The organism is Sanguibacter hominis ATCC BAA-789, from assembly GCF_012396185.1.
GTDB lineage: Bacteria > Actinomycetota > Actinomycetes > Actinomycetales > Cellulomonadaceae > Flavimobilis > Flavimobilis hominis.
This window is the reverse complement of sequence record NZ_JAAXOW010000004.1, coordinates 1-112,944: the sequence shown is the minus strand read 5'-3', so window position 1 is coordinate 112,944 and position 112,944 is coordinate 1. Positions and strand designations below refer to the sequence as shown.

106 protein-coding genes, 3 tRNA genes and 1 riboswitch (1 of these 110 only partly in view) are annotated in these 112,944 nt (G+C 71.8%); of the genes, 52 read left to right on the top strand and 57 right to left on the bottom strand.

Annotation, left to right across the window (positions count from 1 at the left end):
* On the top strand, positions 1-908 hold the 3' portion of the coding sequence (locus HF995_RS11890) for an AAA family ATPase (protein WP_168448027.1). Its footprint begins 334 nt before the window's first position; 908 of the gene's 1,242 nt are visible here — the last part of the coding sequence; the start codon falls outside the window, past its left edge; the stop codon is at positions 906-908.
* Entirely contained in the window at positions 898-2,292 is a 1,395-nt protein-coding gene (locus tag HF995_RS11885) for a DUF6414 family protein (protein ID WP_168448026.1), read from the top strand. The genes HF995_RS11890 and HF995_RS11885 overlap by 11 nt, the downstream gene beginning before the upstream one ends.
* Positions 2,293-2,922: 630 nt before the next feature.
* On the opposite strand, the gene HF995_RS11880 is transcribed toward HF995_RS11885, so the two are convergent.
* Together HF995_RS11880 and HF995_RS11875 are read right to left on the bottom strand one after the other, a co-directional pair.
* Positions 2,923-3,387 carry a VOC family protein gene (locus HF995_RS11880; RefSeq protein ID WP_168448025.1) on the bottom strand — a complete coding sequence of 155 codons (465 nt, stop codon included), beginning with the start codon at positions 3,385-3,387 and terminating at the stop codon, positions 2,923-2,925.
* 58 nt (positions 3,388-3,445) lie between these two features.
* Positions 3,446-3,766: a hypothetical protein gene (locus HF995_RS11875; protein WP_168448024.1), complete on the bottom strand. Its 321-nt coding sequence runs from the start codon at positions 3,764-3,766 to the stop codon at positions 3,446-3,448.
* Between the two features lie 260 nt (positions 3,767-4,026).
* Here HF995_RS11875 and HF995_RS11870 point away from each other — a divergent pair, with 260 nt between their 5' ends.
* Entirely contained in the window at positions 4,027-4,461 is a 435-nt protein-coding gene (locus HF995_RS11870) for an Hsp20/alpha crystallin family protein (RefSeq protein WP_168448023.1), read from the top strand.
* Positions 4,462-4,556: 95 nt separating this feature from the next.
* On the opposite strand, the gene HF995_RS11865 is transcribed toward HF995_RS11870, so the two are convergent.
* Both HF995_RS11865 and HF995_RS11860 read right to left on the bottom strand, forming a co-directional pair.
* A complete protein-coding gene (locus HF995_RS11865) occupies positions 4,557-5,579 on the bottom strand; it encodes an NADP-dependent oxidoreductase (protein WP_168448022.1) in 1,023 nt (340 codons plus the stop codon).
* Positions 5,580-5,598: 19 nt separating this feature from the next.
* Positions 5,599-5,988 carry a DUF1304 domain-containing protein gene (locus HF995_RS11860; RefSeq protein WP_168448021.1) on the bottom strand — a complete coding sequence of 130 codons (390 nt, stop codon included), beginning with the start codon at positions 5,986-5,988 and terminating at the stop codon, positions 5,599-5,601.
* Positions 5,989-6,082: 94 nt separating this feature from the next.
* Between HF995_RS11860 and HF995_RS11855 the strand changes: the two genes are divergently transcribed.
* The 9 genes from HF995_RS11855 (at position 6,083) to HF995_RS11815 (ending at position 15,098) form a co-directional block, all read left to right on the top strand.
* Positions 6,083-6,703: a TetR/AcrR family transcriptional regulator gene (locus tag HF995_RS11855; RefSeq protein WP_168448020.1), complete on the top strand. Its 621-nt coding sequence runs from the start codon at positions 6,083-6,085 to the stop codon at positions 6,701-6,703.
* A 194-nt stretch (positions 6,704-6,897) separates the two neighbouring features.
* Positions 6,898-7,818 carry a mevalonate kinase gene (gene mvk, locus HF995_RS11850; protein ID WP_210727451.1) on the top strand — a complete coding sequence of 307 codons (921 nt, stop codon included), beginning with the start codon at positions 6,898-6,900 and terminating at the stop codon, positions 7,816-7,818.
* Positions 7,815-8,810: a diphosphomevalonate decarboxylase gene (gene mvaD, locus HF995_RS11845; protein WP_168448018.1), complete on the top strand. Its 996-nt coding sequence runs from the start codon at positions 7,815-7,817 to the stop codon at positions 8,808-8,810. The genes mvk and mvaD overlap by 4 nt, the downstream gene beginning before the upstream one ends.
* Entirely contained in the window at positions 8,807-9,898 is a 1,092-nt protein-coding gene (locus HF995_RS11840) for a phosphomevalonate kinase (protein WP_168448017.1), read from the top strand. The genes mvaD and HF995_RS11840 overlap by 4 nt, the downstream gene beginning before the upstream one ends.
* Positions 9,888-10,979, top strand: coding sequence for a type 2 isopentenyl-diphosphate Delta-isomerase (gene fni / locus HF995_RS11835; protein ID WP_168448016.1), 1,092 nt, complete (start codon positions 9,888-9,890; stop codon positions 10,977-10,979). The genes HF995_RS11840 and fni overlap by 11 nt, the downstream gene beginning before the upstream one ends.
* Positions 10,969-12,042: a hydroxymethylglutaryl-CoA reductase gene (locus tag HF995_RS11830; RefSeq protein ID WP_168448015.1), complete on the top strand. Its 1,074-nt coding sequence runs from the start codon at positions 10,969-10,971 to the stop codon at positions 12,040-12,042. Before fni ends, HF995_RS11830 begins: the two co-directional genes overlap by 11 nt.
* Positions 12,039-13,208 (top strand): hydroxymethylglutaryl-CoA synthase, encoded by a 1,170-nt coding sequence (locus tag HF995_RS11825; protein WP_350308878.1) that lies wholly within the window; start codon positions 12,039-12,041, stop codon positions 13,206-13,208. Before HF995_RS11830 ends, HF995_RS11825 begins: the two co-directional genes overlap by 4 nt.
* A 165-nt stretch (positions 13,209-13,373) precedes the next feature.
* The gene (locus HF995_RS11820; RefSeq protein WP_350308877.1) at positions 13,374-13,739 is read left to right on the top strand and encodes an excalibur calcium-binding domain-containing protein; all 366 of its coding nucleotides are present in this window, start codon (positions 13,374-13,376) and stop codon (positions 13,737-13,739) included.
* A 240-nt stretch (positions 13,740-13,979) separates the two neighbouring features.
* Complete coding sequence (locus tag HF995_RS11815; RefSeq protein ID WP_168448014.1) at positions 13,980-15,098, top strand: NAD(P)-binding domain-containing protein; 1,119 nt, start codon at positions 13,980-13,982, stop codon at positions 15,096-15,098.
* Here the strand turns inward: HF995_RS11815 and HF995_RS11810 are convergent.
* Positions 15,073-15,507, bottom strand: coding sequence for a DUF3592 domain-containing protein (locus tag HF995_RS11810; RefSeq protein WP_168448013.1), 435 nt, complete (start codon positions 15,505-15,507; stop codon positions 15,073-15,075). The two genes, HF995_RS11815 and HF995_RS11810, sit on opposite strands and share 26 nt — an antisense overlap.
* Before the next feature lie 129 nt (positions 15,508-15,636).
* Between HF995_RS11810 and HF995_RS11805 the strand changes: the two genes are divergently transcribed.
* Together HF995_RS11805 and HF995_RS11800 are read left to right on the top strand one after the other, a co-directional pair.
* Positions 15,637-16,548 carry a glycerophosphodiester phosphodiesterase family protein gene (locus HF995_RS11805; RefSeq protein WP_168448012.1) on the top strand — a complete coding sequence of 304 codons (912 nt, stop codon included), beginning with the start codon at positions 15,637-15,639 and terminating at the stop codon, positions 16,546-16,548.
* 31 nt (positions 16,549-16,579) lie between these two features.
* Complete coding sequence (locus HF995_RS11800) at positions 16,580-16,921, top strand: hypothetical protein (RefSeq protein WP_168448011.1); 342 nt, start codon at positions 16,580-16,582, stop codon at positions 16,919-16,921.
* On the opposite strand, the gene HF995_RS11795 is transcribed toward HF995_RS11800, so the two are convergent.
* From HF995_RS11795 to HF995_RS11780, 4 genes are all read right to left on the bottom strand, one after another.
* Positions 16,887-17,804, bottom strand: coding sequence for an alpha/beta hydrolase (locus HF995_RS11795; protein WP_168448010.1), 918 nt, complete (start codon positions 17,802-17,804; stop codon positions 16,887-16,889). The genes HF995_RS11800 and HF995_RS11795 overlap by 35 nt on opposite strands.
* 37 nt (positions 17,805-17,841) lie before the next feature.
* Positions 17,842-19,287 carry an MFS transporter gene (locus HF995_RS11790; RefSeq protein ID WP_168448009.1) on the bottom strand — a complete coding sequence of 482 codons (1,446 nt, stop codon included), beginning with the start codon at positions 19,285-19,287 and terminating at the stop codon, positions 17,842-17,844.
* 86 nt (positions 19,288-19,373) lie between these two features.
* The gene (galE, locus tag HF995_RS11785; RefSeq protein ID WP_168448008.1) at positions 19,374-20,357 is read right to left on the bottom strand and encodes a UDP-glucose 4-epimerase GalE; all 984 of its coding nucleotides are present in this window, start codon (positions 20,355-20,357) and stop codon (positions 19,374-19,376) included.
* 57 nt (positions 20,358-20,414) lie between these two features.
* Positions 20,415-20,759: a metallopeptidase family protein gene (locus HF995_RS11780; protein WP_168448165.1), complete on the bottom strand. Its 345-nt coding sequence runs from the start codon at positions 20,757-20,759 to the stop codon at positions 20,415-20,417.
* A 134-nt stretch (positions 20,760-20,893) separates the two neighbouring features.
* Here HF995_RS11780 and HF995_RS11775 point away from each other — a divergent pair.
* From HF995_RS11775 to HF995_RS11755, 5 genes are all read left to right on the top strand, one after another.
* A tRNA-Glu gene (locus tag HF995_RS11775) sits at positions 20,894-20,966 on the top strand.
* A 44-nt stretch (positions 20,967-21,010) separates the two neighbouring features.
* A tRNA-Asp gene (locus tag HF995_RS11770) sits at positions 21,011-21,084 on the top strand.
* Between the two features lie 41 nt (positions 21,085-21,125).
* A tRNA-Phe gene (locus HF995_RS11765) sits at positions 21,126-21,198 on the top strand.
* Between the two features lie 225 nt (positions 21,199-21,423).
* Positions 21,424-21,864, top strand: a complete 441-nt coding sequence (locus tag HF995_RS11760; RefSeq protein ID WP_168448007.1) for a phage holin family protein — start codon at positions 21,424-21,426, stop codon at positions 21,862-21,864.
* Positions 21,861-22,157, top strand: a complete 297-nt coding sequence (locus HF995_RS11755; protein WP_168448006.1) for a DUF3618 domain-containing protein — start codon at positions 21,861-21,863, stop codon at positions 22,155-22,157. Before HF995_RS11760 ends, HF995_RS11755 begins: the two co-directional genes overlap by 4 nt.
* A 152-nt stretch (positions 22,158-22,309) precedes the next feature.
* Here the strand turns inward: HF995_RS11755 and HF995_RS11750 are convergent, their stop codons facing one another.
* A complete protein-coding gene (locus tag HF995_RS11750) occupies positions 22,310-22,525 on the bottom strand; it encodes a BldC family transcriptional regulator (protein WP_098458256.1) in 216 nt (71 codons plus the stop codon).
* 304 nt (positions 22,526-22,829) lie between these two features.
* Here HF995_RS11750 and HF995_RS11745 point away from each other — a divergent pair, with 304 nt between their 5' ends.
* Positions 22,830-23,021: a DUF3073 domain-containing protein gene (locus tag HF995_RS11745; RefSeq protein ID WP_098458255.1), complete on the top strand. Its 192-nt coding sequence runs from the start codon at positions 22,830-22,832 to the stop codon at positions 23,019-23,021.
* Positions 23,022-23,163: 142 nt separating this feature from the next.
* On the opposite strand, the gene purM is transcribed toward HF995_RS11745, so the two are convergent.
* Together purM and purF are read right to left on the bottom strand one after the other, a co-directional pair.
* Positions 23,164-24,267, bottom strand: a complete 1,104-nt coding sequence (gene purM, locus HF995_RS11740) for a phosphoribosylformylglycinamidine cyclo-ligase (RefSeq protein ID WP_168448005.1) — start codon at positions 24,265-24,267, stop codon at positions 23,164-23,166.
* Positions 24,268-24,328: 61 nt separating this feature from the next.
* Entirely contained in the window at positions 24,329-25,876 is a 1,548-nt protein-coding gene (gene purF, locus HF995_RS11735; RefSeq protein ID WP_168448004.1) for an amidophosphoribosyltransferase, read from the bottom strand.
* Between the two features lie 244 nt (positions 25,877-26,120).
* Between purF and HF995_RS11730 the strand changes: the two genes are divergently transcribed.
* From HF995_RS11730 to HF995_RS11715, 4 genes are read left to right on the top strand one after another with little or no spacing between them, the layout of a single operon-like run.
* Positions 26,121-27,158, top strand: a complete 1,038-nt coding sequence (locus tag HF995_RS11730; RefSeq protein ID WP_168448003.1) for a sulfate ABC transporter substrate-binding protein — start codon at positions 26,121-26,123, stop codon at positions 27,156-27,158.
* Positions 27,155-28,075: a sulfate ABC transporter permease subunit CysT gene (gene cysT / locus HF995_RS11725; protein WP_350308876.1), complete on the top strand. Its 921-nt coding sequence runs from the start codon at positions 27,155-27,157 to the stop codon at positions 28,073-28,075. The genes HF995_RS11730 and cysT overlap by 4 nt, the downstream gene beginning before the upstream one ends.
* The gene (locus HF995_RS11720) at positions 28,068-28,880 is read left to right on the top strand and encodes a sulfate ABC transporter permease (protein ID WP_168448002.1); all 813 of its coding nucleotides are present in this window, start codon (positions 28,068-28,070) and stop codon (positions 28,878-28,880) included. Before cysT ends, HF995_RS11720 begins: the two co-directional genes overlap by 8 nt.
* A gap of 46 nt (positions 28,881-28,926) precedes the next feature.
* Complete coding sequence (locus tag HF995_RS11715) at positions 28,927-29,892, top strand: sulfate/molybdate ABC transporter ATP-binding protein (protein ID WP_168448001.1); 966 nt, start codon at positions 28,927-28,929, stop codon at positions 29,890-29,892.
* Positions 29,893-29,983: 91 nt separating this feature from the next.
* Here the strand turns inward: HF995_RS11715 and HF995_RS11710 are convergent, their stop codons facing one another.
* Positions 29,984-30,331 carry a hypothetical protein gene (locus HF995_RS11710; RefSeq protein WP_168448000.1) on the bottom strand — a complete coding sequence of 116 codons (348 nt, stop codon included), beginning with the start codon at positions 30,329-30,331 and terminating at the stop codon, positions 29,984-29,986.
* Positions 30,332-30,375: 44 nt separating this feature from the next.
* On the opposite strand from HF995_RS11710, the gene HF995_RS11705 reads away from it, so the two are divergent.
* Entirely contained in the window at positions 30,376-30,747 is a 372-nt protein-coding gene (locus HF995_RS11705; protein WP_168447999.1) for a sterol carrier family protein, read from the top strand.
* A 43-nt stretch (positions 30,748-30,790) separates the two neighbouring features.
* Positions 30,791-31,378 (top strand): GNAT family N-acetyltransferase, encoded by a 588-nt coding sequence (locus HF995_RS11700; protein WP_168447998.1) that lies wholly within the window; start codon positions 30,791-30,793, stop codon positions 31,376-31,378.
* Here HF995_RS11700 and HF995_RS11695 read toward each other — a convergent pair.
* The 3 genes from HF995_RS11695 to gdhA all read right to left on the bottom strand — a co-directional run bounded on the left by HF995_RS11695 (position 31,362) and on the right by gdhA (position 35,419).
* A complete protein-coding gene (locus HF995_RS11695; RefSeq protein WP_286189596.1) occupies positions 31,362-32,879 on the bottom strand; it encodes an RNB domain-containing ribonuclease in 1,518 nt (505 codons plus the stop codon). The two genes, HF995_RS11700 and HF995_RS11695, sit on opposite strands and share 17 nt — an antisense overlap.
* A complete protein-coding gene (locus HF995_RS11690) occupies positions 32,876-33,919 on the bottom strand; it encodes a glycoside hydrolase family 6 protein (protein ID WP_168447997.1) in 1,044 nt (347 codons plus the stop codon). The genes HF995_RS11695 and HF995_RS11690 overlap by 4 nt, the downstream gene beginning before the upstream one ends.
* Before the next feature lie 162 nt (positions 33,920-34,081).
* Positions 34,082-35,419 (bottom strand): NADP-specific glutamate dehydrogenase, encoded by a 1,338-nt coding sequence (gene gdhA / locus HF995_RS11685; RefSeq protein WP_168447996.1) that lies wholly within the window; start codon positions 35,417-35,419, stop codon positions 34,082-34,084.
* Between the two features lie 504 nt (positions 35,420-35,923).
* Here gdhA and HF995_RS11680 point away from each other — a divergent pair.
* Genes HF995_RS11680 through HF995_RS11660 form a run of 5 tightly spaced genes read left to right on the top strand, consistent with a single transcriptional unit; the run spans position 35,924 to position 40,744 of the window.
* Positions 35,924-36,994: an ABC transporter substrate-binding protein gene (locus HF995_RS11680; protein ID WP_168447995.1), complete on the top strand. Its 1,071-nt coding sequence runs from the start codon at positions 35,924-35,926 to the stop codon at positions 36,992-36,994.
* Between the two features lie 50 nt (positions 36,995-37,044).
* Positions 37,045-38,415: an LLM class flavin-dependent oxidoreductase gene (locus HF995_RS11675; protein ID WP_168447994.1), complete on the top strand. Its 1,371-nt coding sequence runs from the start codon at positions 37,045-37,047 to the stop codon at positions 38,413-38,415.
* A 26-nt stretch (positions 38,416-38,441) separates the two neighbouring features.
* Positions 38,442-39,311 (top strand): ABC transporter ATP-binding protein, encoded by an 870-nt coding sequence (locus tag HF995_RS11670; protein ID WP_168448162.1) that lies wholly within the window; start codon positions 38,442-38,444, stop codon positions 39,309-39,311.
* Positions 39,304-40,155: an ABC transporter permease gene (locus HF995_RS11665; RefSeq protein ID WP_168447993.1), complete on the top strand. Its 852-nt coding sequence runs from the start codon at positions 39,304-39,306 to the stop codon at positions 40,153-40,155. The genes HF995_RS11670 and HF995_RS11665 overlap by 8 nt, the downstream gene beginning before the upstream one ends.
* Positions 40,156-40,180: 25 nt before the next feature.
* Positions 40,181-40,744, top strand: coding sequence for an NAD(P)H-dependent oxidoreductase (locus tag HF995_RS11660; RefSeq protein ID WP_168447992.1), 564 nt, complete (start codon positions 40,181-40,183; stop codon positions 40,742-40,744).
* A gap of 67 nt (positions 40,745-40,811) precedes the next feature.
* Here HF995_RS11660 and HF995_RS11655 read toward each other — a convergent pair whose 3' ends face one another.
* From HF995_RS11655 to HF995_RS11645, 3 genes are all read right to left on the bottom strand, one after another.
* Entirely contained in the window at positions 40,812-41,435 is a 624-nt protein-coding gene (locus tag HF995_RS11655; RefSeq protein WP_168447991.1) for a cation efflux transmembrane domain-containing protein, read from the bottom strand.
* Positions 41,432-42,652 carry an FAD-dependent oxidoreductase gene (locus HF995_RS11650; RefSeq protein ID WP_168447990.1) on the bottom strand — a complete coding sequence of 407 codons (1,221 nt, stop codon included), beginning with the start codon at positions 42,650-42,652 and terminating at the stop codon, positions 41,432-41,434. The genes HF995_RS11655 and HF995_RS11650 overlap by 4 nt, the downstream gene beginning before the upstream one ends.
* 342 nt (positions 42,653-42,994) lie before the next feature.
* Entirely contained in the window at positions 42,995-43,597 is a 603-nt protein-coding gene (locus HF995_RS11645) for a GNAT family N-acetyltransferase (protein ID WP_168447989.1), read from the bottom strand.
* A 141-nt stretch (positions 43,598-43,738) separates the two neighbouring features.
* On the opposite strand from HF995_RS11645, the gene HF995_RS11640 reads away from it, so the two are divergent.
* Positions 43,739-44,629 (top strand): D-hexose-6-phosphate mutarotase, encoded by an 891-nt coding sequence (locus tag HF995_RS11640; RefSeq protein WP_168447988.1) that lies wholly within the window; start codon positions 43,739-43,741, stop codon positions 44,627-44,629.
* 148 nt (positions 44,630-44,777) lie between these two features.
* On the opposite strand, the gene HF995_RS11635 is transcribed toward HF995_RS11640, so the two are convergent.
* The 10 genes from HF995_RS11635 to HF995_RS11590 form a co-directional block, all read right to left on the bottom strand.
* The gene (locus HF995_RS11635) at positions 44,778-45,992 is read right to left on the bottom strand and encodes a uroporphyrinogen-III synthase (protein ID WP_168447987.1); all 1,215 of its coding nucleotides are present in this window, start codon (positions 45,990-45,992) and stop codon (positions 44,778-44,780) included.
* Positions 45,989-46,858, bottom strand: coding sequence for a uroporphyrinogen-III C-methyltransferase (gene cobA / locus HF995_RS11630; RefSeq protein WP_350308875.1), 870 nt, complete (start codon positions 46,856-46,858; stop codon positions 45,989-45,991). Before cobA ends, HF995_RS11635 begins: the two co-directional genes overlap by 4 nt.
* Positions 46,855-47,292, bottom strand: coding sequence for a nitrite reductase small subunit NirD (gene nirD / locus HF995_RS11625; RefSeq protein WP_168447986.1), 438 nt, complete (start codon positions 47,290-47,292; stop codon positions 46,855-46,857). The genes cobA and nirD (HF995_RS11625) overlap by 4 nt, the downstream gene beginning before the upstream one ends.
* Positions 47,289-49,838, bottom strand: a complete 2,550-nt coding sequence (nirB, locus tag HF995_RS11620) for a nitrite reductase large subunit NirB (RefSeq protein WP_434060864.1) — start codon at positions 49,836-49,838, stop codon at positions 47,289-47,291. The genes nirD (HF995_RS11625) and nirB (HF995_RS11620) overlap by 4 nt, the downstream gene beginning before the upstream one ends.
* Before the next feature lie 357 nt (positions 49,839-50,195).
* Positions 50,196-51,218 (bottom strand): hypothetical protein, encoded by a 1,023-nt coding sequence (locus tag HF995_RS11615; RefSeq protein ID WP_168447984.1) that lies wholly within the window; start codon positions 51,216-51,218, stop codon positions 50,196-50,198.
* 182 nt (positions 51,219-51,400) lie between these two features.
* Positions 51,401-53,119: an FAD-dependent oxidoreductase gene (locus HF995_RS11610; protein ID WP_168447983.1), complete on the bottom strand. Its 1,719-nt coding sequence runs from the start codon at positions 53,117-53,119 to the stop codon at positions 51,401-51,403.
* A complete protein-coding gene (locus tag HF995_RS11605) occupies positions 53,116-55,347 on the bottom strand; it encodes a molybdopterin oxidoreductase family protein (protein WP_350308874.1) in 2,232 nt (743 codons plus the stop codon). The genes HF995_RS11610 and HF995_RS11605 overlap by 4 nt, the downstream gene beginning before the upstream one ends.
* A 4-nt stretch (positions 55,348-55,351) precedes the next feature.
* On the bottom strand, positions 55,352-56,746 hold the full coding sequence (locus HF995_RS11600) for an MFS transporter (protein ID WP_168447982.1): 1,395 nt from the start codon (positions 56,744-56,746) through the stop codon (positions 55,352-55,354).
* Between the two features lie 296 nt (positions 56,747-57,042).
* The gene (gene purL / locus HF995_RS11595) at positions 57,043-59,367 is read right to left on the bottom strand and encodes a phosphoribosylformylglycinamidine synthase subunit PurL (protein WP_168447981.1); all 2,325 of its coding nucleotides are present in this window, start codon (positions 59,365-59,367) and stop codon (positions 57,043-57,045) included.
* Between the two features lie 237 nt (positions 59,368-59,604).
* A complete protein-coding gene (locus HF995_RS11590) occupies positions 59,605-60,225 on the bottom strand; it encodes a LysE family transporter (protein ID WP_168447980.1) in 621 nt (206 codons plus the stop codon).
* Between the two features lie 66 nt (positions 60,226-60,291).
* Between HF995_RS11590 and HF995_RS11585 the strand changes: the two genes are divergently transcribed.
* The 5 genes from HF995_RS11585 (at position 60,292) to HF995_RS11565 (ending at position 64,826) form a co-directional block, all read left to right on the top strand.
* Positions 60,292-61,122 (top strand): DUF2599 domain-containing protein, encoded by an 831-nt coding sequence (locus HF995_RS11585; protein WP_168448159.1) that lies wholly within the window; start codon positions 60,292-60,294, stop codon positions 61,120-61,122.
* A 66-nt stretch (positions 61,123-61,188) separates the two neighbouring features.
* Positions 61,189-62,091 (top strand): dihydrodipicolinate synthase family protein, encoded by a 903-nt coding sequence (locus HF995_RS11580; RefSeq protein ID WP_168447979.1) that lies wholly within the window; start codon positions 61,189-61,191, stop codon positions 62,089-62,091.
* A 140-nt stretch (positions 62,092-62,231) separates the two neighbouring features.
* Entirely contained in the window at positions 62,232-63,032 is an 801-nt protein-coding gene (gene thiD, locus HF995_RS11575; RefSeq protein WP_168447978.1) for a bifunctional hydroxymethylpyrimidine kinase/phosphomethylpyrimidine kinase, read from the top strand.
* 70 nt (positions 63,033-63,102) lie between these two features.
* Complete coding sequence (locus HF995_RS11570) at positions 63,103-64,374, top strand: heparan-alpha-glucosaminide N-acetyltransferase domain-containing protein (protein WP_168447977.1); 1,272 nt, start codon at positions 63,103-63,105, stop codon at positions 64,372-64,374.
* 41 nt (positions 64,375-64,415) lie between these two features.
* On the top strand, positions 64,416-64,826 hold the full coding sequence (locus tag HF995_RS11565) for a superinfection immunity protein (RefSeq protein ID WP_168448158.1): 411 nt from the start codon (positions 64,416-64,418) through the stop codon (positions 64,824-64,826).
* A 74-nt stretch (positions 64,827-64,900) separates the two neighbouring features.
* On the opposite strand, the gene HF995_RS11560 is transcribed toward HF995_RS11565, so the two are convergent.
* A complete protein-coding gene (locus HF995_RS11560) occupies positions 64,901-66,964 on the bottom strand; it encodes an acyl-CoA dehydrogenase family protein (protein ID WP_168447976.1) in 2,064 nt (687 codons plus the stop codon).
* 56 nt (positions 66,965-67,020) lie between these two features.
* Positions 67,021-67,728, bottom strand: coding sequence for a TetR/AcrR family transcriptional regulator (locus HF995_RS11555; protein WP_168447975.1), 708 nt, complete (start codon positions 67,726-67,728; stop codon positions 67,021-67,023).
* 123 nt (positions 67,729-67,851) lie between these two features.
* Between HF995_RS11555 and HF995_RS11550 the strand changes: the two genes are divergently transcribed.
* Genes HF995_RS11550 through HF995_RS11540 form a run of 3 tightly spaced genes read left to right on the top strand, consistent with a single transcriptional unit; the run spans position 67,852 to position 71,636 of the window.
* Positions 67,852-69,204, top strand: a complete 1,353-nt coding sequence (locus HF995_RS11550) for an acetyl-CoA C-acetyltransferase (RefSeq protein WP_210727448.1) — start codon at positions 67,852-67,854, stop codon at positions 69,202-69,204.
* A complete protein-coding gene (locus HF995_RS11545; RefSeq protein WP_168447973.1) occupies positions 69,204-70,571 on the top strand; it encodes a 3-oxoacyl-ACP reductase in 1,368 nt (455 codons plus the stop codon). The genes HF995_RS11550 and HF995_RS11545 overlap by 1 nt, the downstream gene beginning before the upstream one ends.
* A gap of 3 nt (positions 70,572-70,574) precedes the next feature.
* The gene (locus HF995_RS11540) at positions 70,575-71,636 is read left to right on the top strand and encodes a MaoC family dehydratase (RefSeq protein WP_168447972.1); all 1,062 of its coding nucleotides are present in this window, start codon (positions 70,575-70,577) and stop codon (positions 71,634-71,636) included.
* Between the two features lie 116 nt (positions 71,637-71,752).
* On the opposite strand, the gene HF995_RS11535 is transcribed toward HF995_RS11540, so the two are convergent.
* The 3 genes from HF995_RS11535 to HF995_RS11525 form a co-directional block, all read right to left on the bottom strand.
* Positions 71,753-72,340: a GNAT family N-acetyltransferase gene (locus tag HF995_RS11535; protein ID WP_168447971.1), complete on the bottom strand. Its 588-nt coding sequence runs from the start codon at positions 72,338-72,340 to the stop codon at positions 71,753-71,755.
* 136 nt (positions 72,341-72,476) lie between these two features.
* On the bottom strand, positions 72,477-73,259 hold the full coding sequence (locus HF995_RS11530; protein ID WP_350308873.1) for a GNAT family N-acetyltransferase: 783 nt from the start codon (positions 73,257-73,259) through the stop codon (positions 72,477-72,479).
* 187 nt (positions 73,260-73,446) lie between these two features.
* A complete protein-coding gene (locus HF995_RS11525; RefSeq protein ID WP_168447970.1) occupies positions 73,447-74,895 on the bottom strand; it encodes an aminotransferase class V-fold PLP-dependent enzyme in 1,449 nt (482 codons plus the stop codon).
* Positions 74,896-74,926: 31 nt separating this feature from the next.
* A riboswitch (SAM riboswitch) is annotated at positions 74,927-75,040 on the bottom strand.
* A 245-nt stretch (positions 75,041-75,285) separates the two neighbouring features.
* Between HF995_RS11525 and HF995_RS11520 the strand changes: the two genes are divergently transcribed.
* From HF995_RS11520 to HF995_RS11510, 3 genes are all read left to right on the top strand, one after another.
* Positions 75,286-75,708 carry a rhodanese-like domain-containing protein gene (locus tag HF995_RS11520; protein WP_210727447.1) on the top strand — a complete coding sequence of 141 codons (423 nt, stop codon included), beginning with the start codon at positions 75,286-75,288 and terminating at the stop codon, positions 75,706-75,708.
* A complete protein-coding gene (locus tag HF995_RS11515) occupies positions 75,705-76,925 on the top strand; it encodes an O-succinylhomoserine sulfhydrylase (RefSeq protein WP_168447968.1) in 1,221 nt (406 codons plus the stop codon). Before HF995_RS11520 ends, HF995_RS11515 begins: the two co-directional genes overlap by 4 nt.
* 142 nt (positions 76,926-77,067) lie before the next feature.
* Positions 77,068-78,951, top strand: a complete 1,884-nt coding sequence (locus HF995_RS11510) for a glycoside hydrolase family 13 protein (protein WP_168447967.1) — start codon at positions 77,068-77,070, stop codon at positions 78,949-78,951.
* Positions 78,952-79,055: 104 nt separating this feature from the next.
* Here the strand turns inward: HF995_RS11510 and HF995_RS11505 are convergent, their stop codons facing one another.
* The 5 genes from HF995_RS11505 to HF995_RS11485 all read right to left on the bottom strand — a co-directional run bounded on the left by HF995_RS11505 (position 79,056) and on the right by HF995_RS11485 (position 84,344).
* Positions 79,056-80,063: a LacI family DNA-binding transcriptional regulator gene (locus HF995_RS11505; RefSeq protein ID WP_168447966.1), complete on the bottom strand. Its 1,008-nt coding sequence runs from the start codon at positions 80,061-80,063 to the stop codon at positions 79,056-79,058.
* 32 nt (positions 80,064-80,095) lie between these two features.
* A complete protein-coding gene (locus tag HF995_RS11500; protein ID WP_168447965.1) occupies positions 80,096-81,022 on the bottom strand; it encodes a sugar ABC transporter permease in 927 nt (308 codons plus the stop codon).
* Entirely contained in the window at positions 81,019-82,608 is a 1,590-nt protein-coding gene (locus HF995_RS11495; protein ID WP_168447964.1) for an ABC transporter permease subunit, read from the bottom strand. The genes HF995_RS11500 and HF995_RS11495 overlap by 4 nt, the downstream gene beginning before the upstream one ends.
* Before the next feature lie 65 nt (positions 82,609-82,673).
* Positions 82,674-83,927 carry a sugar ABC transporter substrate-binding protein gene (locus tag HF995_RS11490; protein WP_168447963.1) on the bottom strand — a complete coding sequence of 418 codons (1,254 nt, stop codon included), beginning with the start codon at positions 83,925-83,927 and terminating at the stop codon, positions 82,674-82,676.
* A 246-nt stretch (positions 83,928-84,173) separates the two neighbouring features.
* Positions 84,174-84,344, bottom strand: a complete 171-nt coding sequence (locus HF995_RS11485) for a heme biosynthesis protein HemY (protein WP_168447962.1) — start codon at positions 84,342-84,344, stop codon at positions 84,174-84,176.
* A gap of 147 nt (positions 84,345-84,491) precedes the next feature.
* Between HF995_RS11485 and nirB (HF995_RS11480) the strand changes: the two genes are divergently transcribed.
* Both nirB (HF995_RS11480) and nirD (HF995_RS11475) read left to right on the top strand, forming a co-directional pair.
* A complete protein-coding gene (gene nirB / locus HF995_RS11480) occupies positions 84,492-87,122 on the top strand; it encodes a nitrite reductase large subunit NirB (RefSeq protein ID WP_168447961.1) in 2,631 nt (876 codons plus the stop codon).
* On the top strand, positions 87,119-87,454 hold the full coding sequence (nirD, locus tag HF995_RS11475) for a nitrite reductase small subunit NirD (protein WP_168447960.1): 336 nt from the start codon (positions 87,119-87,121) through the stop codon (positions 87,452-87,454). The genes nirB (HF995_RS11480) and nirD (HF995_RS11475) overlap by 4 nt, the downstream gene beginning before the upstream one ends.
* Positions 87,455-87,464: 10 nt before the next feature.
* On the opposite strand, the gene HF995_RS11470 is transcribed toward nirD (HF995_RS11475), so the two are convergent.
* The 12 genes from HF995_RS11470 to purD form a co-directional block, all read right to left on the bottom strand.
* On the bottom strand, positions 87,465-88,046 hold the full coding sequence (locus HF995_RS11470; protein WP_168447959.1) for a GNAT family N-acetyltransferase: 582 nt from the start codon (positions 88,044-88,046) through the stop codon (positions 87,465-87,467).
* Positions 88,043-88,759: a phosphoribosylformylglycinamidine synthase subunit PurQ gene (gene purQ / locus HF995_RS11465; protein WP_168447958.1), complete on the bottom strand. Its 717-nt coding sequence runs from the start codon at positions 88,757-88,759 to the stop codon at positions 88,043-88,045. Before purQ ends, HF995_RS11470 begins: the two co-directional genes overlap by 4 nt.
* A complete protein-coding gene (purS, locus tag HF995_RS11460; RefSeq protein WP_098458203.1) occupies positions 88,759-89,007 on the bottom strand; it encodes a phosphoribosylformylglycinamidine synthase subunit PurS in 249 nt (82 codons plus the stop codon). Before purS ends, purQ begins: the two co-directional genes overlap by 1 nt.
* Before the next feature lie 113 nt (positions 89,008-89,120).
* On the bottom strand, positions 89,121-89,699 hold the full coding sequence (locus tag HF995_RS11455) for a hypothetical protein (protein WP_168447957.1): 579 nt from the start codon (positions 89,697-89,699) through the stop codon (positions 89,121-89,123).
* Positions 89,696-90,052 carry a PadR family transcriptional regulator gene (locus HF995_RS11450; protein ID WP_350308872.1) on the bottom strand — a complete coding sequence of 119 codons (357 nt, stop codon included), beginning with the start codon at positions 90,050-90,052 and terminating at the stop codon, positions 89,696-89,698. Before HF995_RS11450 ends, HF995_RS11455 begins: the two co-directional genes overlap by 4 nt.
* Positions 90,053-90,076: 24 nt before the next feature.
* Positions 90,077-90,904, bottom strand: coding sequence for an ABC transporter ATP-binding protein (locus HF995_RS11445; protein ID WP_168447956.1), 828 nt, complete (start codon positions 90,902-90,904; stop codon positions 90,077-90,079).
* Positions 90,904-91,974: a FecCD family ABC transporter permease gene (locus HF995_RS11440; protein WP_350308871.1), complete on the bottom strand. Its 1,071-nt coding sequence runs from the start codon at positions 91,972-91,974 to the stop codon at positions 90,904-90,906. The genes HF995_RS11445 and HF995_RS11440 overlap by 1 nt, the downstream gene beginning before the upstream one ends.
* A complete protein-coding gene (locus HF995_RS11435) occupies positions 91,971-93,032 on the bottom strand; it encodes a FecCD family ABC transporter permease (RefSeq protein ID WP_168447955.1) in 1,062 nt (353 codons plus the stop codon). Before HF995_RS11435 ends, HF995_RS11440 begins: the two co-directional genes overlap by 4 nt.
* Before the next feature lie 10 nt (positions 93,033-93,042).
* Entirely contained in the window at positions 93,043-94,125 is a 1,083-nt protein-coding gene (locus tag HF995_RS11430) for an iron-siderophore ABC transporter substrate-binding protein (RefSeq protein WP_168447954.1), read from the bottom strand.
* A 36-nt stretch (positions 94,126-94,161) separates the two neighbouring features.
* Positions 94,162-95,310 (bottom strand): siderophore-interacting protein, encoded by a 1,149-nt coding sequence (locus HF995_RS11425; protein WP_168447953.1) that lies wholly within the window; start codon positions 95,308-95,310, stop codon positions 94,162-94,164.
* Between the two features lie 70 nt (positions 95,311-95,380).
* Positions 95,381-96,313 carry a phosphoribosylaminoimidazolesuccinocarboxamide synthase gene (locus HF995_RS11420; RefSeq protein ID WP_168447952.1) on the bottom strand — a complete coding sequence of 311 codons (933 nt, stop codon included), beginning with the start codon at positions 96,311-96,313 and terminating at the stop codon, positions 95,381-95,383.
* Positions 96,310-97,584: a phosphoribosylamine--glycine ligase gene (purD, locus tag HF995_RS11415; RefSeq protein ID WP_168447951.1), complete on the bottom strand. Its 1,275-nt coding sequence runs from the start codon at positions 97,582-97,584 to the stop codon at positions 96,310-96,312. Before purD ends, HF995_RS11420 begins: the two co-directional genes overlap by 4 nt.
* A gap of 181 nt (positions 97,585-97,765) precedes the next feature.
* Here purD and HF995_RS11410 point away from each other — a divergent pair, with 181 nt between their 5' ends.
* Entirely contained in the window at positions 97,766-99,028 is a 1,263-nt protein-coding gene (locus HF995_RS11410) for an LCP family protein (protein ID WP_168447950.1), read from the top strand.
* A 123-nt stretch (positions 99,029-99,151) separates the two neighbouring features.
* Entirely contained in the window at positions 99,152-99,967 is an 816-nt protein-coding gene (locus HF995_RS11405; RefSeq protein ID WP_168447949.1) for a hypothetical protein, read from the top strand.
* Between the two features lie 70 nt (positions 99,968-100,037).
* Here the strand turns inward: HF995_RS11405 and HF995_RS11400 are convergent, their stop codons facing one another.
* Together HF995_RS11400 and HF995_RS11395 are read right to left on the bottom strand one after the other, a co-directional pair.
* A complete protein-coding gene (locus HF995_RS11400; RefSeq protein WP_168447948.1) occupies positions 100,038-101,321 on the bottom strand; it encodes an adenylosuccinate synthase in 1,284 nt (427 codons plus the stop codon).
* Between the two features lie 191 nt (positions 101,322-101,512).
* Positions 101,513-101,947, bottom strand: a complete 435-nt coding sequence (locus HF995_RS11395; protein WP_168447947.1) for a DUF3151 domain-containing protein — start codon at positions 101,945-101,947, stop codon at positions 101,513-101,515.
* Between the two features lie 59 nt (positions 101,948-102,006).
* On the opposite strand from HF995_RS11395, the gene HF995_RS11390 reads away from it, so the two are divergent.
* Together HF995_RS11390 and HF995_RS11385 are read left to right on the top strand one after the other, a co-directional pair.
* Positions 102,007-103,725, top strand: coding sequence for a cation:proton antiporter (locus tag HF995_RS11390; protein ID WP_168447946.1), 1,719 nt, complete (start codon positions 102,007-102,009; stop codon positions 103,723-103,725).
* 235 nt (positions 103,726-103,960) lie between these two features.
* Positions 103,961-104,362 carry an STAS domain-containing protein gene (locus tag HF995_RS11385; protein ID WP_286189587.1) on the top strand — a complete coding sequence of 134 codons (402 nt, stop codon included), beginning with the start codon at positions 103,961-103,963 and terminating at the stop codon, positions 104,360-104,362.
* Between the two features lie 41 nt (positions 104,363-104,403).
* On the opposite strand, the gene HF995_RS11380 is transcribed toward HF995_RS11385, so the two are convergent.
* Positions 104,404-106,551, bottom strand: a complete 2,148-nt coding sequence (locus HF995_RS11380) for an ATP-binding SpoIIE family protein phosphatase (protein ID WP_350308870.1) — start codon at positions 106,549-106,551, stop codon at positions 104,404-104,406.
* Positions 106,552-106,688: 137 nt separating this feature from the next.
* Here HF995_RS11380 and HF995_RS11375 point away from each other — a divergent pair, with 137 nt between their 5' ends.
* Positions 106,689-107,144, top strand: a complete 456-nt coding sequence (locus HF995_RS11375; protein ID WP_350308869.1) for an STAS domain-containing protein — start codon at positions 106,689-106,691, stop codon at positions 107,142-107,144.
* A gap of 122 nt (positions 107,145-107,266) precedes the next feature.
* On the opposite strand, the gene fbaA is transcribed toward HF995_RS11375, so the two are convergent.
* Complete coding sequence (gene fbaA, locus HF995_RS11370; RefSeq protein ID WP_168447944.1) at positions 107,267-108,286, bottom strand: class II fructose-bisphosphate aldolase; 1,020 nt, start codon at positions 108,284-108,286, stop codon at positions 107,267-107,269.
* Between the two features lie 119 nt (positions 108,287-108,405).
* On the bottom strand, positions 108,406-109,053 hold the full coding sequence (locus tag HF995_RS11365) for a TrmH family RNA methyltransferase (protein WP_350308868.1): 648 nt from the start codon (positions 109,051-109,053) through the stop codon (positions 108,406-108,408).
* A gap of 104 nt (positions 109,054-109,157) precedes the next feature.
* Here HF995_RS11365 and HF995_RS11360 point away from each other — a divergent pair, with 104 nt between their 5' ends.
* Both HF995_RS11360 and HF995_RS11355 read left to right on the top strand, forming a co-directional pair.
* Positions 109,158-109,895 carry a VTT domain-containing protein gene (locus HF995_RS11360; protein ID WP_350308867.1) on the top strand — a complete coding sequence of 246 codons (738 nt, stop codon included), beginning with the start codon at positions 109,158-109,160 and terminating at the stop codon, positions 109,893-109,895.
* A gap of 1 nt (position 109,896) precedes the next feature.
* Complete coding sequence (locus HF995_RS11355) at positions 109,897-110,679, top strand: HAD-IIA family hydrolase (RefSeq protein WP_168447943.1); 783 nt, start codon at positions 109,897-109,899, stop codon at positions 110,677-110,679.
* 76 nt (positions 110,680-110,755) lie between these two features.
* On the opposite strand, the gene HF995_RS11350 is transcribed toward HF995_RS11355, so the two are convergent.
* Positions 110,756-112,944, bottom strand: a 2,189-nt coding sequence (locus HF995_RS11350) for an HtaA domain-containing protein (RefSeq protein ID WP_168447942.1), incomplete at its 5' end; no start/stop codon positions are given.

Here is a 112,944-nt window from a genome sequence, read left to right as displayed (position 1 = left end):
AGCCAGGGAACACTGTCCAATACACCGAGATCGACGGCATTACACGGGTGATCTCCGTTACGCCGCTCCGATATCGGGACTCCGGCCTCGACGAAGACCTCGCCGAGTACATCGTGAAGCGGGGTGACACGAAGCTCACGTTCGACTCGTTTGGCGGTTACGACAATGTGAAGTCGAGAGCACGGGAACTGATCGAGACACAGCTGGATCATGCTGACGACCTGCGGAAGATCGGCGCGAAGCCGGTTAAGGGCGTGATCTTCACGGGTGCACCCGGCACTGGGAAGACCCACCTCGCTCGCATCATCGCCGACGTTGCAGACGCCGTCTTCTATCTGGTCAGCGGGCCATCGATCGTGAGCAAGTGGGTCGGCGACAGCGAGGAGACGCTGCGTCGTCTGTTCGAGGACGCTGCTAAGAAGCCGCGGGCCATCATTTTCTTCGATGAGATCGATAGCATTGCGGCGAGGCGCTCGGCCGACTCGAACGGCGAGTCTAAGCGCGTCGTGGCGCAGCTCCTCACGCTCCTGGACGGGTTCGAGGCCGGAAGCAACGTCATTGTCATTGCTGCAACGAACAGAGTTGAAGACATCGATGAGGCGTTGCTTCGTCCGGGCCGCTTCGACTGGGAGATCCAGTTCAACCTGCCAACCTCACAAGACCGCCGCGAGATCCTGATGTTGAAGGCAGACGAACTCGAGACTGAGGACGATCTCCCGCTCGACGTGCTCACAGTGTTGACCGACGGCTGGTCGGGCGCGATGTTGACTGCGCTTTGGACCGAGGCCGCGCTCATTGCGGTTGGGGATGGTCGTGTGCGTATTGCAGACGAGGACCTTGCGATCGCGCACGAGCGCGTGCGCATGCGGCCGGTCCGCGCGCGAGCGGAGGTCTCTGATGTCGCTTAAGTCCTCGGTAAGGCATCCTGTCAAGTCGTTCAAACAGTGGCTCGTTCACCGACGTCTGAAGACCAACGCCGAGCAAGTAAGGCGCGAACTGCCGCTGCGCGAGTTTGTCTATCTCGACGCAGTGAGCCTTCACAGCCTGCTCGTCTCGCAGACCGACACGATCCCTGAAGCGATCACGCAGGCGATCTCTCGCGCGGACGAAGCGGAGCGCATTGGAACCGTGGGAGCGTCCGTGGGATCCGAGCTAATCGGTAAGGCCGAATCGCAAGTCAGCGCTCGCTACCAGACGAGCAACAGCGACAGCACCCAGAGCTCGCGCAAGGCAGTAATTCAGACCCTCTTCAAGGAGTTGCGCGAACTCCCGCTCGACTTCAGACTCGTTGCTCCAGCAGATTCCCCCGAACAATTTGCGACTTTCGAGGAAGTTGCCAAGGCGAAGCCGAACATCGCCGATCGGGCCGTGTCCTTCTCTCGTGGGACACTTCTCGAGGTTGAGGTCGTCCTCGCCGTTGACCCTGTGTTCAAACTCGGAGCGATGATGAACGAGTGGTCGGCGATGGCAGACGACTTTCCGGGTATGTTCGCTAATCACGGTACGCTCGGGTTCCTCCGCGAATCGGCACCGATCATGAAGGTGCTCGATCGATTCCTTGCCGGTCTCATCCCCATCAAGGCGACTGCGGTGAACTATGTCGTGGTCACCGTTGCCGGAGTTGAGTATGTTGCGCACAAGGACGCGGTCGCTGGACTGGGTATCGATGCGAAGCCGCTGCGCATTACTGGAGTTACCGAGCACCTCGGGTTCTGGAAAGACGTACGCCGCGTGCTGTTCTCGGAGGCTCGCTTCAACATGCTGTGCCGCGTCTCGAGGGATGGCCTCCATGACAAGTGGACACCGGTCAAGCTAGCGGACCTCTTCAGCGAGGTTGCGCCCGGATTCGTTGACCAGATTAATGCGGTTCGCTCTCCAACCGCCGCAGACGGGCCGGTAGGATCTGCACAAGCCCAAGGTCCGGTCATCGCCGATGCACTCGTGCGTTATCGAGACGCGATCGTTCCGGGGACCGCAATCTGCACCGATGAAACCAATAGGGCTTTCGTGAGGCTTGTTGCCCAGATATCGACTGGCTCGACGGATGCCGTCGCCCAGCGGGAAGGGTTCGATCTTGTGCGTGAATTCGCAGAAACACACATGGGTGCGCAAACGCCGACACCAGAGGATGATCTGCGGGCGCGTCGAGAAGCGCGCGCTGCCGCCGGGCTCGAACTGTTTCCCACTCCTGCGCTGAGCATCGCGGCGCCGACGCCTGGCCCTCCCGAGCAGACCACAGATCGGACGGATGAGCGCATTCTCGATACCGAAATCATCGCGATCTACTGGTAGCGTGGGGCAACGCCCTCAAACCGTGATCAGCGCCCCGGGCGTGGGCGCAACTTCACGCCCGCGCCCAGGAGCGCCCTGCGAACCGTCCCGACGCTGAGGCCAAGTTGCTTGCCAACCATTGCGAGCGACGCACCGTTCTCATACATATGAGAGGCGGAGCGGACCTGGGCGTCGTCCATGCCGCGATTCGGGTTCCGCAACTCCACACTGTGACGCTTGCAGATCTCGCCGGCCGTCGCTCGGTGGGTCTTGAACCGCTCTGCGCTCTCTTTGAGTGGGAGTCCCTCACGGTAGAGCGCGACGACCTCCAGCTGGCGCTTCGCAGGAAGATGCACCTGGGTGTTCCGCGCGGCGATTCGCCTGGACGTGCCGCCAGCGCCCGCGTTCGGCCCGGGCAGGCCCTCCTGGCCCAGTTTGGGCGGGTTCGCGGCCCTGTAGGCCAGTAGTGGCCGCCATTTTTAGACTCCGCCCCACAGAGGTCCACGCCGCGCACAAGGCTCGAATCCTTGCCCGGAGAATCATCGGGGCTGGGTTCGGGCCTCGCCGCTGGGCTGGCATTACTGACGTGGGCAAGCAGATCGTCCGCCGGATAGGGCGGACGACCAAGAGTCGGTCACCCCGGGTCAGGGCTCAGCGGTCGCGGACGTCGTCGGTGGTGAAGCCCTCGCGCGCTCCCCGCTCCTCTAGAGTCTCCAGCTCCTGGAAGAACGTGACCTGCCAGCCTGCCGGCCCCTGGATGCGGGCGTTGAGACTCTGGAAGGGCGTCTTCACCGGCGGGGCGACCAGGTCTGCGCCACCGTCGAGTGCTGCCGCGACAGCCTGCTCGGTGTCGTCGACCTCCAGTGCGATCCGCAGCACTCCGGGAGTGTGCGGCACCCCCTCGACCACGTCGATGTTCTTGGCGTGCGTCGGGGTGGCCAACTCGATCGTCGCGATGCCAGCGTGCAGGATCGCCACGCGGTCGTCGCCCTCAGTCGCGAAGGCCAGCTGCTCCGGCATCCCGAACACATCGCGGTAGAACCGCACGGCATTGTCGAAGTCGTCGGTCTCGATGATCAGACGTAGCTGTTTCGGGGAGGGGGTGTCCGATGTCATGTCCCTCATCTTGCAGGCACACCCACGTTCCAGGAACCGTCCCGTGGACGTGCGACGTTCAAGGCCGTGTGGTGCGGCGTGCCCCAGCTGATCCGCCCCCGCGGGCTGCGCCCCCGAACGCGACCGACACGCCGAGCATGAACCCGGCGTCGTACCAGCTGCCGGAGTTGCTGACCTCGTAGATGCCGACCTTGTCGTTGAAGAGGGACACGAGGAAAGTCACCGGTGAGATCAGCCCGTGCCACAGCCCTTGCCAGAACCCGGGCGCACCGGCCGCCTGGCTGGCCTCGGGGGCCGTGGGCGCGCACGCCGCCAGGGCGAGGACCAGGAGCAGCCCGACGGCGGGAAGGACGCGCTTCGTCACGGAGTGCTTGGTCATGGGTTCGCTCACCCCTCACGGCGCCGGGAGTCCTCGGCGAGGAACGGTCCCTGGCGACTCTTCATCGAAGCACCGTCGGGAGGGCCGGTCAACGGTGGCCCCGACGGCGAGACGGCACGTTTCGCTCTCGCCGAACGAGGCTGGCACTCACCATGTGTGAGTGCTAGAACGGGAGGTGTAGCCAACCCGTCCGCGGGGATCCGCTGACGGGCGTTCGACGACTTCGACGGTCGAGGTCGTGCTTGGAGGAGGTGGTGACGATGGCTACTCGTTGGGACCCGTTCCGGGAGATGGATCGCCTGATGTCGTCCGTCCTGACGACCCCGCGCGGCTCCGCGGCCATGCCGATGGACCTGCTGCGCGAGGAGGACCACTACGTGCTGGCGGTCGACCTGCCGGGTGCTGACCCGGGCACGATCGACATCTCTGTCGAGGACAGCACGCTGACGATCCGCGCTGAGCGGACCGCACGCTCGAGCGACGCGGACTGGCTGGTCCGCGAGCGCCCGTCGGGCACGTTCGCCCGCCAGCTCACTGTGGGTCGCGGTCTCGCGCTCGACCAGATCACGGCGAGCTACGCCGACGGCGTGCTGTCGCTGACCATCCCGGTCAGCGAGCAGGCCAAGCCGCGGAAGATCGAGGTCCAGCACCAGGGCACACCCGCTCAGATCACGCAGGACGCCCCCGCGTCCTGACCACAACCACCGCGCCCCGTCCGGCACTGCGCAGCCGGGCGGGGCGCGGCGTCGTCTCGACACCGCGCCCCGCCCGGGGTGCTGAGCAGAAGGGCTCAGGCCTCCGGGTCGACGCGGACGAGCATCTTGCCGACGTTGCCGCCGCGCATCATGTCGAGGAACGCGTCGACGGCGTTCTCGACGCCGTCGACGATCGTCTCGTCGTACGCGATCTTGCCGTCGGCGAACCAGCCGGCCATCTTCTCGGTGAACTCGGGCGCGAGGTGGACGTAGCTGCCGAGGGTGAAGCCCTTGAGCGTGAGTCCCCGCGTGATGATGTTCGCCATGTTGTCCGGGCCGGGCGTCCGCTCGGTCGTGTTGTAGCCGGTGATCGCGCCGCACAGGGCGATGCGCCCGCCGGTGTTCATGACGTCGAGCGCGGCCTCGAGGTGGTCGCCGCCGACGTTGTCGAAGAACACATCGACGCCGTCGGGCGCGAGGGCAGGGAGCTGCTCGCGGACGGGCGCGTCCTTGTAGTTGAGCGCGGCGTCGTACCCGTACTTCTCGGTGAGGAGTGCGACCTTCTCGGCTGAGCCGGCCGAGCCGATGACCCGCTTCGCGCCGAGGAGGCGGGCGATCTGCCCGGCAGCGGTGCCGACGGCGCCCGCGGCGCCGGAGACGAACACCGTGTCGCCTTCCTTGATGCTGGCGATCGCTGTGAGGCCGACGTATCCGGTGAGGCCGGTCATGCCGAGCATGCCCAGGCGCGCGGAGAGCGGGACGCCGGGGAGCTCGGGGACGGCGCGGAACGCGGCTGCGTCTGCCTGCGCGACGTCGCGCCAGCCGAGGTCGTGCTGGACGAGCGTCCCGACGGGCAGGGAGTCGGCGGCGGACTCGACGACGCGGCCGATCGCACCGCCCGTCATGGTCTCGCCGAGGGCGAACGGCGGGACGTAGCTCTTGACGTCGTTCATGCGGCCGCGCATGTACGGGTCGACAGAGAGGAACGCGTTGGCGACGCGCACCTCGCCGGGGGCGAGGTCGCCGAGCTCGACGGTGACCGTGCGGAAGTTCTCGTGGGTAGGCCACCCGTGGGGGCGGGAGACGAGCTGGACCTGGGTGCTGGCTGCGTGAGTCATGTTCTGCTTTCGTTCGGGTTCAGAGTGCGAGGCCGAGGGCGAGGGCGACGACGCCGAGCGCGGGCGCGAGGCCCTGCTTGAGCGCTGCCGAGGCCTTGTCGGGGCTCGAGAGGACGAGGACGAGGGCGGCGGCGGCCATGGAGCCTGCGCCGGTGAGGACGAGGGTTGCGCCGACGGCGGTCTGCCCTGCCGCGTAGAGGCCGATGCCGAGGGCGACGGCGATCGCGAGGAAGAGGTTGTAGAAGCCCTGGTTGAACGCGAGCTGCTGCTGCGCGGCGGCCTGTTCGACCGTTCCGGTGCCGAAGACGGCGCGGGCGCGGGCGCTCGTCCAGGCGATCGACTCGAGATAGAAGATGAAGACGTGCACGAGGGCGGCGACGCCTGCGAGCACGAGGCCTGCGATGACCATGGGGTCTCCTCGGTTGAGCGCGCCCTGCGCGCCGTTAGTGGACTGATCGATCTAGAATATACTGGATCGATCAGTTCACCACCAGGAGGGTCACATGGGCCGCACCCAGACGTTCGACACGAACGAGGTCGTCCGCGCCGCCCGCGCCGTCTTCTGGGAGCACGGCTACGAGAGCGCCGCGCTCCCCGACCTCGAGAAGGCCACCGGCCTCTCACGCTCGAGCATCTACCACGCGTTCGGCTCGAAGCGCGGCCTGTTCGACGCCGCGGTCGCGAGCTACCTCGACGAGGTCGTCCGCCCACCGCTGCGCCAGCTCGCGAGCGACGACGCCACGCCCGACGCGCTCGACCGCTACCTTCTCGGGCTGCGCGACGCGCTCCAGCACGCCGGTTCCGGCGCCGCCATGAACGGCTGCCTCCTCATCTCGGCCGCCAACGCCCCGATCGCCCGCGACGACACCGTCGCACGCACGATCGACGCCTACGCAGCCGAGCTGCGAACCGCCGTCGTCTCCGGCATCGCCCGCCAGCTCCCCGACCTCCCCACCGACCAGCGCGACACCCTCGCGACCGCCTGCGCCGGCCTCGTCATCGCCGCACTGTCGCTCGTGCGGGTGAACCTCACCGCCGCCGTCGCGTCGCTCGACGCCGCCCGCGACCTCGTGCGCAGCCACGAACGAGCCGCTCAGCCCCGGGAGCCCGCGCCCCTGGGGTGACCCGCCCCACACCGGTGCGCGTCCGTCCCACACGAACCGATCACAGACACCCCTCACCCAGGCATGTACGGTATTTCGGGCCGTGCACTCGGCCGTGACCCGGCGCGGTGCTGTCAGCGACGTCGAGCACCGTGACAGGAGGATCCTTGCGAAGCAGTGTGGAACCGCGCCGCCCCGCGACGCAGAGTCGCGGCGTGGGACGCAGCCACGGCAAAGCGATCCTCTTCGGCGAGCACGCCGTCGTCCACGGCGCCCCCGCGATCGTGGTGCCCGTCCCGGCCCTGACGCTCACCGCGCACGTGACCGTCACCGACGGCCCCAGCCGCCTCGAGTCTTCCCTCTACTCCGGCCCCGTCACGGCCGCGCCCGACCGCCTCGGTCCCACCGTCGCGGCGCTGCAGGCCGCGCTCGGCTGGTTCGACCTCGCCGACGTGAACGTCGCGCTGCGCATCAGCAGCGACATCCCCGCCTCGCGCGGGCTCGGCTCGAGCGCCGCGACCGGCGCCGCCGTCGTCGCCGCGATCGCCGACCTCGCCAGCCGGGAGCTCACCCCCGCTGAGCGTCACGACCTCATCCAGACGTCCGAGCGCGTCGCTCACGGCGCCCCGAGCGGCATCGACGCGCACGGCGTCGTCTCGACGTCTCCCCTGTGGTTCCACGGCGGCACGGTGGAGAAGCTGCCGACCGGCGCGGAGCTCACGTTCGTCCTCGCGGACACGGGCGTCGCGGGCAGCACCCGCACCGCGGTCGACGCGGTGCGCCGCGTCCGCGAGACCGAGCCCGATCGGTTCGCCGGCATCCTCGCCCGCCTCACGGCGATCGCGCACGCCGCCCGCACCGCCCTCGCGACCGGCGACCGCGCGACGGTCGGCTCGCTCATGGACGAGTCGCACCTCCACCTCGCCGCGCTCGGCGTGAGCGGCCCCGAGCTCGACACGCTCGCCGCCGCCGCCCGCACCGCTGGCGCGCTCGGCGCGAAGCTCACCGGGGGCGGCCTCGGCGGCTGCCTGCTCGCCCTCGCCCCTGACCTCACGACGGCGGAGCACGTCGCCGCCGAGCTGCGCGCCGCCGGCGCGACCGCAGTCCACACGTCGACCACGGAGGCGTTCGCATGACGACGGCCACGGCCCAGGCGCACCCCAACATCGCCCTCATCAAGTACTGGGGCAAGAGCGACGAGGCGATGTCGCTGCCCGCGACCGGCAGCCTCTCCCTCACGCTCGACATCTTCCCGACGACCACGACGGTCGAGGTCGACGAGACCCTGACCGCGGACGTCTTCGAGCTGAACGGCACCGTCCGGGACGACGACGCCGCCCGCCGCGTGAGCATGTTCCTCGACCTCGTGCGGGCGCTGGCCGGCACGGACGCGCACGCGCGCGTGCGCTCGACCAACACGGTCCCGACGGGCGCGGGGCTCGCGTCGTCGGCGTCAGGCTTCGCGGCGCTCGCCGTCGCCGCCTCGGCCGCGTACGGCCTCGACCTCGACGAGCCCGGCCTGAGCCGCCTCGCCCGGCGCGGCTCCGGCTCGGCGTCACGCTCGATCATCCCGAACGTCGCACTGTGGACGGAGGGCGACGACGCGTCGTCGTACGCACGCGAGGTGCCCGCCCCGATGATCGCGATGGTCGTCGTCACGCTCGACGCGGGCGTCAAGCACGTCTCCAGCCGCGTCGCCATGCGTCGCACGATCGAGACGTCGCCGTTCTTCCCCGCCTGGGTCACGTCGACGCGCATGAGCCTCGACGAGATGGTCGCCGCCTGCGCGGCGGGCGACTTCACCCGCATCGGTGAGCTCACCGAGTCGAACGCGCTGCGCATGCACGCCACGATGCAGGGCGCCGAGCCCGCGATCCGCTACCTGAGCCCCGCGAGCATCGCCCTGTTCGACCGCGTGGTCGCCCTGCGCGCCCAGGGCATCGAGGCGTACGCGACCGCGGACGCCGGCCCGAACGTCGCGGTCATCTGCCCGCCCGCCGACGCGGGACGCGTCGCTGCCGCCCTCAGTGAGACCACCGCCGCGATCCCGGGCCTGAGCGCCGAGGTCCTCGTCGCCGGGCCTGGCCCGGGCGCCCACCTCGTCGACCCTGCCGGCGGCGCCGCATGATCACCGTCCGCGCACCGGGCAAGCTCTTCGTCGCCGGCGAGTACGCCGTCGTCGAGCCGGGGCAGCCCGCGGTCATCATCGCGATCGACCGCTACCTCGCCGTCACGCTCACCGAGAGCGTCGACGTCGGCACCGTGCACTCCCCCGAGTACGGCCAGCTGCCGCTCGTGTGGCGCCGGTCGGGCGACGACGTCACGATCGACCGCGACCACCACCCGTACGACTACGTGATGTCCGCGATCACGACCGTCGAGCGGGTGCGCGCCCGCCGCAGCGTCGCCCCGAAGTTCTTCGACACGCGAATCGACAGCCAGCTCGACGACGTCTCGGGCCGCAAGTTCGGCATCGGGTCCTCGGCCGCCGTCACGGTCGCGACGGTGCGCGCCATGTCCGAGCTGTACGGCCTCGGCCTGAGCAACCTCGAGGTGTTCAAGCTCGCCCTGCTCGCGACCGTGCAGATCGCGCCCGCCGCCTCGGGCGGCGACCTCGCGGCGAGCTGCTTCGGCGGCTGGATCCGCTACAGCGCTCCCGACCGCGCCGTGCTGATCGACGAGCTGAGCCGCCGCGACCCCGCCGACCTGCTCGACGCCGACTGCTGGGACGGCCTGTCCGTCACCCGGCTCACGCCGCCCGACCACCTCCAGCTGCTCGTCGGCTGGACCGGGTCACCTGCGTCGACGACGCGCTTCGTCGACGTCGTGCAGGCCAAGCAGGCGACCGGCGAGGTCGACATGCCCGCGTTCGTCGCGGCCAGCCGCGACCATGTCGACCGGCTCGTCCGCGGCCTCCAGGAGCACGACGACGCGGCCGTCCTCGACGCGATCCACGGCGCCCGCACCCTCCTGCAGGGCCTCGGCGCGCAGGCTGGCCTCGACCTCGAGACGGCGCGGCTTGCCGCGCTGTGCGACGCCGCCGACGAGGCGGGCGCCGCCGGAAAGCCGTCGGGCGCCGGCGGGGGCGACTGCGGGATCGTGCTCGCGCCGCCGTCAGCCGACGTCGCCCGCATGCTCGTCGCCTGGGAGCGCGACGACGTGCGCCACCTGACCATCTCGGTGCACCCACCCGAAGGAGCCGTCGATGACGAGTGAACGCAAGGACAACCACGTCGCCCTCGCGATGGACCAGAACCGCGGCGTGCGCGGCCGCAACGACTTCGACGACGTCGAGCTCCTCCACCACGCCCTCGCCGGGATCGACCCGGCGACCGTCAGCCTCGGCACGACGGTCGGCGGGGTCACCTGGGACGTGCCCTTCTACATCAACGGCATGACCGGCGGCAGCGCCTCGACCGGCGAGATCAACCGCACCCTCGCGATCGCGGCGCGCGAGACGGGCATCCCGATGGCGTCCGGCTCGATGAGCATCGCGCTCAAGGACCCGTCGCAGACGCCGACGTTCCAGGTGATCCGCGAGGAGAACCCCGACGGGTTCGTCATGGCGAACCTCGGCGCGGACCACGGCGTCGACAACGCGCTCCGCGTGATCGACTTGCTCCAGGCCGACGCGCTGCAGATCCACCTCAACGCCATGCAGGAGACGGTCATGCCGGAGGGGTCGCGCGACTTCTCCGCGTGGCCCGCCACGATCGAGGCCGTCGTCGCAGCCGTGCCGGTCCCTGTGGTCGTCAAGGAGGTCGGCTTCGGGCTGAGCCGCCGCACGATCGAGACCCTCGCGGGCCTCGGCGTCACGGTCGCCGACGTCTCCGGTCGCGGCGGCACCAACTTCGCGCGGATCGAGAACTCCCGCCGCGCGGGCGGCGACTACGCGTACCTGGAGGGCTGGGGCCAGTCGACCGTCAGCTGCCTGCTCGACGCGCCGCGCGACTTCCCGACGCTCCTCGCCTCCGGTGGGGTGCGCAACCCGCTCGACGTCCTCAAGGCGCTCGCGCTCGGCGCGAAGGGCGTCGGGGTCGCTGGCACGTTCCTCGCCCTCGCCGTCGACGGTGGCGTGGACGCACTCGTCACCGAGATCAACCGGTGGAAGGAGCACCTCACGCAGCTCATGGCGACTGTCGGCGCTCCGACCATCGCCGCGCTCACGGGCACGGACCTGCTCGTGCGGGGTTCCGCGCGAGAGTTCTGCGAGCTGCGCGGGATCGACGCCGCCGCACTCAGCGCCCGCTCCGCGTCCGCGAACGACAACCCCCGAGGAGGCCGCCATGGCCGCTGACGCCACCGACGCCGAGCTGACCCGCACGGTCACCGCCGTCCCCACACGCTGGGTGGGCCCGATCAAGCTCTCCGGCAACGTCATGACCGGTGAGCAGTCGGTCCCGCTCGCGACGTACGAGATCCCGCTGTGGCCCTCGGTCGGCCGCGGCGCGCGCATCTCGCGCCTCGTCCCGGACGGGATCGTCACGACGCTGATCGACGAGCGCATGACCCGCTCGACGCTGTTCGTCGCGGAGAACGGTGCCGCAGCGTTCGCGGCCTGGCAGCGCATCCGCACGCGCCTGCCCGAGCTGCAGGTCGTCGTCGCCGCGCAGAGCGCGTTCGCGAAGCTCATCGACCTCGACGAGCAGATCGTCGGCAACCTGCTGTTCGTCCGCTGGGAGTTCACGACGGGCGACGCGTCGGGCCACAACATGGTGACCAAGGCGTCCGAGGCGCTCATGTCGTTCGTCCTCGACGCCGAGCCGACGCTCTCGTACGGCTCCATCTCGGGCAACTACTGCTCGGACAAGAAGGCCACCGCGGTCAACGGCATCCGCGGCCGCGGCAAGAACGTCGTCGCGGAGATCCTCATCCCCGAGGAGCTCGTCCACAAGCAGCTCCGCTCGACGGCGAAGCAGATCGCCGAGCTGAACCTGCGCAAGAACTTCGTCGGGTCGACGGTCGCGGGCGCGCTGCGCTCCGCGAACGCCCACTACGCGAACATGCTGCTCGCGTTCTACCTCGCGACCGGCCAGGACGCCGCGAACATCGTCGAGGGCTCGCAGGGCATGACCCATGCCGAGGACCGCGACGGGGACCTGTACTTCTCGTGCACGCTCCCGAACCTGATCGTCGGCACGGTCGGCAACGGCAAGGACGTGCCCGGGGTCGGCGAGGCGCTCGTCCGGCTCGGCTGTGAGCGAACCGACGTCCCCGGAGCCAGCTCCCGGAGGCTCGCGGTACTGGCAGCGGCTACCGTTCTTTGCGGGGAGCTGTCGCTCATGGCCGCGCAGACGAACCCTGGCGAGCTCATGGCTGCGCACATCACCCTCGAACGGAACGCAAGGAGGTCGTCGTGACGGCGGCTGCACCCCTGATCGGCCTGATCGACCTCTCGGTCGCGACCGGCCACCACGTCGTGTCCCTCACCGACCTTGCCGTCGCGACGGGAGTCGACCCGGCGAAGTACCACGTGGGCATCGGGCAGGACGAGATGAGCCTGCTCGCACCCGACGAGGACATCGTCACGATGGCCGCGACGGCGGCCGCGCCGATCATCGAGCGGCACGGCACCGCGAAGATCCGCACGGTCCTGTTCGCGACCGAGTCGGGCATCGACCAGTCGAAGGCTGCGGGCGTGTACGTCCACCAGCTGCTCGGCCTGCCGTCGGGCTGCCGCGTCGTGGAGATGAAGCAGGCCTGCTACTCCGCGACCGCTGGTCTCCAGGCGGCGCTCGGCATGGTTGCGCGCAACCCCGAGGAGCAGGTGCTGCTCATCGCGAGCGACAACGCACGCTACGACGTCGACTCGGCTGCCGAGGCGACGCAGGGCGCGGGTGCGGTCGCGATGCTGATCGGCGCCGACCCGACGCTCCTCGCGATCGAGCCGGCGAGCGGCGTGCACACGGCTGACGTCGACGACTTCTGGCGTCCGAACGACCGCTCGACGGCGGTCGTGGACGGGCGCCTGTCCGTCACCGCGTACGTCGACTCGCTCCTCGGTGCGTGGGACGACTACCAGGCGCGCGGGGGCGTCGCGGCCGAGGAGATCGACCGCTTCTGCCTGCACCAGCCGTTCACGCGCATGGCCGCGAAGGCGTTCGCCCAGCTGAGCAACCACACGGGCGTCTCGCGCGACGACACGGTGATCTCGTCGACGTTCACGTACAACCGCCGCATCGGCAACTCGTACACGGCGTCGCTGTACTTCGCCCTCGCGTCCGTCCTGGACAACGAGGCTGACGTCGCGGGCCGCCGCATCGGATTCTTCTCGTACGGGTCCGGCAGCGTCGGCGAGCTGTTCACGGCGGTCGTGCAGCCCGGCTACCGGAGCGCCCTGCGCCCCGGTTCGGTCGCAGCGCAGCTCGACGCCCGCGTGCCTGTCGACGTCCCGGAGTACCGCAAGATCCACGCGGCAGCGGAGCTCGCCTCCGACGTCGACGTGAAGACGCCGCACGTGACGGCCGCGCCGTTCCGTTTCGCGGGCATCGTCGGGCGCGCCCGCCGGTACGAGCGCAACTCCTGACGCAGCACCCCACGAGGGCCCGGCCGCCGCAGCGGCCGGGCCCTCGTCGCATCAGTCCCCTGGTGGGTTAGTCCCGTGGTGGGTTCAGGCGAGCCTCCCGCGCGCCGATAGCAGAGGCAGGAGGCTCCGCCAGCGTGGGCGGGCCGACACCGCCGGGAGGCTAACGTGCGCCGTGCAGCCGTATCACTCACCCTGACCGCAGCCCTCGTCGTAGGGCCGCTGCTCGCGACCGCCGCGACGTCCGCTCCGCTCCCTGCCGTACCGCAGGCCTCCACCCAGGCAGTGCCGTCGTCCGCGTCGGCCAGCGTGGCGGGGGTGCTGGGCGCCTCGAAGAAGTACGCGAACTGCACGGCGCTCAACAAGAAGTACCCGGGCGGCGTCGCGAAGAGCAAGAAGGCCCGGAACACCAAGGTCGTGCGCGGCAAGAAGGTACCCGCCGCCTCCCAGTACAAGCCGAAGGTCTCGGCAGCGCTCTACGCGGCGAACAAGACCAAGGACCGCGACAAGGACGGCATCGCCTGCGAACGATGACCCGGCCTCCGCTCAACCCTGGACGGTGACCGCGTCGAGAGGCGTGCCGAGGAACCGGGCGTAGCGACTGGCCCCGGTCAGCCACAGCGCCCGCACGTCCGCGCTGCTCAGTGTCGTCGGCACCCCTCATTGTGAGCGGGCCGCATCGTCCTGCCGCAACAGGTGGCCCCCATCACTGTGCGGAATGGTCTCCGCCACCGGGGTGTTTCCCAGGCAGACAGACACTCCCAGGAGGCTCGCATGACGTCCGACGGCCAGGACCGCGGCACGGTCGACGTCGTCGTGGTCGGCGCCGGTCAGGCCGGGCTCTCCGCGTCGTACCACCTGCGGCGGCTCGGCGTGGAGCACGTCGTGCTCGACGCGAACGAGGGCCCCGGCGGGGCGTGGCGGCACCGGTGGCCGTCGCTCACCTTCGGCGGGGCGCACGGCATCCACGACCTTCCCGGCCTCCCGCTCGGCACACCCGACCCGGCGGAGCCGTCGTCCCAGGTCGTGGAGCGGTACTACGGCGAGTACGAGCGGCGCTTCGACCTGCCGGTCGTGCGCCCGGCACGCGTGACGGCGGTGACGTCCGACGACGGGCCCGACGGGCCGCTCACCGTCACCTCGGACGCGGGCGTGTGGCGGGCGCGCCGAGTCGTCACCGCGACCGGCACGTGGGACCGCCCGTACTGGCCGTACGTGCGCGGCCGCGAGACGTTCCGCGGCCGGCAGCTCCACACGCGCGACTTCTGGTCGGTCCAGGAGATGAGCGACCTCGACGTCGTCGTCGTTGGCGCGGGCGCGTCAGCGACGCAGTTCCTGCTGCAGCTCGACGGCGTCGCACGGTCGACGACGTGGGCGACGCGCCGCGAACCCGAATGGGTGTCACGGCCGTTCGACACGGAGTGGGGGCTCGACGTCGAGAAGCGCGTGCAGGCGCGCACGCTCGCGGGGCTGCCGACGCTCAGCGTCGTCGCGGCGACGGGTCTCGCGCTGACGCCCGAGTACCAGCGGGCGATCGATTCGGGCCTGCTGGTCTCGCGCGGGATGTTCACGCGGATCGTGCCGGACGGCGTCATCTTCCCCGGGCGCGACGGCGGTCCGGAGGAGACGGTGCACGCCGACGTCATCCTGTGGGCGACCGGCTTCCGTCCGGCGCTCGACCACCTCGCACCGCTGCGGCTGCGCGAGCCCGGCGGTGGCATCAAGACGGACGGGACCGTCGTCGACCGCGACCCCCGGGTGCTGCTCGTCGGCTACGGTGCGTCAGCGTCGACGCTCGGCGCGACACGCGCCGGACGCAAGGCTGCGATCGCTGCGGCTCGCGGCCTCGACCAGGCCGCGCCCGCGCTCAGCGCGGCAGCTGCGCGAGGATAGCGAGGGCGACGCCGCCCATCCCACCGATAGCGAGGGCGAGGATCAGGAGCACGACTCCCGCGAACATCGCGCGCGAGTTCCCGTTCTTCTCCGGGTCCACGACGGCGTCGTGTGGGTTCGACGGGTCGACATACACGGTGATGGGTTGGCCGTCCGCGTACGGCTTGAAGAACATCGGCAGGCGCCCGCTCGAGCGCCGCCACGTACCGTCGGGCATCGGGTAGTCGAACTCGATCGTGTGGGCGTTGCCGCCGAGCTGCCACCGCTGCACGACGCGACCCTCGACAGCGACGCGCGGCACCTGCTTGCGCCCCTGTGCCCCCTTGACGATCAGGACGATCGCCGCGACGAGCAGCCCGATCCACACGAGCAGCCCGAGCACGACCCCGACTCCGGCCGATCCGATCATGTCCACCCCTCCCCTGAGTCAGCCGCCCGACGCGGCGGCCGCCCCATCCTTCCGTGCACGCCGTCGGCCCGCCACCGCTACCGGCGCGCGCCGTCAAGGATGCCCGCACGGTCCCGCTACGGTCGAGGCATGACGACGTTCATCGCGCACCGCGGTGCGAGCGCCGCTTTCGCCGAGCACACGCGCGCGGCCTACGTGCAGGCCCTCGCCGACGGCGCGGACGGGCTCGAGTGCGACGTGCAGCTCACGGCTGACGGCGAGGTCGTGCTGTGGCACGACGCGACCCTCGACCGGACGAGCGACGCGACGGGCGACCTGCATCGCCTCACGCTCGCCGAGCTGCGAGCTCTCGACGCGTTCTCGTGGCGCACGCCCGCCGTACCTGACTCGCACGGCGAGGCCGGCACGCAGGTCCTCACGCTCGGCGAGCTCGCCCTGCTCGCGATCGCCGCCGACCGGCCGGTCGTGCTCGTCGTCGAGCTCAAGCACCCGAGCCCGTTCGGGCACGCTCTCGAGGACGCGACGCTCGACGTGCTGCGCGGCCACGGCTGGGACCCCGAGTCCGGTCGTCTCGGCGACTCCGAGGTGACGGTGTGCTTCATGAGCTTCTTCCCGTCGTCGCTCGAGCACCTCGCGCCCCACGTGCCGGGCGGGGCGCTCATGTTCCTCGTCGACGAGCTCTCCGACGCGGAGCTCGTCGCGGACCTCGACCCCGGCGCGCAGCCGACGCCCACAACGGTCGCGGCCGCCCGCGCGCTCGTCGCGCACGGCATGGCCCTCGTGATCGACGGCGCGGTAGGCGGCTTCGGCCCGTCCGTCGCCTGGTGCCGCGCGCACCCGGACGACGTACGCGCCCTCGTCGCGCAGGGCCGTACCCTGCGCGTCTGGACGGTCGACGACGTCACGGACGCGGAGCTCCTCGTCGGCCTCGGCGTCGCGGAGCTCACGACGAACACCCCGCGCGAGCTCCGCGCCGCGCTCTCCCGACGCGACCTCCACAAGGCGTCCACCCTGACGAGCCAGCGCGCCACGACGATGTGAGCACAGGCAGGGCACGACGAGAGGACTACCGATGGTGCTGGAGCTGATCATCCGTGACATCCGCGAGGTGCCCGCGCTCGTCGTCTGGCTCATGACCCCGAGCGTCCTGGTCGGTGCGCTCTGGCTCGCGCGCCGACGGCGGCACGAAGGCCGCGCGACGCGGGCCCTGACCGTGGCGACCGCGGTCGCGCTCGGAGCGCTGGCGCTCCAGCTCAGCGCGTGGGTCGCCTACTACGGGCTCCGCCTCGACAATGTCGGGAGCCGTGGCACGGTCCCGTGGCTCGTCCTGCCCACGGTCGTCGGGCTCGCTGCCGCCGTCTGGGCGGCAGCCTCGCAGGTCAGAGCTTCTGCGACAGCCAGTCGAACATGGTAGCGAAGTACTGCTCGCGCGCCGACTCGGGCGACAGGGCGAGATCGTGGACACCGCCAGGGATCTTCGCGAGCGTCACGTCGGCGCCGACCTGCTTGGCCCGCGCCTCGATCTGCTCGACGTCGAGCACGACGTCGCCGTCAGGTCCTGAGCGGTCGCTCGTGCACACGAGCACCGGGCAGCGCACCGCGAGCCCGCGCGCGAGGCGACGGTGCCCGCGCCGCACGGCGCGCAGCCAGGCGGCGCGCACGGGGACGCCGTCGGGGTTCTTGAGCGCGACGTCGTAGTCCCACTCGCCACCGCCCGCGACGTGGAGCCGCTGCGCGTACGTGGACGGTGCGGCATCGAGGACGTACGTGGGCCCGAGCGGCCCGACGACGTCGAGCACGCGCGTCGCCACCTCCCGGTCGAACCAGGGCGCCGCGAGATCGAACCACGGTGAGTTCAGGACGAGCGCGTCGACGGCGACCTTCCGCCGCAAGGAGTGCGCCCACAGGCTCGCGGTCAGTCCGCCGGTCGAGTGCGCGTTGACGACCAGCACGTCGTGCGAGCGGCGGATCCACGCCGCCGCCTCCGTCAGCTCGGGCCGGTAGTCACGCAGGTCTTCGACGAAGTGCGCGAGCTGCCACGGTCGCCACGACCGGCCGCACCGGCGCAGGTCGATCGCGTAGAAGTCGTAGCCCTCGTCCTCCCAGCGCTGTGCGAGGTGCGTCTGGAAGAAGTAGTCGTTGTAGCCGTGCACGTAGAGCACGGCACGACGCCGGGCAGGCGCCCCCTCGGGCTGCACGCGGCGCACGAGCGTCGCCACGACCGGTCCGTCGTCGTCCCCCTCGAGGTCGAACGTCGCCTTCTCGAAGCCGTCGAGCTCGTCTGCGACCCAGCGCATCTCTACCCCCGTGCGGTCGTCGGTGCTTGTCAGCAGGCTACGCCGCGACCTCGTCGCGAGCGCTGTCCGAGATGGGCGCGAGGAGGACGAGGCCCACGAGGAGGACGAGCATGATGCCCAGCACCCCCCAGTACTGCGCACCCGAGATGGCGACGAACGTCGAGAACGCGGCTGGCGCCATGAAGCTCGCGGCGCGGCCCGTCGTCGCGTACAGACCGAAGATCTCCGACTCCCGCCCGGGCGGGATGCGCCGCGCGAGCATCGTGCGGCTCGCCGACTGCGCAGGCCCGACGAACAGGCACAGGAGCAGTCCGAACACCCAGAAGGCGCCCTGACCTGCGTCGTGCAGGAAGAACACCGCGACACCAGAGATCACGAGGCCGACGAGCGACACGACGATCACGCGCTTCGGCCCGACCCAGTCCTCCACGAAGCCCGCGATGATCGTCGCGAGGCCCGCGACGACGTTCGCTGCGATCGCGAACACGATCACGCCCGACGGCGTGAACCCGAACGTCCCCGACGCGATGACCGCACCGAACGTGAACACGCCCGCGAGCCCGTCCCGGTACACCGCGGACGCGATGAGGAACTTCACGACGTCGCGGCGCTCGCGCCACAGCCTCGCGACGTCGCTGAAGAGCTTGCGGTACGCGCCCGCGACGCTGAGCCGCGCGCGCGTCGGCGACGGCGGCACCTCCGGGACGGCGAGCAGCACGGGGACCGCGAACACCGCGAACCACACCGCGGAGAACAGGACGGCGACGCGGTAGCGCAGCCCGCCGTCGTCGCCGACCCCGAGCCAGCCGACCTCCGGGTTGATGAACCCGACGAAGAGGATGAGCAGCAGCACGATGCCGCCGAGGTAGCCGGCGCCCCAGCCGATGCCCGAGACGCGACCGACGTTCGCGGGCGTCGAGACCTGCGTGAGCGTCGCGTTGTAGTTGACCGACGCGAGCTCGAAGAAGATGTTGCCCGCCGCCAGGAGCGTGATCCCGAGCAGGAGGTTCCCCGTGAGGTTGTCCGGGTCGGGTGTGACGAAGAACATCGCAGCGCTGATGGCGACCGTGACGAACGTGTTGACCGCGAGCCAGCGGCGGCGCCTGCCGCCGTCGTCCGAGCGGGCGCCGACGACGGGCGCGCTCACTGCGATGAGCACGCCGGCGATCGCGAGGCCCCAGCCGAGCCACGCGGAGTGGTCGGCGAGGACGCCGTCGAGCAGGAGCTTCGCGGGGCCCTTCGCCACGCCGGCGACCTTCTCGGCCTCGGCGGCGTCGACGACGTCGCGCGCGACGAAGTCGCTCGACGTGATCCACCGTGTGAACACGAACGTGGTGATCACGGCGTTGAACGCTGCGGAGCCCCAGTCCCAGAGGGCCCACGCGGTCACGACGCGAAGCCGGACAGGCGCCGCGGGAGACGGAGACGTCGGGCGGTCAGAGAGGGCGGTCTCGTCGTCGAGCCGCGCGTCGTCGGCGCTCATGCTCGGATCGTAGCCCGGTGAGACGACGCAGATCGGAAGCCGAGACGAACGGCGTGTGTCCGCCGTCCGTCCCGGACCCGGTCAGGTCAGACGTCGATGCGGCGCGGTCCGGCCTGCCACGCGCTCCACGCCGACTGCACGATCTCCTCGAACGAGTGCTGCGCCGTCCAGCCGAGCACGTCGTTGATCCGCTCGGACGACGCGACGAGCTGCGCAGGGTCACCCGCGCGACGCTCGCGGATCTCGGGGGTCGTGTCGAGCCCGGACGCGACCCCGATCTGCTCGATGACCTCGCGGACCGAGGCGCCCTTGCCGGTCCCGACGTTGAAGACGTCGTGCGGCCGCTCGTCCTTGCCGAGGTACTCGATCGCAGCGATGTGCGCCTCGGCGAGGTCGCTGACGTGGATGTAGTCGCGGATGCACGTACCGTCCGGCGTCGGGTAGTCGTCACCGAAGATCAGCGGCTTCTCGCCGCGCTCCAGACGGTCGAGGACCATCGGGACGAGGTTGAGGATCGCCGGGTCGCCGAGGTCGTCCCAGCCGGCACCTGCGACGTTGAAGTAGCGCAGCGCGACGAAGCGCAGGCCCCACGCGCGGTTGGCGGCGCGTCCGAGCCACTCGCCGATGAGCTTGGTCTCGCCGTAGGGATTGATCGGCTCCGCGTGGAGCTTCTCCTCGACGATCGCGGCGGACGGGTTGCCGTAGGTAGCAGCGGACGACGAGAACACGAGGCGGTCGACGTTGGCGGCCTCCATCGCGGTCAGCACGTTGGTGAGGCCGCCGACGTTCTGCTGGTAGTAGAAGGTGGGGCGTTCGACGGACTCGCCGACCTGCTTGCGTGCGGCGAAGTGGATCACCGCGTCGACGTCGTGCTCGCGCATCGTCGCCGTGAGGACGCCGACGGCCTCCGGGGACGCGACGTCGAGCTTGACGAGGACGGCGTCCCCGATGCGGGAGGCCGAGCCGGTCGAGAGGTCGTCGACGACGACGACGCGCTCGCCACGCTGCTCGAGAAGGCGGACGACGTGCGCTCCGATGTATCCGGCTCCGCCGGTGACGAGGGTGGTCATGGTCACGATCCTAGCGAGCGGGGCACTCTCGGCGCAGCGACCGAACGTCCGGTCGCGCTAGGCCCAGCCGAGCTCGTGCAGCTTGTCGTCGTCGATCCCGAAGTGGTGCGCGATCTCGTGGACGACCGTGATCCGCACCTCGTCGACGACGTCCTCCTCTGTCTCGCAGATCGCGAGCGTGGGGTTGCGGAAGATCGTGATGCGGTCGGGCATCGCGCCGGCGGCCCACGACGCCCCGCGCTCGGTGAGCGGGATCCCGTCGTAGACGCCGAGGAGGGTCGGGTCCTCCGGGGGCGCGTCGTCCTCGACGAAGACGACGACGTTGTCCATCTGCGCGGCCAGGTCCTGCGGGACCTCGTCGAGGGCGTCGCTGACGAGCTCCTCGAAGCGCTCCCTGGTCATCTCGATCACGGCACCATCATCCCCCGGGCCCTGGCCGGCCGGCCTCTGGGCCCCGGAGCCGCGGAATCCTCTCGATTTTGCCAGGACGCCGCCGTACGCATATGCTTACCGAGGTCTCCAACGGAACCGACTAGGCCCCCATCGTCTAGCGGCCTAGGACGCCGCCCTTTCACGGCGGTAGCACGGGTTCGAATCCCGTTGGGGGTACGCAACACCTGTAGTACATGCAGTATGGTCTTGTCTCACCACAAGGCCCCGTAGCGCAGTTGGTTAGCGCGCCGCCCTGTCACGGCGGAGGTCGCGGGTTCAAGTCCCGTCGGGGTCGCTCGATATCGCCCGGTCATCTGACCGGGCGTCGTCGATTACGGCCACTTAGCTCAGTTGGTAGAGCGTTCGACTGAAAATCGAAAGGTCGGCAGTTCGACCCTGCCAGTGGCCACATCACAGAAGCCCCGCCCGGTTCCCGGCGCGGGGCTTCGTCGTTCTCGACCGCCAGCGGCCGCCCCGCGCACCCGCTCCGGCCGCCAGCGTGCGGCACCCGAGCACGTCGACGTCACTACCTGCGCCCACGTCCCAGCCGCCCTACAGTTGTCTCGCGTTCCGAATCACGATTGAGTGGGAGTGTCGGCGCACCCGCGAACGGCCGGACGAAGGCAGGTATCTCATGACTGACCCGCTGCACGGCGACGGCGCCCGCACCGGCGCCGGCGCACCGAAGGAAGCCGACCCGTCGGTCGGCGAGCTCTTCGGGAGGCTGACCGAGCACACGACGCGGCTCGTCCGCGCGGAGATCGCGCTCGCGAAGGCGGAGCTCAAGGCGAAGCTCACCAAGATCGGGATCGGCGCTGGACTGCTCGTGCTCGCCGGCGTCCTCTCGTTCTACGCGCTCGGCAAGCTGCTCGACGCCGCCGCGCTGGGCCTGGCCGAGGCCGTCGCCCCGTGGCTCGCGTTCCTGATCGTCGGCGTGGTGCTGCTCATCATCGTCGGCATCCTCGCCGCACTGGGCGCGAAGGCCCTCAAGGCAGGATCGCCACCCACGCCCGAACGAGCCATCGACAACGTCAAGGCCGACGTCGAGGAGATCAAGAAGGGACTGCGCCGATGAGCGCCGAGAAGGAGCCCCAGCTCTCGTTGTCGGCTGCCGAGGCCGAGGTGCTCGCGGCCCGCGCGGACCTCGCCATGACGGTCGACGCACTTGCCGGGCGGCTCGACCCTCGCGTGCGTGCCACCGAGGCGGCTCAGGCAGCGAAGCAGGCCGCCGTCGATGCGCGCGGGCTGCTGACGGGAAAGGGCGCTCCGCAGCACGACCGGGAGCGCAGCCGGAACCTCAAGATCCTCATCGGTGTCGCGCTCGGGGCGACCGCTCTCGTCACGCTCGTGGTGGCGCGGCGCCGCTGAGACCGCCGGGCGCCCGTGTCCGGGTACGCCAAGGACGGGGCCGCGAGGCCCCGTCGACGTGTCTCGTCTGATCTGACGGGTGCTGTCGGCTGGGGGTCACCGCTCGGTGCCCCCAGCCGCGAAGTGCGACGATGCCGCTGCGTGCGGCTGCGTCAGCTCCCGTCGGCGAGAGCGGCCTGCGTCGCGCTCTCGTTGAGGAGCGAGAGAACCTCTGCCTCGCGGTATCGGCGGTGACCACCCAGGGTGCGGATCGCAGAGATCTTGCCCGCCTTGGCCCAGCGGGTGACCGTCTTGGGGTCAACACGGAAGAGGCTCGCCACCTCGGCCGGAGTCAGCAGTACGTCGGACTCATTGCCGTGGACTGGCATGGGTCGCTCCTTCATCGTCGTTCTTATAAGGCATCATCATGCCACCCGCAACCGGACGAAGTGACCGGACGCACGGGTGAAGATGTGAGGATCGTCGCAGTTGAACCGATGCGTCCGGATCGACCTGCAGCTCACCCCTCCCCCCTTATCGGCAGGGAACACCGAAGTGGTCGGAATACCGTCGGACCATGTACCGTTGGGGGCGAATAGACGAGTCAACATGCCGGACCGCCCGTGCATCGGAGCCCATCGACGGCATACCGACACGAGCCAGTCCTGCCTCTATGTAAGGGGGGTCACAGCCATGGGCCGCGGCCGTCAGAAGGCGAAGCAGACGAAGGTCGCTCGCGAGCTGAAGTACTACACCCCGCCTACGGACATCAGGGCGCTCGAGCAAGAGCTCTCCCGCCGCAGCGCGACTGACGTCGTCGACCACCGCAGTGCGGCGGAGGACGACGTTGACCCGTACGTGGACTGGAACGACGAGCGCGACTGACTCGCTCCCCCACAGCTCCACGGCCTCCAGTCGCCGAGCTGATCCCGAGCAAGCGAGAGCGCCGTACACCCCAGGTGTACGGCGCTCTCGTTCGTCTGTCGTCAGGGACGAGTCGCCGCGGGCCGTGGCCCGCGAGCCTCGGCTACCGGTAGTCGCCGACGAGGCGCACGGCGCCCGCCTGCACGCCCTTCGTCCCCGCGACGAGGCCCTCACGGTCGTCGTCAGCCCCGAGGTGAGCAACCTCACCCAGCACCCACGCATCGATCCCCGCCGCCTGGCAGCGCGCGATCGTCGCGTCCACGCCGTCCGCACCGACGACAGCGACCATGCCGACGCCGAGGTTGAGCGTGTTCTCGAGGTCGCCGCGCGGGACGCCACCGAGCTCGCGCACGAGGCGGAACACCGCAGGCACCTCCCACGACGCCCGGTCGACCGTCGCGACCGTCCCCGCCGGCAGCACGCGCGCCAGGTTTGCCGCGAGGCCGCCCCCCGTGACGTGCGTGAACGCGTGGACCTGCGTGGCCGGGTCACCCGCGATCGCGAGGACGTCCGACGCGTAGACGCGCGTCGGCTCGAGCAGCTCCTCCCCGAGGCTGCGGCCGAGCTCGTCGACGTGGCGGTCGAGCTCCCAGCCCGCATGCTTCACGACGGCGCGCACGAGCGAGTAGCCGTTCGAGTGCAGGCCCGACGACGCCATCGCGACGAGCACGTCGCCCACCTCGACACGGTCGGGGCCGAGCAGCGCGTCTGCCTCGACCACGCCGGTCGCGGCGCCGGCGACGTCGTACTCGTCCTCACCGAGCAGGCCCGGGTGCTCGGCGGTCTCTCCGCCGACGAGCGCCGTGCCCGCGACCGCGCACGCCTCAGCGACGCCACGCACGATGTCCGCGATGCGCTCGGGGACGACCTTGCCGCACGCGATGTAGTCCGTCATGAACAGCGGCTTCGCCCCGACGACGACGATGTCGTCGACGACCATGCCGACGAGGTCGAAGCCGATCGTGTCGTGCTTGTCCATCGCCTGCGCGATCGCGACCTTCGTGCCGACACCGTCGGTCGAGGTAGCCAGCAGCGGACGGCGGTAGGACAGCACCTCGGAGAAGTCGTACAGGCCAGCGAAGCCACCGGCCCCGCCCAGGACCTGCGGCCCGTGCGTGCGACCGAGCGCGGCCTTCATCAGCTCGACGGCCTTGTCGCCCGCCTCGGTGTCGACGCCTGCCGCGGCGTACGTGATTCCTTCGGTCATCGGTGCGCTCCTCGCGTCGTGGACCGCTCGCGGACCACGGGGATGGACGGTGTGCTTGCGGTCAGGGACGGGTGAGCGCGTCGCCGCCGCCCGTGGCGACGGCCAGCGTCGTCAGGCCGTCGGTCGGGTTGCCGAGCGGTGCGTCACCCGCCTCGAGCAGGTGCTTGCCGAGCTGCTCGGCGTCCGGCAGCTCGATCGGGTACTCGCCGGTGAAGCAGGCGGCGCACAGCTGTGAGGCGGGCTGCTCGGTCGCCTCGATCATCGCCTCGAGGGAGATGTAGCCGAGCGAGTCCGCGCCGAGCGATGCCGCGATCTCGTCCTTGTTGAGGCCGTTCGCGATGAGCTCGGCGCGGGACGCGAAGTCGATCCCGTAGAAGCACGGCCACTTCACAGGCGGCGCGGAGATGCGGATGTGCACCTCGGCGGCGCCCGCCTCGCGGAGCATCCGCACGAGGGCGCGCTGCGTGTTGCCGCGCACGATCGAGTCGTCGACGACGACGAGTCGCTTGCCTCGGATGACCTCGCGGAGCGGGTTGAGCTTGAGCCGGATGCCGAGCTGGCGCAGAGTGTCCGACGGCTGGATGAACGTGCGGCCGACGTAGGCGTTCTTCGTGAGGCCCTGGCCGAACGGGATGCCGGACGCCTGCGCGTAGCCGACCGCGGCCGGTGTGCCGGACTCGGGCACCGGGATCACGAGATCTGCCTCGACCGGGTGCTCCTGGGCGAGACGGCGCCCCATCTCGACGCGTGCGGCGTGCACGGAGCGCCCGGCGATCGTCGTGTCGGGGCGGGCGAGGTAGACGTACTCGAACACGCAGCCGGCGCGCTTGACCTCGGCGAAGCGGTGGGAGCGCAGTCCCTCGTCGTCGATGATGATCATCTCGCCGGGCTCGATCTCGCGGACCACGGAGGCGCCGACGATGTCGAGGGCGGACGTCTCGGACGCGACGACCCAGCCGCGTTCGAGGCGACCGAGCACGAGCGGGCGGACGCCCTGCGGGTCGCGTGCGGCATAGAGGGTGTGCTCGTCCATGAAGACGAGGCTGAACGCGCCGCGCAGGCGCGGCAGCACCTCGAGGGCGGTCTGCTCGAGGGTGTGCCCCTCGTCGCCCGCGAAGAGGGCGGTGATGAGCGCGGTGTCGGTCGTGTTGCCGCGGGCGAGCTCACCGCGGCGCTGGGCGCCGTAGCGCTCTGCGACGAGCTCGACGAGCTCGGCGCTGTTGACGAGGTTGCCGTTGTGGCCGAGGGCGACCGTCCCCTGCGCCGTCGCGCCGAGTGTCGGCTGCGCGTTCTCCCAGGTGACACCACCCGTGGTGGAGTAGCGGCAGTGGCCGACGGCGATATGGCCGCCGAGCGCGTTCAGCGCGGTCTCGTCGAAGACCTGCGAGACGAGGCCCATGTCCTTGTAGACGAGGATCTGCTGGCCGTTGCTCGTCGCGATGCCAGCCGACTCCTGCCCGCGGTGCTGGAGCGCGTACAGCCCGAAGTAGGCGAGCTTGGCAACCTCCTCACCGGGAGCCCAGACACCGAAGACACCGCACTCGTCCTGCGGTCCCTTCTCGCCAGGCATGAGGTCGTGATTGAGCAGTCCGTCTCCGCGCAAGGCCACGGCTTCAGTGTCCCACAGCACACTGAGCCCTCCCCGCGGGCCCACGATGCGGAACAGCCGACGCACGACGGGTCTGTGCGCCCGCCGCCTGGAGCCCCGCGACCTCGGCTGGGACCTCGGTCCCTGGACGGACCTTTCTGACATGTGAGACGGCCCGAGCATTGTCGATCGATTCTCTCGGGTTGCCGTTACGTTCCAGTCCGACCGGCACCCGCCGGCCCATCCCACGGACGAAGGCACGACCATGACCGCACGCTCGACACGAGGGGTCCTCACCCTTGCCCTGGCCGCACTCACGGCGACGGCGCTGAGCGCCTGCAGCCCGGAGCCACTCAACGCCACCACGAGCGGCGCCGCCGCGAGCACCCAGCTCAGCCTCGTCGGATTCGCCGTCCCCAAGGCCGCGAACGACGCCGCCCAGGCCGCGTTCGCGACGACCTCCGCGGGCGCCGGGACCACGTGGACGACGTCGTACGGCGCCTCGGGCGACCAGTCCCGCGCCGTCGAGTCAGGGCTCGACGCCGACTACGTCCACTTCTCCCTCACGGGCGACGTCGCGCGCCTCGTCGACGCCGGCCTCGTCGCAGACACGTGGGACGACGGCGAGCACAAGGGCATCGTCAGCGACTCGGTCGTCGTGCTCGTCGTCCGCGAGGGCAACCCCAAGAACATCCAGGGCTGGGAGGACCTCGTCCGGGACGACGTCACGATCGTCTCCCCCAACCCTGGCTCGTCCGGCTCGGCACGCTGGAACATCCTCGCCGCGTACGGCTCCGTCATCGCGAAGGGCGGCACCGAGGCAGACGCCGCCGAGTACCTCACGGCGTTCTTCCAGAACGTCGCCGCCCTGCCCGGCTCCGGCCGCGACGCGACGACCGCGTTCACGTCCGGCACGGGCGACGTCCTCATCTCCTACGAGAACGAGGCGATCCTCGCGCGGCAGAACGGCGAGACGTTCGACTACGTCGTCCCCGCCGAGACCCTCCTCATCGAGAACCCCGCGGCCGTCCTCAAGGACGCCGACCCGAAGGCCCAGGCGTACCTCGACTTCGTCCTGACCGCCGACGGCCAGCGAGAGTTCGCCGCGAAGGGGTTCCGCCCCCTCGTCGACGTCGGCGCCATCGAGGTCGAGGGCGCGAACGCCCCGAAGAACCCCTTCCCCGCCCCCGAGAAGCTGCTCACGATCGCCGACGACTTCGGCGGGTGGAGCGAGACGAACACCAAGTTCTTCGGTGACACCGGCCTCGTCACCAAGATCCAGCAGGAGACGGGCAAGAAGTGAACCCGCCGCGCACCGCGCTCGAGCGGCCGGCCCCACACGGGCCGGCCGTCTCGGACGAGTCCGCAGAGCCGACGGCTCCCGCGCCCATCACCCCGGGGCGCCCGCGGCGGGCACGACGCGCACCGGGCCCCCGCGACCTGACCACGTCGTCGCGCGTGGGGCTCGGCATCGCCGTCGTCTGGTTCTCCGTGCTCGCCCTGCTCCCGCTCGCCGCCGTCGTCGTCGCGACGTCAGACGGCGGATGGGGCGCCTTCCGCGCGACCCTCACCGACCCGCAGACCGCCGCCGCGATCAGCCTCACCATCACGCACGCGCTGGTCGTCACGGTCGTCAACATGATCATGGGCACCGTCATCGCGTGGGTCCTCGTACGCGACTCGTTCCCCGGCAAGCGCCTCCTCGAGGTGCTCATCGACATCCCGTTCGCGCTGCCGACGATCGTCGCCGGGCTCGTCCTGCTGTCCCTGTACGGGCCCGGCAGCCCCCTCGGCGTCAACGTCGCCAACACCGAGACGTCCGTGACGCTCGCGCTGCTGTTCGTCACGCTGCCGTTCGTCGTCCGCACCGTCCAGCCCGTCCTCGCCGAGCTCGACCAGGACGTCGAAGAGGCGGCCGCCTCCCTCGGGGCGAGCCGCACGACCACCCTGCGCCGCGTGATCCTCCCGTCGCTCGTCCCCGCGATCGCCTCCGGCGCCGCGCTGTCCTTCGCCCGCGGGATCAGCGAGTACGGCTCGCTCGTGCTGCTCTCCGGCAACCTGCCCATGCGCACCGAGGTCGCGTCCGTGCGCATCCTGTCCTACCTCGAGAACGGCGACCAGGCGGCAGCCGCCGCCGTCGCGACGCTGCTGCTCGCCGTCTCGCTCCTCGCGATCGCGACGCTCGACCTCATCCAGCGGAAGGTGGCGTCCCGTGGCTAGGAGCAAGACCACCACCTGGGTGCTGCGCACCGTCGTCGTCGCGTACCTGGTGCTGCTCGTCGGCTGGCCCGTCAGCCTCGTCGTGCAGAACACCTTCGCCGACGGCCTCACCTCGCTGCGGCACACGCTGAGCGAGCCGTCGGTCGTCTTCGCGCTCAAGCTCACCGTCGCGGTCGCCCTCCAGGCGACCCTGCTCAACACCGTCTTCGGCGTCGGCATCTCGCTGCTGCTCGTCCGCAAGGAGTTCCGCGGCAAGCGCCTCCTGTCCGCGCTGCTCGACCTGCCCCTGTCCGTGTCCCCCGTCGTCGTCGGCCTCGCGCTCGTCCTCGCCTACGGCGGCCGCGGCACCTGGTTCGGACCGACGCTCGAGGCCAACGGGCTGCAGATCATCTTCGCGACACCGGGCATCGTGCTCGCGACCGCGTTCGTGTCGCTGCCGCTCGTCATCCGCGAGGTCGTGCCCGTCCTCACCGAGATCGGCACCGACGAGGAGCAGGCCGCACGGTCCCTCGGCGCGGGCGGGCTCCAGACCTTCTGGCGCATCACGCTGCCCGCGATCCGCTGGGCGATCGTCTACGGCGTCGTCCTCACCCTCGCCCGGTCCCTCGGCGAGTTCGGCGCCGTGAAGATCGTCTCCGGCAACCTCGAGGGCCGCACCCAGACCGCGACGCTCCTCGTCGAGCAGAAGTACCAGGACTTCGAGCAGGCCACCGCCTACGCGACGAGCTTCCTGCTGGCCGCCGTCTCCGTCGCCTGCATCATCGTGGTCTCCTTCCTGCGGCCCGAGACGAAGGCCCGCCGATGAGCGCACCGCACCACCCCCTCCGCCCGTCCCACCTCCAGGAGCGACCATGAGCATCGACGTCCGCGGCGTCGGCAAGAAGTTCGGTGACTTCGTCGCGCTCGACGACGTCTCCGTGTCCATCCCCACCGGCCAGCTCACCGCGCTGCTCGGCCCGTCCGGCGGCGGCAAGTCGACTCTCCTGCGCATCATCGCCGGGCTCGAGACGGCCGACACCGGCACCGTCTCGATCGAAGGCCGCGACGCGACGAGCCTGCCCGCGCAGAAGCGCAACGTCGGGTTCGTGTTCCAGCACTACGCCGCGTTCAAGCACCTGTCCGTGCGCAAGAACGTCGCGTTCGGCCTCGAGATCCGCAAGACGCCCAAGGACGAGGTCCGCGCCCGCGTCGACGAGCTGCTCGCCCTCGTGCACCTCACCCAGTTCGCCGACCGCAAGCCCGCACAGCTCTCCGGCGGGCAGCGGCAGCGCATGGCGCTCGCCCGCGCGCTCGCCGTCCAGCCGTCCGTGCTGCTGCTCGACGAGCCGTTCGGTGCGCTCGACGCGAAGGTCCGCAAGGAGCTGCGCGACTGGCTGCGGCGGCTGCACGACGAGATCCCCGTGACGACAGTGTTCGTGACGCACGACCAGGAGGAGGCGCTCGAGGTCGCCGACGAGATCGTCGTCATCAACGAAGGGCGCGTCGAGCAGGTCGGGTCACCCGACGACCTCTACGACACCCCGGCGAACCAGTTCGTCATGGGCTTCCTCGGGCCGGTCACCACGCTCGGCGACCGCCTCGTGCGGCCGCACGACGTGCACGTGTTCACCGAGCCGCCCGCCGGCCTCGCCACCGTCGAGGGGCGGGTCGTGCGGGCGCTGCGCGTCGGGTTCGAGGTCCGGCTCGAGGTCGAGACCGCAGGCAGCCGCACCGAGGTGACGCTCACCCGTGCGGAGCAGCGCGCGCTCGGCGCCTCCGGCGGGTCGACCGTCTGGCTGCGACCCGCGCCCGACGCCCGCACGCTCACCCTGGTCTAGCAGCACCCCCAGGCGACAGATCGCTCGCGTGCACGCCTCAGGTGTGCATGCGAGGGATCAGTGCCGACGAAGGACGGCGAGGGCACCCGCCTCAGCGGCGTGAGCGGCGGTCGGCGACGAGCGCCCAGACCACCCCGACGACGAGACCCGCAAGGGTCACCTCGAGCGTGAGGATCGAGCGCGACCACCCGGGGTGCCCAGGCTCGAGGGCGAACACGTTGAGCGCCGCGCTCACGATCAGCCCCACGACGATCCCCGTCAGCGCGAACGCCTTGAACCGGGGCGCGCGGCGCACGGTGCTCGGGTCGACGACGGCGGTCACGGCGACCTCGGGCGTCGCTTCGGCGTTCGCTGCGGCCTCGGGCGCGGGCACGGTGGCGTCCGTCGGCGCGGGGTCGGGCGTCGTCGTGCTCGGCTGCTGCGGGTCGGTGGAAGTCACGTTCCGACCCTAGCCGCTCGGGGCGGTCGTCCTACGATCGAGCCATGCCCGCACGACGCCGCACCGACCCCGCCGCAGGACGCGCCGCGATCGCCGCCTGGCGCGAGGACCCGACCGACCGACGCGCCCGCGCGACCGCCGTCCGCTTCACGCTCGAGGAGATCGCCGAGATCGAGCCCGGCCACGCCGTCGAGGTCCGCATCCCGCCCGACGGCGCCGTCCAGGCGATCGATGGCCCGCGCCACACGCGGGACACCCCGCCGAACGTCGTCGAGACAGACCCGCAGACGTGGCTCCGCATCGTCACCGGCGAGATCGCCTGGGCCGAGGCCGTCGCCGACGGGCGCCTGCGCGCGTCCGGCACGCGCGCAGACATCTCCCGGCTGTTTCCCCTGCAGGCCGCTCGCGCACGCTGACGCGGCAGGTCCGGTGTCAGGGGCAGCCGATAGCGTCCCGACCATGATCGACACGTTCGCCCCAGCACCGCCCCTCCGCTCCGCACGCCTCCTGCTGAGCCCGCTCTCGCACGCGGACGTGGACGCGGTGCACGCGATCTTCGCGGACGAGCGCACCTGGCGGCACCTCCCGAGCGGCCGTCACACGGACGTCGAGCAGACGGTCACGATGATCGAGCGCTCGCTCGAGAGCCTCGCCGAGCACGGCTGCGGCAGCTGGGCCATGCGGCTCGTGGAGGACGGCCCGCTCGGCCCACTGCTCGGCGTCGGCGGGGTCACGTGGTCGACGGTCGGCTGCTGGAACCTCGGCTACCGGCTCGCACCCGAAGCATGGGGCAAGGGATTCGCGACCGAGGTCGCGCGTGCGGGGATCGTGCACGCCCGCCGCGCCGAGCCCGACGCCCCCGTGACCGCACGCGTGCTCGCGACGAACCCCGCATCGATCCGCGTGCTCGACCACGTGGGCCTCACCCAGGTGTGGCGGGGCGTCCCGCGCGACCGCACGCTCGTCGCCGCCGACGCCGAACGGATCGTCTTCAGCGACCGGCGCCTGAGCGCCGAGACCCGCGACAGGCTCATCGCGCTCGGGTGACACCTCCACCCGCCGCGGCGGGCTCCTCCGCGAGCTCGAAGCCCACCTTGCCGTCGCCCACCTCAGCGTGCGCGAGCCGAACCCGCACGCGGCTGCCCAGCTCGAGATCGGCCCCCGGCGACGAGACCTTCGCGCGCACCGCCGGCTCCGCGATCATCACCGTGCCGCGACCGCGGCTGCCGTTCGTGTCGACGACCACGCCGTCGAACACCTCGCCCTCACGCCCCCTGAGCACCGCCGCCTCGACAGCGTCCACACAGCCCCGCTCGAACGCAGCCGCACGCTGCCCCGTCGACGACATGATCTCCGGCAGACCAGCGAGACCCTCGCGCACCCACGCGGGCACGGGCTCACCCGCGCTCACCGCCGCGCACACCTCGAGCCCGTACCGGTCGACGAGCCGCCGCAGCGGCGCGGTCACGTGCGCATAGCGCGCCGCGATCGCCGCGTGCTGCGCGTCCGCAGGGTCAGCGGGCAGCGGATGCCCCGCCTCGGCGTCGAGCACACGGTAGTCCGCACCGCGGAACAGCGACGTCGCCTCGTTCATGAATGCCGCATGCGCAGGCGTGCGCGCGTCCAGGCGGTCCAGGAGGTCCGCATACGCGAGCGACGCCGGCCACTCGATCCCGAGCGCCACAGCAGCCCGCCGCAGCCGCTCGAGGTCACGCGGGTCCGCAGGCGGGAGGGTCCGCAGGATCCCGACGCCCGCCGCGACCATCATCCGCGCGGCCGCCATCCCCGTCAGCAAGGAGATCTGCGCGTTCCACGCCTCGACCGGCAGCACCTCACGGAACTCGAGGTGCACGCCCGCGCCGTCGACCACCGCCTGCTGCTCCGGCACGTCGAGCGAGACGCCGCCGCGGTCCCGCTCGCGGTCCAGCCGCAGCACTCCGACCTCTCGCAGGAGGAGAAGCACGTCAGTCGCGCTCCCGTCGTCGATCGCGGCCTGCGCGCCCGCGTAGCTGAGCCGTGCGCGCGAGCGCACCACCGCCCGACGCACCTGCGCGTCCACCTGCTCGCCGCGCTCGTCGAGCCGCACGTCCCACAGGTACGCGAACCGGTCGACGTCGGGCAGGAGGCTCAGCACGCCCTCGCTCAGGACGGGCGGATGCAGGGGCAGGCGCGTCGCCGGCCCGTAGACGGTCGTGCCACGCTCGCGCGTCACCCGGTCGAGCGCGCCACCCGGCGTGACGGCCTGCGCGACGTCAGCGATCGCGTAGCGCACGCGGAAGCCCGACCCGTCGCGCTCGATGTGGACCGCCTGGTCGAGGTCCATCGAGCCCGGCGGGTCGATCGTCACGAGAGCGACGTCACGGGCGTCGAGCACGTCCCCAGGCGGTGCCGCGAGCTCCGCAGCGACACGCGCAGCCGCGGCCTCCGCCTCGGCGAGCGCGTCCGCGGGGAATTGCACCTCGATCCCCAGGTCGATGCGCAGCTGCTCGAACCGGTCCGCCAGGGTAGGAGACGGCGACGGCTCGAGCCGCATCGTGTGACGCGTCAACGCGCTCTCCGGTCCACGAGTCCAAGCGCGTACTCGGTCCACCAGGTACCGGCGGCGGGACCACCGTTGCAGGTGCCGTCGCTCTCGCCCGGGCGCTTGACCCACAGGTAGGCGTCGAGCCGCGAGCCCCCGACCCAGCGGGGCTTCACGCCGAGCCCCTGCCCGGGCGGGTTGCACCACTGGTCGCCCGCGGTCGCCCGACCGTTGCGCGCGGTGTCGATCACGTAGTGCCGGTTCTTGGCCTTCACCCCGAGCTTGCCGAGCGCCTTCGACACCTTCGCGGCGTACGCACGCTCCTTCTTGGTCGACTGGAAGTTCGAGACGTTCGTCGCGAAGCCGCGCGCCTTCGCGACACCGGCCGCCTTGAGCCGCTTGGCCATGTCCGCAGGCGTGCGCCAGTTCGAGTGGCCCGCGTCGATGTAGACGAGGGCGCCCGCGGCGGAGAGCTTGCCGACGGCGTACCTGAGCAGCGTGGCGCGCGTGGCGCCGGCGCAGTCGAGGCCGAGCGCGTCGGGCTCGAGCACGACGATCGCCTTGCTGCCTCGCAGGCCGGCAGACACCTCGCGGACCCATCGCTTGTACGTCGCGGCGTCGAACCCGCCGGACGAGTAGCCGCCGCAGTCGCGGTCGGGGATCGCGTAGAGGACGAGCTGCGGCACGGCCTTGGCCTTGCTCGCCTTGCGAGTGTAGGTCCGTACGTCCTTGCGGACCGTCGACGTCGGGTTCCAGGTGCCGAACCACTTCGCCTGGGCGGTGCTGGAGATGACCTTGAGCTTCTTCGCCTCGCTCGTCCGGCCCGCACTCACGGCCGCCCTGCGGGCCGTCTCGGCCTGGCTGTCCTTGTCGACGTAGAGCTTGCGTGCCTTCGTCGCGGTCGCGACGCCGCGCGCGACGGACACGTGAGCGCCTGCGGCAGCCGCGGTGTCGGGCGTCGAGGGCAGGCGGTCCGTCCCGGCGGCGGCCGTCGCGCCGGGGACGGCGAGGACCAGGGCCAGGGCGAGGGCGACGGAGGTGCGGCGGCGTCGGGCGGTGCGAGGCATGAGACGAACGTAGCGCGGATCCGCCGGGCGGGTAGGGCGAGCGCGGCGGCATGACAGCGGGCGGGCCCCCTCATGAGGAGCCCGCCCGCTGGTGCGCCGCGCTCCCGGGTGAGGGGGCGACACAACCTCACGCGGCGTGCCGCGTGAGGAGGTGGTGACCGGTCAGATGACGCCGAGCGCGAGCATCGCGTCGGCGACCTTCGTGAAGCCGGCGATGTTGGCGCCCGCGACGTAGTTGCCCGGCTGGCCGTACTCGTCCGCCGTGGCGGCGCAGCGGTCGTGGATCGCGCTCATGATGCGGGCGAGACGCTCCTCGGTGTGCTCGAAGGACCACGCGTCGCGGCTCGCGTTCTGCTGCATCTCGAGGGCCGACGTCGCGACGCCGCCCGCGTTCGCGGCCTTGCCCGGGGCGAAGAGCACCCCGGCGTCCTGGAGCATCGAGATCGCGGCCGGGGTCGTGGGCATGTTCGCGCCCTCGGCGACGGCGAGGACGCCCGAGGCGATGAGCGCCTTGGCGTCCTGCTCGTCGAGCTCGTTCTGCGTCGCGCACGGCAGCGCGACGTCGGCGCCGAGCTCCCACACGCGGGCGCCCTCGACGAACTTCGCCGACGGACGGCGGGCGGCGTACTCGGCGATGCGGGCGCGCTCGACCTCCTTCACCTGGCGGACGAGGTCGACGTCGATGCCGGCCTCGTCGACGACGTAGCCGGACGAGTCGGAGCACGCGACGACGTGGCCGCCGAGCTGCTGCGCCTTCTGCATCGCGTAGATCGCGACGTTGCCGGAGCCGGAGACGACGACGCGCTTGCCCTCGAAGGACGTGCCCTTGGTCTCGAGCATGTGCTGCGCGAAGAACACGGTGCCGTAGCCGGTCGCCTCCGTGCGGACGAGCGAGCCGCCCCACGTGATGCCCTTGCCAGTGAGGACGCCGGACTCGTAGCGGTTGGTGATGCGCTTGTACTGGCCGAAGAGGTAGCCGATCTCACGGCCGCCGACGCCGATGTCACCTGCGGGGACGTCGGTGTACTCGCCGATGTGGCGGTAGAGCTCGGTCATGAACGACTGGCAGAAGCGCATGACCTCGGCGTCGGACTTGCCGCGCGGGTCGAAGTCGGAGCCTCCCTTGCCGCCGCCGATCGGCATGCCGGTCAGAGAGTTCTTGAAGACCTGCTCGAAGCCGAGGAACTTCACGATGCCGAGGTAGACCGACGGGTGGAACCGCAGGCCGCCCTTGTACGGGCCGAGCGCGGAGTTGAACTCGACGCGGAATCCCCGGTTGATCTGGATCTGGCCATGGTCGTCGACCCACGGGACGCGGAAGATGATCTGGCGCTCGGGCTCGCAGATGCGCTGGAGCACAGCGGCGTCCGCGTACTGGGGGTTCTTCTCGAGGACGGGACCCAGCGAGTCGAAGACCTCGCGTACTGCCTGGTGGAACTCCTCCTCACCGGGGTTGCGCCGGAGCACCTGCTCGAAGACGGGCGCGAGTGAGCTCTGCATGGGTTCTCCTCGGACGACGTGATGCGTGCCGATCACTGTCTCACCCGACAAACCTGGACGGGCGTGCCGTCTCATGATGCGACCCCCCTTCAGCATCGCTAAACCCTCGTGGCGACGCCGTTTCTCCCGCCTCGACTCTCAGGATGTGAGACCTTTGTCCTAAGTGGATCGGATCGCTCGACAAGCGCGTATCACTGTTGCAGGAGGTCGCAGCACCGCGACCCGTGAGCGCGAGACGAAGGGGGCGAACCGTGCACCAGAGGCGCACACCGCGAGCCGCGAGCCGCCGCGTGAACAACATCACGCCCCCTTCGCCCCGACGTGACTGTCCGAGGGGCACTGGCCCCTCGGTCGCCACGACCCGCTAGCCCCCGGCCCGACGCCGGGCGACGCGGCGTCGCCGTCCCCTCCAGGGACCGCCACACCACAATTCTCGACCGTAACGGTCCAGAAGCGCCCGGTGCTGCCCTCGCACACCCCCACCACTCGACCAGGAGCCCCACCATGACCGCACCCACCCGTCCCCGCCACCGCGCCGCCGCCGCGCTGGCCGTGGCGCTCGTCCTGCCCGCCGCTCTCTCCGCGTGCGGCACCGCCCAGGCAGGCCCCGCCATCGCAGACGGCAAGACCGTCCTCCGCTTCCAGGGCTCCGTCGGCCAGGTCACGTTCCCCGAGCTCGCCGAGGACCTCGGCTACTACGAGAAGGTCAGCCTCGAGTGGATCGGCGACGTCACCGGCGGGCCCGCCTCGATCCAGGCCGTCGCGACCGGACAGGCCGACATCGGCAACGCCTTCAACGGCGCCATCATCAAGCTCATCGACTCGGGCGCGCCGATCAAGGCCGTCCTCGCGTCGTACGGCTCCGACGAGCTCACGAACGGCGGCGTCTACGTCCTCGAGGACAGCCCGATCACGAGCGCACGCGACCTCATCGGCAAGAAGGTCGCCGTCAACACCCTCGGCGCCCAGGCCGAGGCCGTCGACCGGAGCTGGCTCAAGCAGGAGGGCCTCACACCCGAGGAGATCGCCCAGGTCGAGCTGACCGTCGTCCCGCCCGTCAACGCCGAGCAGACGCTCCGCGAGGGACAGATCGACGCCGCAGGCCTCAGCGGCCCGCTGCAGGACCTCGCCCTCGAGCGCGGAGGCCTCCGCAAGCTGTTCTCCGAGGTCGACCTCTTCGGCGAGCTCTCCTACGGCAGCTACGTCCTGCCGAGCGCGCTCATCGAGAAGAACCCCGACGCCGCCGCTGACTTCGTCCAGGGCACCGCCCGCGCCATCCGCTGGGCCCAGGTGACCCCGCCCGAGCAGGTGCGCGAGCGGTACACCTCGATCATCACGGAACGCGCCCGCGGCGAGAACACCGACCTCGTCGCGTTCTACAAGTCCAGCTCCGTCGCAGGCGTCGGCGGCGTCGTCGCCGACACCGAGATCAGCCTGTGGATCGACTGGCTCGTCCAGGACGGCCAGATCGAGCCGGGGATCACGCCAGCCGACGTCGTCACGAACGACCTCAACCCGTACGCGAACGGCACCTACCCGCCGGACGCAGGACCCGACGGCAAGCCCGTCTCCTGAACCGAGCCACCACAGCATCGCCCACCAGCCCACCCGCCCCAGGAGGAACCATGTCCGCACGACCGAACCGCCAGCTCCACCTCAACCTGTTCATCACCGCGACCGGCCACCACGAGGCGTCGTGGCGCCACCCCGGCTCACCGGTCGAGAACATCTACACGGCGAAGCACTTCCACGACCTCGCCCAGCGCGCCGAGGCCGCCAAGTTCGACGCCGTCTTCTTCGCGGACATCCCCGCGCTCACCCCGCAGGTCGAGCACGGCCCCGCGGGCCACCTCGAACCGATCACCACGCTCGCGTCGATCGCGGCGGTGACCGAGCGCATCGGTCTCGTCGCGACCGCGTCGACGACGTACTACGAGCCGTACAACCTCGCCCGTCTGTTCGCGTCGCTCGACCACCTGTCCGGCGGACGCGCGGGCTGGAACATCGTCACGACGGCGAGCGCGGCGGCCGCCGAGAACTTCGGGGGCGCCCCCTTCCCCGACCCCGCGCAGCGGTACGCCCGCGCCGAGGAGTTCCTGCAGGCGACGACGCGCCTGTGGGATTCGTGGGAGGACGACGCGATCATCGCCGACCGGGCCTCGGGCCGCTACGCGGACCCGGCAAAGATCCACCGCGCAGAGCTGGCCGGGGAGCACCTCTCGGTCGGCGGCGCGTTCAGCGCGCCTCGCCCACCGCAGGGCTACCCCGTGCTGGTGCAGGCGGGCTCCTCGAACGAAGGGCGAGCGTTCGCCGCCCGATGGGCCGAGGCGATCTTCACCGCCCACCAGCGCATCGAGGACGCGCAGGCCTTCTACGCCGACATCAAGTCGGGTGCGGTCTCGGCGGGGCGTCGTCCGCAGGACGTCGTCATCCTCCCCGGGCTGAGCCCGTTCATCGGCTCGACGGCAGCCGAGGCCCACGACCTCGAGCAAGAGCTCAACGAGCTGACCGTCCCCGCGTACGGGCTGCGCCAGCTCTCGGCTCTGGTCGGCGTGACTCTCGGCGAGGACGACCTTGACCGGCCTGTGCCGCTCGAGCTGTTCGCGGACGCGGGCGACGTCACCGACAACAACCGTTCCCGCTTCCAGGTCGTCGCGGGAATCGTCGAGCGTGAGCGCCCGACACTGCGCGGGCTGCTGCACCGCCTCGCCGGCGCCCGGGGCCACCGCGTCCTGACGGGCACGCCGGACCAGATCGCCGACTCGATCGAGGAGTGGTTCGCGCGCGGCGCGGCGGACGGCTTCAACATCATGCCGCCGTTCCACCCGGGCGGCTTCGAGGCGTTTGTCGACCACGTCGTGCCGATCCTGCAGCAGCGCGGCCTCTTCCGCACCGAGTACGAGGGCCGCACCCTGCGCGAGAACCTCGGGCTCGAGCGTCCGTCCAACCAGTTCGTCGGCACTCGCGCGGGCTCCCTCGCCGAGGCGATCGCGTGACGGCCACCCTCACCGGCGGCCGCCGCCTGGACGGCGCGCGCGTCGAGGAGCGGGTCGCGCCCGCCGACAGCACCCGTCCGCCTCGCCTGCGCTTCGAGCACGTCCGCAAGGAGTTCACGGTCCGCGACCGCGGCCGAGGACGTCGCGGCGCCCGTCAACGGTTCGTCGCGCTCGACGACTTCACCCTCGACGTCGCCGACGGCGAGTTCTTGGCCGTCGTCGGACCGTCCGGCTGCGGCAAGTCCACGCTCCTGGACCTGCTCGGCGGGCTCACCAGTCCGACGTCGGGCCGCATCCTGCTCGACGGCCACGAGATCACCGGCCCCGGCCTCGACCGTGGCGTCGTGTTCCAGCAGTACGCGCTGCTGCCGTGGCGCACCGCTCGCTCGAACGTCGAGTTCGGGCTCGCCGCCAAGGGGGTGCCGCGGGCGCGCCGGTCCGCCATCGCCCGGGAGCACCTCGACCTCGTCGGCCTCACCGGCTTCGAGGACCGCTACCCGCACGAGCTCTCGGGCGGCATGAAGCAGCGCGTCGCGATCGCACGATCGCTCGCGTTCGACCCCGAGGTGCTGCTCATGGACGAGCCGTTCGCGGCGCTCGACGCGCAGACTCGCGAGACGCTCCAGGACGAGCTCCTGCGCATCTGGCGCGCCACCGGCAAGACCATCGTGTTCATCACCCACGGCATCGACGAAGCCGTGTACCTCGGTCAGCGCGTCGCCGTGATGACGCCGCGGCCGGGCCGGCTGCACTCCGTGCTCGACGTCGACCTCGACGTCGACGCGACCGAGGACGTGCGGTCGACCGCCGAGTTCGGTGCGCTGCGTCATGACATCTGGACGCGCCTGCACGCCGCCGACCACCCCGCCCACACCCTGGAGCCGAGCCATGTCTGACACCGTCGCCTTCGCTGACCCGCCCACGCTCGGACGCCGTCAGGTCCTCACCGCAGAGGCCGTCCGCCCACCGCTGCGCCAACGCCTCTCAGGCGGCGCGCTGCGGGCTGCGCGATCCTCCGCCGCGATCCTCGCCTTCCTCAGCCTGTGGGAGGTCGCGCCGCGCGTCGGCCTCGTCGACCCCGTCTTCCTGCCGTCGCTGTCCACGGTGCTCGCGGCGTTCGGCGAGCTCGCGACCAGCGGAGAGCTGACCAAGCACGTCACCGCGAGCCTCGGCCGCGCAGGCGTCGGATTCGGCATCGCGCTCGCGACGTCGATCCCCGTCGGCATCGCCATCGGCTGGTACCGGCCGGTCGCGGAGCTCCTCACGCCCATCCTCGAGCTGTTCCGCAACACCGCCGCCCTCGCGCTGCTGCCCGTCTTCATCCTGATCCTGGGCATCGGCGAGACCTCCAAGATCGCGCTCGTCGTCTACGCATGCTCGTTCCCGATCCTGCTGACCACGATCTCCGGGGTGCGCACGGTCGACCCGCTCCTGGTGAAGTCGGCGCGCTCGCTCGGGCTGCCGCCCGTGCCCCTGTTCTGGCACGTCGTGCTGCCTGCGGCCGTCCCGACGATCTTCACGGGCGTACGCATGGCGGGATCGGCATCGATCCTCGTGCTCATCGCCGCCGAGATGATCGGCGCCAAGGCGGGGCTCGGGTTCCTCATCACCTACACGCAGTACAACTTCCAGATCCCTGAGATGTACGCCGGGATCATCGTCATCGCCCTGACCGGGCTCGCCATCAACGGCGTGCTCCTCACGATCGAGCGACGCCTGTCGCGCTGGCGCACCGCCTGACACCCCTTCTTCCTCGGAGACCACCATGACCACCCCCGTGAACGTCGTCGTCCTCAACGGCAGCCCGTCCTTCCCGTCCAAGACCGCCGCGCTCGGTCAGGAGATCGTCACGCGGCTCGCCGTGCACGTCACCGTCGCTGCGAGCACGGTGAACGTCGCCGAGCTCGTGCCGTTCTTCGGCGACACGTACGGCGACCCGCGCTCCCCCGTCGCGGGCGCCGTCGAGTCGATCGCCGGCGCCGACCTGCTCGTCGCCGCGAGCCCCATCTACAAGGGCTCGTACACGGGCCTGTTCAAGCACGTCGTCGACCTCCTGCCGCCGTCGGCGCTGCTCGGCAAGCCTGTCCTGCTCGTCGCGACGGGCGGGTCCGAGCGGCACACTCTCGCCCTCGAGCACCAGTTCCGACCACTGTTCGGCTTCTTCCAGGCCGACACGCTGCCCGTGACGATCTATGGGCACGACTCCGAGTTCACCGACTACCAGGTGACCGGCGAGGGCCTGACCGCACGCATCGACAAGGCCATCGCTCGCGCACTGCCCTTCCTGTCCGTCGACGCACGCGAGGCGACGCTCGTGCCGGTCGTCTAGCTCACCCGCTCACCACCGATCGCCCGGATGCACACGTCACGTGTGCATCCGGGCGACCTGCGGTCCTTCAGTCAAGGTCCTCGCCCGCGAGCGCACGAGCGGCCAGGTGCTCCTCATGAGCGAGCTCCCACACCTCACGCGCGGCCCGCACGTTGAGCACGACGATCCCGACGCCCAGCACGATGTCCGGCCACCCCGACGTCGTCAGCGCGGTCAGCACCCCGACGACGATGATCGCGACGTTCACCAGAACGTCGTTCCGGGCCGACAAGAACGCGCCCGTCACCATCGAACCGCCCGCGCCACGGAACCTCGCCAGGACGAGCGCGCACACGAGGTTGACGACCGCCGCGCCGCCCGCCGTGAGCCCCAGCGCGAGCGGGTCCGGCGGCTCCGGCGCCCCCGCCTTCGCGAACGCCTGCCAGGCCGCCGCGAGCGCCGGCACCAGGATGAGCAGCGCGAGGATCTTGCCCGCGACCGCCTGCCGTCGCAGCGTCCACCCGAGCGCCACGAGCACGAGCACGTTGATCGCGGTGTCCTCGAGGAAGTCGACCGCGTCCGCGAACAGCGACACGGAGCCGATCGAGAGCGCGACCGCGCCCTCGACGCCCGCGTACGCCAGGTTGAGCAGCGCGACGAGCGCGACCGCGCGCCGCAGGGCGGCGACACGTCCGGCGTCCGGGGATGTCATCGCGCCGTGAGCCGCGCGAGGGCGAACCGCTCCGCGCGCGCACGGGCCGGAGCGTCCGGCGCCGACGCCTCGTCCGCGAGGTCCGCGAGGACACGCCCGAGGGCGGGCGCGAACTTGAACCCGTGCCCCGAGAAGCCTGCCGCGACGACCACGCGCCCGACGCGGTCCAGCACGAAGTCGTGGTCCGGCGTCGTCGTGTACGTGCACGAGACCGCCGCGAACGCGTCCGGGTCGACACCCGGGACGCAGGTCGCCACGTAGTCGCGCAGCTGCGCGAGCTGACGTTCGTCCGGCTGGAACGTCCGCCGGTCAGGGTGCACCACAGGCCCGACGGCGTGGAAGCCGACCTTGACACCCTCCCCCGGCGTCTCGAGCCCGTACGCGCCCGACGGCCAGCGCCTACCCGGACCGACGACGTCGGCGCCCGGGTCGTGCGTGAACGACGGCCACGGCACGGCCGGGTCGCGCGGCGCGAAGTGCGCCGGCTGCTCCTGCGTCACGACGAGCCGTGCCAGCCCGGCGAGCTCCGGCCGCCGGGCCTCGCCGTCGCGCACGTCAGCAAGGAGGTCCGTGCTCCACGCCCCTGCCGCGACGACGACGCGCTGCGCGACGAGCTCGGCGACGTCGTCGTCCGTCGACGCCGCGAACGGCTCCGGCTCCGTGCGCACCAGCACGCCACCGGGCACGTCCTCGATCGCCGTCACGCGGCGACCGTGGACGACACGCGCACCGTGCGCGACGGCGTCGGCCTGGAACGCGGCGACCGCACGGTCCGCATGCAGGCGGCCCGCAGTCTCAGGCTCGACGAGGACCTGCCCCTCGAACGCGAGACCAGGCCAACGCTCGGAAGCCTCCGCCGCGCTCACGAGCGCGTGCGGCACCCCTCGCGAACCGAGAGCCGCCGCGAGGTCGGCGAGGTGCCCCTGCAGCGACGGCCCGCCCGACGCGACACCGCCCGTGATCGTCAGGATGTCCTGACCCGTCGCGGCCTCGAGCTCGCGCCACAGGCCGTGCGCCTCGAGCGTGAGGTCGAGATACTCGGGCTCCGTGTACGTCGTGCGGTAGATGCGCGACGCGCCGTGCGACGCACCCCGCACGTGCCCCGCGTCGAAACGCTCCAGGAGGACGACGTCGGCCCCGCGCCGCGCGAGCGCCCAGGCCGCCGCGGACCCGACCACTCCCCCGCCGACGACGATCGTCTGGACTCGCTGGCTCATTCTTGCTCCTCGGGACGCGCACGTGTCAGGCGCCGCACGGCGTCGACCACCGCATCGTTCCACCTGCCCGCCGCGGTCGGCAGGGCGGTCCACCTGCCGTCGCGGCTCCGCGCACGCCGGCTCGTGCTCCTCCAGGCCCCTTCCCGCGAGGCAGGGGGCGTGCGACGTCGGGAGCTGCGCTCGAGGTAGGCAGTTGCGTGCGACATCGGGAGTTTCCCTTGAGGTAGGGCCTTGCGCGCGAAGTAGGGGCTTGCAGGGCCCTACCTCGCACCGGAACCCCTACCTCGCGTGGGAGGCCCTACCTAGCGAGGGCAGCGCGGGCGGCCGTCCGCGCGGACGGACCTACGCGGCGGTCGGCCCGCTCGGGGCGGTCGGCCCGCTCGCGGCGGTCGGCCCGCCCGCGGCGGACGCCCACTCGTGGGCGAGCAGCGCGTACTGGAACGTGTCGTGCCACACGCGGCTCCCGTGGTCGGCCACCGCGAAGCTCGCGGCGGCGAGCATGTGCGCCTCACGCCGCATGCCGAGCCGTTCGAGCAGCTCCCACGACCGCGTGTTCAGCGGGTTGCAGCGCGCGACGACGCGGTGCGCACGCCGCTCGACGAACAGCTCCTCGAGCAGCGCCCGGCACGCCTCGGTCGCGTACCCGTGCCCCCATTCACGAGGGTCGAACACGTAGCCGATCTCCCACGTCGCCCAGTCCGGGTGCGCGTGCGGGGCGACGTAGAGGTTGCCGATCAGCCGGTCGTCGTCGCGCACGCACACCGCCAGGAACGCCGGGTCCTGCGCTCGTGCGGCCGCCGCCGTGACCGCGTCCTCGAGGGTGAAGACGCCGTACGGCTCGAACTCGACCGCGCGTGGCTGGGAGAGATAGCCGTGCAGCGCGGGCCCGTCGTGCGGGGTGAACGAGCGCAGGGTGAGGCGGTCGGTGTGCCGCGGGACTGTCATGGCGCGAGTCTTCCCAGGCACGTTCGTGCACGTCAACGGCATTGAAGCCAGCGGGCCGCGGACAGCCTCGCCACCCCGGCCCGGTCCTGGGACGATGGCGCCGTGCAGGTCTGCACCACGACGCCCCCTCCAGGAGGACCCATGCCCGTCACGCTGCCGCCGTCCGTCCACGTGGAACCGGGCGTGGGCGACGCCGAGCTGCTCGTCATCGAGACGCCGTCGGGCACCGCGCGCCTGCACACGTACGGCGCGCACCTCGTCTCGTGGGTGCCAGCGGACGGCGCGGACGTGCTGTGGGTGTCCCCGCGCTCCGCGTACACGCCTGGCGCGGCGATCCGCGGCGGCGTGCCGCTGTGCTTCCCGTGGTTCGGCCCGCACCCGTCGGGGACGGGGCCCGCGCACGGCTTCGCGCGCACGTCCGTGTGGCGCCTCGTCGAGGCGACAGACCTGCCCGACGACGACGCCCACCCCGGCGGCGTCGCCGTGACGCTCGCGCTCACCGAGCAGGACGTCGACCCCGCGCTCACGAGCGTGTGGCCGCACCCGTTCGAGGCACGCGTGCGGCTCGTCGTCGGGCGCGAGCTGTCCCTGTCGCTCGCCGTGACGAACACGGGCGGGACGACGTTCGCCGTCTCGGAGGCGCTGCACACCTACCTCGCGGTGGGCGACGTGCGCCGCGCGATCGTCACAGGGCTCGACGGCGCGACGTACGTGGACAAGGTCGCCGACGACGTCCGCGTGCAGGTCGGCCCCGTGACGCTAGACCGCGAGACCGACCGCGTCTACACCGGCACCGGCGCGACGACGCAGGTCGTCGAGAGCGGCCGGCCCACCGTGACGGTCGCGAAGTCCGGGTCGCGGTCGACCGTCGTGTGGAACCCGTGGGTCGCGAAGGCCGCCGCGATGGCGGACGTGCCCGACGACGGCTGGACCGGCTTCCTCTGCGTCGAGACGGCGAACGCTCTCGACGACACGCTCACGGTCGAGCCCGGCGAGACACGCACGATCACCACGCGCCTCTCGGTCGGCTGACCGCGCACCCGGAGACGCCCCTCCCCGCCGCCGAGGTAGGGGTCTGCGCGCGAGATCGGGCCCTGCACGGGCCTACCTCGCGTGGGAGTGACTACCTCGCGTGGGAGGGCCTGTCTCGCGGGACGGTCGGAGGCGCGGCCCGCGCCGGTCAAGCAGTCGCGAGCCGGTACCCGCGCTTGACGACCGTCTGGACGAGCGCGCGGGCGTCGGGCGCGTGCTGCGCGACGGCGTCACGCAGGCGCGCGACCGCCACCTCCGCCGTGTGCGGGTCCTCGGAGAGACCGGGAAGCACCTGGAGCAGCTCGGCGCGCGTGACGACGTCGCCCGCCCGGGCGGCGAGGACGCGAAGCACCTCGAGGGTCGCGGGCGACAGCGGCAGCACGTGACCGTCGAGCAGCGCAGCGCGCGACCTGACCTGCAGGCAGCCTGCGACGGTCCCGACCTGCGTCGTGCGGTCCTCCTCGTAGTGGCTCACGAGAGCGCGGACGAGCGCGCCGAGGCGAGCGCGCTCCGGCACGATCGGGACGATGCCGCGCGCCTCGAGCGGAGCCGCCGTGACCGGCCCGACAGCGGCAGCCACGAGCGAACGGTCGGCGAAGCGTGCCGCGAGCGCCTGCCCGACGCCTTCACGGTCGACCACCTCGAGCCACGCGAACGCGCCGGGCGCCGACGTGAAGACGACGGCGTCGACCTCACCGAGCGCCGCCGCACGCACGGACTCGACCACAGCCTGCGGGTCCGCGGGCGGGCCCCACCGGTAGACGACGAGGTTGCGCACGTCAGCGCCCGCCGCGGCCAGCTCGACGTCGAGCTGGTCCGCGCCCGACCCGTGCTGCTGGATCGCGATCCGCTCCCCCGCCACGCCCTCGGTCAGCAGCAGGTCGAGGATCTCGGCGCTCGTCTCGGACTCGGCCACCCAGTCGGCCGTGAGGCCAGCGGCCTGGATCGCTCCGCGAGCCTTCGGGCCGCGGGCGATCAGTCGCGCTCGGTCGAGCAGCGCGTGCAGGTCGTCGGCCAGCCCGGCCGCGTCGGCCGCCTCGATCCACGCCCGGAAGCCGATGCCCGTCGTCGCGACGACCGTGCTCGGCGGCTCGGCGAGGAGGGCGCGCGTCGCTGCGACGAGCTCCGTGTCGTACTCGTGCGGGATGATCCGCATCGCCGGGGCGTGCCGGATGATCGCGCCACGCCGCTCGAGAGCCGCCCGCAGCTCGGTCGAGCGCCGGTCTGCCGTGATCAGGACCGTCAGGCCCGCGAGCACCGGGTCGAGCGCCGGCTGCGCGGCAAGGGCTCGGGCGGGTGCGGCGCCGCCCACGGCGGCACCGGTGTCCGGCGCGGCTTCGGGGGCCGTGCTCGGCGTCGTCATGCGTAGGCCACCTCGGCCTCGCGGGCTGCAGCGTCCACGTGAGGAGCGTACGCGGGCGCGCCGGACGGTGCCGAGGTGTCCGCACCCGCAGCGTCGGCCGCGACCTCGTGCGCGATCGGCACGTCGAGCGCGTGCAGGTCGAGCCCCAGCAGCGCCGGGTCCGCGACGTCGCCGAGCACGACGACGGCAGGCGAGCGCACCCCGGCCTCCGCGCACGTCCGCACGACCCGCTCGAGCGTCGTGAAGGTCGTGCGCTCGTCGTCAGTCGTCGCCTGCTCGACGACGGCGACCGGCGTCGTCGGGCTCGCCCCGGCGGCGAGCAGGACTGCCACGTGCTCCGCGAGCCGCGCCACACCCATGAGGATCGCGACCGTCGCGGCCCGCGTCACGACCGCCTGGACCGCGAGCCCAGGCAGCGCGTCGTGCCCCTGCACGACGAGCAGCGCCGACGCCGTCCCGCGATGGGTGACCGGCACGCACGCCGCCGCGGGAGCCGCGAGCGCGCTCGACACGCCCGGCACGACCTCGACCGCGATCCCGCGAGCGCGGCACGCCGCCACCTCCTCGCCCCCACGGCCGAACAGGAACGGGTCGCCGCCCTTGAGCCGCACGACGCGGTTCCCCGCGATCGCCTCCGCGACGAGGATCTCGTTGATGCGCGCCTGCGGCACCGGGTGCGCACCCGGGCGCTTGCCGACGTCGATCACGCGCACGCGCGACGGCAGGTCCGCGAGCACCGACGTCGGGCCCAGCCGGTCCGCCACGACCACGTCCGCGGAGAACAGCGCGCGCCGCGCGCGCACCGTCATCAGGTCGGCCGCCCCAGGGCCGCCACCGACGAGCACGACCGCGCCCGGCACGCTCACGCCGCGGCCCTCGCGCCGGGGTCGTGCGCGGCCCCGAGGTGCACGACGCCGTCGCGCACCTCGACCTGCCACGTCATGAGAGCGACGCGCTCGCCCTTCGTCGTGTCGAGGCACTCGCCCGACGACAGGTCGAACACCTGCTTGTAGAGCGGCGACGTGACGACCGGGCGGCCGCCGCGCGTCCCGACGATGCCCCGCGACATGACCATCGCCTGCGTGTGGGGCTCGTGCTGCTGCACGGCGAGGACCGTGTCGTCGAGCAGCCGGAAGAGGGCGACCTGCTCGCCGTCCACGAGTGCCACCGCGCCGCGCTCGACCGCGAGGTCCGCGAGCGCGCAGACCGGGAGCCACGCGTCGGGGATCGCGGCGGGCGTCGCGGCGTCGGGCGCCGCGGCGTCGGGGATCGCGGCGGTGAGTGCCGGGCTGCGGGTCATGAGCGGACCTCCAAGGTGGTTCCGGCAACAAGGACAGGGCCCGCACCCGCGCGCTCGGCCGCCGTCGCCGGGCGCGCCTGCCCCCGCTCCGCGACGTACGCGAGCGTGCGGTCGTGCTCGTCAGGAGCGTTGACGAAGCTGCGGAAGTGCCGCAGCTTGTCCGGGTCCGCGAGGGTCGCCGCCCACTCGTCCTCGTACGACTCGAGGTGCAACGCCATCGCAGCGTCCAGGTCGGCACAGATGCCGAGCGAGTCCTCCAGGACCACGGCGCGGATCGCGTCGACGCCACCCTCGTAGTCGGCCACCCACGCGGCCGTGCGCTGCAACCGGTCCGCGGTGCGGATGTAGTACATGAGGAACCGGTCGATCGTGCGCACCAGATCCTCGGTCGACAGGTCCTCCGCGAGGAGCACCGCATGCTTCGGCGTGAAGCCACCGTTGCCGCCGACGTACACGTTCCAGCCGTTGTCCGTCGCGATCACCCCGACGTCCTTGCCACGAGCCTCCGCGCACTCCCGCGCGCAGCCCGACACCCCGAGCTTGATCTTGTGAGGCGACCGCAGGCCCCGGTACCGCAGCTCGAGATCCACCGCGAGCCCCACCGAGTCCTGCACACCGAACCGGCACCACGTCGACCCGACGCACGACTTCACCGTGCGCAACGACTTGCCGTACGCGTGGCCCGACTCGAAGCCCGCGTCGACGAGCCGCTGCCAGATCCCCGGCAGCTGGTCGATCCGCGCACCGAACATATCGATCCGCTGACCGCCCGTGATCTTCGTGTACAGCCCGAAGTCCTTCGCAACCTGCCCGATCACGAGCAACCCCTCCGGCGTGATCTCCCCGCCCGGGATGCGCGGGACCACCGAGTACGTGCCGTCCTTCTGCATGTTCGCCATGACGTGGTCGTTCGTGTCCTGGAGCGTCGCACGCTCACCGTCGAGCACGTGCGCCGGAGCGACCGTCGACAAGATCGACGCGACCACCGGCTTGCAGATGTCGCAGCCGCGACCCGCCTCGGCCGTCCCGAACCGCGCGACCACCTCGCTGAACGACGTCAGGCCCGCCACACGGACGGCGTCGTACAGCTGCGCACGCGACAGGTCGAAGTGCTCGCAGAGCGCGTTCGACACCTCCACGCCGGACTTCGCGAGCTCCGCCGTCATGAGCTTCTTCACGAGCGGCAGGCACGAGCCGCAGCTCGTGCCCGCGCGGGTGCACGCCTTGACCCCCGCCAGGTCCGTGCAGCCGTGCTCCGTGACCGCCGCGCGCACCGTGCCCGCGGAGACGTTGTTGCACGAGCACACGCCCGCGTCGTCAGGCAGCTCGAGGTCGGGCGCGCCCGCGCCGCCCTCCGGCAGGAGGAACGCCGCCGGGTCGCCCGGCAAGGCACGGCCGAGCATCGGCCGCAGGCTCGCGTACGCCGTCGCGTCACCGACGAGCACGCCGCCGAGGAGGGTGCGCGCGTCGTCCGCGAGCACGAGCTTCTTGTAGACGCCGCCGACCGGGTCCGCCCACACGACCTCCATCGAGCCCGGCGTCGAGCCGAACGCGTCGCCCCACGACGCGACGTCGACCCCCGCCAGCTTGAGCTTCGTCGCCGTGTCCGCACCCGGGAACGTCGCCGCGCCGCCCAGCAGACGGTCGACGACGACCTCCGCCATCGCGTACCCCGGCGCCACCAGGCCGATGCACGCTCCCTGGATGCACGCGACCTCGCCGATCGCCCACACGTTCTGCGCCGCGGTGCGGCACGCGTCATCGACGACGACGCCGCCCCGCGCGCCGATCTCCAGGCCCATCGCACGCCCGAGCTCGTCACGGGGCCGCACACCCGTCGCGAGGACGACGACGTCGACGTCGAGCCGGCCGCCGTCCGCGAAGTCGAGGCGACCGACGGCGCCCGTCCGCCGCGACGGACGCATCCGCTGCGTCGCCGTGCTGACGCGCACCGCCACCCCGAGGCTGTTGATGAGGCGGCGCAACGCCTCACCACCACCGAGGTCGACCTGCGCGCTCATGAGATGGGTGCCGAACTGGACGACCGTCGCCTGCGCGCCGAGCGCCTTGAGCGCGCCGGCCGCCTCGAGGCCGAGCAGGCCGCCGCCGATCACCGCGCCCCGCACGGGCCGGCTCGCCGCCGCCGCACGCGCCTCGACCCAGCCGCGCAGCGCCGCGACGTCGTCGATCGTGCGGTACACGAACACGCCCGGCAGGTCGCTGCCCTCGATCGGCGGGACCGCGGCGTCGGAGCCGGTCGCGAGGACCAGCTCGTCGTATGGGAACGTGCGGCCCGTGGCAGTCGTGACCGTCCTCGCGTCGCGGTCCACCTGCGTCACCGCGTCCCCGCGCACGAGCCGGACGAGCGGGTCCTGCCACAACGCGGGGTCGCCGAGCGCAAGGTCCTCAGGGTCACGGCCCGAGAAGTACGACGTCAGCGCGACACGGTCGTAGGGCGCGCGCGGCTCCTCGGCGAGGACCGTGACGTGGTGGCGTCCGGCGTCGTCCCGGTCGCGTAGCGCCTCGACGAACCGCTGCGCGACCATCCCACCGCCGACCACCACGACCCGCCGGGGGGCGCTGACCTGGGACGCCGCGGCGGCGGCCTCCGCAGGCAGCGCGGCCGCGGTCGAGCCGGTGAGCGGACGTGCGGCGACGTCGGGCTCGACCGAGCCGCCGTCGGGCTGGGGCTGGGAGGGTGAAGTGTCCATGTCTGCGACGCTATGGCCGCGCGATTTCCACGCCATACCCCGGCGGTTACCCGGCAGTAAACCTCTCCTCACACCCCCCGCTCCCCCACTGTGAGCCCCGCCCGCGTTCGGAGACGCGCCCCAGCGTCAGTATCGAGGTCGTGAGTTCTGTTCCGAGGTCGTGAGGTGAAGCTCACGACCTCAGGCGCAAAGTCACGACCTCGACGAACGGCCCGGGAGCAGCAGGTGAGGGCGCGGCACCATGTCACGCCGTCCTGCTGCCGGGGCCAGGCTCCTCATCCGCTCGTGGAGCGCCCGGTGATCCCGAAAGTCACGGCTCGTCACCCTCCTGAATCGCCATCCGGCCTCCTCGATCGCGTCCTGACGCCGCTTCTCCTCGAAGACCACCCTCGCCGGGTCACCGTCAGCGAGCTCCCCGTACTTCACCTGCCCGTCGAACTCGATGAGTCCGCGCCACTCGTCCCATCCCATGTCTGCCCGGTAGGTGCCGAGCCTCGTCGCGATCGGCACCTGGAGCCGAGGGCGAGGCATCCCAGCGGCGATCGCGTGCAGTCGTGTGAACGACTCCCACGGCGACTCGGCGAGACCATCGGCCAGAGCGATCACCTCGCGCGCACGCGCAACCCCGCGGGCTGCCGCGCGTGCGTGCGTCATCTCTTCGAGCCGAGCTCTCTCGACGCCGCGCCCTAGAACCGCGTCCGCGACGACGAGCCCCTCGACCGTCGGGCGCTGGCACGCCAGGTCCAGCACGGTCCGCTCAAGACTCGTGACGGTCACTCCCCCGCGGCTGCTCAGGTCCTCGGGGCCGAGGCTCACCCGGTGACCCGCGACGTCGGGCGCTGCTCGTCCGGACCGTCGCTCGCGAACCACCAGATGGACGCGCTCAGGGCTTCGCCACAGCGGAAGGCCCCAGAGCAGCGCCGCAGACTCGTGGCTGAGCACCACGTCCGTGCCGCGCTCTCGATGGCCTGTGATGACGGCAGCCACCTGCGCGAGCGCGCGGCGCCGCACACGGACGTGGCGTGCCCCAGGCTGACTCGCACTCTCCGTCTGCGCCTCGAGGTAGTCCGCTTCGACGTAGGCGCCGCGTCGGACTCGCTGCCATACGCCGGCCGCAACGAGTGCCTGCAGATCGCCAGGCGAGTGCTGGGCCGCGAGATGGATCGTGGGAAGCGCGGGAGGCGCGACGACGGAAGGCGCGCGGTCGAAGGTCATCCTCCAAGCAAACGCGCCTGCGTGTCCCAGCGGTCGTTGTCCACATGTCCGGCGCGCGCCCTCCCACGAGGTCGTGACTTCTCATCCGAGGTCGTGAGTCACAACGCACGACGTCGGGACCAGACTCACGACCTCGCCGGCGGGCAGCCCTGAGCACGGCCGGGGAGAGAGAGCGGGCTTCGTTACGGCTGGGGCTGTCGGGGGCGGGGCGCGTCGAGCCAGGAGGCCGCGGGCACAGGCTCGTGCCCGGCCGCGGGCTCGTCTGGGGCGGGGGCAGCGGCCGGGGCCGGGGGCAGGGGCGGGGGCGGCGATGCCGGTTCTGCTGCGCGGAGCCAGTCGAGGATGCCGCAGACCGGGGACGTGCAGCCGCCGCAGCCGGTGGTCGCGCGCGTCGTCCGAGCGACGTCCTCGACCGTGCGGCTGCCGTCGGCCCACGCCTGCACCAGGTCGCCCTTCGTGACTCCGTTGCACCGGCAGATGGTCGCGCGGTCCGGGATGCGCACGGGCGTCTCGGCGCTCCCGCCGACCGGGCCGACGGCGCGGACCAGGAGCTGCGCGGGGTCGCGCGGCGCCGGCGTGCCGCGCGTGAACGCGGCGACGAGGTCGGCTGCGACGGCGCCGCCACCGACGCACGTCGCGCCGACGACCCGGCCACCCTGGACGACGACCTCGAGGTGCCGCACGGCGTCGGGGTCGCTGAGGCGGACGGTGCGGCGCGGGTGCGCCCCGCACGCTGGGGGCCGCGCGCTGCCGGACACCCCCATCGCGACGATGTCGACGCCGCGTCCCTTGACCTTGACGACCGTGCTGTCGTCGACGGGTCCGCACGAGCACGCCTCGCGCGGCACGCCGTCGGGGGCGCCGGGATGTTGGCCGGCAGGCGTCGCGGGGCACGCTCCGGCACGTTCGGCGAGGGTCCGCGCGAGGCGACGCGCCTGGTCCCAGCCCTGCCCTACGAGCCCTGACCCGCCTTCCGGCGGCTGCGCGCAGTCCCCCACGGCGTAGACGCGGTCGTCACGCAGGGTCGCAAGGTCCGGCCCGACGACGACCCCGCGGTCCACGTCGAGTCCCGCGCGCCGCGCGAGCGTCGTCTCGGGCAGCGTCCCGACGGTGACGACGAGCAGGTCGGCGGGGAGCTGGGCGCCGTCGTCGAGGTCGACGCCCGCGACGCGCCCATCGCGCAGCACGACCGCGACCGCGCCGACGCCGGTGCGCACGTGCACGCCCAGGCGCGCGACGGCGTCGGCTGCCACCTCGCTGGCGGCGGCGTCGAGCTGGGCGTTCATGAGGCCACGCGGGTGCACGAGGTGCACGACCGCGTCCGGCCCGACCCTGCCGGCGAGCCCGACGGCGACCTCGACCCCGAGGACGCCCGCACCGAGCACGACGACGTGGCGTGCGTTGACGCTCGCGGCGACGATCTCGCGGGCGTCGTCGATCGTGCGCAGGACGTGCGCGCCGGGCACGAGACCGGCGTCGTCGTGACGCAAGCCGACCGCATCGGCGCCGCGCACCGCTGTGCCAGCCCCGAACGCCTCGTCGCGACGCAGGCCCGGCAGCTCGGGGACGCGTGCTGTGGCACCGGTGGCGAGCACGAGCGCGTCGTAGCGGTGCCGCCCACCGGTCGAGTCGACGACGACCTGGGCTCCGCGGTCGACGGCGACCGCGCACACCCCGGTCCACACACCGACCCGGGGGTCGACGACGCCGGGCAGGTCGATCGCCGCGACGTCGTACGCCCCGGCGACGACCTCGCTGAGCAGGACGCGGTTGTAGGGCGCGTGGTCCTCGGCGCCGAGGACGGTGATGTCGAGCGCGGCGGCGCCCGGCTCGGCACTCGCGCACAGCTCCGTCACGAGCCGCGACCCGACCATGCCGTTCCCGACGACGACGACCTTCATCGCGCACCTCCCGTCGTGACCGCGACCGTCGTGACCGCGACCGGCGCAGCTCCGACCCGGTCCCCGGTGACGACCTCGAGCCGGACGGTCGCGACCTTGAACTCCGGCATCCCGGAGACAGGGTCGGTGACCGGGTTCGTGAGCCTGTTGACGCTGTTCTCGCCGGGCCAGTGGAACGGCATGAACAGCGTGTCGGGCCGCACGCTGCGGGTCAGCCGCACGACCGCGACCGCGGTGCCGCGACGTGAGGTCAGACGGACCGTGTCGCCTTCCGCGACGTCGTACAGCTCGGCGAGCAGCGGATGGATCTCGACGTAGGCGTCGCTCACGGCCCGGGCGAGCTCGGGGACGCGGCGCGTCTGCGCGCCGGACTGGTAGTGCTGGAGGACCCGGCCGGTGACGAGGTGGACGGGGTGCGCGGTGTCGAGGACGTCGTCGGGCCCGCGGTGGTGCACGGGCAGGAGGCGGGCGCGGCCGCCGGGCAGGGGGAACGTCTCGAGGAAGGCGCGTGGCGTGCCGGGATGGTCGGGGCTGGGGACGGGCCAGTAGAGGCCGCCGCCGTCGGCGCCGTTGGTCGCGGTCTCGTGCGCGTCGAGGCGTGCGTGCGAGAGGCCGGAGTAGTCGGCGCGGCCGCCTGCGCTCGCGCGGGCGAGCTCGTCAAAGACGACGGACGGGTCGGTGGGCCAGCGGCCGGGCGCGTCGAGCCGTCGTGCGAGCTCGGACCAGATCCACAGCTCGCTGCGCGCGCCTTCGGGCGCAGGCAGCGCGGCTCGCCGGCGCAGCACGCGGCCCTCGAGGTTCGTCATCGTGCCGTCCTCCTCGGCCCACTGCAGGACGGGGAGCACGACGTCGGCGCTCAGCGCAGTCTCGGACGGCACGAAGTCGCACACGACGAGCAGGTCGAGCGCGGCGAGGCCCTCGCGCACGCGCGCGCCGTCGGGCGCCGAGACGAGCAGGTTGGACCCGTGCACGAGGAGGGCGCGCGGTCCGCCAGGGGTGCCGAGCGCACGCAGCAGCTCGGCCGCGGCCAGGCCGGGCCCCGGGATCTCCGCCGGGTCGACTCCCCACACGCGCGCGACGTGCTCGCGCGCAGCAGGGTCGGTGATCGAACGGTAGCCGGGGAGCTGGTCGGCCTTCTGGCCGTGCTCGCGGCCGCCCTGCCCGTTGCCCTGGCCGGTGAGGGTACCGAACCCCGACCCGGGCCGGCCGACGAGCCCGAGGAGCAGCGCGAGGTTGATCGCGGCGGTGACGCCGTCGGTCCCTTGGCGGGACTGCTCGAGCCCGCGGCCGGTGAGGACATAGGCGCCCGCGCCGCCGCAGTGCGGGCTGGCGTGGGCGAGCAGGCGAGCCGCACGGCGCAGGTCGTCGGCTGGCACTCCGGTGATCTGCTCGGTGCGTTCGGGCCACCACTGGACGAGCGTGGACCGCAGGTCGTCGAGCCCCGTCGTGCGGGCGTCGAGGTAGTCCGTGTCGGCGAGCTGCTCGTGCACGACGACGTGTGCGAGCCCGAGCAGCACCGCGAGGTCGGTCCCGGGGACGGGCTGCAGGTGCATCCCTGCGCCGTCGTCGGCGAGCTCGGCCGTGGCGGAGCGCCGCGGGTCGACGACGACGAGCCCGCCGTGCTCGCGCGCGCCGGCGAGGTGCGCGACGAGCGGGGGCATCGTCTCGGCGGGGTTGGAGCCGACGAGCAGGATCGCCTGCCCACCGTCGAGGTCGGTGACGGGGAACGGCAGGCCGCGGTCGAGGCCGAGCGAGCGGTTCGCCGCCGCGGCTGCGGAGGCCATGCAGAAGCGTCCGTTGTAGTCGATGTTGCGGGTGCGCAGGGCGGTGCGCGCGAACTTGCCGAGCTGGTAGGCCTTCTCGTTGGTGAGGCCGCCGCCGCCGAAGACGGCGACGGCGTCGGGGCCGTAGAGCGCACGGACCGCGCGGAACCGGTCGGCGACGACATCGAGCGCGTCGTCCCACGTCGCCGCGACGAGGGTGCCGGTGGCGTCCCGGACGAGCGGCGTCGTCAGGCGGTCCGGGGTCGCGAGGACGCTCGCTGACGTCCAGCCCTTCTGGCACAGCCCGCCCCGGTTCGTGGGGAACTGCCGACCCGCGACCGTGACAGGGAGCCGACGGCGCTCCGCGCCGTCGGGCGGTGCCGTGCGGTCCTCCGCGCTCGGCGGGGCGAGGCGCATGCCGCACTGCAGGGCGCAGTACGGGCAGTGCGTGTCCGTGGCCTGCACAGGCTCACACGCCCTCGGCGGCGAACGCCGAGCCTCGGCGGACGTAGAGCGCCCACGTGAGCGCGGCCATCGCGACGTACACGGCGATGAAGATCGTCAGGGCGGGCACGAGCGTCCCGGCGAGCGACGTCGACATCGCGAAGCCGCGCGGGATGAGGAAGCCGCCGACGGCGCCGACGGCGCCCGCGATGCCGAGGCAGCCGGCGGCGGCCTGACGTGCGCGCCCCAGGTCGGCTGGCGCGACGCCCGTGCGGAAGACGGCGGGGATCATCCGGTACGTCGAGCCGTTGCCGACGCCGGACGACGCGAACAGCAGCAGGAACGCGCCGAAGAACAGGGGGAACGAGCGCTCCTGCAGCCCGAGGATCGCGCCGCCTGCACCGACGGCGAGCCCGCCGAAGCAGATGATCGTCAGGCGGGCACCGCCCACGCGGTCGGCGAGCGCGCCGCCGAGCGGACGCATGAGCGCCCCGACGAGCGCGCCCAGGAAGGCGAGCGACGTCGTCGCCTCGGGGAACTGCGTCTTGAGGAGCGTCGGGAACGCGCCCGAGTAGCCGATGAACGAGCCGAACGTGCCGATGTACAGGAACGAGATGAGCCACGTGTGCGGGTGGCGGCCTGCTGCGGCGAAGCTGCGGGGGTCGCTCGCGACGCCGCTGAGGTTGTCCATGAACCGCCACGCGACGACGGCGGCGATCAGGACGAGCGGGACGAACACGAGCCCGGCACGGTCGAGGTTCAGGCCTGCGCCCGTGACGATGACGAGCGGGACGGCGAGCTGCACGAGACCGGTGCCGAGGTTGCCGCCCGCAGCGTTGAGGCCGAGCGCCTTGCCCTTCTCCCGCTCGGGGTAGAAGAAGGTGATGTTGGTCATCGACGACGCGAAGTTGCCACCGCCGAAGCCAGCGAGCGCGGCGACGGCGAGGAGCGTGCCGAAGCCGGTCTCGGGGCGCTGGACGACCCACGCGAGCGCGAGCACCGGCAGGAGCAGCAGCAGCGAGGAGATGATCGTCCAGTTGCGGCCGCCGAAGACCGGCACCGTGAACGTGTACGGGATGCGCATCGCGGCACCGACGAGGCTCGGGACGGCGATGAGCCAGAACTGCTGGTCGACGGTGAGGTCGAACCCGGCGGCGGGCAGGTGCGGGACGACGACGCTCCACAGCGCCCAGACGCAGAACCCCAGGAACTCGGCGTACACCGAGCCGGCGAGGTTGCGGCGGGCCACCTTGCGGCCGACGGCGGTCCAGAACCGCTCGTCCTCAGGGTTCCAGCCGTCGATCCAGCGGCCGGGACGGGTGGCGAGCGTGGGCGGGGCCGCGGTTGCTCGCGGGGTCGTGACTGGCTCGGTCGCGGCGGGCTCGGTCGTGACGGGTGCTGTCGTGCCGGGTGCGGTCATGGCGGGCTCCTTCCAGGGGCGTGGAAGGAGTCTTTCGGCGCGTTGTTTCACCCCCGCAGGGTCGGGGTAAATCGCCCGTAACGATGTCCGCACATCGCGGGACCGGCCTCTGTGAGGCGACGCCGAGGTAGGGCCGGTCCGCGGCGTCGCGATCCGGCGTCGCCGCTGATCGGCGGCGCCTCGGCGTCGCCAAGGTAGGGCCGCGCACGCAGACCCCTACCTCACGACGGAGCGACCTACCCCGCGGGCAAGCACCTACCTCGCGGCGAAGGCCCTACCTCGCCTCAGCCTCAGCCTCAGCCGAAGATCGCGGGGAGCGCACCCTCGAAGACCTCGCGGGCCTGCTCGAGCGGGAGCGTGAAGACGCCGTCGATCACGAGCGCCTCGGCGTCGTCCTCGGTCGTCGCGCCGGTCTCGCCGAGGCGCAGGTGCGGCACGCCGCGGGCGACGCACGCGTCGACGAGGCGCACCTCCTCGCCGCGCGGGACGGACACGATCGCGCGGGCGGTCGTCTCGGAGAACAGCGCCTCGAACGCGGTGATGCCGTCGCGCTCGAGGAGCGCGTCGAGCGACACGGTCGCGCCGACGCCGTAGCGCAGGCTCGCCTCGACGAGTGCCTGGACGAGGCCGCCCTCGGAGAGGTCGTGCGCCGCGTCGACGAGGCCGTCCCGGCTCGCGTTGATGAGGACGTCGGCGAGCGCCTTCTCGGCGGCGAGGTCCAGGCGCGGCGGCAGGCCGCCGAGGTGCTGGTGCACGACGTCGGCCCACGCGGAGCCGTCGAGCTCGGCGCGCGTGGTGCCGAGCAGGAAGATCGACTCGCCCGGGTTGCGCCAGCCGGAGCCGGTCGCGCGGGTGACGTCGTCGATCACGCCGAGCACGCCGACGACGGGCGTCGGGTGGATCGACGAGTCGATCTGGCCGGGCTCGCCCGTGCCGTTGTAGAGCGAGACGTTGCCGCCGGTGACGGGCGTGCCGAGCTCAGCACAGCCGTCGGCGAGGCCTTCGATCGCCTCGACGAGCTGCCACATCGAGTCGGGGTCCTCGGGGGAGCCGAAGTTGAGGCAGTCGGTGATCGCGAGCGGGCGGGCGCCCGTCGTCGCGACGTTGCGGTACGCCTCGGCGAGCGCGAGCTGGGCGCCGGTGCGCGGGTCGAGCTTCGCGTAGCGGCCGTTCGCGTCGGTCGCGAGCGCGACGCCGAGGCCGGTCGACTCGTCGACACGGACGACGCCGGAGTCGTCAGGCTGGGCGAGCGCGGTGTTGCCCTGCACGAAGCGGTCGTACTGGTTGGTCACCCACGCCTTGGACGCGTGGTTGGGCGAGCCGAGGATCTGCAGCGCGGTCGCGCGCAGCTCGTCGCCCGTCTCGGGGCGGGCGAGGCCCGCGGCGACGGTCGTGTCGGCGTTGAGCGCGTCCTGCCAGGACGGGCGCGCGTACGGGCGCTCGTAGACAGGGCCCTCGTGCGCGACCGTGCGGGGGTCGACGTCGACGATGCGCTGCCCGTGGTGGTCGATCGTCAGGCGGCCCGAGTCGTTGACCTCGCCGACGACAGCCGTCTCGACGTCCCACTTCTTCGTGATCGCGAGGAACTCGTCGAGCTTCTCCGGCGTGACGACCGCCATCATGCGCTCCTGCGACTCCGACATGAGGATCTCGCCGGCGTTGAGCGACGGGTCGCGCAGCAGGACGTCGTCGAGCCACACGTGCATGCCGCCGTCACCGTTGGAGGCGAGCTCCGACGTCGCGCACGAGATGCCGGCCGCGCCGAGGTCCTGGATGCCCTCGACGACGTTGGCCGCGTACAGCTCGAGGCAGCACTCGATGAGCACCTTCTCCATGAACGGGTCGCCGACCTGGACGGAGGGGCGCTTCGCGGGGACGCCGTCCTCGAACGTCTCCGACGCGAGGATGGACGCACCACCGATTCCGTCGCCGCCCGTGCGGGCGCCGAACAGCACGACCTTGTTGCCGACGCCGGAGGCGTTGGCGAGGTGGATGTCCTCGTGGCGCAGCACGCCGAGGCACAGGGCGTTGACGAGCGGGTTGCCCTGGTAGGACGCGTCGAACACGAGCTCGCCGCCGATGTTCGGCAGGCCGAGCGAGTTGCCGTAGCCGCCGACGCCGGACACGACCCCGTGCACGACGCGCGCCGTGTCGGGGTGGTCGACGGCGCCGAAGCGCAGCTGGTCCATGACGGCGACGGGGCGCGCGCCCATAGAGATGATGTCGCGGACGATGCCGCCGACTCCGGTCGCGGCGCCCTGGTAGGGCTCGACGAACGACGGGTGGTTGTGCGACTCGACCTTGAAGGTGACGGCCCAGCCGTCGCCGATGTCGACGACGCCCGCGTTCTCACCGATGCCGACGAGGAGGTGCTTCTTCATCTCGTCGGTGGTCTTCTTGCCGAACTTCGACAGGTGCACCTTGGACGACTTGTACGAGCAGTGCTCGGACCACATGACCGAGTACATCGCGAGCTCGGCGGCCGTGGGGCGGCGCCCGAGGATGTCGCGGATCCGCTGGTACTCCTCGGGCTTGAGCCCGAGCTCGGCGAACGGCTGCTGCTCGTCGGGGGTGGCCGCTGCGTTCTCGACGGTGTCCAGGGTGGGCTTGGGCGCGGTCATCGATTCCCTCAGGTGTGGTGGGCGAGCGTACGGCGAGCCGGCATCGTCCGCGCGGAGCCGGGCGGCGCCGTGCGGGCGCCGGGCGGCAGGTGCGTCCGGGTGCTCATCCGTGCGGGCGAGACGGCGTCAGTCTATCCAGGCCCGCACGCGGGCTGCGGCGCGTCTCACGTCCGGCGGGAGGTGCGTTCGAGGCGTGGCGGGAGGGCCGACGTCGGCCTGTGGGCGGGTGCGGGCCGCTCAGTGCCGGATGAGCGCGAGCAGGAGCGCCGCGAGCGCGAACGCGCACGCGAAGCCGCGGTTGACGGCGCGCTGCTGGCGCGGCGACCGCAGCGCGCGGAGCACCTTGGCGGCGAACCCGGTGTAGCCGGTCATGACGAGGACGTCGACCGTGATCATGGTGGCGGTGATCGCGAGGTACTGCGGCACGAGCGGCCGCGCCGGGTCGAGGAACTGCGGCAGCACGGCGAGCATGAAGACGACGGCCTTGGGGTTGGACGCGTTGACGAGGAAGCCGCGCGTGACGAGCGCGCGCGGGCTGAGCTCGGCGACCTCGACGGTCACGTCCGCCTCGCTCGGGACGGCGCGCCACTGCGCGATCGCGAGGTAGGCGAGGTACGCGACGCCGAACCACTTGATGACCTCGAACGCGACGTCGGACCCGGCGATCAGCGCTCCGACGCCGGCGGCGACGACGCCGATCTGGAGGACGACGCCGATCTGCAGGCCCAGGATGTTCCAGTACCCGCGCCGCAGCCCGACCGCGAGCCCCGTCGACATCGACGTCACGGCGCCCGCTCCGGGTGACAGGCTGATCGCGAGCGACGCACCGAGGAACGCCGCCCACACCTGCCATGTCATGCCCGGATGCTATGCCCGCGGCGCCGCCCGGCGCCTCGTGTTTCGCACGACGGTTAGCCTCGGTGCGTGCAGCCCACTCGACTCCGCCCGCTCGGTCGCGCCCAGCGCGGCGTGCGCCTGGCGTGCGCGGTCGCGGTCGGTGCGGCTCTGCTCGCGGGCTGCTCGGGCCTGCGGTCGCCCGCCCCGGCGACGTCCACGACCACGGCGGGCGCGACGTCGTCCCCGACCGCCGTGCCGACTCCCGCGGAGCTCGCGGTGCCGGACGGCCTCGAGCGCACCGTGAAAGCCGTCCTGACCGACGGCGCGCTGACGACCGGGGAGAGCACGTTCGGCGAGGGTGCGATCCAGGTCGTGGCGACGTTCGCGACCCGCGACGCGATCCTCGCGCTGCCCGCGCCCGAGGGCGCGCGCTGGGAGGTGCAGACGGACCGGTCGGCCGTGCTCGTCGAGGACGCGCGCCCGGAGGTGGGCGGCCTGGCGCCGCCGACGGCGAAGGACGCGGCGGGCACGCCGGTCGGCACGCTCGTGGAGGGCGACGGCGAGCGGCTCGAAGTGCGGCTCCGTGCCCGCGGCACGGCGCAGCTCCCTGTGACGGTGACGCTCGACGTCGCGCCGTCGGCGCTCGAGCGTGCGGTGTGGGCGGAACGACTCGAGGGCGGCAGGTCGCTGCAGGTCTTCCCGACGGCGTTCGGTCGCTCCGGATCGGGCGCCGCGCTCGAGGCGGTGCGGCAGGCGCTCGTCGCCACTGAGCCTGAGGCAGGCACGTCCGTGATGGACAAGCAGCTGCGCTGCCACGCCCTCGGCGCCCCCACGAAGGAGAGCTGGAACCTCGAACCGTGGCGCCCCGACGTCGACTATCTCGACTATCTGCTCGCCCGCTGCAACCCGGCCGACTGACGACCGCGTCTCAGGACGCGGGCCAGCCGTGTCCGTCCGCGAGCGCCCGCGGCTACGGTCGATGACATGATCGCGCAGCGCACCTCGGCCCCGACCGGGCTGATCGCCTACCTCCCGACGCCTGTGCGGGATGACCGTGTCGACCTCACAGCGTTCGCGCGGCTCGTCGAGCGGGCGACGGCCGCCGGCGTCGACGGGCTCGGCGTCCTCGGCTCGACGGGGGCCGCGATGCACCTGGACCGCGACGAGCGGCGCGACGTCGTGCGCACCGCCGTCGGGCACACGGGCCTGCCCGTGGTCGCGGGGATCTCAGGGCTGCGCACGTCCCTCGTGCGCGCGCACGCAGACGACGCGCAGGCGGCGGGAGCGGCGGCCGTCCTGCTCGCGCCGGTGGGGTACGTACCGCTCGTCGGCGCCGAGGTCGTCGCCCTGTTCACGGATGTGGTCGCCGGGCTGGACGTGCCGCTCGTCGTGTACGACAACCCGGGCACGACGCGCGTCGACATGTCGCACGGGCTCCTCGCGGAGCTCGCCGCGCTGCCCGGCGTCGGCGGCATTAAGACGCCCGGCCCGACGGGCGGGCCCGACGATGCGCGCCGCCGCGTCGCGGAGCTGCGCGCTTCTCTGCCCGACGGCGTGACGCTCGGGTTCTCGGGCGACCCGTCCGGTCCCGCAGGACTGCTCGCGGGCGCGGACACGTGGCACTCGACGGTGGGCGGTGCGCTGCCTGACGTCGTCGTGCCTCTCGCGCGGGCAGCGCGCGCAGGCGACGAGTCGGTGCACGCCACGGTCGAGCGGCTCGCGCCGCTGTGGGACTTGGTCCGCACGCACGCAGGCGTGCGGGTCGCTGCGACGTTCGTCGAGCTCCTCGGCCTCGTCGACGCCCCGTCGCTGCCGCGCCCGCTCCTGCCGCTGTCCGGTGATGCGCGGGCCGACGCCGCCCGCGTGCTGACTGCACTTGCGGGCTGAGACGCTCGGTCACATCGAGTCCCGACGCTGAGCGGTCGCCACAGGCGGCGGACGACGCACCGTGAGGCGACCGTCCGGGTCGCGGCCGCCCCCCGGACGGTCCTGCCGGGCTGCGCCGCTGAGGGGCCACAATGGTGCCCATGGTTGATTTCGCACTAGTCGTGGCAGGGTCTGAGGCTTCCGGCGGCGCCGGCATCCAGGCCGATCTCAAGACGTTCCAGCAGCTGGGCGTGCACGGTTCGGGGGCGCTGACGTGCATCGTCTCGTTCGACCCGAAGAACGACTGGGGGCACCGCTTCGTGCCGGTCGACGCTCCTGTGATCGCAGACCAGATCGAGGCCGCGACGGGGGTGCACGACATCGACGTGGTCAAGATCGGCATGCTCGGCACGCCCGTGACGAACGAGACGGTCGCCCGTGAGCTCTCGGAGCACTCGTTCAAGCACGTCGTGCTGGACCCGGTCCTGATCTGCAAGGGCCAGGAGCCGGGCGCCGCGCTCGACACGGACACGGCGCTGCGGGAGAAGGTCCTGCCGCTCGCGACGGTCGTCACGCCGAACCTCTTCGAGACGAAGACTCTCGCGGGCGTCGACGACATCACGACGGTCGACGAGCTGGTTGCCGCTGCGAAGCGCATCCACGAGCTGGGTGTTCCGTTCGTCGTCGCGAAGGGCGGCGTCGAGCTCCCCGGTCCGGACGCGGTCGACGTGCTCGTCTCCGACGACGGCGTCGAGGTGTTCTCCCGTCCGAAAATCGGCGAGGAGCGCGTCTCCGGTGCCGGTTGCACGTTCGCAGCGGCGATCACCGCGGAGCTCGCGAAGGGCGCGTCGGTGCGTGACGCCGTCGCCGTCGCCAAGGACTTCGTGACCGCCGCCGTCGAGGCCCGCCTCCCGTCCAACGCACCCTTCACGTCTGCTTGGCAGGGTGCTTACGCAGGCTGACCCGCACGCTCCCGAGCTGGCGCCGCAGCGCCGGCTCGGGAAGCCGTGGGGGCGCAGGGGGAAGCTGGGCGTGCGTGGGCTGAAGGACTTCGGGCGCCCGCCACGGGTGATGGGGGTCGACGTCGCGCGCGGCGTCGCCGTCGTCGGCATGATCGCCGCGCACGTCGGCGGGGCACCTGATCTCAAGTGGAGCGACCCGTCGACGTGGGCGGGGCTCGCGCACGGACGGTCGTCGCTGCTGTTCGCGCTCGTCGCGGGCGTGTCGGTCGCGCTCATGACGCGCAACCTCGACCCGTCCGACGACGACGCGGTGCGGCGGACACGTCTCACGCTCGTCGGGAGAGGCCTCGCGGTGTTCGTCATCGGGCTGGTGCTCGAGTCGCTCGGCACTCCCGTCGCGATCATCCTGTGCGTGTACGGCGCGCTGTTCGTCGCCGTCGCGCCGTTCGTGGGCTGGTCGAGGCGGCGGCTCCTCTTCGCGTCGGGGCTTCTCGGCGTGCTCGGCCCGGTCCTGGGCGCGACTCTCGCCGCGACCAACCGCTACGGCGGTATCGGAGCGACCTTCACGTTCTTCTCCACGTACTCCGTGCCGGTGTGGCTCGCCCTGATGTTCGCAGGGATGGCAGTCGGCCGGTCACGGCTCCGTTCGCTCGGGATCGCCGCGCGGCTGCTCGCGATCGGTCTCGCTCTCGCGATCACCGGCGCGATCGGCGGCATGCTCGGGACACAGTTCGACGAGCCGGTCGTCGCGTCGCCCTCCTCCCCGACGGGGTCCACGTCCGTCACCACAACCTCATCAGCCAGCTCGGCTCCCGCTGGCTCCGACAAGCTCGCCGGGCCGGAGACGCTCCCCGGCGAGGACGTCGACCTCACCGGGATGACGTGCGAGCGCTACCCGGGGCCCGGCAGCTACGTCTCGTGCTACGACGCCACGGACGTGCCCGACGACGAGCCGATCATCGACACCCCTGACGAGCCCTCCGTCCTCGACTCCATCCGCTCGTCCGTGCTCGCGGACTACCCGCACTCGGGCGGGATCTCCGAGGTTGTCGGCTCGGGCGGCGTCGCGCTGATGGTCCTCGCGCTCTGCCTGCTCCTCGCGCGGTTCCTGCGGGTGCTGCTGATCCCGCTGGCCGCGCTCGGCAGCATGCCGCTGACGGCGTACTCCTTGCACATCGTCGCCCTCGCGATCCTGAGCGACTCCGTAGCGCCGGGACCGATCCAGTGGGCCGAGCAGAGCATCCTCCTCATGGTCTTCGCGACCTTGTGGGTCGCGGCCGTCGGCTCTGGTCCGCTCGAGCGGCTCGTCGCGCGAACCGCGCGACGGTTCGCGCTACCGTGAGCTGATCGATCACCCACGCCGACGGAGGATGGCTGGCGCCCATGTCTGACCCGTACTCGACGGGACCGTTCTCGCCGCAGCCGTACCCTCACGCCTTCGGGACGACGTGGGGCGGCGCGCCCGCGTACGTGACCGACCGCCGCGTAGTCGACCCAGCCGTCGTGGTCATCGCCTGGGTCCTCGCTGTGCTCACCGGGTTCTACACGCTGCCCTGGGCCATCGCTGCGACCCGCGGGCGCTCCAACCACGGCAGCATCGCCCTGCTGAACGTCCTCCTCGGTTGGACCTTCATCGGGTGGATCGTGGCCCTCGTCATGGCGTGCCAGTCGCACGCGATCATCGGCGGCGCCGGGGCGCCCTTTCCTGCGACACCTCCCGGCTGGTATCCGAGCCCACAGGGCGGGCAGGAGTTCTGGGACGGCGTGCGCTGGACCGGCCAGCGCGCGCTGTAGGCCGCCCGACAGCGCGACAGCGCCCCCGTCCCCGCAGCCACGGGAACGGGGGCGCTGCGTCGTCAGGCGCCGGGTCAGCGCTTCTTCTGGAGGTGCTTCTCCTTGACGGGCTCGTCGCCCGCGGCGCGCAGCGCACGGTAGTAGGCCCGCGCCTCGTCCTGACGTTCCTTCTCCGCGCCCGTCGCGATGGGCGCCCGCAGGTGCTCGGGGCCGTAACCGAACGCGTCGACGAGGTCCTGAGCGTGCGGGCGCAGCCGCAGCACGAGGCGGTCGATGTAGCTCGACACGGTGCGGGCCCGCTGGCCGGTGAGGCGGCCGTTCATGAGGTACCAGGCGAGGTTGTTCTCGATGACCGTGAGTCCGTACAGGTCGCGCACCCAGGTGAGAACGCGGCGCGTACCCTCGTCCTTGACGTCGAGCAGCGCCTTGGTGAACGCCTCCCACTGGACGAGCTCTGCGTGGGCCTTGGCCATCTCGATGAGCTCGTGCTGGTTCTGGTTGAACAGCGCGGCGGCCTCGGCTGCAGGCAGCTTCGAGGCGGGGCGCAGGCGCCCGGCGACGTGCTCGACCATCGTCTCGACGCGGTCGGCGAGGAGCGCGCGCTGCGCGTCCTCCCCGCGCAGGTGGCCGACGGCGCGGCGCCGCTGCCCCTGGTCGGTGATGGTCTGCAGGGCGCGGGCGACGGGAGTCCCATAGAGCACGGTGTCCGCGGCACGCTCGACGACGAGCCGCGCCATGCCGCCTGCGTCGATGTTCTTGAACTCGTTGGCGTAGTCCGACAGGAGCCGCTTGCCGACGAGCTGCAGCAGGACCGTGTTGTCGCCCTCGAACGTGACGTACACGTCGAGGTCGGAGCGCAGGCCGGTGAGACGGTTCTCGGCGATGAACCCGGCGCCGCCGCACGCCTCGCGGCACTCCTGGAGCGTGCTGAGCGCGGTCCAGGTCGAGGACGCCTTGAGCGCGGCGGCCATCGTCTCGAGGTCCTCACGCGACTCGGGCGTGTCGGTCTCGCCGGAGAAGACGGCGTGGAACAGGTCGAGCAGGCGGTCGTGCGCGAAGTGCGCGGCGTACGTGCGCGCGATCAGAGGGACGAGGCGCCGCTGGTGGCGGCCGTAGTCGAGGAGGACGGTCTCCTCGCCGTTCGCCCCGGGGAACTGGCGGCGCTCGTTGCCATAGCGGACGGCGATAGCAAGGCCGATCTTCTGGGCGTTGACCGCGGCGCCGTCGAGGGAGACGCGTCCCTGGACGAGCGAGCCGAGCATCGTGAAGAAGCGGCGGCCCGAGCTCTCGATCGGCGACGAGTACGTGCCGTCAGCGGCAACGGCGCCGTAGCGTGCGAGGAGGTTCTCGCGGGGCACGCGGACGTTCGTGAAGTGGAGGCGGCCGTTGTCGATGCCGTTGAGGCCGCCCTTGACGCCGTCGTCCTCTCCGCCGATGCCCGGGAGGAACGCGCCTGCGCTGCCGTCGGGGTTCTGCTCGCGGATCGGCGTGTAGAACGCGTGGACGCCGTGGTTGACGCCCTTGGTGATGAGCTGGGCGAAGACGACGGCGGCGACGCCGTGCTTGCCGGCGTTCCCGAGGTACTCCTTCCACGCCGCCTTGAACGGCGTGTGGATGACGAACTCCTGCGTCTCTTCGTCGTAGGTCGCGGTCGTCGCGACGGACGCGACGTCCGAGCCGTGACCGATCTCCGTCATGGCGAAGGCGCCGGGCACCGCGAGGGTCATGGCGCCGGGGAGGAGGCGGTCGTGCTGCTCGGGGGTACCGAGGTGGAGGATCGCTGACGCGAAGAGTCCCCACTGCACGCCGCCCTTGATCTGCATGGACGGGTCACCGGCGACGAGTTCCTCGAAGCCTGCGAGGGAGCCGCCCGCGTCGTCGGCGCCGCCGAGGCGCTCGGGGAAGGCGCGCAGCACCTTGGCCTCGGTGACGAGGAGCTTGAGCTGTTCGAGGACGCGTTCGCGGTGCTCGGCGACCGGGAGGCCCTCGATCTTCTGGAAGCGCGGGTCACCGACGATCGCGCGGGAGAACAGGCGCAGGTCACCCCACCGGCCGAGAAGCTGGTGCGTGAGGCTCGCGACGTCGACGCGCGCCTCCACGTCGACGTCCTTGGCGGAGGGTGCAACGGTGGTGGTCATCGGGACTCCTTTGTCTCCAACGGTTCTTCGGGTGCGGGGCTCGCGCCCCAGGCGTCTCAGGGGGTCGTGCGGGCCTGCGGGATCATGCCGCCGCCGGGCCCGACCCAGAGCCATGCGGTGATCTGTGCCGCGACGTGAGCGGCATCGGGCGTGGTGGGCGAGTCGCGGCGGGAGAGCCACCACTCGCCGGTGCCGGTGACGAAGCCGACCGCGCCGGCCGCCCAGGCGTCGACCTGGGCGGTGTCGTAGCTGCCGACCTCTTCGGCGAAGGGACGTGCGACGAGGGCGACGACAGAGTGCATGAAGTCGCTCAGCGGCGCCTGCTGCGCGGTGAGCGGTGCGTCGCCGGAGTGCTTGACGACGGAGTTGGCGACGGGGGCGTTGCGGGTGACGAAGTAGTAGACGCTCGGCGAGTGCTCGATCATCTGCAGGTAGGCACGCACCATGGCCTCGAGGGACGCTCGCGGGGTCGGGGCGTGCTCGGACGCTTGGGCGAGGGTGGCGCGGATGGCTTCGACGACGGCTTCGCCGACGGCGTTCTGCAGCCCGACCTTGTCGCCGAAGTAGCGGTAGAGGATGGACTTCGAGGTGCCGAGCTCGCTGGCGATCTCGTCCATCGAGAGGTCGGGGCCTCGGCGGTGCACGGCCCGGCGGGCGGCGTGCGTCAGCTCGGTGCGGCGCGCTACCCGATGGCCCTCCCACCGGGTGGAGCGGCCGTCGGCCGCGTCCGTGCCTACCTGTTCGACGACGTCGTTCGCTCGCATGGCTTCCTTGCCTGTCGGTGCCTGGTGTCGGGTACGTCACGACGTGACCCGGCTCACGAAACCCACAGTATCAGGTACTCTGGGTTCGAGGAACATTCCCAGCAACGGAGCGAGAGGGAACCGATGTCCCAGACCACCACCCCCGGCGCCAGCCCAGCAGACGGCGTCCGCGACGCCTACGTCCTCGGCGGCAACCGTATCCCCTTCGGCAAGGTCGGCGGCGCCTACGCGCGGGCCAGCAACCAGGACATGCTCACCGCCGCGCTCGACGGCCTGATCGCCCGCCACGGCCTCCAGTCCGAGCGCATCGGCGAGGTCGTCGGCGGCGCCGTCCTCAAGCACTCGGCAGACTTCAACCTCGTCCGCGAGAGCGTCCTCGGCACGACGCTCGACCCGCGCACCCCCGCGTTCGACCTGCAGCAGGCGTGCGCGACCGGCCTCGAGGCGGTCGTCTCCCTCAGCAACAAGATCCGCCTCGGCCAGACCGAGTCCGGGATCGCGTGCGGCGTCGACTCGACGTCCGACGCACCGATCGCCGTGAGCAAGGGCCTGCGCCGTGTCCTCCTCGCCGCCGCGCACGCGAAGGACACGCCGAGCCGCGTCAAGGCGTTCCTCAAGGTCCGCCCGAAGCACCTCGCACCCGACGCACCGCGCACCGACGAGCCCCGCACCGGCCTGTCGATGGGCGAGCACCAGGCGATCACGACCGCCCGCTGGGGCATCACCCGCGAGGCGCAGGACGACGTCGCGCTGCGCTCGCACCACAACCTCGCGGCCTCGTACGACCGCGGCTTCCAGGACGACCTCGTCACCCCGTACCGCGGCCTCGTGCGGGACCAGATCCTGCGCCCCGAGACGTCCGCCGAGAAGCTCGCCAAGCTCTCGCCCGTGTTCGGCAAGAGCCTCCCGACGGCGGCGACCATGACGGCAGGCAACTCGACGCCGCTGTCCGACGGCGCGTCAGCCGTCCTGCTCGGGTCCCGCCAGTGGGCGCAGGAACGCAACCTGCCGCTGCTCGCCCGCATCGTCGACGCCGAAACCGCCGCGGTCGACTTCGTCCACGGCCACGAAGGCCTGCTCATGGCGCCCGTCCACGCCGCCGCACGCCTGCTCACCCGCAACGGGCTGCGCCTGGAGGACTTCGACTACGTCGAGATCCACGAGGCGTTCGCCTCCGTCCTGCTGACGACCCAGGCCGCATGGGCCGACGACGATTACTGCCGCACCGAGCTCGGCCTCGACGGCGCGCTCGGCACGATCGACCCCGACCGGATCAACGTCAACGGCTCGTCGCTCGCCGCAGGGCACCCGTTCGCCGCGACCGGAGGTCGCATCGTCGCGCAGACCGCAAAGCTGCTCGCCGAGCACCAGCGTGAGCACGGCACGCCGGCCCGCGCACTCATCACGGTCTGCGCGGCCGGGGGCCTCGGCGTCACCGCGATTCTCGAGTCCGTCCCGGCCGAGGGAGGCAACTGATGAGCGACAGGTACATCGACCTCGTCAACGGCGGGTTCGCGGGATCGCTCGCCAAGAAGCTGGGCCTGCCGCAGCCCGCTCCCCTGCGGCGCTACACGCCGGGAGCGGCGCTCGTGCCTGGTTCCGTGCTCGTCCTCGGCCCGGACACCGACCAGACCGACGCGCTCGCGACGGCGCTGCTCGGCTGGGACCTCGAGGTGCACCGCTCCCCCTCGACGGGCTCGACCCGGTGGGGCGCCGTCGTCGTCGTGCTCGCGGAGGTCGACGACGCGAGCGAGCTCGGCGCGCACGTCCTGCCGATCGCCCCCGCCCTCAAGCAGATGGCGCGCGGCGGGCGCGTCGTGACGATCTCGCGTGCCGCGTCGGGCGCGACGACACCGACAGCAGCGGCTGCCCGTCAGGCTGTCGACGGGTTCGTCCGCTCGCTCGGCAAGGAGATGCGCGGCGGCGCTACCGCCAACGGGCTCGTGCTCGCGCACGAGTCCACCACCCCCGCCGACGACGGCGTCCTCGCCGCCCTGCGCTTCTTCCTCTCCGCGCGGTCGTCGTTCGTCGACGGGCAGCTCGTCACCGTCGGCGACGCACCCGTCACCGCGGACCTGACCGGCTCCGACGAGGAGCGTCCGCTCGCCGGGCGCGTCGCCGTCGTCACCGGGGCCGCCCGCGGCATCGGCGCCGCGATCGCCCGCACCCTCGCGCGCGACGGCGCGTCGCTCGTCCTCGTCGACGTGCCCGCCGCGGGCGAGCACCTCGCCAAGGTCGCGAACGAGGTGCGCGGCACCGCGCTCCAGCTCGACATCACCGCGCCCGACGCCGGGACGCGCATCATCGAGCACGCGATCGCACGCCACGGCGGGCTCCACATCGTGGTGCACAACGCAGGCATCACGCGCGACAAGTTGCTCGCCAACATGAAGCCTGAGACGTGGGAGTCCGTGCTCGCGGTGAACCTCGCCGCGCAGCTGCGGATCAACGAGCAGCTCCTCGCGTCCGAGCACTTCCGCGACGCTCCGCGCATCGTGTCGCTCGCGTCGACGTCCGGCATCGCGGGCAACCGCGGGCAGACCAACTACGGCGCATCGAAGGCCGGCGTCATCGGCATGGTGCGGGCGACCGCGCCGCTCCTCGCGGCAGCCAGCGGCGGCACCGGGACGGTGAACGCGGTCGCGCCGGGCTTCATCGTCACGGAGATGACGGCGCGCATCCCGTTCGCGACCCGTGAGGTCGCGAAGCGCCTCAACTCGCTCCAGCAGGGCGGCGAGCCGTCTGACGTCGCCGAGGCGATCGCCTTCCTCGCGTCCCCCGCGGGCGGCGCCGTCAACGGCCAGGTGCTGCGCGTGTGCGGGCAGAACCTCGTGGGGGCTTGAGCCATGGCTTCCGTGCCACGCTCCCGGGAGATCTCGGGTCCGCCGTCGGGCACGAGGGTCCAGGCCCTCGCCGAGGTGCCGCGGCTCGGCGGGCTGTACCTGCGGGGCGCGGCCGGGTCGGCGCGCTCACGACTGCCGGGCGGCCGCCGCGGGGTCGGCGGCCGCCCGGCCCTGCCGTCGGTCGCGTACCGGGCGAGCGGCGTCCGTGCGGACGTCGCGCACCTGACGGCGTACCAGCACCTGCTGCACGAGACCGGTGCCGACGCCCTGCCGTCGGGGTACCTGCACGTGCTCGCGTTCCCGGTCGCGACGGCCGTCATGGTCCGAGACGACTTCCCCCTGCCGCTGCTCGGCATGGTGCACGTCGCGAACGCGGCGTCGCTCCTGCGGCCCGTCTCCGTCGGCGACGAGCTCGAGGTGACGGCATGGACGCAAGACCTGCGCCCCCACCGCCGCGGCAGCCAGCTCGACGTCGTCGCGGAGGTCGCGGTCGACGGCGAGGTCGCGTGGCGCGGCGTCTCGACGTACCTCGCGAAGCACGCCGCGGGGAGCGCGCCGGGCGACGGCGACCGTGCCGACCGGTCCCCTGACGCCGAGGTAGGGGCTTCGACGGGAGACAGGGGCTTCCAGGGGTCTACCTCGGGCGCAGCCCCCTACCTCGGCGAAGGTTCGGACGTCGTCGGGTCCCGTGACGGGAGCGGCGAGGTGCCTAGCAGCGAGCCCGCCGGGTCGGTCGTGTGGAAGCTGCCGGCCGGCGTCGGGCGGGAGTACGGCGCCGTGTCGGGCGACCGGAACCCCATCCACATGTCCGCGCTCTCGGCGAAGGCGTTCGGCTTCCCGCGCGCGATCGCGCACGGCATGTACACCGCGGCCCGGGCGCTCGCCGACGTCGGGCCGCGCCGCGGGCAGACGTACGACTGGACGGTCGAGTTTGCCAAGCCCGTCCTGCTGCCCGGCACCGTGACCGTCGAGATCGCCGAGCCGCAGCGCGGCTCGTTCGAGTACACGGCGCGTCATCCGCGCAGCGGCAAGACGCACCTCACGGGCTCCGTCACAAGGATCTGACGGCTGGCCGTCCCACGCGGCGACGAGGGGTGCCGGACCCCCCAGGGCCCGGCGCCCCTCGCGGCATCGGCCCGACGCGGTCCCTTGCGGCCCGCTGCGCGGGACCGCGCGAGCGGTCAGGCCGTGGGGCCGCCGAGCTGGGCGAGCCTGCCCTCGAGACCAGCGCGGGCAGCGGGCCACTCGTCGCGGAGGATCGAGAAGTACGCCGTGTCGGAGCGCGTCCCGTCGAAAGCCACGCGGTGCCCGCGCAGGACTCCCTCGGGCTGTGCGCCCAGACGCCGGATCGCGGCGAGGGAGCGCGCGTTGCGCACGTCGGCCCGGAACGCGACGCGCGTCATGCCCCAGGCGTCGAAAGCCTGCGTGAGCAGCAGCAGCTTGGCCGCGGGGTTCACGTGCGTCCCCCACCACCGGCGGCCGTAGAACGTGTGCCCGATCTCGACACGGCCGACGGCGTGCGCGACGTCATAGAACGCCGTCACCCCCGCGACAGCCTCGGTCCCGGTCGTGTCGACGACGGCGAACGCGGTCGCCCCCACCCCGGCGAGCCGCTCGACGTGCGCGGCCATCGAGTCGCTCGTGTCAGGCAGCGGCACGGTCATGCCGTGCCACATACCGGCGTCGACGAGTGCGCTGAGGTCACCGGCGTGGCGCGCCTCGAGCGGTTCGAGCCGGACACCGTGACCTGAGAGGACGAGCTGTTCCATCCGCCCAGACTAGGGCTGGCGGGCGCGGACAGGCCTGCGATTTCTCGCTCCCGGCCACGCCCCGGGCCGCCACTCGCGGCCGGGGCGTGTCAGCGCAGCCGGCGGTCTGCGTCAGCTCGGCCGACGGCGACGTGCGTCAGCGCAGTCGGCGGCGGCGCGCGAGCCGCCCGCGCGGTGCGCGGCCACGACGGGCGGCCGGGGTCGGCTGCTCGCTGACGAGCTCGGCCCCTGCGTCCTCGACGCTCCCGAGGTCGGGGACGGATGCCCCGACCGCGGCGAGAGGGGCGGGGCCGTTCGCGTCGAGCAGGGCGGTCGCGTCGGGGCCGCCGAGCCCGGCGATCGCACGCAGCGGGTCGATCCGTGCGAGGAGCCCTTCACGTACGGCGGGCCACTCGGGGGCGAGGATCGAGAAGACGACGGAGTCGACGCGGGACCCGTCCTGCCCGTCACGGAAGCCTCGCAGCGTGCCCTCCCGGGTCGCGCCGAGGCGCTCGATCGCGGCGAGCGAGCGCGCGTTGCGCGCGTCGGCGCGGAGCTGGACGCGGTGCACGCCGAGCCGCTCGAAGGAGTGCTCGAGCAGGAGGAACTTGCAGACCGGGTTGACGACGCGCCCCCACACGGCGCGGTCGTAGAAGGTGCGACCGATCTCGACGCGGCGCGCACCCGTCTGGTGGTCGACGAGAGCGGTCGATCCGCGCACCTCGCCGCTCACCTCGTCGACGACGGCGAAGGCGTAGCAGCCGTCGAGCGCCTGGGAGTCTTCGATGTAGTTCATCAGCCCGACCTCGCCCACAGGCATGGGTGTGGCCATGCCCGCCCACAGGTCGGAATCGACCATGGCGGCCAGATCGCCGACGTGCTTGTGCGTCAGCGGCTCGAGGCGAAAACCGTGCCCCGAGAGGGTGATGTCGTGCTCCACGCGAGAAATGAAAACACGCGCCGGGGACACCGCCAACACCCGCCGCGCGACCTGGGGACGAACAGGTGGTGACGGACGCGTGGAAGTGGCGGTTTCCAGCCACTCATCAGGCTCTTCGTGCGATCCACATCACCCTCGCGGAAGCCCGCTCAGGCGGCCCGGGCGGCCTCCGCGACGGACGGCTCGTTCACGCCTCGGACCGGCCGCTGCACCCACCCGCGAGCGCGACGTTCGCGACCGCCGCGGTGGCGACCAGACCGGACAGCCCGGTCACGTCGGGCAGGGGGCGGTGGTCGTCGCGGACGACCCAGCAGCCGTCCTGCACCGCATAGTCGGCGCGGGTGCCCTCGCGCACGTACGCCGCGAGCGCGGCGACGAGCCGCTCGACGTGCTCGCCCGTCGTGCCGACGCCGACGCTCGCCCGCACGGCGCCGTACCGGTGACCGAGCCGGGCGAGGAAGGGGTGGGCGCAGAACTTGCCGTCGCGCACGCCGATGCCGTGCTCCGCCGACAGGTAGGCGGCCACGAGCCCGGGGTCGTGCCCGTCGACGACGAACGTGACGACGCCGACGGGGTCGACGGCGTCGTCCCACGCACGCAGCACGTCGATGCCGGGGATCTGCGACAGGCCCTCGACGAGGCGGGCGCGCAGGCGCGCCTCGTGCGCGTGCAGGGCTGCGGGGTCGAGCGCGGCGAGCTCCTCGCACGCAGCCGCGAGCGCGACGGCGCCGATGACGTTGGGCGAGCCGGCCTCGTGCCGGGCGGGCGCGAGCGCCCAGGTCGCGGACGCGGTCCCGGGAGCGGCGCCGTCGGGCTCCGCGTGCGTGACGGCGCGCACCGCGCCGCCGCCCGCGAGGTGGGGTGTGCCGTTGTCGAGCCAGTCACGGCGCCCGACGAGTGCGCCCGCGCCGTACGGCGCGTAGGTCTTGTGCCCGGAGAAGGCGACGTAGTCGACGTCGAGCGCATCGATGTCGACGCCGCGGTGCGGGACGAGCTGCGCGCCGTCGAGCACGACGCGTGCGCCTGCGGCGTGGGCGAGCGCGACGACGTCAGCGACCGGCAGCGCCTCGCCCGTCACGTTCGACGCGCCGGTGACGGTGACGAGCGCGTACGGCCGGGCGTCCAGCTCGGCGCGCAACGCGGCGAGCGTCGCGGCGACGCTCGACGCGCCTGCGAGGACGGCGGCGCCGCCGGGTGCGGCCGCCCAGGGCAGGAGGTTGGCATGGTGCTCGACGTCGAGGACGAGGACGCGTCCCTCCCCGACCGTCGCGGGCACGCAGCCCGCGAGGAGGTTGAGGGAGTCGGTCGTGTTGCGCGTGATGATCGTGACGTCGTGCTCGCGCGCGCCGACGAACGCGCCGATCGAGCGGCGCGACGCCTCGTAGAGCGCGGTCGAGACCTGCGAGAGGTAGCCCGCGCCGCGGTGGACGCTCGCGTACAGCGGGAGGGCCTGTGCGACGCGCGCGGCGACCGCCTCGAGGGCGGGTGCGGACGCAGCGACGTCGAGGTTCGCGTACGTGACGTGGCGTCCGTCGACGACCGGGACGAGGGTGTCGCGGCCGACGACGGGGAGGAGCGCGGGCTCGTCCGCCACGTCGGTGCGGGGGCCGGGACAGGTGGTCGCGTCGATCGACATGGCAGGGCCCTTCGCGAGTCTGGGCGCTGTGCGCCCGCGCTTGCCGCGGTCGGTCGACCGCAGCCTGGTCGTCACCCGGGGCACCCCACCGCGAGTGGAGGGTTGCCGGCCAGCAAACCGGGGTTTTGCGCTGGCGCTCATGACCGTGCAGCCATCGTCCCACCGCCCTCCGACGCCTGTCAACATCTGAGACGCCACGCCATCTGCTGAGACTGGCTGTCGGGAGGCGCAGAATCTCGCCATCTGTCGCACCCTCGGCAGCACCCTTCCACGGAGGGTACGATCCCCACACCATCCAGAGCGGCCGAGTGACGTGGCACGACGACGCCGCAGCAACCCCCCAGCAGGACGAGGGTGCTACCGCCACGTTCGATGCGAACGGAGAACGCCATGAGCTACGCAGGAGACGTCACCCCCGAGGCTGCCTGGGAGCTGATCACCACCTCCCCCGACGCCGTGCTCGTCGACGTCCGCACCCAGGACGAGTGGCGCACGGTCGGCGTCCCCGACACGAGCGCCGCCCGCGCGGCCGCGCGCTTCGTCGAGTGGAACACCGCGTGGGGCCCCAACCCAGAGTTCCTCGCCCAGCTCGACGCCGCGGGCGTCGCGAAGGACGCGACCGTCCTGTTCCTGTGCCGCTCTGGCGTGCGCTCGGTCGCCGCCGCGCAGGCCGCGACCGCCGCCGGCTGGACCGACGCGCGCAACATCCTCCAGGGCTTCGAGGGTGCGCAGGACGCGACCGGCGCCCGCACGGTGGACGGCTGGCGCAACAACGGCCTCCCGACGACCACGATCGACGAGGCCGCCCGGTGACCGCGGGGCCCCGTGAGGTCCCCGCATCCTGGCGTCCCGCGACCGTCTCGGTCCGCGGCGGCATCGAGCGCTCCGGGTTCCACGAGACGAGCGAGCCCATCTACCTGACGCAGGGATACGTGTACGGCTCCGCCGCCGAGTGCGAGGCCGCCTTCAAGGGCGAGGCGGACCGCTTCATCTACTCCCGCTACGGCAACCCGACGGTCCACACCTTCGAGCAGCGGCTGCGCCTCATCGAGGGCGCCGAGGGCTGCTACGCGACCGCGACCGGCATGTCAGCCGTGTTCACGGCGCTCGCCGCGATCGTCGGTCAGGGCTCCCGGATCGTCGCTGCCCGCGCGCTCTTCGGGTCGAGCCTGACGATCTTCGACGAGATCTTCGCCCGCTGGGGCGTGCACACCGACTACGTCGACGGCCACGTCCTGGCGCAGTGGGAGGAGGCGCTCGCGACGACCGCGGACGTCGTCTTCTTCGAGACGCCGTCGAACCCGATGCAGGACATCATCGATGTGCGCGCCGTCGCCGACCTCGCGCACCGCGCGGGGGCGACCGTCGTCGTCGACAACGTGTTCGCGACGCCCGTCCTGCAGAAGCCGCTCGAGCTGGGCGCCGACGTCGTCGTGTACTCCGCGACGAAGCACATCGACGGGCAGGGCCGCGTCCTCGGCGGCGCGATCCTCGGCAGCGCCGAGTACATCGACGGGCCCGTGCAGACGATGGTCCGCCACACCGGTCCGTCGCTCTCCCCGTTCAACGCGTGGGTCCTGCTCAAGGGCCTCGAGACGCTCTCGCTGCGCGTGCGCGCACAGACCGACGCCGCGCTCCAGGTCGCGACCACGCTCGAGTCGCTGCCCGGGATCGGCCGGGTCTACTACCCGTTCCTCGACTCGCACCCGCAGGTCGCGCTCGCGCGGGAGCAGCAGACGGGCGGCGGGACGGTCGTCACGTTCGACCTCGCGGTCCCGGGCTCTGCGTCGGCCGAGCAGGTCAAGGAGCGCACGTTCCGGTTCCTCGACGCGTTGCGCGTCGTCGACCTCTCCAACAACCTCGGCGACGCGAAGAGCCTCATCACGCACCCGGCGACGACGACGCACCGCAAGCTCGGCCCCGAAGGCCGCGCCGCGGTCGGCATGACCGAGTCCACGGTGCGGCTGAGCATCGGGCTCGAGGACCCGCTCGACCTGCTCGACGACATCGAGCAGGCGCTCAAGGCCTGACCCCGCCAGCGCGGCGTCGGGCCGCACGTTCTGAAAGACGCTTTCATACGCTGCAAGACCTTGCTATGGTGATGGGGTCCCTACGGCACTGCCGCCCCCGGACCGCACGAACACCACGCTGCGGCGCACCCGAAGGTCACCGATGACACAGCTGCACCACCTGCCGCACCACGACGGTTCCGAGCTCTACTCCCCCGACCACACCGACCACCGCCGCGGCGCCACCGTCCGCGTCCGCGTCCGCATCCCGCACGAGTTCGGCGCCGTACCCAGCGTCGTCCTGCGGACCGTGATCGACGGCGAACCCCGCTTCCAGCAGATGGAGCGCGGTCCCTGGAGCCCCCCTCACGACGACGGCGCCACCTGGTGGACGGGCCGCCTCGCCCTCGAGAACGACGTCACCACGTACCGCTTCCTCGTCAACCGCGCCGACGGCACCGCGGTCTGGCTGAACGGCGAGGGCGTGGACCACCTCGAGCCCGTCGACTCGCAGGACTTCCGCGCGACCGTCCACCCCGCCGCGCCCGCCTGGGCACGCGAGCAGGTGCTGTACCAGATCTTCCCCGACCGTTTCGCGCGCTCGACCCACGCCGACGCCCGGACGTCGCCCGCCTGGGCGCTGCCGGCGTCCTGGGACGACGAGGTCATCCACACCGGGCCCGACACGCCTCGCCAGCTCTTCGGCGGAGACCTCGACGGCATCGTCGACCACCTCGACCACCTCGAGCGGCTCGGCGTCACCCTCGTCTACCTCACCCCCTTCTTCCCCGGCGGCTCCAACCACCGGTACGACGCGACGACGTTCGACCACGTCGACCCGCTGCTCGGCGGCGACGAGGCGCTCGTCCGGCTCGTCCAGGCCGCGCACGCCCGCGGCATCCGCGTGATCGGCGACCTCACCACCAACCACACCGGCGACACCCACGAATGGTTCGTCGCCGCGCACCGCAACCCCGGTGCGGTCGAGTCCGACTTCTACTACTGGAAGGACCCGGACCAGGAGGACTACATCGCCTGGTCCGACGTCCCGTCGCTCCCCAAGCTCGACTGGACGTCCACCGAGCTGCGGCGACGCTTCATCGAAGGCCCGACGAGCGTCGTCGCCCGGTGGCTCCAACCGCCGTTCAACCTCGACGGCTGGCGGATCGACGTCGCCAACATGACCGGCCGGCTCGGCGACACCGACCTCAACAGCGAGGTCCAGCGTCTCGTGCGACAGACGATGGACGCCGTCGCCCCAGGCTCCGTCCTGTACGCGGAGTCCACGAACGACGCCGCCCACGACTTCGCAGGGGACGGCTGGCAGGGTCCGATGAGCTACGCCGCGTTCACGCGGCCCCTCTGGCACTGGCTGCGCCAGCCCGAGCACGGCGTCCACCACCACTTCGGCATCCCCTACGAGATCGAGCCTCGCTACTCCGGGACGGACTTCGTCGCCACCTACCGGCGTTTCACCGCCGCCTACCCGTGGCCCGTGCGCTCCGTCGCGATGAACGCGATCGACACGCACGACACCCCGCGCTTCGCCGAGCGCGCGGATGACGACCTGCAGGTCGTCGCCGCAGGGCTCTCCCTCGCCCTGCCCGGCACCCCGACGATCTTTGCGGGGGACGAGTTCGGCATCACAGGCGTCAACGGCGAGGACTCACGAGCGCCCCTCCCGTGGGGCGAGGAACCCCGCCTCGCCGAGGCATACCGCACGCTCGTCGCGCTGCGCCGGTCGAGCACGGCGCTCCAGCAGGGCAGCCTCCGCTGGTTGCACGCCAGCGATGACGCCGTCGCACTCGTCCGCGAGACGCAGGAGGAGACGGTCGTCGTCGTCGCAGCACGGTCGGCGACCACGGTCACGGTGCCGCTGGCTGCCGTCGGCGACGCGCTCTCACTCGTCACGGTCCTCGGTGACGCCGAGACCCAGACCGACGACGCTACCCTCCTCGTGCGGACGACCGGTCCGGCGTTCATCGCTCTCGGGACGTCCGGACCGTTGGTGCCGCCGGCGCTCGAGGCTGCCCACGCCGGAGCCTGACAGGACGCGCGCCGGGTACCCCCGGCCGGGCGCGCGACCCGCCGCGGCGCGAGGACCTCCCAACCTCGCGCCGCGGCGGCGTCGTCGTGGCTGCCGTCGGCAGGCTAGCGGCGGGGCGGTCCGCTCGACTCCCGCACCACCAGCTCCGGCTGGTACACGTACTCGGTGCGCTGCGCGTAGATGTGGTTCATCTCGCCGACGAAGGCGTCGGCGATCGCGATGGACATGGTGCCGACCGGCTGCCGGACGGTCGTCAGCGGCGGCCAGGAGTGCCGTGCCACGGTCGAGTCGTCGAACCCGACCACGGACAGGTCGCGCGGGACGTCGAGACCACGTCGGCGTGCCTCAGCGAGCACGCCGAGGGCGATGATGTCGCTCGCACACACGATGCCTGTGCAGCCCGCCTCGAGGAGGGAGCGGGCCGCGGTCAGACCGCCGTCGTCCGAGATCATGGACGGCACGACCGGAGCGGCTGCCGCGTCGCCGAGCGCCTCCGCGACGGCTTGACGAAAGCCCTCCACCTTGCGGAGCGTCGGGACCAGGTTCTCCGGGCCGCTCGCGAGACCGAGCCGCGTGTGCCCCATCGCGACGAGGTGGCGCACCGCGAGCACGATCCCTGCGCGGTCGTCGATCGAGAAGAACGGCGCGTCGATGCCTTCGCGGAAGCCGTTGACGAACGCGAGAGGCAGACCCACCGCACGCAGCTCTTGGTAGCGGGTCACCGTGGCCGTGGTGTCGCTGTGGGCGCCCGAGACGAACACGATCCCGGCGGCACCGGCCTCGACGAACATCTCGACGTACTCCGCCTCGTGCAGGCCGCCCTCAGCCTGGGAGCCGACGAGCGGCGTGAACCCCCGGCGCGCGAAGTTGGGGGCGAGCGCCTGGGCGAACGCAGGAAAGATCGGGTTGGTGAACTCCGGCAGGATCACGCCCACAGGACGCCCCGTGCGGCGCCGCAGCCCTGCCGGGCGCTCGTAGCCCAGGACGTCGAGCGCGGTGAGCACCGCCTGCCTCTTCGCCGGCGCGACCCCTGGCCGGTCGTTGAGGACCCGGCTGACCGTCGCCTCGCTCACTCCGGCGTGCGCCGCGATGTCTGCGAGAGTGGCGCCCATGAGGGCGAGCCTACCAGCGGGGCCCCTCTCGACTACTTGACGGCCCCGGCCGTGAGGCCCCCGACGATGTACTTCTGGAGCGCGAAGAACAGGGCGACGACGGGCACGGCCGCGAGCACCGCACCGGCCGCGAAGATCGACCAGTTCGCGGAGGTCTCCTGGGAGATGAACTGGAACAGGCCGACGGCGAGCGTCTGCTTGGGAGGGTCGGTCAGCACGACGCTCGCGACGACGAACTCGCTCGACGTACCGATGAACGACAGCAGCGCCACCACCGCGAGGATCGGGGCGGACAGCCTCAGGATGATCGTGAAGAAGATGCGCGCGTGACCCGCACCGTCGAGCTTGGCCGCTTCGTCGATCGATGACGGCACCGTGTTGAAGAACCCGTAGATGAGGTACGTGTTGACCCCCATGGCTCCGCCCAGGTAGATGAGGATGAGCCCGGCGTGGGTGTCGAGCCCGATCGCTGGGAACACGTCGCCGAGGGTCATGAGCATGAGGAAGATCGCGACGACCCCGAGGAGCTGCGGGAACATCTGGACGAGCAGGATGCTGACGAGCCCGACGCGTCGGCCCGTAAACCTCATCCGGGAGAAGGCGTAGGCGGCGAGCGCAGCGAGCAGCACGGTGCCCGCCGACGCCACGACGCCGATGTAGAGCGTGTTGACGAACCACGCACCGTAGGGCTGTGCCGGTCGGTTGAAAAGGTCGATGTAGTTCCCCAGGTCGACGCGGGCGAACAGGGAGTTCGACCCGACGAGCGTGCCGTTGGGGTTCAGCGACGCCGAGAAGATGTAGAGGATCGGGAAGACCGCGACGACGGCGACCGCGAAGGCAGCGACGTGCTTGGCGACCAGACCGCGCCCGCGACGACGGCGCTCCGGACGCGGAGGTGCTGCCGCGCGGCCGCTGGCGTCGGACGTGACGGAGACGAGCGAGGGGGGCGGTGTGCTCATCGGTGGATGTCCTCCAGAGCCCTGGTGCGGCGGAAGCTGTAGACGGCGATCGCTGAGACGAGCACGAAGATGATGATCGAGAAGGCGCTCGCGAGGCCGTAGTCACGTCCGCTGCCCTCGCCGAAGGCGACCTTGTACACGAGAGTGATGAGGATGTCGGTCGCGCCGACGTTCATCTCGGTGGAGATGTCCTGCGGGCCACCCTCGGTGAGCATGTAGATGAGGTTGAAGTTGTTGAAGTTGAACGCGAAGGACGAGATCACGAGGGGTGCCATCGTGACCATGAGGAGCGGCAGGCGGATCCGCGTGAACGTCATCCACGCCCCTGCTCCGTCCATCTCGGCGGCCTCGACGTAGTCACGGGGTATCGCCTGCAGGGCGCCCGTCGCGACGAGGAACATGTACGGGTAGCCGAGCCAGAGGTTGACGAGCAGGATCGAGACCTTGGCGAGCAGGGGGTCGGTGAGCCAGGGGACCTCGGCCCCTCCGAGCAGCGTCTGGTTGATGAACCCGAACTGAGGGTTGAGCAGACCGCTCCACACGAGAGCCGACAGGAACGGCGGGAAGGCGTACGGCAGGATCACGAGCACCCGCAGCGTGCGGCGCAGACGGATGCGCGGATCGTCGAGCAGGAGGGCGAGCAGGACGCCGGCGACGAAGGTCGAGGCCACCGAGACGCCCGCGAACACGAAGGTCCAGGTCACGACCCCCAGGAGCGGCCCCCGGATGGACTCTTCGCCGAAGGCGCGGACGAAGTTGTCCAGCCCGACGCCGATCTTCCAGCCGGGCTGGATCTCGGCTCCGTCGGGAGCGACGAAGGCCCCCGTGCCCACGTCTCGGTAGACGGTGCCCGTCGTGAGGTCCGTGAACGTGTCAGCGGTCGGGTCGTAGTCCATCGTCGCGGCGTAGCGGTAGGCGAGGGACCCGTCCTGGGTGCGCAGCGCACCGTCCTCCGGGTCGTCGGAGAAGGGGACGCTCGTCGCGGCGATGCGCTTCTGGTTCGCGATGATCTCGGCGAACGTCAGGGTGCGGTAGCCGTCGAGGGAGACCGCGACCCCGCCGTCGAGCACCGCGTCCGCGACGTCCTCGAGCGGGCGATCGTCACCACCGAGCTGGACTCGGCCGTCAGGCGCGGTCACGAGGAAGGCGATCTCGCCGTCACGCTCGAGCACGACCATGTCGTAGGCGTCCGAGTCGGGCACGCGAGCGAGCGACTTGTTGATGAGGACGGCGACGGCGTCCTCCTTCGTCCCGACGTGGCCGTCGCCGTAGTTCGTGAAGGCGATGTACCCGCTGAACAGGATGACGAAGAGCTGGAAGGCGACGAGGAACACGGTGCCCGGCACCAGGTACTTGGCGGGCAGCATGTCGCGACGCAGGTACGTCCAGGTGATGAGGACAGCGCTGATCGCCGCCGCCCCGGCCAGCAGCCACTGGTCGTGGAGCGCGAGAGCGAAGACGGCATAGACGACGAGTGCGTCGAGGAGGCCGAGGCAGGCGATCTTCACGAGAAGGCCTCGAGCACCGGAAGAACGGGGGGCTGGCGCGGCGTGCACGGTCTCGGGCTCGGCCAGGGTGGTGGTCATCTGGACTCCTGTGTCGCAGAGGGGCTCGGGGCAGGGGCGCGCGCGGCGCCCCTGCCCCGACGTGGTCAGCCCGCGATGTCAGCCTGGATCTTGCCGGCCATGTCCTGCCACGCTGCGGCCGGCTCGCCGGCCGTGCCGTTGACGAGCGCAGCCTCGGTGGCGCCCCAGTAGTTCCAGACGGCGCCCATCTCGGGGATGCTCGGCATCGGCACCCCGGACAGCCCGACGGCGCCGAAGTCACCGATCGTGGAGTCCTTCGCGGACGCTGCTTCGAAAGCGCTCGTCAGCGCGGGCGGGCGTCCTCCGGCCTCGTAGAGCGCCAGCTGGACCTCCTCCGAGCCCAGGTACTTCACCACGAACTCGTTCGCGGCGATCGCGTTCTCGCTCTTCGCGCTGACGAAGAAGCCCTGGACCCCCACGAAGGGCGTGACCGGCTGGTCGCCTGCTGGTGGGATCGCCTCGATCTCGTACTTGAGGCCGGCGTCGTTGAAGGCGGGCAGGTTCCAGGGTCCCGAGAGCATGAACGGAGCCTTGCCGGCCGCGAACTCGTCGCGGGCGATGTCGCCCGTGATGTTGGTGTTGAGCACGCCGGCCTTGCCCCACTCCACCAGCTTGGCGGCGAACGTGTCGCCCCCCTCGCTGCCGATCAGGAGGTCGTCGGGGTTGTAGCTGCCGTCGTCGTTCGTACCGAAGAGCGGTGCGCCGTAGGAGGTCTGCAGCGGGTACAGGTGGTACGGGTCGGACTCCGGCCCGGAGGGGACGAGGACGGGGTACTCGGCCTTGCCGTCCTCGACGACGGCCTGGCCGGCCTCGACCAGCTCGTCCCAGGTGGCGGGGGTCTTGTCGGCCAGCTCGGTGTTGCGCAGGAGCGCGATGTTCTCGAGCGAGACGGGGAGGCCGTACGTCACGCCCTCATAGCTCATGGCGCGGAGCGCGACGTCGGGGAACCCTGCTGCGGCGTCGCCGAGCTCGAGCCGGGCGACCACGCCGTTCTGGACGAACAGCCCGAGCCAGTCGTGCCCGCCGATGATGACGTCGGGGCCCTTGCCGGTGGGGACCTGCTTGACGAAGTCCTCCTTCATGACATCGCCGTACTCCTTCTGCACGAGCTTGACGGAGATGCCCTTGTCGGCCTTGAACTTGGCTGCGATCTCCTGGAGCTCGGCGGAGCGGTTGGCGTCGACCCACACGGTGAGCTCGCCTGCGGCGGCGGAGCTGGTCGGCGGGTTGTCGTCGGACGCGGCGGTCGAGCAGCCTGCGAGCGCGGTCGCGACGAGCGCGGTCGTGGCGAGGGCTGCGACGGTCCTGGTCACCTTCATTGGTGAGCCCTTTCTGCGGTGTCTCGGACTGCGGCGGCGGTGCGACAGCCCCGGGCGGGTCGGTCACACCAATATGGCAGGTCCTTGCCGCCTCTGCAAGATCTTTCAGAGAGCATTTCAGCAACTTTCCGTGACGCCGCCTCAGACCATGCTCGCCCCACGACAAAGCCCTCCGTCAGCAGCTGCTGACGGAGGGCGTGCGTGCGAGCGAGGCCGCGCTCAGGCGTCGTCGGCCCCGCGGTCGCCTCAGGCGTGCTTGAGCATCCACTCCGTGTTCGGGTCCCGGCCCATCTCGGGGTCGGGGACGTCCGCGACGTCGACACTCTCGACGTAGTCGTGCGGTTCCACCCGCTCGGGCAGCTGGGAGAAGCGCACGGCAGCAGGGTCCGGCGCGGGGGCGTTCGTGTGCTCGGTCACACGTTCAGGCTACGCTTCGCAGGTCCCCTCGCCCAGGGCGCCCCGGATCGGTTATTCACGGCTGTCTCCGTCCAAAGGTCCCACCACTCCCTCACCCCCACCGGCGAGACTGACCACGACGAGAAACCGCCGAGCAGAAGGCCCGACATGTCCGAGCACATCGCCCCCGCGTCCCCCGGGCGCATCGTCGTCGTCGGTGCGGGCATGGTCGCCCACCGGCTCGTCGAGCAGCTCGTCTCGCGCGCACCCGCAGACACCCCCTGGTCCGCCACCGTGATCGGCGACGAGGCGCACCTCCCGTACGACCGCGTGCACCTCTCCGAGTTCTTCGGCGGCCGCTCGCCCGAGCAGCTCGCGATGGCCCCGACCGTCTGGGACGACCCGCACGTCACCCTGCGCACGGGCGACGCCGTCGCCTCGATCGACCGCGACGCCCAGACCGTCACCACGCGCAGCGGCGAGACCGTCACCTACGACACGCTCGTCCTCGCGACCGGCTCGTGGGCATGGACGCCCCGCACCGACGGTACCGACCTCCCCGGCGTCTTCAGCTACCGCACGATGGACGACGTCGTCGGGCTGCAGACCTGGGTCGCCGACCGCGCCGCCACGCTCGGCCGCCCCCTGCGCGGCGCCGTCGTCGGCGGCGGCGTCCTCGGCCTCGAGGCCGCGTCCGCCCTGCAGGACCTCGGCGCCGCGGCGACCGTCGTCGAGTTCGCCGACCGCCTCATGAGCGTCCAGCTCGACGACGGCGGCGGCGAGGCGCTCCGTGTCCTCATCGAGGACATGGGCGTCACCGTCCGCACGGGCACGGGTGCGACGCGCCTCGTCTCCGCCCCCGACGGCCCGGTCGGTCTCATGGTCCTGTCCGACGGATCGACGCTCGACGTCGACGTCGTCGTCTTCTCCACCGGCATCCGCCCGCGCGACCGGCTCGCCCGCGAGTGCGGGCTCGCGATCGGCGAGCGTGGCGGCGTCGTCGTCGGCCCCACCTGCCGCACGTCCGACCCGGCGATCTGGGCGATCGGCGAGGTCGCGTCGCACGACGGCGAGTGCGCCGGCCTCGTCGCACCGGGCAACGCGATGGCCGACGTCGTCGTCGACCAGCTCCTCGGTGGCGACGCGGTCTACACGCCCGCGCCCGACGGCACGAAGCTCAAGGGCGTCACGCACGACGGCGTCCCGGTCGAGGCCGCCTCGTTCGGCGACGTCTTCGCGCTCACCCCCGGCGCGCTCGAGGTCACGTTCGCCGACCCGGTCGCCAAGACGTACAAGAAGCTCGTCGTGTCCGACGACGCGCGCACCCTCCTCGGCGGCGTGTTCGTCGGCGACGCGGCGCTCTACCCGTCGCTGCGGCCGATGCTCGGCCGCGCCCTCGGCGCGGACCCGAGCGCGTTCCTCGCCCCCGAGGGCGGCGCCGCAGCGCCGAGCGCCGACGTGCCCGACGACGTCGTCGTCTGCTCGTGCGCGAACGTCACCGCGGGCACCGTCCGCGGCGCCGTGACCGAGCACGGCTGCACGAGCGTCGCGGAGGTCAAGAAGTGCACCAAGGCCGGCACGGTGTGCGGCTCGTGCGTGCCGCTGCTGACCAAGCTGGTCAACACGCAGCTCGAGGCGTCGGGCGTCGAGGTGTCGCGCGCGATGTGCGAGCACTTCGCGATGTCCCGCCAGGAGCTGTTCTCGCTCGTCCAGGCCGAGGGCCTGCGGACGTTCACGCAGATCGTGGCGGCGCACGGCACGGGCCGCGGCTGCGTCATCTGCAAGCCGGTCGTCGCATCGATCCTCGCGTCGCTCGGCGTCGGGCACGTCCTCGACGCGGCCAACGCCCCGCTCCAGGACACGAACGACCACGCGCTCGCGAACATGCAGAAGGACGGCACCTACTCGGTCGTCCCCCGCATCCCCGGCGGCGAGATCACCCCCGAGAAGCTCGCGGTCATCGCGGAGGTCGCGCGCGACTACGGCCTCTACACGCGCATCACGGGCGCTCAGCGCATCGGCATGTTCGGTGCGCGCCTCGAGCAGCTCCCGCACATCTGGCAGCGCCTCGTCGACGCAGGCATGGAGTCCGGCCAGGCGTACGGGAAGTCGCTGCGCGCCGTGAAGTCGTGCGTCGGCAGCTCGTGGTGCCGCTTCGGCGTCCAGGACTCGGTCGGCATGGGCGTGCGGCTCGAGCTGCGCTACCGGGGCCTGCGCGCGCCCCACAAGTTCAAGGTCGGTGTCTCGGGCTGCGCGCGCGAGTGCGCCGAGGCCCGCGGCAAGGACGTCGGCGTCATCGCGACCGAGCGCGGCTGGAACGTCTACGTCGGCGGCAACGGCGGCTTCACCCCGCGCCACGCGGAGCTCCTCGCAGAGGACCTCGACGACGAGATGCTCGTGCGCGTCATCGACCGGTTCCTCGCCTACTACATCCGGTCGGCCGACCGCCTGCAGCGCACGGCGCCCTGGGTCGCCGACTACCCGGGTGGCATCGCCGAGCTGCGCAAGGTTCTCGTCGAGGACTCGCTCGGTATCGCGGCCGAGCTGGAGGCGACGATCGCGCAGCACGTCGACAACTACGAGGACGAGTGGGCAGCGACCCTGGCCGACCCGGTCCGCCTCGCGCGCTTCGCCTCGTTCGTCAACGCCCCCGACACCCCGGACCCCGACCTCGCGTACACCCCCGAGCGCGGCCAGGTGCGCCCCGCCCGGCCCGGCGAGGTGTCCGACTCGAATCCCGTGATCGCACGCTCGATCCCCGTGCGCCCGTCCGACGCTGAGCTGGAGGCTTCCCGATGACCACGTGGACCCCGGTGTGCGCGCTCACCGCGCTCGACCCGGAACGAGGGGTGGCCGCGCTCGTCGACGGCACGCAGGTCGCGCTGTTCCTGCTCGACGACGGCCGCGTGCTGGGCGTCGACAACCACGACCCGTTCTCGGGGGCGAACGTCGTCTCCCGCGGGATCGTCGGCACCCGCGGCGACACCGTCACCGTGACGTCCCCCATGCACAAGCAGGTGTGGTCCCTCGAGTCAGGCGAGTGCCTCGACGCCGCAGGCAAGGAGCCGCAGGACCTGCGGTCCTACCCGGTCGAGGTGCGCGACGGCGTCGTGCAGGTCGCGGTCGGCTGACCCTGGCCGCTCAGGCGGTCGGGAGGGTCTTCGCGAAGCACAGCGACTCGTCCGAGTCCGCGTACTCGCCGTACCGGTCGATCGGCTCGAACCCGATGGACCGGTAGAGCGAGACCGACTCGGGCTGCTTCGTCCCCGTCTCGAGGACGAGCCGCCGCAGCCCTGCGACGAGCGCGTGCGCCTCGATGCCCTGCATGAGCAGCCGTGACAGGCCGCGGCCGCGGTGCTCCGGGGCGACGAACACGCGCTTGACCTCCCCGGTGCCGGGCGCGTGGAACCCGCCGATCTCGTCGGAGATCCCGGAGACGTCGCGCAGCGCCGCGCAGCCGGCGGGGACGCCGTCGACGCGAAGCAGGAGGGAGACGACGATCTCGTCGGCCGACGGCGGTCGGCCGATGTCGCTCGTCGTCGGGGCCTCGTCTGCGTCCGGGTCGGCGTAGCGCACGGCGATCTCCGCCTGCTGGATCGTGCGCAGCCTCGCAGACTCGGCGTCCTCCCACGGGACAGCTGAGAGCGTGACGCCCGCGGGCAGCGTGATTCCGGCCAACGCGTCGTCGGGCGCGACAGGGTTGTGAAGGTCCGTCCCGGTCATGCGTGGACGAGGGAGCCGATCACGGACGTGAAGAACCGCAGGCCGTCGACACCCGCGCGCGGACCCGCAGCCGAGTCGGGGCCGAAGCCGGCCTCGACCGCGTGCTCAGGGTGCGGCATGAGCCCGACGACGTTGCCGCGGGCGTTCGTGATGCCCGCGATCCCGCGGCGCGAACCGTTCGGGTTGACGCCCTCGTAGCGGAACGCGACGCGCCCCTCGGCCTCGAGCTCGTCGAGCGTGCGCTCGTCAGCGACGTACTGGCCGTCCTGGTTCTTGAGCGGGATCGTGATGTGCTCGCCGGTCGTGTAGTCGCGGGTCCAGGCGGTGCTTGCGTTCTCGACGCTGAGCACCTGCTCGCGGCACACGAAGTGCAGGTGGTCGTTCTTGATCATCGAGCCGGGCAGCAGGTGCGACTCGGTCAGCACCTGGAAGCCGTTGCAGATGCCGAGGACTGGCAGCCCGCCGTTCGCGGCGTCGATGATCTTGTCCATGAGCGGCGCGAAGCGCGAGATCGCGCCTGCACGCAGATAGTCGCCGTAGGAGAACCCGCCCGGGAGCACGACCGCGTCGACACCCTGGAGGTCGTCGTCCGCGTGCCACAGGGACACAGCCTCGGCGCCCGCGAGACGCACCGCGCGGGCGGCGTCGCGGTCGTCGAGCGTCCCAGGGAACGTGACGACGCCGATACGGGCTCCGGTCGCTGCGGGGGCCATCAGCTCGCGTCCGCGACGCGCACGACGTCCTCGATGACCGGGTTGGACAGGAGGGTCTTGGCGGCCTCCTCGGCGGCGGCCAGCACCTCCGGGGTCACCTCGCCGTCGACCTCGAGCTCGAACCGCTTGCCCTGGCGCACGCCGACGAACTGGGTGAAGCCGAGGCGGGGCAGCGCCCCGACGACGGCCTTGCCCTGCGGGTCGAGGATCTCGGGCTTGGGCATGACATCGACGACTACGCGTCCCACGGGGTGCTCCTGAGGTGTGCAGCGGACTGTCGTCCGCACGGCCGGGAGGTTTCGGCTTCAGCGTACCGTCCGCCCTCACGGTCGCGGCGGGCGGGCCGGAGGGTGGGACGCCGTCAGGCAGACGTGGGCTTGCGACGCGACGCGATCATGTCCGGTACTGGCTCGTCAGGGAACGACCGCGTCCACCGTTGCCGCGCTATGTACCGGCGCATCCCAGGCAACACGGCCAGTACCGTCAGGAGGACGACGAGCAACCCCATCACGAGGAAGAACCCATAGGCGCCAGCAGGGTCGCCCCGCATCATCGACCTGAGACCGAACCACACGCTCGGCCACCCTCCGAGGAGGAGGCGCCCCATCGCGGCAGCGACTCCGGTCCACGGACTGATGATCCTGTCGACCATCCACGGCCGGTGCTCAGGATGGGTTCTGGCCCCTCGCCCGTCCCAGTACCAGCCGACGCGCACGCGTAGCGGCGGCATCTCCCGGCGCCGGAGCGCCCAGCCGGCCCGCACGATCGCGAGGCCGTCGCGGAGCGTGAGCCTGGTCTGTCCGGGGGCCGCCAGCTCGAGGGCCGTGCCGACGAGGTCGTCACCGAACGTCACGCGCCATCGGCGCGGGTACGCGTTCATCCACCGGCGCACGGAACGTTCGAGGCGGGCGGACGCCGCGGCGTCGTTGCGGGGGTTCACGCCTGCCCTCCGAGCGCTTCCGGGCCGAGGATCCTGGCACCACCGAGCGCACGCTGGGCGCGGGCGGCGAGCGCCGCGAGCTGCTGCGTCCGTGCACGCACGGCGCGCAGCCCGTCAGGCGTGAGCCGGTAGTAGCGGCGGGCGCGACCGTCGACGACCTCTTCGCCGTCGAGGTCGATCAGGCCGGCCGCGAGCATCCTGTCGAGGTTTCCGTAGAGGGTCCCGGCACCGAGCTGGACGCTCCCGCCGGAGAGCTCGCGTACCGCGCCGACGAGGCCGTACCCGTGCTGCCGCCCGTCGGCGAGCGCGAGGAGCAGGAGGTAGGCCTGCTCGGTCATCCGGAAATCAGCCACCCCCGATATATATCGGCTGGCGACCTATCCCGCAAGAGGGTCAGGCGCCTGGGCCCGATGCCGCCCGATCGGTACGACCATCGGCGTCCCGGAGACCGGGTCGGGCACGACGCGGGACGCGAGACCGAACACCTCCGCGACCGTCTCCTCGGTGACGACGTCGGCGGGCGCACCCTCGGCGACGATCCGCCCGTCCTTCATCGCGACGAGGTGGTCGGCGTAGCGGGCGGCGAGGTTCAGGTCGTGCAGGACCATGACGATCGTGCGGCCCAGGTCGCGGTTGAGGTCGGCGAGCAGGTCGAGCACCTCGACCTGGTGCGCGACGTCGAGGAACGTCGTCGGCTCGTCGAGCAGCAGCAGGTCCGTGCGCTGCGCGAGCGCCATCGCGATCCACACGCGCTGCCGCTGCCCGCCGGACAGCTCGTCGACCGACCGCCCGGCGAGGTCGAGCACGCCGGTCTGCGTGAGCGCGTCCGCGACGGCCGCGTCGTCGTCCGGGGTCCACTGCCGGAACCAGCCCTGGTGCGGGTAGCGCCCGCGGCCGACCAGGTCGGCGACCGTGATGCCCTCGGGCGCGATCGGCGACTGCGGCAGCAGGCCGAGCACGCGGGCGACGTCGCGCGTCGCGAGGGACGTGATGTCCTTGCCGTCGAGCAGGACGGCGCCGTCCGACGGCGCGAGCAGCCGAGCGAGGCCGCGCAGCAGCGTCGACTTGCCACATGCGTTCGCACCGACGACGACGGTCACTCGGCCCGTCGGGACCGTGACCGTGAGGTCGCGGACGACCTTGCGGTCGCCGTAGCCGAGCGTCAGCCGCTCGGCAGCGAGAGTGTGGTGACCCGGTCCGGTCATCAGCCGCCCTTTCCGACGCGGTTGGCGGTGGCGAGGAGCCACAGCAGGAAAGGCGCGCCGAGCACGCCCGTGATCACGCCGACGGGCAGCCGGGTGCCGAACAGCTGGGCGCCCGCGAAGTCGGCGGCCATGACGATCACCGAGCCGACGAGGGCCGAGGGGACGAGCGCGAGGCCTCCCCCACCGGTGAGCCGGCGGGCGATCGGCCCGGCGAGGAACGCGACGAACGCGACAGGCCCGGCGGCAGCGGTCGCGACCGCAGCCAGGCACACCGCGACGACGACGAGCCAAGCCTTCGACGGCTCGATGCGCACGCCGAGCCCTGCGGCAGCATCTTCGCCGAGCTGCAGCGCGCGCAGCCGCCGGCCCAGCATGCCGGCGGCGGGGAGCAGGACGAGCAGGGGCCACCACAGCAACGGCAACCGGTTCCACGTGGAACCGTTGAGCGAGCCGGTGATCCAGACGAGGGCCTCGGCTGCGTCCGTGACCTCGGCGCGGGTCAGCGCCCAGCCGGTCACGGAGTTGAGGACGGCCGCGACACCGATGCCGACGAGGATGAGGCGTTGCCCGCTGACGGCACCCCGCCAGGCGAGCGCGTAGATGAGGCCGGCCGCGGCGAACGCACCGCCGATCGCGACGGGCGCCGCGTGCCCGGGGTTCATGTCGAGCCGGGTGATCGCGAAGACCGCGGCCGCGCTCGCACCCGCGGTGATGCCGATGATGTCGGGGCTCGCGAGCGGGTTCCGCACGAGCGTCTGGAAGATCGCTCCCGAGACGCCGAACGCGGCGCCCGCTCCCAGCCCTGTGAGGAGCCGCGGGAGACGCACCTCGTGGACGATGAACGTCGCACCGGGGATGTCCGCTCCCCCGATGATCCGCAGCACGTCGACGAACGAGACGGTGAAGCCGCCGAGGCACGCGGTCACGACCGCGAGCGCGAGCACCGCGCCCCCGAGCACCGCCGAGACGGTCGTCGCGCGGGCGCGTCCACGACGGCGGACGGCGCGGACCGTCGCGACGGCCTCCGCGTGCGCCTCGTCCCGCGTGCGGGGCTGCACCGGGGCGCTCACAGCTCCGCCAGCCGACGCCGGCGCACGAGCGCGATGAAGACCGGCGCCCCGACGGTCGCCGTCACGATGCCGACCTGGAGCTGCCCAGGCTGCGCGACGACGCGCCCGAGCACGTCCGACAGGACGACGAGCGCTGCCCCGAGCACACCGCTGAACGGCAGCACCCAGCGGTTGTCCGGGCCGGTGATCGCGCGCGCGACGTGCGCGACAGTCAGGCCGACGAACGCGATCGGGCCCGCAGCGGCAGTCGCTCCCCCGCACAGCAGCACGACCGCGCACCCGACGACGAGGCGCGACCGCCGCACGTCCTGCCCCAGTCCTCGCGCGACGTCGTCCCCCAGGGAGAGCGCGTTGAGCGCACGCCCGGAGGCGAGCGCGATCGCCGCGCCGACAGCGAGGAACGGCAAGATCGGCAGGAACGTCTCGAAGCCGCGGCCACCGACGGCGCCGACCTGCCAGAAGCGGAACGTGTCGAGCACGTCCGTTCCCGTCACGAGGATCGCGGTGACGAGGCTCGTGAGCGCGGCTGAGACGCACGCGCCAGCGAGCGCGAGCTTGATCGGCGTCGCGCCCTCGCGCCCGGCCGCGGCGACCGCGTACACGACGACGGCTGCCCCTGCGGCCCCCGCGAACGCGAACCACACGTAGCCTGCCGGCGCGGTGATGCCGAGAACCATGATGGCGACGACCACGGCTGCGCTCGCTCCAGCGTTGACGCCGAGGATGCCCGGGTCCGCGAGCGGGTTGCGGGTCATGCCTTGCATGAGGGCGCCCGCGAGCCCGAGCGCGACGCCGACCACGAGCGCGAGGACGGTGCGCGGCACTCGCGCCCGGACGGCCTCGTGGTCGAAGCTGGCGGGGTCGTAGCTGGTCAGTGCTGCCCACGCGTCCGCGATCGGCACGTGCCGCGCGCCGACGCCGACGCTCACGAGGGCGAGCACGACGAGCAGACCGAGACCGACCACGAGGGCGAGGGAGAGGCCCACGGCACGACGACCGGCCGGCCGGGCGAGCGCGAGGCTCTCCCCGACCGGCCGGTGCGGCGCAGCGGTGCTCATCGGTGGTGCGTCACTTCGCGCTCGCGAGCGCTTCCTTGATCGCGGGGACGTACTGGTCGACGGCCCACGGGACGGACAGCGGCGAGGGCGCCGACGTCGACAGGATGAACGTCGGGTCGTCGAGCGCGACGACGGCGCCCGAGGCGATCGCCGGGATCTTGCCGAGGAGCTTGTCCGCCTTGACGGCGTCGAGGTGCTCCTTGCTGTCGACGTAGGCGAGCACGACGTCCGCGTCGATCTCATCGACGAGCTCGGCAGAGATGGTGCCGAAGAACTCGTCGTTGGACTTCGAGAGCTCGGCGATCTTCGGGGCGCTCTTCAGGCCGAGCGACTCGACGAACGCGACGCGCGCGTCCGAGGTCGTGTAGTAGGTGACGGACGACGGGTCGGCAGAGTTGAACCACAGGTAGGCGAACGTCTTGCCCTCGAGCTCGGGGGCGTCGTCGAGCGCGCTCGCGAGCTTCGCCTCGACGTCCTTGGTCACCTGCGCGGCCTCGGTCACCTTGCCGAGGACCTTGCCGGCCGTGGTGAGCTGGTCGCGCCAGCTCGTGCCCCAGGCGACCTCGGGGTATGCGACGGTCGGGGCGACCTTGGAGAGCTTGTCGTAGTCCTCCTGCGTGATCCCCGAGTACGTGCCGAGGATGAGGTCGGGCGCCGCGGTCGCGATGCCCTCGAAGTCGAGGCCGTCGGCCTCGTCGAGGAGCGCGGGGGCCTCGCCGCCGAGCGCCTCGAGCGCGGCCAGCGTCCACGGAAGGTAGCCGTCGGCGTCGCCGCCGTACGACGCGAACGGCATCGCCGCGGGCACGACGCCGAGCGCGATCGCCGCGTCCTGGTTGGCCCAGGAGATCGCCGCGACGCGCGTCGGCTGCTTCTCGACGACCGTCTCGCCGAACGCGTGCTCGATCGTCACCGGGAACGTGGTGGCGGCGGCGCTCGTGCCGGCGCTCGTGGGGCTCGTCGAGCCGCCCGGCGTGTCGGTCGAGCACGCCGCGAGCGTCACGAGAGCGAGGGCCGTCGCGAGGGCGGCGGTGGGGCGCAGGGCGCCGGAGAACGTGGTGCGCACAGGGGTGCCTCTCGGGTGTTCGGTGCTCACGCGGAGCGGGTGAGATGGGGTGGGACGGCGGGGCCGTCAGCCCTCGGCCTTGCCGCGCCGCCAGTAGCCCATGAAGGCGACCCAGCGGCGGTCGACGCCGAGGTCGCGCACCAGGTGGCGGCGCAGGTCCCGGACGATGGCCGCCTCGCCTGCGATCCAGGCGTAGCAGCCGGCCGAGCCGCGGACGGGCTCGGCTTCTTGCGTGGGCTCCGTGCCGGCGGCGCCCGCGAGGGCGCGCATGCCGGGGGTGTCCCACAGGATCGTGGTGTCGACGTCGATGTCGTCGACGTCGTCGGGCAGGCGGTCGTGCGCGACGGCGCACGAGCGTCCGAGCGCGCACGCCACGCAGCCGTTCTCGCGCTCGGCCATGCACGTGCGCACGGCGGCGTCGAGAAGCTCTCCGCGGGGGCGCGGGGCGCCGTCGTGCGTCTGGACGGTCGCGGTGCCGGCTCCGGCGGCGGGGCCGCCGTCGTGCGCGGGGCCCGGGGTGCGCGGCAGCCAGGTGAGGCGGGCGCCGAGCGGGAGGTCGACGTCGAGGGCGTCGGCGGGCGTGGGGACCTCGAGGAACGCGTCGACGTCTGTGCCGGCGGGTAGCTGCTCGAGGATCGCGCACACGGCGGGGGCTGCGGTCTCGTCTCCGGCGAGGATGAGTCGCGCGGCGGCGGCAGGCGGGTCGAACTCGAGGCCGACGGGCGGGCCGTCGTAGGCGGCGTTCGGGCCACTGAGGACGAGCTGGTCGCCGACCTGGACGCTCGCGACCCAGCGCGACGCGGGGCCTGCGCTCGGACCGGTGCCGTGCAGCACGAAGTCGACGTCGAGCTCCGTCTGCGTGCCCTCGCCGCGCAGCGCGCGGATCGAGTAGGTGCGGAAGGGGTGACGCTCGGCCTCGGGCTGCTCGCGCCACGCCTGGTACCAGTCGCCGGTGAAGTCCTCGAGGCGCGGCGCACGGCCCGCGGCGTCGGGCAGGACGACCTTGATGCGCTGGTCGAGCCCGTCGCGACCGAAGCCTGCGAGGTCCGCACCGACGAACGTCACGCGGGTGAACGAGGGGCTGAGCCGCTCGACCCGGCCGACGGTGACCGCGAACGCGCGGTAGGACGGTGCCGTGCGCGCAGCAGCAGCGCGCCGTGCACGGTTCTCCGCACGGCGCGCGTCTCGGACTGCGGGTGCGGTCGAGCTAGCCATGCTTCAAGTATGGCATGCCTTACCTAAGCGGACTAGGTCTGGTGGGAGGCCGTCTCACCAGGAGGAACGGTCAGATGCCGAGGTCCCGTCCCGTCAGGCGCCGGAACGCCTCGAGATAACGCTCGCGCGTCGCCGCGACGACATGCTCGGGCAGCGCGGGCGGCGGCGCGTCGCTCGCGCGGTCCCAGCCGGACTCCGCCGAGACGAGCCAGTCCCGGACGTGCTGCTTGTCGAAGCTCGGCTGCGCGCGTCCCGGCTCCCAGCCGTCAGCAGGCCAGAACCGCGACGAGTCCGGCGTGAGCACCTCGTCACCGAGGACCGTACGGCCCGTCGTCGGGTCGACCCCGAACTCGAGCTTCGTGTCCGCGAGGATCACGCCGCGCTCCTCCGCCATGGCGCTCGCCCGGGAGTAGACCTCGAGCGTGCGGTCCCGGAGCTGCGCCGCGGCCTCGCCGCCGATGCGCTCAGCCACCTCCTCGAACGTCACGTTCTCGTCGTGCTCACCCACCGCCGCCTTCGCGGCCGGCGTGAAGATCGCCTCCGGCAGGCGCGAACCGTCGACGAGCCCCTCGGGGAGCGGGACCCCGCAGACCGTCCGGTCCGCGCGGTACTCCACGAGTCCCGACCCGGTGAGGTAGCCACGCACGACGCACTCGACCGGGAACATCTCGAGCCGTCGGCACACCATCGCACGACCGTCGACCGCCGCAGGCACGAGCCCGTCGGCCGGGTCGGACGAAACCTCGACGGTCACGACGTGGTTGTCCACGACGTCGGCAAGCTGGTCGAACCACCACAGGCTCAGCTGCGTCAGCACGACTCCCTTGTCGGGGATCTCGGACGCCAGCACGTGGTCGTACGCGCTGATGCGGTCAGACGCCACCACGAGCACGACGTCACCGAGCGGGTGCGGGCCACCGAGGACAGCCTCGTCAGGCTCGTAGAGGTCGCGGACCTTGCCCGAGTAGACGTGACGCCAGCCCGGCAGCGCGAGCGCGCTCATGCCTGCGCCGCCTTCGCGGCGATGTCGCTGCGATGGTGCGAGCCCGGCAACGAGATCCGTCCGACGCCCGCGTACGCGGCGTCGCGCGCCGCCGCGAGGTCGGGGCCACGCCCGACGACCGACAGCACGCGCCCGCCCGACGCGACGAGCACGCCGTCGGACTCCGCGGTGCCCGCGTGCAGGACGTGCACGCCAGGGAGGCCCGCGGCACCGTCGGGACCGTCGACGCCGTCGATCGGGTCGCCCGACCGGACGTCCGCCGGGTAGCCGTGGGCCGCGACGACGACCGTCACCGCCGCGTCCTGCGCCCAGCGCAGCGGTTCGAGACCGCCGAGAGATGCGGTCGAGGCCGCGTGCAGGACGCTCGAGAGCGGGGTGCGCAGCCGCGACAGGACGACCTGCGTCTCCGGGTCCCCGAAACGCGCGTTGAACTCGATGACCCGCGTGCCCCGGCTCGTCAGCGCGAGCCCGACATAGAGGACGCCGACGAAAGGCGTGCCACGACGGGCCATCTCGGCGATCGTCGGGCGGGCGATGCGCTCGAGCACCTCGTCCGTCAGGCCCGCCGGGGCCCACGGCAGCGGCGAGTACGCACCCATGCCGCCCGTGTTGGGGCCCTCGTCGCCGTCGTAGGCGCGCTTGAAGTCCTGCGCAGGCGCGAGCGGGACGACGTTCGTCCCGTCGCTCACGCAGAAGAGGGACACCTCGGGACCGTCGAGGAACTCCTCGACGACGACGCGCCCCTGAGCCCCGCGCGCCGCGAGGCACGCCTGCGCGTGCTCGAGCGCCTCCGCACGGTCGCTCGTCACGACGACGCCCTTGCCCGCGGCGAGGCCGTCGTCCTTGATCACGTACGGCGCGCCGAACGCGTCCACCGCCGCCTCGACCTCGGCGAGCGTCACGCACACATAGGCCTGCGCCGTCGGGACGTCGGCCGCAGCCATGACGTCCTTCGCGAACGCCTTCGAGCCCTCGAGCGCGGCCGCAGCCGCGCTCGGTCCGAAGACCGGGACACCTGCCTCACGGACGGCGTCGGCGACCCCGGCGACGAGCGGAGCCTCCGGCCCGACGACGACAAGGTCGACCCCGAGCGTGGTAGCGAGAGCCGCGACGGCGACACCGTCGAGCGGGTCGATGCCGTGCAGCGTCGCAAGAGCGGCGATGCCCGGGTTGCCGGGCGCCGCGTGGAGCTCGTGGGCCCCGCTCTCGTGCGCCAGGGAGTGGAGGATCGCGTGCTCGCGGGCACCGGAACCGATGACGAGGATCTTCACGCCCACGATCCTACGGATGCGGACCACCGGGCGGGCGGACGTCCGCCCCGTGACCGCCAAAGCGGACCAAGCACCCGACCCGGGCGCACGCGAGCGCGCTTGCACCGCTTCTTCACGGTTCCCGCCGCGCCTTGCCGCCTGACTTACCACTCGAACGCATATCTTTCCTATCGTGCCCAAGATGCCTGCGAACTCGACCGCGCCGCGCCACGTCCTGCACAAGCGCAACCACCGCGTCCTGCGAGGCGTCGCCCTCGCCGCGACCGCGCTCATCGCGTTCAGCGGCACCGCGGTCGCGCTCGTCAACGCCGACCTGCAGTCCAAGCTGACGGTCGACGACGTCGACAAGCTCCTCGGCGATGACCGCCCGACGATCGTCGCCGACCCCGACGACCCGTACGCGGGCCAGCAGCTCAACATCCTGGTCATGGGCACCGACCTGCGCGACGCGGAGAACGAGAAGATCGCCGGCAAGGGCGGCGGCATGGGCTCCGACACGACGATGATCGTGCACGTCTCGGGCGACCGGAAGTCCGTCGAGGTCGTCTCGATCCCGCGCGACTCCCTCGTCGACATCCCTTCGTGCCTCACGGGCGACGGGGTGCAGAGCGCGCCCGAGGCCCAGGGGATGTTCAACAAGGCGTTCGCGATCGGCGCCGGGTCCAAGCAGGACTTCGCAACCGCGGCCGCGTGCACGATCAAGACCGTCGAGCAGCTCACCGGGATCCGCATCACGAGCCACGTCGTGCTCAAGATGACCGGCGTGATCGAGGTTGTCGACGCGATCGGCGGCGTGCCGATGTGCCTCCCCGAGGCCGTCAAGGAGAACCCGAAGTACGGCAAGCTGGACCTGCCCGCTGGCCCGAACACGCTCGACGGCCGCACCGCGATCAACTTCCTGCGCGCACGGCACGGTCAGGGCATGGGTCTCGAGCTCGAGTCGGACCTCACCCGCATCGAGCGTCAGCAGGCGTTCCTCGACGCTGCGTCCCGCGAGATCTTCAAGCAGAACCTCATCACCAACTCCCCCGAGCTCTACTCGGTCGTCAAGGCTGTGCTCGCGGCGATCAACACGAGCCCCGACCTCGGCTCCCCCTCGGCGCTCGCAGGCCTCGCGTTCTCGTTGCGGTCGATCAACATGGACGACATCACGTTCACGTACCTGCCGGTCTTCGACTCCGTCACGCGCCCGGGCCGTGTCGAGTGGAAGCCTGAGGCCGCCGAGATCTGGGAGCGCATCATCAACGACGACCGCGTCCCGGGGACGCCCGCCGCGCTCGCTGACGAGAAGGCCGCCCAGGCGACGAAGGACGCACCGAGCAAGCCCGCTGGCGACGACGGAGCCACGACCGACGCACCGAGCAGCCCGGAGACGACGGACACGCCCGCAAAGGAGACCACGAAGGCTCCCACCAAGCCGACGAAGCGCCCGGGCGTCTGCTGACCTCTCGAAGAAGGCGGGCACGTGGTGCGTCAGCGCCGCTGCCCCACCAGGTGCCGGGTCTCGGAGCCGCGAGTAGGGTCGGTCTGTCGTGAAATGTCGCCAGGACAGGAAACCAGCACCCTGATGTCTGCCAAGCCCCGTACCCTCGCGCTCGCCGTCGCCTCGACGGTCGCGCTCCTCCTCGCGCCGACCGCGGCGGCTCCCGCCACAGCCGCGCCCGCGACCACGGTGTCGACCATCGTCACCCCAGCGGTTCAGGTCGCGACCGCCAAGCCCACGTGGCGCCTGCAGACCAAGGTGAAGACGATCCTCTACTCGTCTGCCAGCGGCTCCGCCAAGCGCGCGACGATCCCGGCGGACTACACGATGAAGGCCGCCAGCACGAAGGTCAAGAACGGCCGGTACAAGGTCACGTACAAGGGCAAGTCAGGCTGGGTGAAGAAGTCCAAGGTCTCGAAGGTCTCCGGCAAGACCAAGGTCGGCAAGCTGTCCTGGGGCGCCTCGGCGAAGAAGAACATCAAGCGCTGGTGCAGCAGCGTCCCCGTCACGACGAAGAAGAAGACGACCAACTACGCGCAGGTCAGCTCGAACGGCTCCGCGCGCATCGTCCTGTCACGCACCGCCTTCGGGAAGAGCCTCGACCCGAACCACCCGCTCGCCGTCGCCACCCAGTACCACGAGTGCGCGCACGTCCTGCAGTACCGCGTCTACGACTACGACCTCCGCGCCGCCGAGAAGGCGATGAAGAAGGTCTACCCGAAGGCCAAGGCGCACGGCAGCAGCTTCGAGCACATGGCCGACTGCATCGCTGACGCGATGGGCGCCCAGCGCACCGGCAAGCTCACTGCGTCGTCGACGTACGTGGCCGGCTACGGCGGCGGCTGCTCCAAGAAGCAGATGAAGGCCGCCAAGAGGATCCTCGCCGGCAAGCGGATCTGACCTGGACACCAGAACGGCGCGTTCCCCGTGCGGGGAACGCGCCGTTCTGCGTCTGCTTTGCCTCGGCGGCTCAGACGAGGGCGTGACGGACGATCGTCGCCTCACGGTCCGGACCGACACCGACGACCGACATCCGGGAGCCGGACATCTCCTCGAGCGCGAGGACGTACGCCTGCGCGTTCGCGGGCAGGTCCTCGAACGTGCGGGCCGACGTGATGTCCTCGGTCCAGCCGTCGAAGTACTCGAAGATCGGCTTCGCGTGGTGGAAGTCCGACTGGTCGGCAGGCATCTCGTCATGACGCACACCGTCGACGTCGTACGCGACGCACACGGGGATCTTCTCGAGACCGGTCAGCACGTCAAGCTTCGTCAGCGCGAAGTCGGTGAGGCCGTTGACGCGAGCCGAGTAGCGAGCGACGACCGCGTCGTACCAGCCGCAGCGGCGCGGCCGACCCGTCGTCACGCCGAACTCGTGCCCGGTCGCACGCAGGAACTCGCCCATCTCGTCGAACAGCTCGGTCGGGAAGGGCCCCTCGCCGACGCGCGTCGTGTACGCCTTGATGACGCCGATGACACGGTCGATCCGGGTGGGGCCGACGCCCGAGCCGGTGCACACGCCGCCCGCGGTCGCGTTCGACGACGTCACGAACGGGTACGTGCCGTGGTCGACGTCGAGCATCGTGGCCTGGCCGCCCTCGAAGAGGACGGTCTTGCCCTCGTCGAGCGCCTTGTTGAGGACGAGCGACGTGTCCGTGACCATCGGGCGGAGCCGCTCGGCGTACCCGAGGAGTTCCTCGACCGTCTCGTCGATCGTGATCGCGCGGCGGTTGAACACCTTCACGAGGAGCTGGTTCTTCTGGTCGAGGGCGCCCTCGACCTTCTGCCGCAGGATGTTCTCGTCGAACAGGTCCTGCACGCGGATGCCCACCCGGTTGATCTTGTCCGAGTACGCCGGGCCGATGCCGCGCCCGGTCGTGCCGATCTTCCGCTTGCCCAGGAACCGCTCGGTCACCTTGTCGATCGTGCGGTTGTACGGCGCGATGACGTGCGCCGCGGAGGAGACCAGCAGGCGCGAGACGTCGACGCCGCGCGCGATGAGGTCGTCGAGCTCCTCGAAGAGCACCTCGATGTCGACGACGACGCCGTTGCCGATGACCGGCGTGACGTCCGGGGTCAGGATGCCCGACGGCAGCAGGTGGAGCGCGTACTTCTCGTCGCCGACCACGACCGTGTGGCCCGCGTTGTTGCCCCCGTTGAACTTGACCACATAGTCGACCTGGGAGCCGAGCTGGTCCGTCGCCTTGCCCTTGCCCTCGTCGCCCCACTGGGCTCCGACGACCACGATGGCTGGCATGCCGATCACCACTTTCGTCGCTGCCCTCGCGTCGGCGCGCGTCTCAGCCGCAGGCTCAGGGTGCCGGAACGGCACCCGGCACGCGTCGCGTCCGCCGGGGTCCGGGCGACAGCAGCCCGGTTCCCCCGCGAGTTTACCGGCTCAAGGGCCCGAGCCCCAGCGGGTCCGCGCGCCAGGTGGCGCGCCCGACGTCAGCGGAGCGCGGCCACCGCGGCGGCCTCGGTGCCGCAGTCGCCCAGGAACTGCTCGCACCGCTGCGACTCGTCGTCCTCACCGATCGCTGCGGCAGCCTCGGCGAGCGCCAGGAGCGCCCTGAGGAAGCCCTGGTTCGGCTCGTGGTCGACCGGCACGGCGCCGACGCCGCGCCAGCCCGCGCGGCGCAGCGCGTCGAGACCGCGGTGATACCCCGTCCTCGCGAACGCGTACGCGGTGACTGCGTCCGTCGCGAGCGCATGCTCCGCGAGGACCGCCCAGGCGTACGACGACGCAGGGACCTGACGTGCGACGTCGGCCGGGTCGACACCCTGCGCAGCGAGCGCGCGGGCGCGCGCGTCCGCGCCGTCCTCGGGGAGACGAGTGACAGCAGGGCCGAGGTCGATGCGCTCAGGGCGCGGGTGCTGGGTCATGGCTCGATTATCCCCGGAACTCCTCGGACCGGGCCCGGCGAGCCGCATATCCTTCGAAGATGGAGTTCGCGCTGCTCGGTGTCCTGGCCGTCGTCGTCATCGTCGCGGTCGCGAGCATCGCCCCGCGCCTCGGCGTCGCCGCCCCGATCCTGCTCGTCCTGCTCGGGATCGCCGCGAGCTACGTGCCCGGCGTCCCGACGTTCGAGCTCGACCCGCACCTCATCCTCACGGTCGTGCTCCCGCCGATCCTCTACTCGGCGGCGGTCAACGTCCCGCTCATGGACTTCCGACGGAACTTCAAGGCCATCACGTGGTTGTCCGTCGCACTCGTCATCATCACGGCCGTGCTCACGGGCGCCCTGCTGTACTGGCTCTTCCCCGACCTGTCGCTGCCCGCCGCGATCGCGCTCGGCGCCGTCGTCGCCCCGCCCGACGCCGTCGCCGCGACCTCGATCGGCAAGCGGCTCGGACTGCCGCACCGGCTCGTCACCGTCCTCGAGGGCGAGGGCCTCGTCAACGATGCGACGGCGCTCGTGCTGCTGCGCTCCGCGATCGCCGCGACCGCGGGCGCCGTCTCGTTCGTCGACATCGCGTGGGACTTCGTCCTCGCCGTCGTCATCGCGATCGCGGTCGGTGCCGTCATCGGGTTCGCGAGCGTCTGGGTGCGCAGCAAGATCGAGGACCCGGTGCTGACGACCGCGATCTCGTTCGGCGTGCCGTTCGTCGCGTTCTTCCCCGCCGAGGAGGTGCACGCGTCCGGGGTGCTCGCCGTCGTCGTCGCCGGCCTCATCACCGGGCACCTCGGCTCGACGTACTTCTCGCCGCAGGCCCGCGTCTCCGAGCGCGTCAACTGGCGCACCGCCCAGCTCCTCCTCGAGAACGGCGTGTTCCTGCTCATGGGCTTCGAGCTGCACGCGCTCACGGACCAGGTGCACGCGCAGGGCCTGAGCATCTGGACCGCCGTGTGGATCGGGCTCGTCGTCACCGTCGCGCTCACGGCGATCCGCGGCGCGCTCGTCCTCCCGCTCATCGCGGTGCTGCGCCGCGACCAGGAACGCGCCCGCGTGCGGGCGCGACAGCTCGACTCGGTGATCAGCCGCATCGACGCCGTCCGCGACGCGCTGCCCGGCCTCGACCTGACCGACGACAAGCACGCCCGCCGCTTCACACGACGCCTGCGCCGCAAGCGCGCCGACATGGACTTCCTCCAGACCGAGGGCCTGAGCTGGCGCGGCGGCGCCGTCATCGCCTGGTCCGGGATGCGCGGCGTCGTCACGCTCGCCGCGGCGCAGTCGCTCCCGTCCGACCTGCCGTACCGGCCGCAGCTCGTCCTGGTCGCGTTCACGGTCGCGATCGTCACCCTCGTCGTGCAGGGCGCGTCCCTGCCGTGGGTCATCGACCGGCTCGACGTCCAGGGGTCCGACGAGCAGGCCGAGCGGGTCAAGCTCGCGACGCTCGTCACCGAGATCAACAGCGCCGGCCTCGCGACGCTCGACAACCCCGAGCTGCGTCGGCCCGACGGCACCCGCTACCCGCCCGAGATCGTCGAGCGTGTCCGGGAGGACACGCGCCGCATCGGGCTGCGCCTCGCCGAGCAGATCGTCCGCGCGGACGACGACGGCCCGCACGCCATGAAGCGTGCGCTGCGTCAGCGCGTCCTCGAGGCGGAGCGCGCCGCGCTCGACGACGCCCGCGCCGAGGGCGCGCACGCGAGCCACGTGATCGACCGCGCGCAGGCGATCCTCGACGTCGAGCAGTCCCGCCTCGACATCCACTGAGACAGCCCGGCAGCAGCACCCGTACCGCCACCGGCGGCGGGCACGCCGGTGCGTATCTGCGCGCGGGCGCAGCGCTCCTGGAGACATGACCCGAGACCCGATCGTGACAGGGCGCACGACCGTTCTCGGTCGCGCCGACACCCGGGCCTGGCTACGCTCGGTGCCACGCACGCCCTCCCCGGACGTGCCCGCGTGGCTCCTGTCGGACCACGGCCCGTCTCGGAGGACACCGCTCATGATCGAGATCTCCACGTCGCCGGCGACGACCACGCTGACGATCGCGGGCGACCTCGACCTCGCTGAGCGCGACCAGTTCCCCGAGATCACCGCGCGCGTCGTCGGGCTGCGCCGCCAGCTCCTCGTCCTCGACATGTGCCGCGTCACGTTCATGGACTCGACCGGTGCGGCGTTCCTCATCTCGCTCGCGGACGCCGGGCGGCGCCGTGGTGGCGCGACCGTCCTGCGCGGCTGCGACGAGCGCGACCTGTTCGTCCTCGAGGTGTGCGGAGCGCTCGACCTGTTCCGCATCGACGGTGACCACGCGTGCCCTGCGGCTCCCGAGACCCCGGACCCGGGCAGCGCGGACCACGCTCCGACGCCGCGTCCCCGGCGCCACGGCCGCGCGGTCGGAGCCTGACTCTCCCGGTCGCCGTCGGCGCCTGACGTCCTCGCGGACGCTCAGCTGCTCAGCTTCGCCCACACGATCTTGCCCACCGCGGACGGGCGCCAGCCCCAGTCGGCGAGCCGGTCGACGATCTGCACGCCGTAGCCCCCCACGCCTTGCGGGTGGCCGTTCATGATGACGGGCGGCGCCGGGTTCGCGTCCTCGACCTCGATGCGCAGCCCGTCACCGGTGTCGAAGAGGCGCAGCACGATCGTCCCCCACCCGTGCAGCACCGCGTTCGCGACGAGCTCTGAGACCACCAGCTCGGCGTTGGCGACGTTCCCCAACCCCCACGCCTGGACCGTGCGCAGCAGCGCCTGCCGGGCACGTGCGATCGACGCCGGATCGCTCGGGAGGCTCCAGCGCCGGCTCCGCGGCCCGTCGGCCGGGCCGCCTGCGCGGCGACGCGACGGCAGCCGCACGACGACGACCGCGACGTCGTCCTCCGGCCGCTCCGCGAGCGCGCTGACGAGCTCCTCCCCGATCCCCGCCGCGTCCGACGCGACCGAGCTCCCGGCTACCTCGAGCAACGCCATCAGCCCGTCGCGCAGGCCGCGGTCGCGTCGCTCGATCAGGCCGTCGGTGTAGAGCACCACGCTGTCGCCCGGCCGCAGCTCGACCGAACCGACCGTGCGGGCGCGGTTCCCGAACCCCACGAGGGCGCCCGCCCCCTGCGCGAGCTGGGTCGCCGACCCGTCCCGGAGCAGGATGGGCGGCAGGTGCCCGGCCCGCGAGTAGTCCAGCCGCCAGCGCGTCTCGTCCTCGGCGGCCCCCTCGACGCCGATCCGCGTGAGCGTGCCGTAGACGAGGCTCGCCGCGCGGGCGACGCCGAGCCCGCGCACGAGCTTGTCCGTGCGCTCGAGGACGAGAGCAGGGTCGGTGAGCTCGAACGCGTACGCACGCACCACGGACCGCAGCTGTCCCATCACCGCCGCCGCCTCGACGTCGTGCCCCACGACGTCCCCGATGACGATGCCCGCGACGTCGTCGCTGATGCCGACGATGTCGTACCAGTCGCCACCGACCTGGGCGTGCTCGACGTTCGGCGAGTAGTAGGACCACACGTCGAGGCCGGGCACGTCAGCCTGCTCGGGGAGCATCGCACGCTGTAGCGCGGATGCGAGCTGGTGCTCGCGCGCATGCAGGCGCGCGTTCTCGACCGCGAGGGCGACGCGACGCACGATCACGTCGAGAAGGGTCCGGACGTTGTCGTCGAGGTCCTCCGGGGCGACGCCCTCCGGCGGGGCGACGACGAGCAGGCCGAGCACCGACCGCGACCCCGGGATCGCCATGACGCGTACGCGCGGAGCCGTGAGCACGAGCGTCGGGTCGTCGCCCAGCACCGCTTGCTGCACCCGGTATGCGGCGGACCCCTCCGGGTAGCCGAGGGACAGGTCGACGATCGCGTCCGCGAGCCGTCCTCCGAGGAGGTGCAGCACCGCTCCCCCGCTCGACCTGTCCACAGGCCCGACGGACGCAGGCTCGGGCGGTTCCACGCGGGCTCCGCGCGCAGGAAGGACAGCAAGGTCGAAAGGGTCGACGCCGGAGCTCACCTCGAGGTGGTTGTCGACGAGCAGGAAGCCCGCCCACGACGCGACCGTGCGGGCGAGCGCCGCCGACACGATGCCGAGCACCTCGGACTCGTCGGCGTCTGTCAGGATCTGCGAGATCCGCACGAGGAGCGAGAGACCCTCGCGTGCGCGACGCTCCTGGACGATCGACTCCTGGAGCGACTCGTCCCGCGCCATCTCCGCGGTCACGTCGTCGAACGTCGCCACCCAGCGCTCGGGGCGCTCGTCAGGACCTCCCGCGGACGTGAGCCACAGCCGCAACCACACGAGGTCGTCCTGCGGTCGGCGGAACGGCAGCGTGACCTCGACCCGCTCACCGGCGCGCACGCGCCGGGCCAGGTCAGCGAGCGCGGAGTCGTCCCACCGGTCGCCGAAGAACTCCTTGGGCTGGCGCCCTTCGACCTCGGCGGAGCGGTGCCCGGTGATCTCCGTGAAGCGGTCGTTGACCCACAGCATCCTCAGGACCGGGCCGTCGACCGCGAGGACGGTGATGCCCACACCGGCGCGCGTCGCAGCAGCAGCGAGCAGGCTGGCGACGCCACCCGGGGTGACACCGACCGTGCGCGGGTGATTCGTCCCTGCTTCTCGCACCCGTCCTCCCCTGAGTTGCCCGTCGCCCGTGCAAGATAGATAGTCTGCTCCCAGGCGACCCACCGTGGTGGCGCCAGGATAGTGACCATATGCCCGCACGATCGCCCGCCGCACCGTACGGCGACCGAAGGAGGACCGTGTACGACACGCCCAGCCCGCAGGATCTCCCTGGGCAGGACCCGTCCGCCGCCGACGAGTCTGCGGCCACCGTGAGCGACCCCGGCACGGTCCACGTCCTTGTCGGCGCTGTGCGCACACGGATCGTCCTGTCCGGCGAGATCGACGCGAACCTTGCCGACGAGTTCTCCGACGCGATGCAGGACGCGGAGGCCACGGGCCTCCCCGTCGAGGTCGATGCTCACCACGTGACGTTCATGGACTCGTCCGGCGTCGCGTTCCTCGCCCGCCTCGCGACGACGTCGCCGCACAAGGTGCGCGTCCTGCGCGCTCCCGCGACCATGCGCTTCCTGCTCGACGTCACGAGAATCGGCGAGCTTCTCGAGATCCTCGACGAGGACCCAGGATTCGAGCTTGCGCCCGTCGACGAGTTCACGATCGAGCGTCTGCCCCGGCAGAGCAACCCCGCGCTCTGACGCGCACGGGCCGATGGCCCGCCGTGCGTCGTCGCGGACCCCGGTGAGCTGCTGAAGCCCGCCAGACACGGAGAAGGCCTCCGCACCCGAGGGTGCGGAGGCCTTCTCCGTGTGAGCTCAGGTCAGAGCTTGTGACCAGCCGAGCGGAGCTGCTGGGCAGCCTCGACGATGCGCTGAGCCATGCCAGCCTCGGCGAGCTTGCCCCAGGCGCGCGGGTCGTACGCCTTCTTGTTGCCGACCTCGCCGTCGACCTTGAGGACGCCGTCGTAGTTCTGGAACATATGGGCCACGACCGGGCGGGTGAACGCATACTGCGTGTCCGTGTCGATGTTCATCTTGATGACGCCGTTGTCGACGGCCTCAGAGATCTCGGCCTCGGTCGAGCCGGAGCCGCCGTGGAACACGAGGTCGAACGGGTTCTCCTTGCCGATCTTGTCGCCGACCGTCTTCTGGATCTCGGCGAGGATCGACGGACGCAGCTTGACCGCACCCGGCTTGTAGACGCCGTGCACGTTGCCGAAGGTGAGTGCCGTCAGGTAGCGGCCCTTCTCGCCGGCGCCGAGCGCGGCGACGGTCGCGAGGCCGTCCTCAGCGGTCGTGTACAGCTTGTCGTTGATCTCGGCCGTGTGGCCGTCCTCCTCGCCACCGACGACGCCGACCTCGATCTCGAGGATCGTGCGGGCCGCCTGCGAGAGCTCGAGGAGCTCGGCCGCGATGACGAGGTTCTCGTCGAGCGGGATGTTCGAGCCGTCGAACATGTGCGACTGGAACGTCGGGTTCTTGCCGGCCTTGACCTGCTCCGCCTCGATGGCGAGGAGCGGGCGGACCCAGGAGTCCAGGTTCTGCTTGGTGCAGTGGTCCGTGTGGATCGCGACCGTGATCGGGTAGTTCTTCGCGACCTCGGCCGCGTACGCGGCGAGCGCGAGCGAGCCGGAGACGCGGTCCTTGATCGTCGAGCCGGAGCCGTACTCGGCGCCGCCGACCGACACCTGGATGATGCCGTCGCTCTCGGCCTCGGCGAAGCCCTGGAGGGCCGCCGTGATCGACTGGGAGGACGTGATGTTGACCGCGGGGTAGGCGAACTTGCCCGCCTTCGCGCGGTCGATCATCTCGTTGTAGACCTCGGGGGTTGCGATGGCCATCGAAGAACTCCAAAGAAGGGTGAGGGTTTTCTACGGGACTGTCGGGGACAGTTTCTCACGGATGCACGAACGCCCGTTGGGCCGTTTGACCCGTGGAACACGGCCTCACCAGCGCAGGTTCACGCCTCGGGGATCTGCGCGTGCTGGCTCACCCACGCGTGCATGGCGATCGCCCCGGCGGCGCCCGCGTTGATCGAGCGGGTCGAGCCGAACTGGGTGATGTGCAGGACGACGTCGCACGCCGCGACAGCCTCGTCGCTCAGGCCCGCACCCTCCTGGCCGAAGAGCAGCATGCACTCCCGCGGGAGCGTGAACCTCTCGATCGCGACCGAGCCCGGGACGTTGTCGATGCCGATCACCCGCAGGCCCTCCCCGGCAGCCCAGGCGAGCAGGTCCGCGACGTCGGGATGGTGGACCACGTGCTGGTAACGGTCCGTGACCATCGCGCCGCGACGGTTCCAGCGGCGACGCCCGACGATGTGCACGGCCGCGGCGTTGAACGCGTTCGCGGTCCGCACGACCGACCCGATGTTCAGGTCGTGTCCCCAGTTCTCGATCGCGACGTGGAACGGGTGCCTGCGAGAGTCGAGCTCCGCGACGATCGCGTCGACGGTCCAGTACCGGAACTCGTCGGTCACGTTGCGCCGGTCGCCGTCACGCAACAGGTCTGGGTCGTAGCGCGCTCCGACCGGCCAGGCGTCCTCCCCGCCGGGCCACGGGCCTACGCCGATCTCACGGGTCGTCTCGTCGTCACGGTCCTGCGGCACCCGCCCATTGTCCAGCAGGTCGCCCGACGAACGGTCCAGAGATGTTCACGTGCTGCTCACCGGGGCGCCGCCGGCCCGTGAGGTCGCCGGACTAGGCTGGAGCGGTGCTGACCTCTGTGCTCGATGCCGTGTCCTCCGTACCCCTCCACGCCGCCGCCGATCCGAGCGTCCTCGCTCTCGGCCCCGACTGGATGCAGGCGGACACGCTCATCGCGTCCTTCGGCACCTACGCGCTGATCGGGATCTGCGTCGTCGTGTTCATCGAGACGGGCTTGCTGTTCCCGTTCCTCCCCGGCGACTCCCTGCTGTTCACGGCGGGCATGCTCGTCGCGCAGGAGCAGCTCGACTTCCCGCTGTGGCTCTTGTGCGTGCTGCTGTTCGTGTCCGCGTTCGCGGGCGACCAGGTCGCCTACGCGATCGGGCACAAGGCGGGGCCCCGGATCTTCAACAAGCCCGACTCCCGGTTCTTCAAGCAGTCGTACATCGACCAGACCAACGCGTTCTTCGACAAGTACGGCGGCCGGGCGATCGTGCTCGCGCGCTTCGCGCCCTTCGTGCGCACGTACGCGCCCGTCGCCGCCGGCGTCGGCCGCATGCCCTACCGGCACTTCGTGAGCTACAACGTGATCGGCGCGCTGCTGTGGGGCGTCGGCATCACCGTGCTCGGATACTTCCTGGGGCAGATCACGTTCATCCACGACAACATCGAGGCGATCCTCGTCCTGATCGTCCTCGTGTCGGTGCTCCCGATCATCATCGAGGTCGCCCGCGGGTGGCTCGCGCGGCGTCGTGCGCCGCGCGACGCGGCCGCGACCGTCCCCACGACGACACCGGAGGTGTGACATGACCGACCAGCCTCGCGTGATCCGTTCCTGGCTGACCGACATGGACGGCGTCCTCGTCCACGAGGGGGTCGCGCTCCCGGGCGCGCCGGAGTTCATCCGGGCGCTGCGCGACGCCGAGCGGCCGTTCCTCGTCCTCACGAACAACTCGATCTTCACGGACCGCGACCTGCGCGCACGGCTCGCACAGTCGGGCATCGACGTCCCGCAGGAGGCGATCTGGACGTCGGCGCTCGCGACCGCGAGCTTCTTGCAGGACCAGTCGCCGGGCGGCTCGGCGTACGTCATCGGGGAGGCCGGGCTGACGACGGCGCTCTACGAGGTGGGCTACACGCTCACCGAGTCGTCGCCCGACTACGTGGTGCTCGGCGAGACCCGCACGTACTCGTTCGAGGCGATCACGAAGGCGATCCGGCTGATCCTCGACGGCGCGCGGTTCATCTGCACGAACCCGGACGCGACGGGCCCGAGCGCCGAGGGCCCGCTGCCGGCGACGGGTGCGGTGGCCGCGATGATCACGAAGGCGACGGGCCGCAAGCCGTACTTCGTGGGCAAGCCGAACCCGATGATGTTCCGGTCGGCGCTCAACCGCATCGACGCGCACTCGGAGACGACGGCGATGATCGGTGACCGCATGGACACGGACGTGGTCGCTGGCATCGAGGCAGGCCTTGAGACGTTCCTCGTGCTCACCGGCTCGACGACGGCGGAGCAGGTCGAGCTGTACCCGTTCCGTCCGTCGCGCGTCGTCCCCTCGATCGCGGACCTGATCGAGCTGGTCTGACCACCGTCGCGGCACCTCTCGACGACGTAGGCCCTGGACGCATCGCGTCCAGGGCCTACGTGTGTCGGCGTCCAGGTCAGGCGGGGACGGCGCCCCGACGACGGCGGACCAGGACGAGCGCAGCACCGGCGAGCAGGAGCGTGCCCGAGAGCGCGACGAGCCCGACCGGTTCGGATCCGGTCACCGGGAGGGTGCCGGTCGGCGACGAGCAGTCGGTCTCGCCACCGAGCGGGAGCGTGAACGAGACGGGGGCGAGGGCGTCGCCGGCCTTGTAGAAGCCGGAGAACGCCTTGGCGCCCGCTGCCGTGAGCGTCGCCGGGACGCCGCTGTAGGAGATGCGGTCGCCCGAGGCCCCGCCGTGCCCGCTCAGCGAGAGGGTCGCGAACGTGATGCCGGCGTACGCGAACGTGTCGCCGTCGATGGTGGTACCTCGCGTGTCGAGGACGAGCGACGCCCGCGTCGAGCTGTGGAGCACGACGCGCGGGTTCGAAAACGTCACGTCGAGGACGTCGCCGTGGCCGACCGTCCGCACGGAGCCGGTGAACGAGCCGGTGCCGCGCGCAGCGTCGGTGTTGTACGCGCCGGTCCCGGCGGACCAGGTGAACGTCGAGCCCGAACGCTGTGCCCCCGACGTCGTGATCTTGCCCTGGGCGACCGAGCCCTCGATGTAGGCGAGGTAGCTGGACTTGAGGCCCCAGGTCAGCGTGGCGCCGGTGACGCTGCGAGCGACGCACTCGGGCGTACCCGTCGAGTCGACGGGCTCAGTCTTGTCAGCCTCCGCGCGGACGACCGTGAAGGTCTGCTTGATCGGCTTCGCGACACCTGCGACGGAGAGCACGAACGTGTGGCGGCCCGCCGCGAAACCCTCCGGGACGTCGAAGTCGTACGTGACGACTCCCTTCGCCGACGTGCGCTGGGAACCGAGGCTGATCGGGTCGGAGTGGACCTCGGCGCTCGAGGTCGCCGACGCGGGAAGCCCGGTGACGCGGAACGTGATCGTGCCGCCCTGCTCGACGCGGGAGCCCTCGACGTCACCACCCAGCGTGACCGTCGGCGTCGCGACGGGCGTCGGGGTGGGCGGGACCTTGCCGTCGTCGCACTTCTCGGCGACCGTGATCGTGGCACTGAGCGGGTCGAGCTTCTCCCCCGCAGGGTAGAACCCCGCAAAGACGGGCGTGCCGGAGGCGAGGAGCGTCACGGCTGCGTTGGTGATGGTCGTCGTCCGGCCCGACGTCGCCATCGCGCCCCTGAGGTCCACCGAGGCGATCGCCACGTCCTTGAGGTCCTGCGCCGGGGTGCTCAGGTACGCCTTGACGTCGGCGTCCGCCCGGAGCTCAGCCTTGGTCGACGACGTCAGGACGAGGCGCAGGTTGGTCCAGCGCATGTTCATCTCGTCGTGGTGCCCGAGGAAGTGGAGCGCGCCAGGCAGGCGGACGCTGCCCTTGCCGTCGGCGTAGGTTCCCGTGCCGCCCGACCACTCGAAGCGGCCTCCCTTGAGCTCGACGCCCGTGCGCTCGATCCTGCCCTGGGCGATGGGACCACTGATGTAGGTCACGAAGCTGGACTTCACGCCCCACGACACCTGCGCGGAGGTGATCGAAGGATCAGCGACGCACCCCGTCGGCTCCGGGGTCGGGGTGGGGGTCGGCTTCGGGTCCGGGTTGGGGGTCGGCTTCGGGTCCGGCTTCGTCCCGGGCTCGGTGAACGTCAGCGGGGTGAACGTCTCGAACGCCGCAGGCTTCGCACCCGAACCGCCATACGTGTAGATCCCCCAACGCCCCGTCGCCGCGAGCAGCTTCTCCGTCTTGGTCAACGTCAGCTCAGCCTCGAACGACCCGTCCGCACCCAGCTCGATCGCACCCGCCGCAGCGCCACCGATCGTCGACACGTCCTCAGCGAGCACCGCCCACCTCGTGTCACCCGTCACGCGCGCCGTCGACGGCGCACCAGCCGACGGCTCCCACGCCTCCGCGAACCGACCGAACGCCACATACGTCCCCGCGAACTTCCCCGCCAACGGCGGACGCGCACCGACCGCCGCCGGGTCCCCCGCGACGAAACCCGTGCCACGCACGGTGACCTTCTCACCGTCGCCCAGACCGGACGTCTTCGACACCGTCACCGACGGGGTGGGCGCCGGCTCGGTGAACGTCAGCGGGGTGAACGTCTCGAACGCCGCAGGCTTCGCACCCGAACCGCCATACGTGTAGATCCCCCAACGCCCCGTCGCCGCGAGCAGCTTCTCCGTCTTGGTCAACGTCAGCT

Coding starts and splice junctions, on each gene's coding strand:
- HF995_RS11885 (WP_168448026.1), top strand. CDS start 898: ATGTCGCTTAAGTCCTCGGTAAGGCATCCTGTCAAGTCGTTCAAACAG.
- HF995_RS11880 (WP_168448025.1), bottom strand. CDS start 3,387: ATGACATCGGACACCCCCTCCCCGAAACAGCTACGTCTGATCATCGAG.
- HF995_RS11875 (WP_168448024.1), bottom strand. CDS start 3,766: ATGACCAAGCACTCCGTGACGAAGCGCGTCCTTCCCGCCGTCGGGCTG.
- HF995_RS11870 (WP_168448023.1), top strand. CDS start 4,027: ATGGCTACTCGTTGGGACCCGTTCCGGGAGATGGATCGCCTGATGTCG.
- HF995_RS11865 (WP_168448022.1), bottom strand. CDS start 5,579: ATGACTCACGCAGCCAGCACCCAGGTCCAGCTCGTCTCCCGCCCCCAC.
- HF995_RS11860 (WP_168448021.1), bottom strand. CDS start 5,988: ATGGTCATCGCAGGCCTCGTGCTCGCAGGCGTCGCCGCCCTCGTGCAC.
- HF995_RS11855 (WP_168448020.1), top strand. CDS start 6,083: ATGGGCCGCACCCAGACGTTCGACACGAACGAGGTCGTCCGCGCCGCC.
- mvaD (WP_168448018.1), top strand. CDS start 7,815: ATGACGACGGCCACGGCCCAGGCGCACCCCAACATCGCCCTCATCAAG.
- HF995_RS11840 (WP_168448017.1), top strand. CDS start 8,807: ATGATCACCGTCCGCGCACCGGGCAAGCTCTTCGTCGCCGGCGAGTAC.
- fni (WP_168448016.1), top strand. CDS start 9,888: ATGACGAGTGAACGCAAGGACAACCACGTCGCCCTCGCGATGGACCAG.
- HF995_RS11830 (WP_168448015.1), top strand. CDS start 10,969: ATGGCCGCTGACGCCACCGACGCCGAGCTGACCCGCACGGTCACCGCC.
- HF995_RS11815 (WP_168448014.1), top strand. CDS start 13,980: ATGACGTCCGACGGCCAGGACCGCGGCACGGTCGACGTCGTCGTGGTC.
- HF995_RS11810 (WP_168448013.1), bottom strand. CDS start 15,507: ATGATCGGATCGGCCGGAGTCGGGGTCGTGCTCGGGCTGCTCGTGTGG.
- HF995_RS11805 (WP_168448012.1), top strand. CDS start 15,637: ATGACGACGTTCATCGCGCACCGCGGTGCGAGCGCCGCTTTCGCCGAG.
- HF995_RS11800 (WP_168448011.1), top strand. CDS start 16,580: ATGGTGCTGGAGCTGATCATCCGTGACATCCGCGAGGTGCCCGCGCTC.
- HF995_RS11795 (WP_168448010.1), bottom strand. CDS start 17,804: ATGCGCTGGGTCGCAGACGAGCTCGACGGCTTCGAGAAGGCGACGTTC.
- HF995_RS11790 (WP_168448009.1), bottom strand. CDS start 19,287: ATGAGCGCCGACGACGCGCGGCTCGACGACGAGACCGCCCTCTCTGAC.
- galE (WP_168448008.1), bottom strand. CDS start 20,357: ATGACCACCCTCGTCACCGGCGGAGCCGGATACATCGGAGCGCACGTC.
- HF995_RS11780 (WP_168448165.1), bottom strand. CDS start 20,759: ATGACCAGGGAGCGCTTCGAGGAGCTCGTCAGCGACGCCCTCGACGAG.
- HF995_RS11760 (WP_168448007.1), top strand. CDS start 21,424: ATGACTGACCCGCTGCACGGCGACGGCGCCCGCACCGGCGCCGGCGCA.
- HF995_RS11755 (WP_168448006.1), top strand. CDS start 21,861: ATGAGCGCCGAGAAGGAGCCCCAGCTCTCGTTGTCGGCTGCCGAGGCC.
- HF995_RS11750 (WP_098458256.1), bottom strand. CDS start 22,525: ATGCCAGTCCACGGCAATGAGTCCGACGTACTGCTGACTCCGGCCGAG.
- HF995_RS11745 (WP_098458255.1), top strand. CDS start 22,830: ATGGGCCGCGGCCGTCAGAAGGCGAAGCAGACGAAGGTCGCTCGCGAG.
- purM (WP_168448005.1), bottom strand. CDS start 24,267: ATGACCGAAGGAATCACGTACGCCGCGGCAGGCGTCGACACCGAGGCG.
- HF995_RS11730 (WP_168448003.1), top strand. CDS start 26,121: ATGACCGCACGCTCGACACGAGGGGTCCTCACCCTTGCCCTGGCCGCA.
- HF995_RS11715 (WP_168448001.1), top strand. CDS start 28,927: ATGAGCATCGACGTCCGCGGCGTCGGCAAGAAGTTCGGTGACTTCGTC.
- HF995_RS11705 (WP_168447999.1), top strand. CDS start 30,376: ATGCCCGCACGACGCCGCACCGACCCCGCCGCAGGACGCGCCGCGATC.
- HF995_RS11700 (WP_168447998.1), top strand. CDS start 30,791: ATGATCGACACGTTCGCCCCAGCACCGCCCCTCCGCTCCGCACGCCTC.
- HF995_RS11690 (WP_168447997.1), bottom strand. CDS start 33,919: ATGCCTCGCACCGCCCGACGCCGCCGCACCTCCGTCGCCCTCGCCCTG.
- gdhA (WP_168447996.1), bottom strand. CDS start 35,419: ATGCAGAGCTCACTCGCGCCCGTCTTCGAGCAGGTGCTCCGGCGCAAC.
- HF995_RS11680 (WP_168447995.1), top strand. CDS start 35,924: ATGACCGCACCCACCCGTCCCCGCCACCGCGCCGCCGCCGCGCTGGCC.
- HF995_RS11675 (WP_168447994.1), top strand. CDS start 37,045: ATGTCCGCACGACCGAACCGCCAGCTCCACCTCAACCTGTTCATCACC.
- HF995_RS11665 (WP_168447993.1), top strand. CDS start 39,304: ATGTCTGACACCGTCGCCTTCGCTGACCCGCCCACGCTCGGACGCCGT.
- HF995_RS11660 (WP_168447992.1), top strand. CDS start 40,181: ATGACCACCCCCGTGAACGTCGTCGTCCTCAACGGCAGCCCGTCCTTC.
- HF995_RS11655 (WP_168447991.1), bottom strand. CDS start 41,435: ATGACATCCCCGGACGCCGGACGTGTCGCCGCCCTGCGGCGCGCGGTC.
- HF995_RS11650 (WP_168447990.1), bottom strand. CDS start 42,652: ATGAGCCAGCGAGTCCAGACGATCGTCGTCGGCGGGGGAGTGGTCGGG.
- HF995_RS11645 (WP_168447989.1), bottom strand. CDS start 43,597: ATGACAGTCCCGCGGCACACCGACCGCCTCACCCTGCGCTCGTTCACC.
- HF995_RS11640 (WP_168447988.1), top strand. CDS start 43,739: ATGCCCGTCACGCTGCCGCCGTCCGTCCACGTGGAACCGGGCGTGGGC.
- HF995_RS11635 (WP_168447987.1), bottom strand. CDS start 45,992: ATGACGACGCCGAGCACGGCCCCCGAAGCCGCGCCGGACACCGGTGCC.
- nirD (WP_168447986.1), bottom strand. CDS start 47,292: ATGACCCGCAGCCCGGCACTCACCGCCGCGATCCCCGACGCCGCGGCG.
- nirB (WP_434060864.1), bottom strand. CDS start 49,838: ATGGTCGCGCAGCGGTTCGTCGAGGCGCTACGCGACCGGGACGACGCC.
- HF995_RS11615 (WP_168447984.1), bottom strand. CDS start 51,218: ATGACCTTCGACCGCGCGCCTTCCGTCGTCGCGCCTCCCGCGCTTCCC.
- HF995_RS11610 (WP_168447983.1), bottom strand. CDS start 53,119: ATGAAGGTCGTCGTCGTCGGGAACGGCATGGTCGGGTCGCGGCTCGTG.
- HF995_RS11600 (WP_168447982.1), bottom strand. CDS start 56,746: ATGACCGCACCCGGCACGACAGCACCCGTCACGACCGAGCCCGCCGCG.
- purL (WP_168447981.1), bottom strand. CDS start 59,367: ATGACCGCGCCCAAGCCCACCCTGGACACCGTCGAGAACGCAGCGGCC.
- HF995_RS11590 (WP_168447980.1), bottom strand. CDS start 60,225: ATGACATGGCAGGTGTGGGCGGCGTTCCTCGGTGCGTCGCTCGCGATC.
- HF995_RS11580 (WP_168447979.1), top strand. CDS start 61,189: ATGATCGCGCAGCGCACCTCGGCCCCGACCGGGCTGATCGCCTACCTC.
- thiD (WP_168447978.1), top strand. CDS start 62,232: ATGGTTGATTTCGCACTAGTCGTGGCAGGGTCTGAGGCTTCCGGCGGC.
- HF995_RS11565 (WP_168448158.1), top strand. CDS start 64,416: ATGTCTGACCCGTACTCGACGGGACCGTTCTCGCCGCAGCCGTACCCT.
- HF995_RS11560 (WP_168447976.1), bottom strand. CDS start 66,964: ATGACCACCACCGTTGCACCCTCCGCCAAGGACGTCGACGTGGAGGCG.
- HF995_RS11555 (WP_168447975.1), bottom strand. CDS start 67,728: ATGCGAGCGAACGACGTCGTCGAACAGGTAGGCACGGACGCGGCCGAC.
- HF995_RS11550 (WP_210727448.1), top strand. CDS start 67,852: ATGTCCCAGACCACCACCCCCGGCGCCAGCCCAGCAGACGGCGTCCGC.
- HF995_RS11545 (WP_168447973.1), top strand. CDS start 69,204: ATGAGCGACAGGTACATCGACCTCGTCAACGGCGGGTTCGCGGGATCG.
- HF995_RS11540 (WP_168447972.1), top strand. CDS start 70,575: ATGGCTTCCGTGCCACGCTCCCGGGAGATCTCGGGTCCGCCGTCGGGC.
- HF995_RS11535 (WP_168447971.1), bottom strand. CDS start 72,340: ATGGAACAGCTCGTCCTCTCAGGTCACGGTGTCCGGCTCGAACCGCTC.
- HF995_RS11525 (WP_168447970.1), bottom strand. CDS start 74,895: ATGTCGATCGACGCGACCACCTGTCCCGGCCCCCGCACCGACGTGGCG.
- HF995_RS11520 (WP_210727447.1), top strand. CDS start 75,286: ATGAGCTACGCAGGAGACGTCACCCCCGAGGCTGCCTGGGAGCTGATC.
- HF995_RS11510 (WP_168447967.1), top strand. CDS start 77,068: ATGACACAGCTGCACCACCTGCCGCACCACGACGGTTCCGAGCTCTAC.
- HF995_RS11505 (WP_168447966.1), bottom strand. CDS start 80,063: ATGGGCGCCACTCTCGCAGACATCGCGGCGCACGCCGGAGTGAGCGAG.
- HF995_RS11500 (WP_168447965.1), bottom strand. CDS start 81,022: ATGAGCACACCGCCCCCCTCGCTCGTCTCCGTCACGTCCGACGCCAGC.
- HF995_RS11495 (WP_168447964.1), bottom strand. CDS start 82,608: ATGACCACCACCCTGGCCGAGCCCGAGACCGTGCACGCCGCGCCAGCC.
- HF995_RS11490 (WP_168447963.1), bottom strand. CDS start 83,927: ATGAAGGTGACCAGGACCGTCGCAGCCCTCGCCACGACCGCGCTCGTC.
- nirB (WP_168447961.1), top strand. CDS start 84,492: ATGTCCGAGCACATCGCCCCCGCGTCCCCCGGGCGCATCGTCGTCGTC.
- nirD (WP_168447960.1), top strand. CDS start 87,119: ATGACCACGTGGACCCCGGTGTGCGCGCTCACCGCGCTCGACCCGGAA.
- HF995_RS11470 (WP_168447959.1), bottom strand. CDS start 88,046: ATGACCGGGACGGACCTTCACAACCCTGTCGCGCCCGACGACGCGTTG.
- purQ (WP_168447958.1), bottom strand. CDS start 88,759: ATGGCCCCCGCAGCGACCGGAGCCCGTATCGGCGTCGTCACGTTCCCT.
- HF995_RS11445 (WP_168447956.1), bottom strand. CDS start 90,904: ATGACCGGACCGGGTCACCACACTCTCGCTGCCGAGCGGCTGACGCTC.
- HF995_RS11435 (WP_168447955.1), bottom strand. CDS start 93,032: ATGAGCACCGCTGCGCCGCACCGGCCGGTCGGGGAGAGCCTCGCGCTC.
- HF995_RS11425 (WP_168447953.1), bottom strand. CDS start 95,310: ATGGCTAGCTCGACCGCACCCGCAGTCCGAGACGCGCGCCGTGCGGAG.
- HF995_RS11420 (WP_168447952.1), bottom strand. CDS start 96,313: ATGAGCGCGCTCGCGCTGCCGGGCTGGCGTCACGTCTACTCGGGCAAG.
- HF995_RS11410 (WP_168447950.1), top strand. CDS start 97,766: ATGCCTGCGAACTCGACCGCGCCGCGCCACGTCCTGCACAAGCGCAAC.
- HF995_RS11405 (WP_168447949.1), top strand. CDS start 99,152: ATGTCTGCCAAGCCCCGTACCCTCGCGCTCGCCGTCGCCTCGACGGTC.
- HF995_RS11400 (WP_168447948.1), bottom strand. CDS start 101,321: ATGCCAGCCATCGTGGTCGTCGGAGCCCAGTGGGGCGACGAGGGCAAG.
- HF995_RS11395 (WP_168447947.1), bottom strand. CDS start 101,947: ATGACCCAGCACCCGCGCCCTGAGCGCATCGACCTCGGCCCTGCTGTC.
- HF995_RS11390 (WP_168447946.1), top strand. CDS start 102,007: ATGGAGTTCGCGCTGCTCGGTGTCCTGGCCGTCGTCGTCATCGTCGCG.
- HF995_RS11385 (WP_286189587.1), top strand. CDS start 103,961: ATGATCGAGATCTCCACGTCGCCGGCGACGACCACGCTGACGATCGCG.
- fbaA (WP_168447944.1), bottom strand. CDS start 108,286: ATGGCCATCGCAACCCCCGAGGTCTACAACGAGATGATCGACCGCGCG.
- HF995_RS11355 (WP_168447943.1), top strand. CDS start 109,897: ATGACCGACCAGCCTCGCGTGATCCGTTCCTGGCTGACCGACATGGAC.